Genomic DNA, 112,384 nt, shown 5'->3' with positions numbered 1-112,384 from the left:
CCGGGAGGTCAGAGGATGGCCGCGTCCAGTGCGATCTCGTCCAACGTCCCCTCGGGCTCCCCGTTCTCGATGTCGGCGAAAGTGCGGGTTTCGGGCTCGGTCGGCTCGATCGGCGCCGGCTGGTTCGCACCGTGGTCAACGGGGTAAACCCGCAGGTTGGTCATAAGCGTCTCCTCCTCGCCAGTGCCCCCTAGTACCCTCCGGTTTCCGGTTTGAACCGTGATGGTCGTCTCACCCGGAACTGAGGAACGCGGAATCCTTCGAGGGGTGGTGCTCTCGACCGCAGCCCGTCGTTTTGGAAGACTGTCTCGTCGGGTCGCTGAGGGGATGGTCATGAGCGGGTGGGTCTTGCCGGATGAGGTGCTGCGGGACGCGCCGACGTATGCGCCACGCAGTTATGAGCTGGCAGACCTTGAGCTGCTGCTCTCCGGCGGGTATGCGCCGCTGACGGGATTCCATACCCGGGCCGAGCTGTCGAGCATGGCCCGGCGTGGACGGATGCCCGACGGCACCCCCTGGCCGGTCCCGGTGACCCTGGAAGTACCGACCGTGCTGGTCCAGGCGATGGACACCGGAAACCCCCTGCAGCGGGTGCTGGTGCTCACCGACCCCGAGGGCGCCCCGGTCGCCGCGGTCGACGCCACCGACATCTGGCCGACCCGCGACGGGATGTCCGGGGTCGGCGGCTCGGTGCGCCGGATCGGCGACGGCGGGCACGGCCCGTTCCGCCGGCTGCGCCGCTCCCCCGACGAGGTCAGCGCGCTGCTGCCGCCGGGCCGGGTGCTCGGGGTCATCACCGATCGGCCCCTGCACCGGCCGCAGCTGGCGCAGATCGCGCACGCCGCGCGCACCCTCGCCGGCCACCTGCTGGTGCTCATCCCGGTGGCCACCGCGACGCCGGACGGCCTGCCGCCCGAGGCCCTGGTGCGCAGCGTGCTCGCCGCCCGCGACCGGATGCCACCGGCCACCCTGGTCGCCGTGCCGCTCGCCTCGCACGGCGACGAGATCCGTGACGCGCTGCTGAGAGCCCGGGTGGCCGCCGCCTACGGCGTGACCCACCTGCTGTCCACCGGCGAGACCATGATGTCCGGCGGCGGGCCGCGCGTGCTCATCCCGCGCGAACTGGCGTACGACAGCCGGGACGGCCAGTGGCGCGGCCGGGACGACATCCCGCCGCGGTTCCGGCGGCTCGCCCTGTCCGGCGAGGAGATCGACGATCTGCTCGACCGGGGCAGCCCGCTGCCCGAGTGGCACACCCCGCCCGCGGTCGCCCGCGAGCTGACCCGGGACCGGCCGCCGCGCCGGCATCGCGGCCTGGTCGTGTTCCTCACCGGGCTGTCCGGCTCGGGCAAGTCGACGATCGCCCGCGGGGTGGCCGACGCGCTGCTGGAGACCGGCGAGCGCACGGTCACGATGCTGGACGGCGACGTGGTCCGCCGGGAGCTGTCCGCCGGGCTGTCCTTCTCCAAGGCTGACCGGGACCTCAACGTCCGGCGCATCGGCTGGGTGGCCGCCGAGGTGGCCCGGCACGGCGGCATGGCGCTGTGCTGCCCGATCGCGCCGTACACGGCGGCCCGGGCAACGGCGCGGCAGATGGCCGAGGACGCCGGGGCCGGGTTCGTGCTCGTGCACGTCGCGACCCCGCTGTCGGTGTGCGAGACGCGCGACCGCAAGGGGCTGTATGCCAAGGCCAGGGCCGGCAAGCTGACCGGGATGACCGGGGTGGACGACCCGTACGAGGAGCCGACAGACGCCGATCTGGTGCTGGACACCACGGAGTTGACCGTGGAGGCGGCGGTGGACACCCTGCTGGCACACCTGGCCAAGGCGGGCTGGATCGAGCCGCGCCGCCGGCCGCGTACCTAGTCGGGGCGCGCACCTAGTCGGGGCGCACGTAGACGGGGCCGCGGCTGGTCGGGGCCGCGGCTAGGGCGCCCGCCGGTGGGCCGACGGGCCCGGTATCCCGAGCGGGCGCGGTCCCTAGCGGGTGCATCCCCTAGCGGGCGCATCCGATAGCGGCCGGGGGCGGGTCGCGCCGGTCAGAGGTCCTGGAGGATGCGCAGGGCACGGGAGACCTGGCGCATGGTCGCGGTGTCGGCGATCTCGACCCGGTCGACGAACCAGCGCTTCATCGGGGACGAGAGCCGGTCCGGCATGACCACGTACTGCCCGCACTCGACGGCGAGGGGCGAGTCGCGCAGCCGGTCCTTCTCCACCACCTCGGCGACCAGGACGACGGGGACGTCCGTGCCGTTGTACACATCGGAGCTGATGATCAGGCCGAGTCGCTCGCGGGCCCCCTGGATGAGCCAGATCTCGCCGCGCTGCACGCCGCTCCTATCGGTCGGGGTCGCTCGCCGGCGCCCGCCGACCCGGCACACCATAGATCTCCGCGTCGATCATCGCAATCTCCCGCTCGTCGGCGAGCGCGGCGGTTTCATCGTCCAGGCCCGCCCTGCGGATCGCGTCGGCGTGGGCGTTGAAAATCTCCCGGAGGCTGCGCTCGCGGGCGGCGCGATCTATCCAGGCGGACAGGGAAACGCCGTCGCGCTGGGCCCACTGGCGGGCCTCGGCGATCGTGTCGTCCGAGAAGGACAGAGTCACCTTCGCAGTCATACCGGAGATCCTACCAACGGCACTACCGAAGGTCATCCACGTCTGCGGTAACACATCCGACTGCCGCCCACCAGCCGCCAACCGCCCAGCCCGCTCGTTATAGGGACAGAACCAGACAGGGGGCGGCGTGGTACGCGTCATCTTCATCGGCGGCCTCGGCCGCAGCGGCACCACTCTGCTGGAGCGGGTGCTGGGCGAGCTACCGGGCGTCTGCGCGCTCGGCGAGGTGGTCCACCTGTGGCGGCGCGACCTGTGCGACGACGAGCGGTGCGGATGCGGGCGTCGGTTCTCCGGCTGCCGGTTCTGGAGCCGGGTCGGCGAACGGGCCTTCGGCGGGTGGCAGAACATCGACCCGGTACGGGTCATGGCGCTGCGCGACGCCGTCGAGCGCAGCCGGCACATCCCCCGCCTGGCGGGTCGCCGCCTCGCGGATCCGCACGGCGAACTGGTCGCCGAGTACGCCACCTACTACGCCCGGCTGTACCGGGGCGCGGCCCAGGTCAGCGGGGCCGGGGCGGTCGTCGACTCGTCGAAGCACGCCTCGCTGGCCTACTGCCTGCGCTGGTCGGACCAGATCGACCTACGGGTGGTGCACATGGTCCGGGACAGCCGCGGGGTGGCGTACTCCTGGGCCCGGACGCCGGACCGGCCGGCATCGGCGCCCGCCCGTCCCGACCGGTACCAGCCGGGACGGGCGGCGATGCTGTGGAACGCGCACAACGCCGCGTTCGGCCTGCTGCGACGGCGGGGCGTGCCGGTGCACCGGGTGCAGTACGAGCGACTGCTCGCCGACCCGGCCGCGACGGTGCGCCGGATCGCGGAGTTCGCCGAGCTCGGCGATCCCGGTCCGCTGGACTTCCTGGATCACGACGCGGTACGGCTGGGGCCGTGCCACAGCGCCGGTGGCAACCCGATGCGCTTCGCCACCGGTGAACTGCCACTGCTGCGGGACGAGGGGTGGCGGGCGTCCATACCGCCCCGGCAGCGCCGGCTGGTCGGTGCGCTGACCGCGCCCCTGCTCACCATGTACGGCTACGGGAGGCAATGAGATGAAGTGGCCCTCGGTCGGCGTGGTGGTACCCACGAGGGACCGCCCGGACCTCCTGCGCCGCGCGCTCGACGCGATCGACGCGCAGTGCTATCCCGGCGCGCTGCACGTCGTCGTGGTCTACGACCAGGTCGAGCCGGACGCCCGGCTCGACCGGGGCGGCGACCGCCCGGTGACGGTACGCGGGAACGAGCGGCGGGCCGGGCTGGCCGGGGCCCGGAACACCGGCATCCTCGCTCTGGACAGCGACCTGGTCGCGTTCTGCGACGACGAGGACGAGTGGCGCCCGGGCAAGCTGACCGCGCAGGTGGAGGCGATGGCCGCGGCGCCGCGAGCCGACCTGGCCAGCTGCGCGGTCGAGCTGACATCCCAGCATCACCGCAGCCCACAGCTGGTCGGGGCGACCCACATCGGGCTGGAACGGCTGCTCGGCTCGGCGATCGACGCGCTGCGCTCGTCCAGCTTCCTCGTCCGGCGTCCGTCGCTGGTCGGGCCGGACGGCTGCGGGCTGTTCGCCGAGGACGCACCGGGGCGCCGCAACGAGGACTGGGACCTGCTGCTGAGGGCGGCCCGCCGGGCACCGATCGAGCACGTGGACGAGCCGCTGGTACGGGTGCGGTGGTGGCCGCGGGGGCACTACGGGTACGAGTACGCGGACAGGATCTCGTCGCTGCGCTGGATGATGAGCCGGCACCCGGAGGTTCGCGGCTGTGCGCCCGGTGCGGCGAGGCGCCAGGCGCAACCGACCCGCTGGTCGCTGGTCAACGGCAACGGGGCGCCGGCCAGCCGGTACCACTGGGCGGCGCTGCGCAACGACGGGTCCGGTCCGCGTACGGCGCCGGTCGCGCCGCCCACCCACGCGGCGGCCGGCGCGACGACCCCGGCGACCCCGGGCCCGGCCGGCGGGGCCGGGCGGGCCCGGCGCGAGCTGCCCTAGCCTCAACCGTCGCGACCGGCGCGGCGGGCCCATCGTCGTGGGTCCATCGTCGCGGGTCCACGGTCGCGGCGGGCCGGCGGTCGCGGCCGGTGGCCGGGCCGCCGGGTCGAGCGAACCTCTGGTTTTGTCAGTGGGGACGGCTACCGTTGTGCCATGTCCCCGATCGACGAGCGCATTCCCACCGAGCACGTCGAGCCGACCGATGAGCGATTCACCGTCGCACCAGGCGTCGGGCTGCACCTGCGCCGGTGGCCCGGCCAGCGACGGCCCTTCCTGCTGGTGCACGGGTTGTCCTCCAACGCACGGCTGTGGGACGGGGTGGCCCGGATCCTGTCCGCGGCCGGCCACCCGGTGACCGCGGTCGACCTACGTTCGCACGGCGGGAGCGACGCGCCGCCGGACGGCTACGACACGGCCACGGCCGCCGAGGACCTTGCCGCACTGGGCATTCGAGGCGCCGTGGTGGCCGGCCAGTCCTGGGGCGGCAACGTGGTGGTCAGCTTCGCCGCGCGGCACCCGGAGCTGACCGCGGCGCTCGCCCTGGTCGACGGCGGCTGGCTGGCCCCGTCGGCGGAGTTTCCGTCGTGGGAGGCCTGCGAGTCGGCGCTGCGGCCACCCGAGATCGACGGGCTGCCCGCCTCCCGGCTCCGCGAATACCTTCGCGACTCGCACCCCGACTGGTCGGCCGAGGCGCTGGCCGCGACCGAGGCCAACCTCCGGGTCTGGCCGGACGGCTCGCTGAGCCGCAGGCTGTCCGTCGCCCGGCACATGAGCATCGTGCGCAGCATGTGGGACGACCCGCCGCAGCCCTACTACCCCGACATCACGGTGCCGGTGTTGCTGATCCCGGCCCTGCCCGGCAATCCGACGGAGGCGGCCGCACGGCGCTCGCGGGTGGAGGCGGCGGCCGGAGCGCTGCGCGACGCGCGTATCCGCGAATATCCGGCCGCCGACCACGACCTGCACGCCCAGCACCCGACCGAGCTGGCCGAGGACCTGCTCGGGCTGGCCGCCCAGGTCCTGCCGTAATGGTCCGGCTGCTGGTCATCATGGGCAGCGGGGAGACCGCGCCCACCATGGTCAAGCCGCACCGGGCCATCTTCGACCGGCTGGGCGGCGGACCGACCGCGCTGCTCGACACGCCATACGGGTTCCAGGAAAACGCGAGCGACATCTCCACCCGGGCCGTCGGGTACTTCGCCGCCAGCGTCGGCCGGCAGGTGGACGTGGTGTCCTGGCGCACGCCACCGCCACCGGGGCTGGAGCGGGAGCGTGCGCTGGCCGCCCTCGGCGACGCGGCCTGGATCTTCGCCGGGCCGGGCAGCCCGACCTACGCGCTGCGCCAATGGCGCGACTCGCCGATCCCCGACCTGCTCGCCCGCAGGCTGGCCGGCGGCGGGGTGGTCGTGTTCGCCAGCGCGGCGGCGCTGACCCTGGGCTCCCACACCGTGCCGGTCTACGAGATCTACAAGGCCGGTGTGGACCCGTCCTGGGTGCCGGGCCTGGACCTGGTGCGCGAGGCGACCGGGCTGCCCGCCGTGATCATCCCGCACTACGACAACGCCGAGGGCGGCCACCACGACACGAGGTTCTGCTACCTCGGCGAGCGCCGGCTGGCCGCGCTGGAGCGGGAACTGCCCGAGGAGTCCTTCATCCTCGGGGTCGACGAACACACCGCCGTGCTGCTGGACCTGGACTCCCGTACCGCATCGGTGGTGGGCAACGGGACGATGACCATTCGACGCGCCGGGCGCAGCGTGGTGCACCCCAGCGGCACGGTGCTGGAGTTCGACGAGCTGACGGTGGCCGGGGCGGACCCCATGGGAGCGTCGGAAGCGCCAGCGGCCGGGGGCACGGCTGCCGGAGGCACGGTGGCGGCGGGCACGGCAGCCAGAGACGCGGCAGCCAGAGAGGCGGCAGCCGGAGACGCGGGAAGCGGTGTCGAGGACGCGGCCGCCGGGAGCGGGGCCGCGGCGGACGGCGGCACCGCTGGGCGGACCGCCCCGCCAGCTGTGGGTCCGCCGGCCCCGTCGACCGGCTCGCTGCGCGCCGACGTGGACCGGCTCGACGCGCGGTTCGCGGAGGCGCTCGCGGCCCTGAACATCGACGCGTGCGTGGCCACGCTCCTGGACGCGGAGCAGTTGCTGGTCGACTGGTCGGCGGACACGCTCAGCTCGGACGAGGGCGATCATGCCCGCGGCGTCCTGCGCCGGATGGTGGTGCGCCTCGGCGAACTGGCCGCGGCCGGGTCGCGGAGCCTCGCACCGCTGGTCGAGGCGTTACTGGAGGTGCGAAGGCGGGCCCGTGACGGCCGCGATTTCGCCACCTCCGACCGGATCAGGGATCAACTGACGGCGGCCGGCGTCGAGGTCCGGGACACCGCGGACGGCATGCGCTGGGTGCTGCGCGAGCCCGTCGGGCCGGGCTGAAACAGTGCCGGACCGGCAACGCGCGAGGGCGAAGGCGCGCGGCCCAGGGAGGCGCAGCCCAGGGATGGAGCACGAGGGGCCCGGAGTCCCGGGCCCCCCGTTGGGAAGGGACGGACAGGCAATCTTCGCGGCTGGCACCGCGCTGACACCCTGTCCAACGACCGCGCCGGACCCGAGGTTTCGGCAGCCGGCGGAGATCGATCAAGTCCCGCGCGGCGTTCCCGAGGCACGGCGTTCCCGAGGCGCGGCCGGGCAGCCCCAACGGCCCCGAGTGCTGGAGCGCAGGCCCGGGCCGCCGGAACCGGCGGGTCATGCACGATTCGGCAAGGCGCCCGGACCGTCAAGCGCTGGGCCGCCAAACGCTGGGCCGTCAAACGCGAGCGGCCCGCCGGAAACCGGCGGGCCGCTCGCGAAACAGGCTCAGGCGGCGAGCTTGCGCGCCAGGTTGCTGTCCAGCGCGTTCATGAACTCGTCCGACGACAGCCAGGGCGCGTCCGGCGCGATCAGCAGCGCCAGGTCCTTGGTCATCTGGCCGCCCTGGACGGTGTCGATGCAGACCTGCTCGAGCTTGTTGGCGAAGTCGGTGACCGCCGGGGTGCCGTCCAGCGCGCCCCGGTGAGCCAGCCCACGGGTCCACGCGAAGATCGACGCAATCGGGTTGGTCGACGTCTTCTGCCCCTTCTGCCACTGCCGGTAGTGCCGGGTGACGGTGCCGTGCGCCGCCTCCGCCTCCACCGTCTTGCCGTCCGGGGTCATCAGCACGGAGGTCATCAGGCCCAGCGAGCCGAAGCCCTGCGCGATCGTGTCGGACTGCACGTCACCGTCGTAGTTCTTGGCGGCCCACACGAAGCCGCCCTCCCACTTCAGCGCCGCGGCCACCATGTCGTCGATGAGCCGGTGCTCGTAGGTGATGCCGGCCGCCTTGAACTCCTCGGCGAACTCGGCCTCGAACACCTCGGCGAACAGGTCCTTGAACCGGCCGTCGTACGCCTTGAGGATCGTGTTCTTCGTCGACAGGTAGACCGGGTACTTGCGGGCCAGGCCGTACCGGAAGGACGCGCGGGCGAAGTCCCGGATCGAGTCGTCGTAGTTGTACATGCCCATGACGACGCCGCCACCGGTGAAGTTGGCGACCTCCATCTCGACCGGGTCGTTCCCGTTCTGCGGCGTGTAGGTGATCGTCACCGTGCCCGGCCCGGGAACCACGAAGTCGGTGGCCTTGTACTGGTCGCCGTGCGCGTGGCGGCCGATGATGATCGGCTTGGTCCAGCCGGGTACGAGCCGGGGCACGTTGGACATGACGATCGGCTCGCGGAAGATCACGCCGCCGAGGATGTTGCGGATGGTGCCGTTCGGGGAGCGCCACATCTTCTTCAGCCCGAACTCGGCGACCCGCGCCTCGTCCGGCGTGATGGTGGCGCACTTGACGCCGACCCCGTGCCGCTTGATCGCGTTGGCGGCATCGATGGTGACCTGGTCGTCGGTCTGGTCGCGGTACTCGATGCCGAGGTCGTAATACTCCAGTTCGACATCCAGATAGGGCAGGATCAGCTGTTCGCGGATCTGCTTCCAGATGATCCGAGTCATCTCGTCGCCGTCGAGCTCGACGACGGGGTTGGTCACCTTGATCTTCGCCACCGCGGCACTCCCTCCGGAAACCGGCGCTGAAAACAGTACGAGCGTACTGCACCACGCCCCGGCGGTGTCCCGCCGGGGCGTGTGGCGGTTCACTCAGAGATTGGCGACGTCCGCCTGCTTGCCGCGGACGGCGTCGGCGGCCTCCTTGAGGGCGGCGGTCTCGTCGTCCGTCAGCGGAGTCTTGACGATCTTGCGCACGCCGGTCGCGCCCAGCTCGGCCTGGACGCCGAGGTACACGCCGGAGATGCCGTACTCGCCGTCCACCCAGGCACACACCGGCCAGACCTCACCGGAGTCCTGCACCACGGCCACCGCCATCTTCGCGGCCGCCGCCGACGGCGCGTAGTACGCCGAGCCGGTCTTGAGCAGGTTGTTCACCTCGGCCCCGCCGTTGCGGGTGCGGACCACCAGCTCCTCGATCTTCTCGGCCGGCATCACGGAGGACAGCGGCTTGCCGTCCACGGTGCACTGCGAGGGCACCGGGACCATGGTGTCGCCGTGCGAGCCGAGCGTCAGCGTCTTGACCGACTTGACCGGGACGCCCAGCTCCTCGGCCACGAAGTGGGTGAACCGGGCGGTGTCCAGCACGCCGGCCTGGCCCAGCACCCGGTTGTGCGGGAAGCCGGTGGCCAGCTGGGCGAGCGCGGTCATCTCGTCGAGCGGGTTGGACACGACGATGACCACCGCGTTCGGCGCGTACTTGGCCACGTTCTCGGCGACCGCACGCACGATCTTGGCGTTGACCTCGAGCAGGTCCATCCGGCTCATGCCCGGCTTCCGGGGGAAACCGGCGGTGACCACGACGACGTCCGAGCCCTCGATCGCCTCGTACCCCTCGCCGTTGGGCCCCGTGGTGGCACCGACGACCTTGGTCTCAAAGCCCTCGATGGGGCGGGACTGGTTGAGGTCCAGGGCGATGCCCGCCGGCCGGCCCTCGATGATGTCGGTCAGCACGACGGTGTCGAAGACGTCGTACTCGGCCAAGCGCTGCGCGGTAGTGGAGCCGTAGAACCCGGCTCCGACGACGGTGACCTTCTTGCCCATGGATCACGCTCTCCCATTGAGAAGATTGAGATGAGTCGCACCATAACTCGGTGCTGGCCGAATGACCCGTCCGGGGCTGGACGTGTGGCGCGCCCCACCGCGCCCCGCACACGCTTACAGTCAATGCGCACCTCAGACCGCGACCGCCCCGGACTCGCAGTGAGCGAGGCTGACCTTACGGAAGGTAGCCGCCCCGATGGGTTAAGCAGCGATCGGCGCCGATACATAGCGGCCCAAAACACCGTTGCCTCGGATCGGACGGGCGAACCCGGCCGTTTCAAGATAGGTGGCGGTCAATCAGGCGCTCACCGCATCAAACCGACATGTCCGCTACGTACCCAGTAGAGATGTTTATCAGGCACGGCTCAACCCTCGCAAGTGGCATTTGATCTTCCGTTACTGATTCGTGATGGAGACTCCATGAGAGTTCACCGGCTGGCCGCCTGGATCACCCTTCCGGTCGCGGTCACCCTGGCCGTCACCGCCTGCGACACCGGTGGCACATCCCGGACGGCTGACTCCGGCAACGGGATAGCGGTCACCATCGGCATCGCCGAGCCGGAGCACCTGGTCCCCACCGACACCGTCGAGAACAACGGCTTCCAGGTGATCAGCGCGTTGTACACCCCGCTGGTGCGCTTCGACAACACCGGCAAGCCCGTGCTCGACCAGGCCGCCGCGAAGTCGATTACCACCACCGACAACAAGGTGTGGACCGTGCACCTCAAGGACGGCTTCACGTTCCACAATGGACAGAAGGTCACCGCCGACAGCTACATCAAGGCCTGGAACTACGGCGCGTACGGCCCGAACGCCCAGATCGGCACCGACTTCTTCAACCGGATCCAGGGCTACGACGCCATGCAGCTGACCGGCGGCGGGGGCAAGCCGAAGGCCAGCCAGCTGTCCGGGTTGAAAAAGATCGACGACCTGACCATCCAGATCACGCTGTCCGCGCCGTTCCCGGAGTGGGAGAAGGTGCTCGGGTACAACGTCTTCTACCCGCTGCCCGACGCCGCGTTCGCCGCCGACGGGACGCTCGTCCAGGCCTTCGAGGACAACCCGGTCGGCGACGGCCCGTTCGAGATCAAGGGCTCCTGGAACCACAACCAGAGCATCGACGTGGCCGCGTACCCGAACTATCCGTTGACCAGGCCGAAGGTCGACGAGATCGATTTCAAGATCTACCAGGACCTGGACACCATGTACTCCGACCTGCAGGCCGGCGACCTCGATGTCTCGCCGCAGATCCCGTCGGACAAGCTGGCCAGCGCGCACAAAGACCTCGGCGACCGGCTCAAGGAGACCCCGTCGTCGGTCTTCAGCTACATCTCGGTGCCCACCTACGACAAGGCGTACCAGAACGTGAACGTACGCAAGGCGATCTCGATGGCGATCGACCGGCAACAGATCATCGACACGATCTTCCAGGGGTCGTACACGCCCGCCACGTCCTGGGTCTCACCGGTGGTGGAGGGCGCGCGGGACGACACCTGCGGCGACGCCTGCCGGTACGACCCGGCCAAGGCAAAGCAGATGTACACCGACGCGGACGGGCCACACCGGATCTCGCTGTTCTACAACGAGGACGGCGGGCACAAGGAATGGGTCGACGCGGTCTGCAACCAGCTGGACCAGAACCTCGGCGTGCAGTGCACCGGTGCGCCGGTGCTCCAGCTGACTGACCTGCGCCAGCAGGCCCGTGCGCACACGCTGGACGGCCCGCTGCGTGGTGCGTGGGCGTTCGACTACCCGTCGATCGAGGACTACCTGACCCCGATCTACCGGACCGGCGCGGCCTCGAACGACTCGCAGTACAGCAGCTCGGCGTTCGATCAGACGATGGATCAGGCCGACCGCGCGCCGGACGAGGCCACCGCGATCAAGGAGTACCAGCACGCGGAGGATCTCCTCGCCCAGGACATGCCGAGCATCCCCATGTGGTTCAAGCAGAACATCTACGGCTACTCGACGTCGATGAAGAACGTCGACATGGACCTGTACGCCAATGTCGACGTGATGACGCTCCAGCGCAAGTGACCTGAGCGCTCGGAGACATCGATGTTCCGTTTCATAGTGCGTCGCGTGCTACAGATGATCTTGGTGTTCGTCGCCACCACGTTCATCGTGTACGCCCTGATGTTCGCGGCCGCCAACGACCCGGTCCAGGCGCTGGTCGGCGACCGGCCGGTCAGCCCGCAGCTGCGCGCGGCACTGACCGCGCGCTACCACCTGGACGATCCGTTCATCGTGCAGTACCTGCGGTACCTGCGTGAGCTGCTGCACGGTGACCTCGGTACGCAGCTCAGCGGGCGGCCCGTCGCCGGGTTGCTGGCCCAGGCGTGGCCCTACACGCTGCGGCTGTCCGCCCTGGCGCTGCTGGTCATCGTCGTGTTCGGGATCGGTGCCGGCCTGGTGTCGGGGGTGCGCCGGGGCGGCGTCTTCGACCACGCCACCCTGATCCTCACGTTGGTGATCATCGGAATCCCGGCCTTCGTGCTGGGCTTCAACCTCCAGTACCTGTTCGGCGTGAAGTGGCGGGTGCTGCCGGTGACCGTCGGCCCCGACGCCGGGCTGACCGCGTACCTCCTGCCCGCGGTCATCCTGGGCTCGGTCGCGCTGGCCACCGCCGCGCGGCTCACCCGGACGGCGGTCGTGGAGAGCCTCCGCGCGGACTACGTGCGGACCGTGACCGCCATCGGCCTGCCCCGGCGCCGGGTGATCGGCGTGCACGTCCTGCGCAACTCGCTGATCCCGGTGGTCACGTTCCTGGGCGTGACGATCGGCGAGCTGATGGCGGGCTCGGTGGTGACCGAGCGCATCTTCAACATCCCGGGCGTCGGTTACCAGCTGTACCAGGGCATCCACCTGCAGGACGGCCCGACGGTGGCCGGCATCGTCAGCATCCTGGTGGTGGTCTACCTGGTCTGCAACCTGATCGTCGACCTGCTCTACGCGGCGCTGGACCCGAGGATCCGCGATGCGTGAGCCTGGCAGGGCGACCGTGGACGGCACGTCGGGCTTCACCGGCACGCCGGCGTCCGGCGGCACGGGCCCCGGCTGGGCACCCGACGACCATGATGTGGCGGGGCACCGCGGCGGGGATGGCGGGAGGCCCCGTGGGCTGGTCGGGAACGCCTGGCGCGACCTGCGGCACAGCCCGATCTTCTGGGTCGCCGGCACGCTCGTGGTGCTGTTCCTGCTGATGGCGGCCGCACCGCGGATCTTCACCTCGCTCAGCCCCACGGCCTGCCAGCTGTCCCGCTCGCAGAACCCGCCCAGCGCGCGGCACTGGTTCGGCACCGACCTGCAGGGCTGCGACGTCTACGCCCGCACGATCTACGGCGCCCGCGCGTCGATCCTGGTCGGTGTGCTGTCCACCCTGGTCACCGGGGTGCTGGCGCTGACCGTCGGGATGGCGGCGGGGTACTTCGGCGGCTGGATCGACGCCCTGCTGACCCGGATCGTCGACATCGTGCTGGGCATCCCGCTGCTGCTGGCGGCGATCGTGCTCAGCCGCTCGTTCGGCGCCCGCGAGCTCGGCGTGTGGCCCATCGTGGTGGTGCTCGGCTCGCTCGGCTGGACCACCGGTGCACGGGTGGTCCGCTCCTGCGTCATCGCCGCGAAGCGGCAGGACTACGTGCAGTCGGCCCGGATGCTCGGCGCCGGCCACTGGCGGATCATGCTGCGGCACATCCTGCCCAACACCATCGCGCCGTTCATAGTGGTGCTCACCATCGCGCTGGGCGTGTTCATCGCGACCGAGGCCACGCTGTCCTTCCTGGGCGTCGGCCTCCGGCCGCCGATCATCTCCTGGGGTGACGACATCTCCACCGCACAGGGCCGCTTCTACCAGGCGCCCTGGCCGCTGCTGTTCCCGTCCGGCTTCCTGGCGCTGACCGTGGTGGCGTTCAGCATGCTCGGCGAGGCGCTGCGCGAGGCGTTCGATCCGAGGCTGCGGTGACGCCCATCCTTGAGGTGCGCGACCTCTCCGTCGAGTTCCACACCCGGGACGGGGTCGCCAGGGCGGTCGACCGCGTCGGCCTGCGGCTGGAGCCCGGCGAGGTGCTGGCCGTACTCGGCGAGTCCGGCTCCGGCAAGTCGGTGACCGCGCAGGCCATCATGGGGGTGCTGCACACCCCGCCGGCCCGCGTCACCGGCGGCGAGATCCTCTACCAGGGGCGGGACCTGCTGCGCATGTCCGAGCCGCAGCGACGGCGGGTGCGCGGCCGGGAAATAGGCATGATCTTCCAGGACGCGCTGTCCGCGCTCGACCCGGTGTTCTCGGTGGGCTTCCAGCTCTCCGAGGCGCTGCGCCACGGATCCGGCATGTCCCGGTCCGCCGCCCGCGCCCGGACGGCGGAGCTGATGGATCTGGTACGGATCCCGGACGCCCGCCGGCGGCTGCGGGACTACCCGCACCAACTGTCCGGCGGCATGCGCCAGCGCGTCATGATCGCCCTAGCCCTGGCGCAGAACCCGAAGGTGCTCATCGCCGACGAGCCGACCACGGCGCTGGACGTGACGGTACGGGCGCAGATCATGGACCTGCTCGGGGACCTGCGCCGGAGCCTCGGCATGGCGATGATCCTGATAACCCACGACCTCGGCGTGGTGGCCGGCGTGGCCGACCGGATCGTCATCATGTACGCCGGCCGTACCGTCGAGCAGGCCGACGTGTACCAGCTCTACGAGGCGCCCGGGCATCCGTACACGAGGGGTCTGCTCGGGTCGGTGCCCCGGCTGGCCGCCCGGCGCGGGCCGCTGCCGGCCATCGAGGGTGCACCGCCCAGCCCCATGCGCATCCCCCGGGGCTGCGCGTTCCACCCGCGCTGCCCGCACGCCACCGAGGTGTGCCGCTCGACGCCCCCGCCGCGGGTACCGCTGGGCGCCGGACGCTACAGCGACTGCCACTACGCGGCACAGGTCGCGGGCGGGCTGATCTGAACCGGTGCCGGGCCGCACGCGGTGGCGGCCCGGCCCAGGATGCTCAGTGGTAGAAGTGGCGGGTGCCGGTGAGGTAGAGCGTCACGCCGGCCGCCTGCGCCGCCGCGATGACCTCGTCGTCGCGTACCGAGCCGCCCGGCTGCACCACCGCCGTGACCCCGGCCTCGAGCAGCACCTGCAGCCCGTCCGGGAACGGGAAGAACGCGTCCGACGCGGCCACCGAGCCGGCGGCCCGGTCCCCGGCGCGCGAGACCGCCAGCCGGGCCGCGTCCACCCGGTTGACCTGGCCCATGCCGACGCCCACCGAGGCGCCCTGGGCGGCGAGCAGGATCGCGTTCGACTTCACCGACCGGATCGCCCGCCAGGCGAACTCCAGGTCCCGCAGGGTCTCCGCGGACGCCGCCGTACCGGCCGCCAGGCGCCAGGTCGACGGCGCGTCGCCGGGGGCGTCGATCCGGTCGGCGGTCTGGGTCAGCACGCCGCCGGAGATCAGCCGCCACTCCACCGGTTCGGGAGTCCACTGTGGAGCGACGAGGATCCGTACGTTCTTCTTCGCGGCCAGGATGTCCACCGCTCCGTCCTCATAGGACGGTGCGACGACCACCTCGGTGAAGATCTCGGCGATCTGCTTGGCCAGCTCGACGGTGACTGCCTGGTTGACCGCGATGACCCCGCCGAAGGCGGACACCGGATCGCACGCGTGCGCCTTGCGGTGCGCCTCCGCCACGTCCGCGCCGATCGCGATGCCGCACGGGTTGGCGTGCTTGATGATGGCCACGCACGGCTCGGTGAAATCGTGCGCCGAACGCCACGCGGCATCCGCGTCGACGTAGTTGTTGTAGGACATCTCCTTGCCGTGCAGCTGCCGCGCCTGCGCCAGGCCCGCCGGGCGGGACGGGTCGAGGTAGAGGGCCGCCGCCTGGTGCGGGTTCTCGCCGTAGCGCAGCACGTTGCCCTTGCGCAGCGCGATCCCGGCCGCGTCCGGCCACCAGCCGGCGTCCTCACCGGTCTCCTGCACGGAGAGCCAGTTGGCGATCGCCACGTCGTACTCGGCGATGTCGGCGAACGCCCGGGCCGCCAGCGCCCGGCGCTGCGCCAGCGTGGTGCCACCGTCCGCGAGTGCCTTGACCACCAACGGGTACGCGTCGGTTGAGGTGACCACCGCGACGGTGGGGTGGTTCTTGGCGGCCGCCCGTACCATCGCCGGCCCGCCGATGTCGATCTTCTCGACGCAGGCGTCGAAGTCGGCGCCCGACGCGACCGTCTCGGTGAACGGGTACAGGTTGGAGACCAGCAGATCGAACGGCTCGATGCCCTGCTGGCTCAGCGCCTGGGCGTGCGCGTCGAGGCGGAGGTCGGCCAGCAGGCCGGCGTGCACCTTCGGGTGCAGGGTCTTGACCCGGCCGTCGAGCATCTCCGGGAACCCGGTCAGATCCTCCACCTTGGTGACCGGCAGCCCCAGCGAGGCGATCCGGGCGGCCGTCGTGCCGGTCGACACGATCTGCACCCCAGCCTCGTGGAGCGCCCGGGCCAACTCGTCCAGCCCGGACTTGTCCCAGACGCTGATCAGCGCGCGCCGGATCGGGCGTAGCTCGGTCATGGAATGGTGACCCTTCTCCCTGTGACGGTCCAGCCCTCCCGGACCAGTCGTCCTACCACGTCAACGAGCTGGCGCCGCTCGGCGACCTTGATCCGCTCGGTAAGGCTGTCCTCGGTGTCGTCGTCCTGTACCGGCACCGCCACCTGCGCGATGATCGGTCCGGTGTCCACGCCCGCGTCGACGAAGAACAGCGTCGCGCCGGCGATCTTGACGCCGTAGGCGAGCGCGTCGCGGGGGCCGTGGATGCCCGGAAACCCGGGCAGCAGGGCGTTGTGCGTGTTCACGTACCGGCCGGCGAACTCGGCGAGGAAGGCCGGCCCGACCAGCTTGAGGAAGCCGGCCGAGATGACCAGGTCGGGCTCGTACCGGGCGACCGAGGCGGCCACCGCCCGATCCCACTCCTCACGGGTCGGGTAGTCCGCGACCCGGTGCACGAAGGTCGGCACGTCCCGCTTAGCGGCCCGTACCAGCCCCTCGATGTTGTCCCGATCCGCCCCGACAGCGACGATCGCGGCTCCGTATCCGGGATCGGCAGCCGCGTCCAGCAGCGCCTGCAGGTTGGTACCGGATCCCGAGACCAGCACGACGAGCCGTGCGGTCACTCCGCCGCCTCGGCGGGAAGAAGTGCGTCGGCGGTCACTCCGCCACCTCCGCGGAAGAAAGCGCGTCGGCGGTCAGCACATGCCCTGTCACCGGGCGAACTCTACCTGGGCCGGCTCCACCGGCGTCCACCGGCCAATACCCTGGTCGCGGCGGCCGCGATCACCGCTCCGATGGCCACGACCAGGGCACCCACCAGTCCGACCCACCACCCGTCCGGGCCGGTGACCGCGAGCCGGCCGGAGCCCAGCGAGCCGCCCGACGCCCAGGCGGCCAGACCGAGCAGCACGCCGGCGGCCGGCCCGGCCCCGGCGGCCGCGCCCAGCAGCGAGGCCCACGACGGCGCGGGCGCACCCCGCTCCGCCGACCGGCGGATGCGCCGGGCCAGCAGCCAACCGGCCGCCATCCCGCCCGCCATCGGCACCCCCAGCAGCGGCGCGGCGAGTCCCGACACGGCGGTGCTGGGCAGCCCGGCGAGCACCGGGACGGCCGGCAGGGCGCCCAGGCTCACCCTGGCGGCGCTGACCACCGCGCCCGCGCCGACCATGAAGCCCGGGCCGATCAGGTAGGCGGACGACCAGATCGCGAGGTTGGGGGCGAAGACCAGGCAGAGCAGGGTCAGGCCGACCTGGCCGCCGACCCCGGTGTGGTACGCCGCGAACATGTCGCTCGCCTCGCCACCGGCTACCGCGATCGCGACGCCCGCGACGGCCGCGCCGGCCCCGAGCACCAACAGGGCCGCGACGGCACCGGTGCGCACCGCGTCCCGGACCGGCGACGGCAGACCGCTCCACCATCCGGCCGCCAGTCCGCTCTCGCCGACGGCACCGATCGCCGCCGCGATCGCGCCGAACCCGGCGAAGGTCAGTCCGGCCCGCAGCGGGGAGACGGCCAGTCCGCCGTCGTGCGCCGCGGCGGCCGCCACGGCGCCGAGCAGCCCGTACACGATCCCGACGCAGGCGGCGGCCACGAGGCCGTGCCGGACTGGGCCGCGCCTGCGGGCACCGATGGCCCGGGTGGTGTGCACGCCGGCCCGGACCAGGCGCCAGGCGGCCAGCACCGAGACGGCCAGCGGTACCAGGCCGAGGCGCCCGGCCTCGGTGTCCAGCGGTACCCCGTGCGCGAGCAGCCAGCCACCGGTACCGAACCGGAACACCACCGCCGCGGCGGCGCCGCCGCTGACCAGTACGACCAGCGCGACCACCGCGATCACGGCCAGATAGGAGACCGCAGCCGCCCAGACCGTGGTGACCGCGGCCGCCACCAGCACCGGTGCCCGGCGACGGCGGGCCGGCCGGCGCTGCCGTGGCACCGTGGGCCGACGCGCGCCGCCGGGGGCGGTTCCGGCCGCCGCACCCGCGCCGGCGCGGGTCTCGCCGGAGGCGGAGCGGGTGGTCCCGGCTGCGCTGGAGCGGTTAGCCCCGCCCGTGGTGGAGCGGGTGGTCGCGCCGGGCGTCGAGCGGGTTGCCGTGCCGGAGGCGGCGCGGGACGCGCCGTCGGGGTTCGAGCCGGCCGCCTCGCCGGAGGCGGAATCGGGCGCGGTACCGCGCCGGGTCCGCTCGGTGTCCGGACGAGCGGCCGGCCCCGGCGCCGTGGGGCGATCGTCGGGTCCGTCCGTGGTGGGGGTGCCTGCCATCGCCCCTGACTCTCTCAAACGTGAGACGGCCGGTCACGCGACCGGCCGTCACACGTTGCTTTTGCCTTGGAGAGCCCGCGGCCCGAGCCGCCCGGAGGATTGCGGTCCCACCGGGCGGATCGCCCGCTGACGACGAGGTCAGAGGGACTGAATGACCTCGCGCATGAGCCTGGCGGTCTCGCTCGGCGTCTTGCCGACCTTCACGCCGGCCGCCTCCAGCGCCACCTTCTTGGCGTCGGCGGTACCGGAGGAGCCGGAGATGATCGCGCCGGCGTGCCCCATCGTCTTCCCGGGGGGCGCGGTGAAGCCGGCGATGTAGCCGACCACCGGCTTGGTGACGTTGGCCTTGATGAACTCCGCGGCCCGCTCCTCGGCGTCGCCACCGATCTCACCGATCATCACAATCGCCGCGGTCTCCGGGTCGTCCTGGAACGCCGCGAGCGCGTCGATGTGGGTGGTGCCGATGACCGGGTCGCCGCCGATGCCCACGCAGGTGGAGAAGCCGATGTCCCGCAGCTCGTACATCATCTGGTAGGTCAGCGTGCCGGACTTGCTCACCAGGCCGATGCGGCCCGGGCCGGTGATGTCGGCCGGGATGATGCCCGCGTTCGACGCACCCGGCGAGGCGACGCCCGGGCAGTTCGGCCCGATGATCCGGGTCTTGTTGCCGTTCGCGACGTTGTACGCCCACGCGGCCGTCGCGTCGTGCACCGGGATGCCCTCGGTGATCACGACAGCGAGCGGGATCTGCGCGTCGATGGCCTCGATCATCGCGGCCTTGGCACCCGCCGGCGGTACGAAGATCACCGAAACGTCGGCGCCGGTCTCCTTCATCGCCTCGGCCACCCCGGCGAACACCGGCACCTGAATGCCGTCGAAGTCGACGGTGGTGCCGGCCTTGCGCGGGTTGGTGCCGCCGACGACGTTCGTCCCGGCCCGCAGCATGCGGCGGGTGTGCTTGGAGCCCTCGGACCCCGTCACCCCCTGAACGATGACCTTCGAATCCTTGGTCAGCCAGATCGCCATGTCATGCTCCTGCCGCGGCGAGTTCGGCGGCGCGCTGGGCGGCGCCGTCCATCGTGTCTACCCGTTCCACCAGCGGATTACCCGCGCTGTCCAGGATCCGCCGGCCCTCCTCGGCGTTGTTGCCGTCCAGGCGGACGACCAGCGGCTTGGTGACGGTCTCACCGCGCTCGCCGAGCAGCTTCAGCGCCTGAAGGATGCCGTTGGCGACCGCGTCGCAGGCGGTGATGCCGCCGAAGACGTTGACGAAGACGCTGCGCACCGCGGGGTCCGACAGGACGATCTCCAGGCCGTTGGCCATCACCTCGGCGCTCGCGCCACCGCCGATGTCGAGGAAGTTCGCCGGCCGTACCTTGCCGTGCGCCTCGCCCGCGTAGGCCACCACGTCCAGCGTGGACATGACCAGACCCGCGCCGTTACCGATGATGCCGACCTCGCCGTCCAGCTTGACGTAGTTGAGGTCGCGCTCCTTGGCCCGCTGCTCCAGCGGGTCCACCGAGGAGGCGTCCTCCAGCGCGTCGTGGTCCGGGTGACGGAAACCAGCGTTGCCATCGAAAGTGATCTTTGCGTCGAGCAGCAGCACCCGGCCGTCCGCGACCTTGGCGAGCGGGTTCACCTCGACCAGCGTGGCGTCCTCGGAAACGAAGGTCTGCCACAGCTTCTGTGCGATCTCGACGATCTGGTCGGCGACATCGGCCGGGAATCCGGCCCGCGTCACGATGTCACGCGCGGTCGCCTCATCCACGCCGACGTTCGCGTCGATCGGCTGCTGGACGACCTTTTCCGGAGCCTCGTGCGCCACCTGCTCGATTTCCATGCCGCCGGCGACGCTGGCGATACAGAGGAAGGTGCGGTTCGCCCGGTCCAACAGGTAAGAGAAGTAGTACTCCTCGACGATGTCGGCGGTATTGGTGACCATCACCTTGTGAACGGTGTGGCCCTTGATGTCCATGCCGAGGATGTCCCGGGCTCGGGCCTCGGCCTCGTCTACGCCCTCGGCGAGCTTGACACCGCCCGCCTTGCCCCGGCCGCCGACCTTGACCTGGGCCTTGACGACCACTCGCCCGCCCAGCCGGTCGGCGATGGCGCGGGCTTCCTCAGGGGTGGTGGCGACGCCGCCGTCCAGCACCGGCAGTGCATGCCGGGCGAACAGCTCGCGCCCCTGGTATTCGTACAGGTCCACGTTGCGCGTCCCGTTCCGATCGCGCCCGTCTTCCACTAAGCCGGGCCTACGGCCCGAAGCCTAACCGCCGCTTACGCGCATCAAGCGGGACGGGTACGCCGTGTGCCCTAGGGCACAAATAATTCGCACCGCCCGCGTAACCCGCCCAACGGGGCCTCGTTGAGAAGAATGTCGACGCCGGGAACGGGGTCGACACCAAAAACGGCCGATGCCCTGTCGGTCGAGGGGTGGCGGCGGGGCGTCGTGCATAGAGCGGCCGGACGTGTGAGGGGTGCGTCCGGCCGCTCCCTTTTCCATTTCTGGAAATATCGCACGGCGAAAGTCGCACTTCGCGTCCGGCGCCCGCCCGCCCGGCGGTCGCGTCAGGAGACCGGCGTCGCCACGTGCTCCCGCACCCAGTCCACAATGGACTGCGTGGTCGCGCCCGGTGTGAAGATCTTGGCCACGCCCATGCGCTCCAACTCCGGGATGTCCGCGTCGGGGATGATGCCTCCGCCGAACACGACGATGTCGGCGGCGTCCCGCTCGGCGAGCAGCTCGAAGACCCGCTTGAACAGGGTCATGTGCGCCCCGGACAGGATGGACAGGCCAACCGCGTCCGCGTCCTCCTGGATCGCCGTCTCCACTATCTGCTCCGGAGTCTGGTGCAGGCCCGTGTAGATGACCTCCATGCCGGCGTCGCGCAGCGCCCGCGCGACGACCTTCGCCCCCCGGTCGTGGCCGTCCAGCCCGGGCTTGGCGACCACCACCCGGATCCGAGAACTCATCGCGGCACCCACCCTTCCCATCAGCCGACCGGAACCCTGCCGGCCGCCCGGACCGGCCAGGGGCCGGCTCGAGCCACCGTTGCCGGGGCAGCGCCACCACAGTCCGCCGGAGCGACCTGAACGAACCCTAACCCGGGACAGACAGGTGCACTATCGGCACCCGAATTACTTTACCGTAAGTGTGCTACTGAACACTTATTGTGTTTCCGGGATAACGAACGTCACAGGCGAAGGTAACGAATTCCGCACATCCATACGACTTGGCGTCCGGCACTAGGGCCAAGTTGCGCGAGTGGCTTGTGTGGCTGGTAACAAATTCGCTACGGTGACCCCTGTTGTCGTCCGAGCGACATCTGGATGACGACGCGGAGCGCGATCACCGATCGGCCTCGACCGGAGATCCGAGCCGTGTAATGACACTGATTCGGAGGGTGTGCGTGTCTTCTCGGGAAGATCGCGGTCGCTATCGTGGCCACCGTCGAGCACCGACTCCACCCCGGGCGCGATACGCGGCGGTGGCGACGACGGCGCTCGTGGGTGCCGGAATGGTCGCGCTCGCCACGGCCTCGTCCATGCCGGACGTCAAGGCCGACCCGGCGGCACTGAACGCGACGAACATCTCCAGCTCCTCGGTCGGGATCAACGCGGCGAGCCGCCAGACCAACGCCGACCGGGTGAACAGGTCGGCCGACCGCTCGGGCGCTCTGGCCTCCGTAGACGAGTCGATCCCGAACCTGTGGATGCTCCCGATCAAGAACTACACCGTCGCGCCGTCGACGAGCGCCAAGTCGGGTGTTGACCTGACGGCGGCGGAGGGCACCTCCTTCTACGCGGCGCACGACGGCACGGTGAAGCTGGCCCGCTGGTGCGGCGGCTTCGGCTACTGCGTCGAGGTGGACGCGGGCAACGGCACCACGATCCTCTACGCGCACGCCTCGCAGCTGATGGTGCGCGAGGGTCAGACCGTGCACGCGGGCGACCAACTCGGCCTGACCGGCAACACGGGGTACTCGTTCGACCCCCACCTGCACTTCGAGATCCGTCAGAACGGCAAGATGATCGACGCTATCTCGTTCCTTACCGCGCAGGGCGTCGACATCCCGCAGCACAACGAGGCCATCGACGGCTGAGCCCGGCGCGGCCGACGGGTTCGGCCGCCCGAGCCGGCTCCGGCTCGCGCCCGACCGGCGGCCCAGGCCCAGGCCCAGGCGACGATCCAACCCCGGCCGACGGTCTCAAGCTCGTCCACCGTCGATCCGCCCGCACCTCAAGGTGCGGGCGGTTCCGATCGGTCAGATCTTCTCGATCGGCGCGTGTCGCAGCACGATCCACATTGTCTGGTCGCCGAAGTCGATCTGAGCCTGGGCCCGCGCGCCGGCACCCTCGACCGCCACCACCCGACCCAGCCCCCAGCGCTGATGGTTGACCCGGTCGCCCGGTGCCACGCTGGGCACGTCGGACTTTGCCAGCTCGCTCGCCGTGGACAGGCCCGCCGCCGACGGGATGCCCAGCCGCTCCGCCAGCCGGGCGGCCTTGGGCGTGTTACCGGCGAACCGGTCGCGGTTACCGGTGAACCCGGCCCGCCCGCCGACCCCGCCACCGCTGCCGGACCAGGACGTGTAGGAGGCCTCGGTGCGCTCCCAGCGCATCGCGTCCTCCGGCAGCTCCTCCAGGAACCGGGACGCCGGGTTGTACTGCGGCTGGCCCCACGCGGAGCGGGTCACTGCCCGCGACAGGTACAGCCGGTGCCTGGCCCGGGTGATCCCGACGTAGGCGAGCCGGCGCTCCTCCTCCAGTTCACGGTTGTTGCCCAGCGACCGCAGGTGCGGGAAGACCCCGTCCTCCAGACCGGTGAGGAACACCACCGGGAACTCCAGTCCCTTCGCGGTGTGCAGGGTCATGAGCGTCACCACGCCCTGGTGGTCGGGGTCCTCGGACGGGATCTCGTCGGCGTCGGCGACCAGGGAGACCTGCTCGAGGAAGCCCGCGAGGGTGGGCACGCCGGTGGCCGGGGCTTCGGCGGCCGGGGTCCCGGACGCGGCGATCGGCTCGGCGGCCGGAGTCCCGGACGCGGCGATCGGCTCGGCGGCCGGAGTTCCGGCCTCGGCGGCCTCCTCGGGCGTGGCGAGCGCGGCGGCCGTAGCCTCGGCCCGCTCCGTGTACTCCCGGGCCACGCTCACCAGTTCCTGCAGGTTTTCCACGCGCCCGGCGTCCTGCGGGTCGAGGCTGTCCTCCAGCTCGCTGAGGTAACCCGAGCGCTGCAGCAGCGCCTCGAGCACCTCCTCGGCGGACGCGGTCGCGGACAGCTCGCGCAGCCCGTCCATCAGGGCGAGGAAGTCGTTGATCCCGTTCACCGCCCGGGTGGAGATGCCCGGCGCCTCGACCGCCTTGCGCAGCGCCGCTCCGAACCCGATCCGGTCCCGCGCGGCCAGCGCCTCCACGCACGCCTCGGCCCGATCCCCGATCCCCCGGCGCGGCGTGTTCAGGATGCGCCGCAGGCTCACCGTGTCGTCCGGGTTGGCGATCGCCCGCAGGTAGGCCAGGGCGTCCCGGACCTCCTTGCGCTCGTAGAACCGGACCCCGCCGACCACCTTGTAGGGCAGGCCGACCCGGATGAAAACCTCCTCGAAGACCCGGGACTGCGCGTTCGTGCGGTAGAACACCGCCACGTCGCTCGGGCGGGCCAGGCCCTCGTCGCACAGCCGGTCGATCTCCCGGCCGACCCAGTCGGCCTCGGCGTGCTCGGTGTCGGCGACGTACCCGACGATCTGCTCGCCGGCGCCCTGCTCGCTCCACAGCCGCTTCGGCTTGCGCTCGGTGTTGCGGTCAATAACCGAGTTGGCGGCCGACAGGATGGTCTGGGTGGAGCGGTAATTCTGCTCCAGCAGGATCGTGCGGGCGTCCGGGTAGTCCCGCTCGAATTCCAGGATGTTGCGGATGGTGGCGCCGCGGAAGGCGTAGATCGACTGGTCCGCGTCGCCGACGACGCACAGCTCCCCGGTGTCGCCGACCAGCTCCTTCACGAGCATGTACTGCGCGTGGTTGGTGTCCTGGTACTCGTCGACCAGCACGTGGCGGAACCGGCGACGGTACTTCTCGGCCACTGCGGGGAACGCCTGGAGCAGGTGGACGGTCGTCATGATCAGATCATCGAAGTCCAGCGCGTGCGCCTCCGCCAGCCGGCGCTGGTAGAGCGTGTACGCCTCGGCCAGCGTGCGCTCGGCCGGCCCACTGGCCCGGGCCGCGTTGGTCTCGGGGTCGATCAGCTCGTTCTTCAGGTTGGACACCTGGGTGGCCAGCGATCGGGCCGGATAGCGCTTGGGGTCGAGGTCCAACTCGCGGGCGACCAGCTGCATGAGTCGCCGGGAGTCATCCGCGTCGTAGATCGAGAAGGTCGACTTGAGGTTGACGTGCTCGTGCTCCGCGCGCAGGATGCGCACGCACGCGGAGTGGAACGTCGACACCCACATCATCCGGGCCCGCCCGCCGACCAGCGCGGCGACCCGTTCCTTCATCTCGCCGGCCGCCTTGTTGGTGAAGGTGATGGCGATGATCTCGCCCGGATGCACCTCCCTGGCGGCCAGCAGGTATGCGATGCGGTGGGTCAGCACCCGGGTCTTGCCGGAGCCGGCACCGGCCACGATGAGCAGCGGCGAACCGGCGTGGACGACGGCCTCCCGCTGGGGCCCGTTGAGCCCTTCGAGAAGCTTGTCGGGATCGTTCCCGAGTCGTCTGCCGGAGCCGGGGGCGCCGGAATGGGAGTCGCTGGACTGAGAGCCACGGGGCTGGAAGCCGCTGGCTCCTCCGCGGTGCCCCTGGTGCTCGGCGGGCGACGGCGGGTTGGCGGGGGCGTCGAAGAGAGCATGCATCGCGCAACCGAGTCTATGCCGCACCCCCGACAGAACGCGGCTGCCCGGGCCGGCCCGGATCTCGGGACGCGGCCGGACTAGGGTTCCCCCCATGACACCGCACGGCGTTGGTACGGCGGTCATCATCACCTCGCTGCTCGCCGCCGCGTGGTGCCTGGTGACCACCTTGCGCAAACGCCCCATCGGCATCGGCGAACTGGTCGCCATGGGGGTCGCGCAGGCCCTGGTCATCACGCAGATCGTGATCTCGGTGGTCCACCTGGTGCAGGGCCAGCGACCGCACGAGCTGGCCACCTTCATCGGGTACCTGGTCGCGATCTTTGTGATCCTGCCCGTCGCCGGGGTGCTGGCCAAGATGGAGCCGACCCGCTGGGGCTCGCTCATCGCCACCGTCGGCGGCCTGGTGGTGGCTGTCCTGATCGTCCGGCTCAACCAGATCTGGACCGGCGTTGGCTGAGTTGAAGTCCGATCCCGGCCCGTTGGACCGGCCCGCCCGAGAAACCGGCGGGCCCGGCGGCCCCAGGCCCACGTACGCCGGCCCGGGGCGGGTGCTGGTCGCCGTGTACGGGCTGTTCGCGCTGGCGGCGACCGCCCGGGCGGGGGTACAGATCGCCACCAAGTTCCACGAGGCACCGCTGGCGTACGTGCTGTCCGCACTCGCCGGCGTGGTGTACATCCTGGCGACCGTGGCGCTGGCCCGCTCCGAGCGCCGTTTCGCGGTGCTCTGCTGCTCAATCGAGCTGGTCGGGGTGCTCGCGGTGGGTACCGCCAGCGTGGTCGACCACGCCGCCTTCCCGGATGCGACCGTCTGGTCGGGTTACGGCCAGGGATACGGGTACGTCCCGCTTGTCCTGCCGATTCTGGGACTGCTCTGGCTGCGCCGATCTTCGCGGACTTGACTCTTCCCGGCCGGGAGATGGCATACTCGGGATCGTGCATCAAGACGCGCGATTTTTTTACTACGGCACCGGGAGTCCGGCAGCCGTAGGTCGCGCCTGATCACATGACCTGCGAAACGCCCCGGGCTCTCGAGTCCGGGGCGTTTCGGCGTTCCGGGCGCGGCAGGCCGGCACAGAGGAGAATGAGGAGCAACCATGAGCGCGACTACTCTGGACGGCGCGATGTCTGAATCCACCGAGGGCGGCCCGGAGGCCGCACCGGAGAATCACATCGCGGACCTGCGTCATCGCATCGACGAGATTGATTCGGCCCTGATCGCCCTGTGGCAGGAGCGGGCGGCGATCTCCCAGGAGGTGGGCCGGACCCGGATCGCCTCCGGCGGCACCCGACTGGTCCTGTCCCGCGAGCGGGAGATCCTCGACCGGTTCCGGGACGCCCTCGGCGCCGACGGGACGCAGCTCGCCCTGCTGATCTTGCGGGCCGGGCGGGGACCGCTGTAGGGCCGACGGTAACGTTCGGGTTCGTGAGCTTCCCGCCATCGGTCAAACCCATCTCCGACGCCCAGCGGGTCCTGGTGGTCTCCGCCCACCCCGACGACGCCGACTTCGGTGCGGCCGGCACGGTGGCCCGCTGGGTCGAGCAGGGGCTGGAAGTCGTGTACCTGCTCGTCACCCGGGGCGACGCCGGCGGCTTCGACGAGACCCCGCGCGACCAGATGCCGCTGCTGCGGGAGGCGGAGCAACTGGCCGCTGCCAAGGCCGTGGGGGTCGAGCAGGTGGAGTTCCTCGATGGGTACTCGGACGGCAGGCTGGAGCCCACGATCGCGCTGCGCCGCGACATCACCCGAGTGATCCGCGCCGTCCGGCCCGACCGGATCCTGACCAACTCCCCGCTGCGGCGGTGGGACCGGATCGCGGGGCCGAGCCATCCGGATCACCTGGCGGTGGGCGAGGCCACCACCTGCGCCATCTATCCGGACTCCCGCAACCCGTTCGCCTTCCCCGAGCTGCTGGACGACGAGGGGCTGCAGCCCTGGGTGGTGCGCGAGGTGTGGTACCAGGGCGGACCGAGTCCCGACCTGTTCGTGGACGTGACCGCCACGTACCCGCAGAAGATCGCCGCCCTGCTCGCCCACGTCACCCAGACCTCGCACGAGGACGTCGAGAGCCGGGTGCGCGCGATGCTGGCCGCCAACGCGGCGGCGGCCGGCCTGCCCGACGGCCGCCTGGCCGAGGCGTTCACGGTCCTGTCGACGCAGTAGCCATACCTCGACCTAGTAGCTAAGCCTCGACGCGGATAGCCACATTTCGACGCGGTGGCTACACCAGGCGCCGGTCGGCCGCCCACCGGGACAGCTCATACCGGTTGGACATCTGCAGCTTGCGCAGCACATTGGACACGTGCGTCTCCACCGTCTTGATGGAGATGTAGAGCTCCTTGGCGATCTCCTTGTACGCGTACCCGCGTGCCAGCAGCCGCAGGACCTCCCGCTCCCGGTTGGTCAGCTGGTCCAACTCGGGATCGGCGACCGGGGCGTCCGGCCGCGCGGCGAACGCGTCCAGCACGAAGCCGGCGAGCCGGGGACTGAACACCGCGTCGCCGTCGGCGACCCGCCGGATCGCCGAGGCCAGATCCTCCGGCGAGATGGTCTTGGTGACGTAGCCTCGGGCGCCGGCCCGGATCAGCCCGATCACGTCCTCGGCGGCGTCGGAGACCGACAGCGCGAGGAATTTGATCTGCGGGTGGGTGCGCCGAACCAGGTCCAGCACCGCCCGGCCTCCGCCGTCGGGCATGTGCACGTCGAGCAGCACCACATCCGGGTTGGACGCGCCGATCGCGCTGACCGCCTGGCTCACCGTGCTCGCCTCGCCGATCACGTCGACGTACGCGCCCAGCTCGGCCCGTACCCCGGCCCGGAACATCGCGTGGTCGTCCACGAGGAAGACCCGCAGGCGCTCATCCCTTGCTGTGTCCATCCCTATCCTTCCGATCTGAGATCGGCATGAATAGCCTGACCTCGGTACCCTCGCCCGGCTGGCTGCGGATTTCCGCCCGGCCGCCATGCCGCTCCATCCGGCCGACGATCGATCCACGCACCCCGTGCCGGTCATCCTCCACCGTGGACGGATCGAAGCCCACCCCGCGGTCCCGTACGAAGACCGCTATCGACTCCTGCTCCACCTCGGCGTACAACGAAATGGTCTGCACCTTGGCGTGCTTGCCCGCGTTGACCATCGCCTCCCGGGCCGCCGCCACCAGGGCACCGACCCGGTCGTCCACGGCGTAGTCGCCGACCACCACCGACTCCACCGCTATCGCGTAGGTGTCCTCGACCTCCGCGACGGCCTCCTCCAGCGCGGCGGACATCACCTCGCAGGGCGCCGCCGCCGGCTTGTAGAGCCAATTGCGCAGGCTGCGTTCCTGGCCGCGGGCCAGCCGCAGCACCGTCTTGCCGTCGCCGGAGTTGCGCTGGATCAGGGCCAGCGTGTGCAGCACCTGGTCGTGCACCATGGCGGCCAGCTCGGCGCGCTCCTGCTCGCGGATGCGCCCCTCGCGCTCCGCGCGCAGCTGCGAGAACGTGCGCCACAGCAGCGGCGCGACGACCAGGGCCACCCCGGCCAGGGCGATGACCGTGAAGATCAGGCCATCGAGGATCGACCCGAGCCCGGACGAGGAGAAGACCCGGAACACGTACAGGGTGCCGAAGATCCCGGTGACGATGAGCAGGCCGCCGCCGATGAGCCGGACGAGGTAGCTGCGCCGGTCCCCCTCCTCGACCATCACGCCCAGCCACGGCGCCTGCGGCACCGCCTCCCGCCACTGCCGGCGCCGACCTGGCTCGGCCAGGTGCCAGATCAGCCCGGCACCAACCGCGATCATCGCTATCAGCCAGCCGAGCAGGCCGTTGGCCCCGCCGAAGAAACCGGACAGCTGGGACACCAGCACGATGCCCACACCCAGGGCCAGGAACGGCAGCACCAGCCGCCGGTCGCGCCCGGCCGGGCGGTCGCCGAGCGGGCCGGGCGCCGCCGGCAGGACCGCCCAGAACGCCGCGTACAGCAGGGCGCCGAGCCCGTTGATCGGCAGCAGCGCGATGAACGCGATGCGCACGGCGAGGGTGGGCAGCCCAAGATGGGTCGCGATGCCGGACGCCACGCCCGCGACCACCCGGTGACCGGGGTCACGGTACAGGCGACGGACGGTGACCAACTGCGTTCCCCTCGATTGACTGCTTCGATCGTCACACGAGGATGGGTGCGCTGGCCACGGGGAGGTCCCCTACCGCGTTTTCAGGGTCGGCTCAGGGTCTACGCCGGAGGTGTACCAGCCGGCGCGGGGTGAGGATCGAGACATGACGAATCAGGCTCCCCCGGACGAGCCGGCCCGGGACCACCCGCCCGCCGCTCCGGCCGAGGTGCCGACCGGCGACGAATCGACCATGGAACTGCCGACGGCCGACGACTCGGACGCCGCCGCGCCCGTCTGGGACGAGGCCGCGCCCGTCTGGGACGACGCCGTGTCGCCCGCGCACCCCGCCGTTCCGGGGCCTACCACCGACCTTCCGGAGCCCGCGGACCCGCAGCCCGCCGAGGCGGAGCCCGCGGACCCGCAACCCGCCGAGCCGGAGCCCGCGGACGAGCGGCCCGCCGAGCCGGAGCCCGCCGAGCCGGAGTTGAGCGCCTCGGAGCCCACGATTTGGGAGCCCACCGTTTGGGAGCCCACCGTCGCGGAGCCGGCCATCGACCTGGACCCGACGGTTCCGGTGGGCCCCGGTCCCCTCGTGGACTCCGCCGCGTTCCTGGGCTCCGACGCGCCCTCCGACCACGACGCGCCGGTCAGCGGCGCCGCGCCGCTGAAGGAGGACGTACTCTCCGACGGCCCCGCGCCGGTCGAGGACAACGTGCCCTCCGACGGCGATGTGCCGCTCAAGGACGACCTGCCACTCAAGGACGACCTGCCGCTCAAGGACGACCTGCCGCTCACGGACGATGCGCCGATCGAGGACGATGCGCCGATCGAGGACGACGTGCCGGCCGCCGGGCCGGCCGGGGCCGTCCCCCCGACGGGAGACTTCCCGCCGCCCGGCGGATTCCCGCCGCCCGGTGATTACCCAACCGGTGAGTTCCCACCGCCCGGGTTCCCGCCGCCCGGAGGCTTTCCGCCGCCCGGGTTCCCGCCGCCCGGAGGCTTTCCGCCCCCTCCGCCCGGCACCGCCGGCTGGGCGGCCAACCGGTTCGGGCTCGTCCGCCCCGCCCAGGGGCGCATGATCGCCGGCGTGTGCGCCGCCATCGGCCGCGCCACCAACACCGATCCGGTGCTGTGGCGGGTGCTGTTCGCCGTACTGACCCTGGCCGGCGGGGTCGGCGTGCTCGCGTACCTGCTGGGCTGGCTGCTGATCCCGGCCGAGGGTGACACCGGCTCACCGGTCGAGGCCCTGCTCGGCCGGGGCCGGTCGAGCACCTCGCCGATAGTGGTGATCATCTGCGGCGTGATCGCCGCGTTCGCCCTCGGCTCGGTGGTCTACCACGGCCTGCGCTCGGCCGTCGTGTTGCTGGCGCTGATCATCGGCGCGATCATCCTGCTGAACCGGGGCGGACAGCGGTGGAACGGCGCCCCGCCGCCCGCCGACGGGACCTCGCCGGGGTACCCGGGCGGGTCGGCGCCCTCGGACGTACCGCCATGGAGGGCCGCCTCGACGGCGTGGACCGACCCCACCGCCCGGGCACCGTGGACCACCCCCGGAGCCGGGCCGGTGCCGGCCACGGATGCTCCCGCCGACCCGTCCGTGACCCAGACCATGCCGATGGGAGCCCCGGCGCCTACGGCACCCGGATACCGGCCTCCGTTCGCGCCGCACGGCCCGTACGAGCCTCAGGGCCGATACGCGTACCCCGGGCTGTCGACGACCTCCCCGTCCACGCAGCTTCCGCCGCCGCCCATGTCGCCGCCGTACCTGTCGCCGCCGCCCGTACCACCGCCGCCTCCGCGGCCGCCGCGGCGCCGGACACCCTCGCGGCTCGGCCGGGTCACGTTCTCGGTGACGCTGCTGGTGCTCGGCCTGTTGGCCCTCGTGGACACCCGGTTCGACGTCCCCTTCACCGCCTACGCGGCGGCGATCGTGGCCACGATCGGCCTCGGCCTGCTGGTGGGCGCCTGGTTCGGCCGGGCACGCTGGCTCATCCCGCTGGGCATTGTCGCAGCGATGGTGCTGGCCATCGGCTCGGCCGTCGAACGCGCGGACCTCGGGAACCTCAACGTCGACGGCAGCGACACGACCTGGACCCCGATGACGGTGGGAACGGTCCAGGACACGTACCGGTCGAACCTCGGCGACGCGACGCTCGATCTGACCAATGTGGACTTCACCGGCAGCACGAAGCAGGTCCAGGTCACGGCGAACGCCGGTAACCTGACCATCCTGCTACCGCCGGACGTGGACACCGAGGTGCACGCCACCGTCCACGCGGGGGACGCGCAGGTGTTCGGCGAACACTGGAGCGGGCTCGGCTCCCCGCAGCACGCGGTTAGCGACAACGGCGGCGACGGGCCCGGCGGCGGCAAGCTCGTACTCAACCTGCGTCTCAACGCCGGCGAAATGGAGGTGCACCGATGAAGCGGCACCGTACCGACGTGCTGTCCCTGCTGTTCGGGGTGATCTTCATTCTGGTGGCGCTGTGGTGGCTGCTCGGCCGTTCGATCGACATCGGTGTGGGCACGCTGGCCTGGGCGGTCGCGGTGGCGCTGATCGTGCTGGGAGGGGTGAGCCTGCTCGGTGCGCTGCGCGGCCGGGACACCGCGGCGCGCGACCAGGATCGTGAGGATTGGCCCACCGGGTGAGCCGTCGAGATCAGATATGCCCGCCTATGCTGGGCCCCATGTCCCAACCACCCCGCCGCCCGATCCCGCTGCTCGGCGAGGTCCGGCTCGGGCCGAGAGCGGCCAGGGCGCTGACCGCGGAGATCGCCCGGCACCCCGGCCCCAAGAGTTGCCTCCTGCTCGCGGTTACCGCCGACTCCGCGGTGCTGGCCGCCGCGCTGGATGCGCTGCTGCCCACGGACACGCTGATCCTGGTCCCGCTGGCCGGCGCCGCGGATGGGCTGCGCGCCCACCTGGCGTCCGCGACGTCGGCCGATCGGCGGGTACGGGTGGTCGACTCGCTGACCGAGATCGATCCGGTGGACGTGGCGGTCGTGGCCGAGGTGCTCAGCGGCGGCGCCGAGGCGGCCCGCGGGTACCTGGACGAGGTCGGCAAGCACCTCGCCGAGGGCGGGGTACTGTCGGTCGCGGCGCTGGCCGGGCTGGACGACGCGGCCGAGGAACTGGGCCGACAGGCCGACTTCACCGGGGTCGGCAGCGATCTGGTGGTGCGCAACCTGCCTCCGGTACGGGTTCACCGGCTGCGGTTCACACCTGCCTCGCCGGCCATCGCCGCCCGGCTGGCCCCGGCGTACCGGCCATCCAGCGTGCCGCTGACCCGATCCATGAACATCGACTCAAACGGCGTGGCCGCGGCCGGCATCGCGCTGGGGCTGGCGGCCGCGCTCCGGTTCGGCCGGCGCGGTTCGCGGCTCTGGCTCGTACCCGCGCTGGCCGCCGTTCCGGTGGCGGCGTTCTTCCGCGATCCCAACCGGCAGCCGCCGGCGGACGGCGCGGCCGTGGTCGCGGCCAGCGACGGCACCGTCCTGTCGGTGGAGCGGGTGACCGATCCGCGGTTCGGCCAGCCGGCCGACTATCTGCGCGTCGCGGTGTTCCTGTCGGTGCTCGACGTGCATGTGAACCGCGCGCCGGTGGCCGGCCGGGTGGTCGACTACTTCGTCGAGGACGGTGGGTTCGCGCCCGCGATGAAGCCGGCGGCCGAGCACAACGTCGCGGCGTACACGGTGCTGGAGACCGAGCACGGCAAGGTCGTGGTGGCCCAGCGGACCGGCCTGATCGCGCGGCGCATCGTGCAGCGGGCTCCGGTCGGCTCGCTGCTGGCCCGCGGCGAGCGCTTGGGCCTGATCCGGTTCGGCTCGCGGACGGACGTCTATCTGCCGGTGGACGCGGTCGAGCCGGCCGTGGCGCAGGGCGACAAGGTCGCCGGCGGCGCCACCGTCATCGCCCGCTGGCGCTGAGCGGCACCGTCATCGCCCGCTGGGGTTGAGCGCCACCGTCATCGCCCGCTGAGGTTGAGGACCGCACCGGCCCGGCGCGGGACCGGGCCGGTGGGTCTAAGCCGGAGGGCCTGAGCCGGTGGGAACAGCTCGTTCAGGACTCGGGCGTGAGTGGCGCTTTCGGGGCGCGCGCTCAGCGTGCGGGGGCGCCGGTGCGCTGGCGGAGCCAGACCAGCGGCCCGCTGGCCAGGTAGAGCGCGACCAGCGCGGCGAAGGTGATCCGGTAATCGAGGAACGCGCCGACCACCGGGGCCAGCCAGAGCCACAGCGGGAGGCGCACTATCCGGTTCAGCTTCGCGTAGGGGAAGCCCGACACCATCGCCAGCGCCAGCACCGCGATCGCGGCCACCGCCAGCGTGCCCGACGGGCGCAGCCCGATCAGGATCGCCAGGCCGAGGACGGCCGCGGCCATCGTGGTGGGTACCCCGCAGAAGAACCGCCCATCCTTGGGCGAGACGTTGAACCGGGCCAGCCGGATCGCGGAACACGCGGCGACCATCACGCAGGCGCCGGCCACCAGCCCGGCGTGGGCCGTCGGCTGCACGGAGGAGTACACCACCACCGGGGCCGCGATACCGAACGAGCACATGTCGGCGAGCGAGTCCATCTGCGCGCCGAACGGGCTGGCCACGCCGAGCCGGCGGGCCAGCGCACCGTCCATCCCGTCGAAGACGACGCAGCCGACCAGGCAGAGCGCCGCCCAGCGGACGCCGGAGTGCATGCTCAGCAGGATCGCCGACATGCCCAGCACGAGACTGCTCAGGGTGCAGGCGTTGACCGCCGCGAACCGGAGCCGCCGGGCCAGCGTCGGCGCGCCGGGCAGCAGCGGGATGGGGGCGCTCGACCGCGGGGTCGCCGCGTCCGCGCCCGGGAGATCCTCGCCGAGCACGTGCCCGCTGGTGAAGCCCACCGGGTCCGGGGCGGCCGGCGCCAGCGACTCCGGCGATGGACGGTTCGCCGGTATGACCGGCGGGACGATGCGCGTGAGCGGGCCTCCGGACGGCCGGACCGGGTCTCCGGTGAACGGCGCGGCGGCCTCCGGCCCACCGGGCAGGGTCACCAACCCGGCCGCCAGCGCGGTACCGGAGGTTCCGAGGCCCCGATTCCGGCGGCGCACCCGCACGGTGAGCACCTGGCGGGCGAACGACCCGCTGCGGCGCAGCCGTCCTGCCCAACGGCGCCCCGCCGGACGGGGACTGTCGATGGTGCGGCGCCGACCCCAAGGGGTTCTCGGCACGGTCTCCTCCAGATTGAAGATGAAATGGCCCCGCCTTTGCGGCCTACACCATCGCACAGAACGGGCGTCGTTGGCGACGGGTAGTACTCGAGTTCTTACCCGACTCCGAGTCGAGCAGCGGGGCTCACCGCCATGATAAGCCGATCACCCAAGGTGACTTGCGATCGATGAACGGGCAAACTGGTTGAGCCGGATCCCGTGCAGGTCCGCCGGGTCGAACCAGGCCGACGCCTCGGTCGATCCGCCGGCGGCCTCGGTCACTCTCGGTGTGGTCGGCGCGTCCACCTCGACCCGGAACAGGATGCGTACCGTGTGCCAGTTCATAGGATGGCCCTCCGGCCCCATGGCGGCCGGGTTGTGGAAGTGGGACGCGTCCAGCAGGGCGGTCACCCGGCCGGCCTGGCCGGCCTCCTCTTCCAGCTCGCGCCGCAGGCCAGAGGTTGCCTGCTCACCGAAGTCGGTACCCCCGCCGGGGAGGTGCCAGGTGCCGGCGCCGGGGTACCCGGGGGCGATCCGGCACAGCAGCAACCGGCCGGCCGGGTCGGTCACCAGGCCGTACGCCGCGAACCGCTGAACGGTCCGGCGAGCCGGATCGAGGTCGGGCTCGGCCTCCGGCGGATGGCCACTCTCGGTTACCGGAAGGCCGAGGGCCCTGGCCGTGTACGGCCTGAGCGGCAGCCCACCGAGGCGGTCCGGGGCCACCCACTCGGCCGGCCCCGGGTCATCCACCCGGTTACGGAGGGTGCCCCCGATCACGGCGACGTCGTAGATCACTCGATCGGTGTGCGTCACGATCCCGGCCTCCGGATGAGGCGCGAAATCGGCCGTAACGTCACGCAGCGTAATCACGAATACATCGGCGCCGGTCGCTTCGTAATATCGGCGGACCACCGCGCCGGCGGGCGACTCGCCGTGCTCCACCGGGCCGCCCGGAAGGCGCCACTGTTCCGGCCCACCGTCGCGTTCCGGCCCACCGTCGCGTTCAGGCCCACCGTCGCGCCGCGGCCCCCCTCGTACCAGCAGGATCCGCCCGTCGGGGTCGCGCGCCAGCCCGTGCGCCGCGATCCGGCGCCGCTGTTTCATGATCGGAAGATTATCGGACTCCTCCGGCCGAACCGGCTCATACTCCGGCTCGGGCGGCAGCCAGCGCCTCGGTGGTCACCTCGGTCAGCTCCAGCTCGGTCAGCTCGGACCGGTCGAACCAGCGGGCCTCGCAGGTGGAGCCGCCGATGTCGTGCACCTTCGGCACCCCGGCCGGGTCGACCTCCACCCGGTAGAACGCCCGGACCCCGTGCCAGTCGATCGGGTACCCCTCGGGGCCCAGCGACGCGGCGTCCCGGTGGCTGGCCACACCCAGCAGTTCGACCAGCCGGCCCTGCTGGCCGGTCTCCTCGGCGAGTTCGCGGATCAGCGCGTTCCCCGGCTGCTCGCCGTAGTCCGTGCCGCCGCCGGGCAGGTGCCAGCGCCCGGCGCCCGGGTACCCCTCGGCGATCCGGGTCAGCAGGATCCGGCCGTCGGTGTCGCTGGCCACCGCGTACGCGGCGAAGCGCTGCGCGCGGTGCAGCCCGTCCGGGCCGGGGTACGCGTAGAACGACGGGAACTCCGGTGGCTCGTCCGGCCGCAGGTCGACCGAGGCCGTCGGCAGTCCCAGCGCGGCGGCCGTGAACGGGCGCAGGGGCAGGGTGGCGGCCTCGGCGAGGTTCACCCAGCGGGCCAGGTCGGTGGGCTGCCCGACCCGGTCGATCAGGCCCCCGCCGCGCACGGTGACGCGGTAGATCAACCGGTCGGTGTGGATGGTGACGCCCCGGTTCGGCAGGGAGCGCATGTCGGCGTGCACATCGACGAGTTCGGCCACGGCGACCGACAGCCCGGTCTCCGCGGCGGTCTCGCGGACCACGGTGTCGTTGGGGTTCTCGCCATGATCGACGGCCCCGCCCGGGAGCGACCACGCGCCGGGGGTACCGGAGCGGGGGGACGCCCGAACCAACAGGACTTCATCCGACGAATTTCGACATATCGCGTAGGCGGCGATCCGCCTCAGAGGCTCAAGCGCGGGGGTCACAGGTGGCCATTGTGCCCGGGTTTTCTGTCACCTAATTGTTAACTGTCGGGTTCCTGACAGTTGCCCTCCGCATCGTGGGATGTCCTGGAAAGTCGCGGTTTGGGGGTCACCAGAACCGGGCCCAGCAGCGGTCGGCCGCGTCGCGCCCGGTCGCCCGGGGCGGCGTTCACTCCCACTCGATCGTGCCCGGGGGCTTGCTGGTGACGTCCAGGACCACCCGGTTGACCTCGGCCACCTCGTTCGTGATCCGGGTCGAGATGTGGGCAAGCACCGGGTACGGCAGCCTCGACCAGTCGGCGGTCATCGCGTCCTCGCTGCTGACCGGGCGCAGCACCACGGGGTGACCGTACGTGCGCCCGTCGCCCTGGACCCCGACCGACCGCACGTCGGCCAGCAGCACCACCGGGAACTGCCACACGTCCCGGTCCAGGCCGGCGGCGGTCAGCTCCTCGCGGGCGATCCGGTCGGCGGCGCGCAGTATCGCCAACCGGTCCCCGGTCACCTCTCCGATGATCCGGATGGCCAGGCCGGGGCCGGGGAACGGGTGCCGCCAGACCATCGCCTCCGGCAGGCCCAACTCGGCGCCGATCGCCCGTACCTCGTCCTTGAACAGCGTGCGCAGCGGCTCCACCAGCGCGAACTTCAGGTCCTCCGGCAGCCCGCCGACGTTGTGGTGGGACTTGATGTTGGCGGTACCGGTGCCACCGCCGGACTCCACCACGTCCGGGTAGAGGGTGCCCTGGACCAGGAACTCCACGTCGCCCTGCTCGGCGACCTCGCGGGCGGCCTGCTCGAAGACCCGGATGAACTCCCGGCCAATGATCTTGCGCTTCTGCTCCGGGTCGGTGACTCCGGCCAGCGCCGCGAGGAACCGGTCGGCCGCGTTCACCACCTTGAGCTTGATCCCGGTGGCCTCTACGTAGTCCGTCTCCACCTGCTCGGCCTCGCCGGCCCGCAGCAGACCGTGATCAACGAACACGCAGGTCAGCTGGTCGCCGACCGCCCGGTGCACGAGCGCGGCGGCGACCGCGGAGTCCACCCCGCCGGACAGCCCGCAGATCACCTGCTTGTCGCCGACCTGGGCGCGGATCGAGGCCACCTGCTCGGCGATGATCCCCTCGTTGGTCCAGGTGGGCTCGAGGCCGGCGATGTCGTACAGGAAGTGCTCCAGCACCCGCTGCCCATCCGGGGTGTGCGCGACCTCGGGGTGGAACTGCACCCCGGCGCGCCGGCCGGCGAGGTCCTCGAAGGCCGCGACCGGGGCGCCCGCGCTCTGCGCGGTGACCTCGAAGCCGGCCGGGGCCTCGGTGACGCTGTCGCCGTGGCTCATCCAGACGTCCTGGGTCGGCTCCAGCCCGGAGAACAGCCGGCCGGCACCCAGCACGGCCAGTTTGGTGCCGCCGAACTCGCGCTGCCCGGTGTGCGCCACGGTGCCGCCGAGGACCCGGGCCATCGCCTGGAAGCCGTAGCAGATGCCGAAGACGGGTACGCCGGCCTCGAACAGCGCGCCGTCGATCTGGGGGGCGCCGGGCTCGTACACGCTGGACGGCCCGCCGGACAGGATGATCGCGGCCGGATCCTTGGCCAGCAGGTCGGCAACGGGCATCGAGTGCGGCACGATCTCCGAGTAGACGTGCGCCTCGCGGACCCGGCGGGCGATCAGCTGCGCGTACTGGGCGCCGAAGTCGACGACCAGCACCGGACGGGGCTTGGACATGCCGCAAAGCCTACCGGGGCCCCTCCGGCGACCGTCGGGTCGGCGCGGCGCCCCGGCCGTGCCGGAGGTCTCGACGTGATCCGGCTCACCGAGTGGTGACGGCCTCCCATCGGTGGTGAACTGGGATCGTGGGCAAGATTCTGGTCGGTACCGCCTCCTGGACGGACAAGACGCTGCTCGCCTCCGGTTGGTACCCGCAGACCGCCGACACCCCCGAGAAGCGGCTGGCGCACTACGCGAAGCAGTTCCCGCTCGTGGAGGTCGACTCGACCTACTACTCCCCACCGGCCGAGAACACGGTCGGCCTGTGGGCGGCCCGGACCCCGGCGAACTTCCTGTTCAACGTCAAGGCGTTCAGCCTGCTCACCGGCCACCCCACCCAGCCGAACAAGCTCTACAAGGACCTGCGCCCGGAGACCGACAAGAAAAACATCTACCCGGACGATCTGTCCCCACAGGCGTACGAGGACGTGTGGACCCGGTTCCTGAGCGCGCTCGATCCGCTGGCCGAGGCCGGCAAGCTCGGTGTCCTGTTGTTCCAGTTCCCGCCCTGGTTCACCATTCGCCGCTCGCACAAGGACTACCTGGTGGAGGTGGCCCGGCGATGCAGCCCGCTGCGGGTGGCCATCGAACTGCGCCACGAGAGCTGGTTCCACGGCGACAACCAGCAGGAGACGCTGGACTTTCTGCGCAGGCACGAGCTTCCGTTCGTCGCGGTGGACATGCCGCAGGGGCACAAGTCGTCCATACCGCCGGTGCTGTCGGCCACCAGCGACCTGGCGGTGGTCCGCTTCCACGGGCACAGCGACAACTGGACCAGCCGGGACATCTACGAAAAGTTCGGCTACGACTACTCCGACGAGGAACTGCGGTCGTGGGCGCCGAGGCTTTCGAAGCTCGCCGAGCAGGCGACACAGACCCACGTGCTCATGAACAACTGCTACTCCGACTACGCGCAGCGCAACGCCGCGACGCTGGTCGATCTGCTCAGCGGGTAGGCGGCCCGGCCGCCAGCAGTTCGAGCAGCGCGGCGGTGGCGCCGCTGGGTGGGCGTCCCACGGCGACCACCGCGCAGAGATCCCGGCGCAGCGGCGGGGCGATCGGGACCGCCCGTACCCGAGGGACGGCGCGCACGGCCGCCGGCGGGAGTACCGCCACGCCGAGCCCCTGCTCGACGAACTCCACCAGGTACTGCATGTTCTGCACCTCGGCGCCGATCCGCCGGGCGAGGCCGGCCGCCGCGCAGGCCGCGTCGATCTGGGCGCGCAGCGCGGAGTCCTCGCGGTACTCGACAAAGACGCGCTCGCGCAGCGCCGGGTCGTCCAGCCGCACGGTGGCGCGGCCGGCGAGCGGATCGTCGCCGGGCACCGCGAGCACCAGGTCGTCGTTGCCCAGGTCGATCCGGGTGAGGCTCGACCGATCGATCGGGCCGTCCACGAAGGCGACGTCCAGCTCCGCATCGACGACCGCCCGCGCGAGGGCGGGGGCCGCGGCGTGGCGCAGCCGGATGGTGACACCGGGATGGGCCCGGCGGAACCGGCCCAGCAACGCCGCGAGGTCCACGACGCCGAAGGTCTGGATGGCGCCCACGAGTAGCTCGCCGCGCAGCACGCCACGCACCCCGGCGACGGCGTCGCGGCCATCCTCGGCCGCCGCCAGCGCTCGCCGGGCGGCGGGCAGCAGCGCCCGGCCGGCCTGGGTCAGCGCCACGCGGCGGTTGTCCCGGACGAACAGCGCCTCCCCCAGCTCCCGCTCCAGCGCGCCGATCGAGGAGCTCAGGCTGGACTGCACCACGTGCACGCGGGCCGCGGCGCGGGTGAAGTGCCGCTCCTCGGCGACCGCGACGAAGTGCGCGAGCTGGCGGAGCTCCATGAATCGAGTCTATCACTGATGATCAACGGATCTATCCGTTGGACCGATTGACGGCCGGCGCCGAGAGTGAAGCGCGAACCCACGAACGCTAAGGAGTTCCGCGATGTCAGCGATCGTCGACGATCAGTACCGGCCGGTCCTGGTCCGCGCCGGCGAGGCCGAGCACCTCGAATCCATCGGACACACGCTGCTGGCCGACAGCAGCGCCACCCGGGGGGCGCTGAGCAGCCACCGGATCACCCTCGGCCGCGGTGCCGACGGCGCCGTGCCCCACCGGCACAACGCGTCCTGGGAGCTGTTCTTCATCCTCGACGGCCGGCTCGACGTCCTGCTAGGCGACGAGGTGGTCACCGCGAACGAGGGCGACCTGCTGGTCGCGCCGCCCGGCATGACCCACGCGTTCGGGGCGCACCGGGATTCGGCCGCCGACGCGCTGATCGTGCTCACTCCCGGCGTCGAACGGTTCGACTACTTCCGCCACGTGGTCCGCCTGCGCGCGGGCACCGAGCCGGCACAGACCCTGCTGGGACTGCAGGACCGCTTCGACACCCATTTCACCGGCGGCTCCGTGCCCAGCAGCTCCGTCTCCGGCCGTTCCGCGTGGCGGGACGCCCGCACGGCCGGCTGACGCCCGATCCGGAAAGGAGATCCGTCGTGACCACACCTACCGCCGACCCGACCGCCGACCCGACCACCGACCGACCGGACACGCACGACATGGTGATCGTGCATCGCGCGTTCCGGCGCGAATCTTTGCTGCTCGCCTCGCTCATCGGCGCGGTACCGGACGGCGACACCGTCCGCGCCGGCGTCCTCGCCACGCACCTGCGCTGGTACCGGCTCGGACTGCACAATCACCATCACGGCGAGGACGAGCTGATCTGGCCGCCCCTGCTCGCCCGCGCCGACCTGGAATCCGACGTCGTGGTACGGATGGAGGCGCAGCACGTACGGGTCGCCGAGAGCCTCGACCGGGTGATGCTCGCGCTGCCGGAGTGGCAGGGGTCGGCCGGCCGGAGCCCCCGGCAGCGCCTCGTGGCGGCGCTGGGCGAGCACCGGGAAGCGCTGATCGAGCACCTCGACGACGAGGAGACCCACCTGCTTCCGCTCGCCGAGCGGCACCTGACCAGGCGGGAGTGGGGCGCCATGGGCGATCACTTCCTGGCCGCCACGCCAAAGAGCCTGCTACTCAGCTTCCTCGGAGCGATCCTGGAGGAGGCCGACCCGGTGGAACGCGGCGACGTGCTCGGAGCGATGCCCACGCCGGCCCGGCTGCTGTGGCACACCGTCGGGCGGGCGCTCTACGCGCGCCGAATCAGGCGGGTACGCGGCCGGCGATAGCGAGCGGTCAGTCCCGGACGGTGGGCGTGGGCAGGCTCACGGGCGTGGGCAGGCTCACGGGCGGCGCCGGGTGCAGGGCGGCCGGGGCGCCGTCCGGTACGGCCGGGTGCGCGGGCGGCACCGGGTCCAGCCGGCGGTACCCCTGGCCCGGCGCGGGGCGCGGGTCGGCGTCGCCCCGGTTGGGCCACAGCGACATCGCCCGCTCGGCCTGGGCCGTGATGGTCAGCGACGGGTTGACGCCGAGGTTCGCGCAGACCGCCGCGCCGTCCACCACGTGCAGGCCGGGGTGGCCGAAGACCCGGTGGTACGGGTCGACGACCCCGGTGTCGGCGGACGAGCCGATGACCGCCCCGCCCAGGATGTGCGCGGTGACCGGCATGTTGAACACGTCCGGCCAGGAGCCCCCGGCCACCCCACCGATCTCGTCGGCGAGCAGCCGGACCGCCTCATTGCCGGCCGGGATCCAGCGGGGGTTGGGGGCACCGTGCCCCTGGACGCTGGTCAGCCGGCGCCGGCCGTACCAATTTCGTCCATAGTGGACGGTGAGGGAGTTGTCCAGCGACTGCATCACCAGCGCGATCACGGTGCGCTCGGACCACCTGCGCGGGGACATCATCCGCAGGTTGGTGCCGGGATGGCGCAGGAAGCTCGCCCACCAGCGCAGCGGACGCCAGGAGTCCCCGTCGACCAGTACGGTCTGCAACAGGCCCATGGCGCCGGAGCCCCGCCCGTACCGGACCGGCTCCACATGCGTGTGCTCGTCCGGGTGGAACGAGCTGGTGATCGCCACCCCGTCGGTGTAGTCGGTGCCGGTGGAGCGCGCCGAGGCGCCGAGGATGGACTCCGAATTGGTGCGGGTCAGCGCGCCGAGCCGAGCGGAGAGCCCGGGCAGCGCGCCGGTGACCTTCATCCGGTGCAGCAGCCGCTGGGTGCCCAACGCGCCGGCGGCGAAGACCACCTGCTCCGCGCTGATCGTCGATCGCTTCCGGCCGCCGGTGCGGCGCGTGGCGATCCGGTACCCGGCGCCGTCCGGGCGCACGTCGGTGACGGTGGTCAACGGATGGACCTCGACGCCCAGCCGCTCCGCCAGGTGGAGGTAGTTCTTCACCAGCGTGTTCTTGGCGTTGTGCCGGCAGCCGGTCATGCACGCGCCGCAGTGCACGCAGCCGTCGCGGGTCGGGCCGGCCCCGCCGAAGTACGGGTCCACTCCGGACTGTCCAAAGTAGACGCCGACCGGGGTCGGGTGGTAGGTGTCCCCGACGCCCATCCGCTCGGCGACCCGTCGCATCGCCTGATCGGCCGAGGTGTCCCGGGCGTAGGTGTTCACCCCGAGCATCCGCTCCGCCTGGTCGTACCAGGGTGCCAGCTCGTCGGACCAGTCGGTGATGGCGCTCCACTGTGGATCGGCGTAGAACGGCGCGAGCGGCCGGTACAGGGTGTTCGCGTAGACCAGCGAGCCGCCGCCGACCCCGGCACCGGAGAGCACCAGTACGTTGCGCAGCAGGCTCATCCGCTGGATGCCGAAGCAGCGCAGCGCGGGCGCCCAGAGGAACCGCTTGGCGTCCCAGGAGGTCTCCGGGAACTCGTCGTCGACGAAGCGCCGGCCCGCCTCCAGCACGGCGACCCGGTATCCCTTCTCGGCCAGGCGCAGCGCGGCCACGCTGCCGCCGAACCCGGACCCGATCACCACGACGTCGTAGTCGGCCATTGCGACCTCCTTGTTACCTGCCGGTAACGTAAGCCCCCGCGGGAGCCCAGTCAACGCCGGTTCCCGGGGCCGCCGCGCGTTCGGGAGAGCGCAGCCGCGCGCTCCCCCGACACCCGATGTCGGCCGGCGCCCGATGGGCCACCGGGAAGGTTCAGCGGTCGATGACCAGACCGACCTTCTGGAACTCCTTGAGGTCGCGGTAGCCACACTTGGCCATCGCGCGGCGCAGGCCGCCGAACAGGTTCAGGCCGCCGTCCGGGTCGTCCGAGGGACCGAACAGCAGGCGCTCCATCGAGGCCTGCGACGATCCGGACGGGCCGAACGCGCCGCGCGGCAGGCTCGGGTGGCTCGCCGCCGAGTGCCACCACGCGCCGCCCGCGGGCGCCTCGGTGCAGACCGACAGCGGCTCGCCCAGCATCACCGCGTCCGCGCCGCAGCCCAGCGCCTTCGCGATGTCGCCGGAGGTCTGCAGGTCACCGTCGGCGATCAGGTGCACGTACCGGCCGCCGGTCTCGTCCAGGTAGTCGCGCCGAGCCGCGGCCGCGTCCGCGATGGCGGTCGCCATCGGCACCCGGATGCCCAGCACGGTGTCGGTCGTCGACCACTCGTCCGCGCCGATGCCCACGATGACCCCGGCCGCGCCGGTGCGCATCAGGTGCAGCGCGGTCTGGTAGTTGGTGCAGCCGCCGACGATGACCGGCAGGTCCAGGTCGGCGATGAACTCCTTGAGGTTCAGCGGCTCGTCCACCACTGACACGTGCTCGGCCGAGACCAGGGTGCCCTGGATCACCAGGATGTCCACGCCCGCGTCCAGAATCACCGGCGCCAGCGCCAGGGTGTGCTGCGGGGAGACCCGGACGGCGACGGTGACGCCCGCCTCCCGGATCGCGCGTACCCGGTCGGCGATCAGCTCCGGGCGGATCGGCTCGGCGTACACCTCCTGCAGGCGCCGGGTCGCCGGGGCCTCCTCGTCGAGCGTGGACAGCTCCTTGAGGATCTTGGCGGGGTCCTCGTACCGGGTCCACAGCCCCTCGACGTTGAGCACGCCCAGGCCGCCCAGTTTGCCGAGGGCGGCCGCGCTCGCCGGGCTCATGGTGGCGTCCGACGGGTGCGCCACGCACGGGATCTTGAACTGGTACGCGTCGAGCTGCCACGCGGTGGACACGTCGTCCACGTCGCGGGTGCGGCGGGTGGGCACGACGGCGATGTCATCCAGGTGGTACCCGCGCTGGGCGGTCTTGCCCAGCCCGATCTCAACAACGTCACGCACGGGACAGCTCCGGGGGTCGGGGGGTGTTCAGCGGGAGTGGTAGTTCGGCGCTTCGACGGTCATCTGGATGTCGTGCGGGTGGCTCTCCTTGAGCCCCGCCGGGGTGATCCGGATCAGACGCCCGCGCTCGTGCATCGAAGAGATGCTGGCCGCGCCGGTGTAGAACATCGCCTGGCGCAGGCCGCCGACGAGTTGGTGAGCCACCGCGGAGAGCGGGCCACGATAGGGCACCTGGCCCTCGATGCCCTCCGGGATCAGCTTGTCGTCGGAGAGCACGTCGTCCTGGAAGTACCGGTCCTTCGAGTACGACTTCGCCCCGCCCCGGGCCTGCATGGCGCCCAGCGAGCCCATCCCGCGGTAGGACTTGTACTGCTTGCCGTTGATAAAGATCAGCTCGCCCGGGCTCTCCTCGCAGCCGGCCAGCAGGCTGCCCAGCATCACGGTGTCGGCACCGGCCACGATCGCCTTGGCGATGTCGCCCGAGTACTGCATGCCGCCGTCGCCGATCACGGGTACGCCCAGCGGCCGGCAGGCGCGGGCCGCGTCCATGATCGCGGTGATCTGGGGAACACCTACCCCGGCGACGACCCGGGTGGTGCAGATGGAGCCGGGTCCGACGCCGACCTTGACCGCGTCCGCGCCCGCCTCGGCGATGGCCTTCGCGCCCTCGTAGGTGGCGGTGTTGCCACCGACGATTTCGACCTTGGTCTCCCGCTTCAGGCGGGCGATCATCTCCAGCAGCGCCCGGCTGTGGCCGTGCGCGACGTCGACAACCACCACGTCCACCCCGGCGTCGATGAGCACACCGGCCCGCTTGTAGGCATCCTCGCCCACGCCGATGGCGGCGGCCACCCGCAGCCGGCCGGCCTCGTCCTTGGTGGCGTCCGGGAACTGCTCACTCTTCGCGAAGTCCTTGACGGTGATCAGACCGCGCAGCCGGCCCGACTCGTCTACCAGCGGAAGCTTCTCGATCTTGTGCTGGCGCAGCAGCCCCAGCGCGTCCGCCTTGCTCACCCCGACCGGGGCGGTGACCAGCGGCATCTTGGTCATGACGTCGCGCACCAGCGCGGACTTGTCGGCGACGAAGCGCATGTCGCGGTTGGTCACGATGCCGACGAGGGCCCCGTCCGGCCCGGTGACCGGCACCCCGGAGATCCGGAACCGGCCACACAGCGCGTCGACGTCGCGGACCGTGTCGTCGGGCGAGCAGGTGACCGGATTCGTGATCATGCCCGCCTCGGAGCGCTTGACCAGGTCGACCTGCTGAGCCTGGTCCTCCACCGACAGGTTGCGGTGCAGCACGCCGATCCCGCCGTTACGGGCCATGGCGATCGCCATCCGGGCCTCGGTCACGGTGTCCATCGCGCTGGACACCAGGGGAACGGCCAGCTCAACGCCCCGGGTCAACCGGGTGCGCGTGGTCGCGTCGCCCGGCCGGACGTCGGACTCAACCGGAAGCAGGAGCACGTCATCGAACGTCAGTCCCAGTGGAATGGCGTTCGCGGCGAGATCATCGGCGGGTTGAAGATTCACTTTGTAGTCCCCTCGGCTGCGTCTTGACATCGTACCCACCAGCACGTCGGCGCCGGCCACGACGGCGGGCCGCCCCAGCGGGGTTGCGGGCCGGCGCCCCGCCGCGTTCGGGGATAACGTGGAGGCGTGCACGACGAGCCGATCGATCCCTTCGCCGGCGACCCCGCCGACCCCACGAACGAGCTGGCCGATCTGGACGACGGCGAGCCCGAGGAGAGTGGGGACGCGCTGACCGCGACCGAGCGGGAGGACGTCCTGGAGGATCTCGCCGATCTGGAGATCTATCAGGCGTTGTTGACCCCGGTCGGTGTGCGCGGTCTGGTGATCGAATGCGAGGACTGTCACGAGCCGCACTACTTCGACTGGGACCTGCTGCGCGGAAACCTCCGCCACCTGCTGGACTCGGGCCGACCACGGGTGCACGAGCCGGCCTATGACCCGGATCCCGATCACTACGTGACCTGGGAATACGCCCGGGGCTACGCCGACGGCGTGCACGACACCCTGAGCGAGGGCGACGAGTAGCCGGCACCGCCCCAGGGACGACCACCCGACCGGCACCGAGGGCGGGCCACCGCTCGCGGCGGGATTCCGCACTGGTCAGGAGACCAGACCGGTGCGGAATCCCGCCGCCACGGCGTGTGCCCGGTCCCGGGCGTTGAGCTTGCGGAACAGCCGCCGGGCATGGGTCTTGACCGTGTCCTCGGACACAAACAGGTCCCGCCCAATCTCGGCGTTGCTCTTCCCGTCCGCCATCCCGCGCAGCACCTGCAACTCCCGCTCGGTGAGGGCGGGTCGACGGGGGCGGGCGCTCTCCTCCTCGCGCTGGCTCGGGACCAGCGCCTCCCTGGCCTCCCGGGCGGCCGCCGACTCGGCACCCGCCGGCGGGGCGACCACCGGCGCCGTCTCCGGCCAGCCACCGTCCTCGCCGCCGCCCCCGGAGCCGCCGCTGCCGGGCGCCGCCGGGGTGCCGGTACCGGAGTCGCTGCGGGCGCGGCCGGGCAGGCACAGCAGCAGCAGGGTCTTGGTGACCGCGGTAACCAGGTCCTGGTCGCCGCTGCGAATCACCCCGCGCGCCCCGGCCGCCACCGCCGCGGCCGCCACCTGGCTGTCCTCAGGCCCGAACAGCACCAGCGTGGCGCCGGGCGCGTAGCCCAGCGCGCGGCGCACGAAGCCGACCGGATCGGGTCGGGTCAGCGCGGTATCGACAAGGATCGTGTCGGCGGGCCGCTCGGCGAGCCGAGCCATCACCTCGACCGCGGTCACCGCGGTCCGCAGGGCCGAAGCCACTCCGACGCGGTCGGCGTAGACCGCAATCGCCTGGGCCGCCACGGACGACCGCACACACACCAGGACCGTACCCACTCTGGTCCTCCTCTCCTTTGAAGGGGACCACGAAAGTGTCTGCTCGTTACGGCATTTCAGCGAAGTGCCCCAACCTAGCTTGATATCGCCCGGTTCGCCGGATGCTTAGGACTCGGACACGCCGGGTACCACGCGATCGGCGTTCTTTCAACTGGAACGGCAATACGTACAGGAGGAAGCAGCGATGGCGGACGTACGCAGGCTCCCCGGGCCTATTGCCGACATCTGGGAGTGGCAGGCACAAGGGGTGTGCCGCGGCCGGGACAGCACGCAGTTCTTCCATCCGGACGGGGAGCGCGGTTCCTCGCGCAGCCGGCGTGAACGCACCGCCAAGGCGCTGTGCCAGGGCTGCCCGGTACGGGCCGAGTGCGCCGCCCACGCGCTGGGCACCCACGAGCCGTACGGGGTCTGGGGCGGCTTCACCGAAGCGGAGCGGCTCCGGCTGCTGGCCGTGGGCTGGGAGGACACCGCCGACCGGTACCGGCACCGGGTCGACGTGTCCCGGCTGGAGGCCCGCCTGGAGCCGGTACGGATCGGCTGAGGCGGGATCGTCTGAGATGGGATCGGCTGGGGCGGGATCGGCCGAGGCGCCCGCCAGCGCCGCCGGTACGCGCCGCCTGTAGCCGAGGAGTAGGGGTCAGTTCACAGACACGTTGATGGTGTGCCAGCCGGTGGCGCCGTCCGGATCGGGCGGCGCCTCGTCGGCCGTCTGGGTGGCGCCGGCGTTGTCGGTCGCCCGCACCTGGAGCTGGTGGTCTCCGGACGTGGCGGGCCAGGTCCAGGACCACAGCCGCCAGGTGTCCACGGACGGTACGGCGGCCAGCGTGGCCTGCTGCCAGGGGCCCTGGTCGACCCGCACCTCCACCTTGGAGATCCCCCGGTGCTGGGCCCACGCGACCCCGGCCACGGTGACCTGCCCGCGCCGGGGCGACGAGCCGTCCCGGGGCGTGTCGATGCGCGACTCGGTCTTGATCGGCGCCTGCTGCGACCAGCCTCGCGGCACCCAGTAGGCGGAGAAGTCGGAGAAGCTGGTCAGCTCGAGTTCGGCCAGCCATTTGGTGGCCGAGACGTAGCCGTACAGGCCGGGTACCACCATCCGAACGGGGAACCCGTGCTCGATGGGCAGCGGCTTTCCGTTCATGCCGAAGGCGAGCATGGCGTCCCGGCCGTCCATCAGCACCTCGGTGGGCGAGCCGGTGGTGAACCCGTCCACCGCGCGGCCCACCACCTGGTCGGCGCCGTCCATCGGGCCGGCCTCCTCGAGCAGGTCCTTCAGCCGCACGCCGAGGAACCGGGAGGTGCTGATGAGGTTGCCGCCCACCTCGTTGGACACGCAGGACAGCGTGATGTACCGCTCGATGGTCGGCCGGGCCAGCAGCTGGTTGAAGGTGAGCGTCATCGGGTTGCGCACCCGGCCGTGGATGCGCAGCGTCCAGGTGGCCGGGTCGACCTGGGGCACCGACAGCGAGGTGTCGATGCGGTAGAAGTCGTTGTTCGGCGTGACGAAGCCGGTGCTGCCCGGCACGTTGAGGCTGGCTCCGGCAGGTACCGGCGGGGCCGGGCTGGCCGGGGTGGGCAAGGTGAGCGCGGACCGGGCGGCGGACACGTTCTGCCGGTCGGTGATGTGCCGGCCGACCAGGCCGACCACGGCCGCGCCGGCCAGCACGCCGCCGGACTCCATGAGGAACCGGCGCCGATCGCCGCCGTCGGAGGCGGCCTCGTGGCGTCGCAGCAGGAGCACCATGGCGGCGCCGCCGGCCACCGCGCCCAGCAGCGACGGGAACAGGGAGCCCGGGCCGGCGTTGGGTCGGGTGGCCGCCGCCACGATGCCGATGATCCCGAACACCCCGATGCCGCCCAGGCCGAGCCGCTGATCCCGGGTCGCCAGCGCGCCGATGAGGGCGGCGAACGCGGCCAGCAGGATGGTGGTGCCGATCAGCAGCGCGGTCTTGTCGTGCGTACCGAACGTCGAGACGGCGAAGTTCTTGACCGACTTGGGTACCGAGTCGACCACCACGTCGCCGACGACCACGAGCGGCGCGGACTGCGGTCCACTGAAGATCGCTACGAGCTCCGCCACGCCCAGGGCGACGGCCGCCGCGGCGAGCCCCGCGACTGCCCCGAACCGGCGGGGTATCCGTGCGTTGTTCACCTGTGAATCTTCCGCGCGACCGGCCCCAACCGGTAGATCGGTAAGGGTTCGATAAGAAACTTCGAAGGGACGGTACGCGGCGCGTACCGTCCCTTCGAGGCGTTCCTCCGGTTGCGTCCCGATTGTGCGGTGATCCGCGTCTCAGGACGCCGGTTCAGAAACCGGGGCCGTGCGAGTGGCCGTGACCGTGGCCGTCCCCGGCCGGGGCGGCCTCCGGCTCCTTGGGCTTGTCCACGACCAGGCTCTCGGTGGTCAGCAGCAGCCCGGCGATGGACGCGGCGTTGGCCAGCGCGTTCCGGGTCACCTTGACCGGGTCGAGGATGCCCGCCTTGGCCAGGTTGACGTACTCGCCGGAGGCGGCGTTGAGGCCTTCGCCCCAGGCGCTGGCGCGCACCTTGTCCACCACGACGTACCCGTCGTGTCCGGCGTTCTGGGCGATCCACCGCAGCGGCTCGACCAGCGCCTTGGCCACGATCGTGGCGCCGGTGCGCTCGTCACCGGTCAGCGACAGACCGTCGAGCGCCGAGGAGACCTGCACCAGCGCGGCGCCGCCACCGGGCACGATGCCCTCCTCGACGGCAGCCTTGGTCGCCGAGATGGCGTCCTCGATGCGGTGCTTCTTCTCCTTCAGCTCGACCTCGGTGGCGGCACCCACCTTGATCACCGCTACCCCGCCGGACAGCTTCGCGAGCCGCTCGTTGAGCTTCTCCGTGTCCCAGTCGGAGTCGGAGGCCTCGATCTCCTTGCGGATCTGGGAGACCCGCTCGGCGACGTCCTCGTCCTTGGCCGCGCCGTCGACGATCGTGGTGGTCTCGTTGGTGACCACGATCCGGCGGGCCTGGCCCAGCTGCTCCAGCCCGGCGGTCTCCAGCTTGTACCCGAGATCGGGCGAGATCACCTCGCCGCCGGTCAGGATCGCGATGTCCTGCAGCATCGCCTTGCGCCGGTCGCCGAAGGCCGGGGCCTTCACCGCGATCACCCGCAGCGTCTTGCGGATGGCGTTGACCACGAGGGTGGCGAGGGCCTGGCCCTCCACGTCCTCGGCGATGATCAGCAGCGGCTTGCTGGCCTGCAGGACCTTCTCCAGCAGCGGCAGCATCTCCTCCACCGCGCTGATCTTCTGGCTGGTGACCAGGATGTAGGCGTCCTCGAGCACCGCCTCGCCGGCCTCGGCGTCGGTCACGAAGTGCGGCGACACGTAGCCCTTGTCGAACTGCATGCCCTCGGTGACCTCGAGCTCGGTGGTCATGGTCGAACCGTCCTCGACGGTGATCACGCCCTGCCGGCCGACCTTCTCCATCGCCTCGGCGATCAGGTTACCGATCGTCGCGTCCTGCGCCGAGATCGTCGCGACGTGCGCGATCTCCTCGTGGCCGGACACCTCGGTGGCCTTGTCCAGCAGCGCGTCGTTGACCACCTTGACGGCGGTGTCGATGCCCCGCTTGAGACCGCTCGGGTTGGCCCCGGCGGTCACGTTGCGCAGGCCCTCCCGGACCATCGCCTGGGCGAGCACGGTCGCCGTGGTGGTCCCGTCGCCGGCGACGTCGTTGGTCTTGGTCGCCACCTCCTTGACCAGCTGGGCGCCAAGGTTCTCGTACGGGTTGGTGAGCTCGATCTCCTTGGCGATCGTCACACCGTCATTGGTAATTACGGGGGCGCCGAACTTCTTGTCCAGAACGACGTTGCGGCCCCTCGGACCAAGGGTGACCTTGACCGTGTCAGCCAGCGCGTTCACGCCGTGCTCGAGCAGGTGTCGGGCGTCGTCCGAGAAGCTCAGGATCTTCGCCATATCTATCCCTTCACAAGGAAGTGCCGTCCTGACGCCCGGTGGTCCGGGCGTCAGGACGGCACATTCGTGGACCGGCCGCCAGACCCGCCATTTCGTGGCGGGCCGGACGCGCCGGTCGCAAAAGCCGCGCCGTCAGGCCCTCAGGCCACCGCCCGGCTCGCCGGGCGCCGGGACGGCACTTGTGATCATCTCGGCTGGGACCGCCGACGAACGACGATCTTGACCGTTAACGCTCGGGTCGGCGGCCGGCGCAACGTGCACCCCGGCGACGACCCGCCCAGCTCACTTCTCGATAACAGCGAGGACGTCGCGAGCGGAGAGCACCAGGTACTCCTCGCCGGCGTACTTGACCTCGGTGCCGCCGTACTTCGAGTAGAGCACCGTGTCGCCGACCTGAACGTCGATCGGAATCCGGTTGCCCTTGTCGTCGAAGCGGCCCGGGCCCACAGCGAGGACAGTGCCCTCCTGCGGCTTCTCCTTGGCGGTGTCGGGGATTACCAAGCCCGACGCCGTGGTCGTCTCAGCCTCGTTCGCCTGGACCACGATGCGGTCCTCGAGCGGCTTGATCGCAACCTTGGTCGCGGTAGTCACGGGCATACCCTCCTGGGGTACTTGATCTTCGTCTGCCACATGCCACCCGTGGTCCAGCACTGGGCTGGGCCAGCAAGACGGCGTTTTCCAGCGGCTCCGTCGTCGCGGGTGCCGGTTCCGCCGGGCTTGCACCGGCCGGCCAACGGCCAGCCGATTGGCACCCTCAGCGTGAGAGTGCTAATCGCAGGTTATGCCGGGATCTAGCACTCCGTCAAGGAGAGTGCCAACTCTCGCGCCCGGTACCGCGCACGATCTCCCGGAGCAGGCCGGAGCACGCCGCGTGACCACCTCCGGCCGACCGTCACGGGGCTGGCGCGTCGGCCGGTAACGCGCCCGCCGGCGGTTGGCACGAACACCCGGGGCGGGCATCCCCCGCGCCCGCGGCGAACCACGTAGCGCCCCCGCGGCGACCGCGTGGCGCCTCCGCGTGGCGCCTTCGCGGCGCGCCTCCGCGTCGCGCCTCCGCGTCGCGCCTCCGCGACGACCGCGTGGCGCTGGGCCGCGAGCGGCTCTCGCGCGGCGAAGGTGCGAGCCGCTTGCTCGTGGCAAGGCCCGGTGTCCGGTCGCAGGCCGCGAAGGAACCGCCGGGTCGGCAGCCCCGTCCGGCAGCCCCGTCCGGCAGCCCGGTCCGGACTCAAACCGGGCGGCCGCGAGAGCGGCGCGGTGGGCATGCGACGCCGCGTGGCCTGGCCAACGCACAAAGTTATTCACGTTGTCGAATTGTCACTGACAACAACAAACCCAACCCCCGCTTGCCCCCGGCAGGGGCGCGGCGCCCAGTCCGCCGGCCGCGCAGAACGCCGCCCAGCTTGGTCCCGGTCCGGAAACCCAAGCCAGATCGCCTGGTCAACGCGGCAAGTCCACTCACGACGCCGAATTGTCATCCACGGCAACAAATTTGGCCCGGTTTGCCCTGGCGGGACCCGGCATCCGGTCGCAGACCGCGTCGAACGCCGCTCGGCTCGGGCGTAACCGGGCGGACGGGAGAGCGGGGCGGTGGCCGTGGCGACGCGGGAAGCCTGGTCAAAGCGGCAAGGTCACTCACGTTGCCGAATTGTTACTGCCGACAACAAACTTAACCCCGCCGTCATCTTGTGCGGGGCGCGTCGAGAGGAATACGTTGCCGGGCACAACAATCGGTTCGAGGGCCGGCCGGAGGGGGCGACACCAGCCAAGAAGCCGGAATTCGGGCCGAAGTGCATCGATACGTGCAAACGAATGACCCCTCCCCGCCGCCCCGTGCGGCGCATACCCCGAAAGGACCCATGCAATGCGCAAGGGGATCCTCGCCCTCGCCGCCGCCGGGCTGGTGGTTGCTGGCAGCTTGTCCGCCTGTGGCAAGTCCGACGACTCCGGTTCGGGCTCGGCGAAGAAGGGCCCGTACGTCGGTGTCATCCTGCCCGACACCAAGTCCTCGGCCCGTTGGGAAGCCGACGACCGGCCGCTGCTGAAGAAGGCGTTCGACGACGCCCACGTCAAGTCGAACATCCAGAACGCGCAGGGTGACCCGAACGCGTTCCAGACCATCGCCGACCAGATGATCACGAGTGGGGTCAACGTTCTGGTCATCACCGACCTGGACGCGGGCAGCGGCACCGCCGTCATCAAGAAGGCCCAGGCGGCCGGCATCCCGGTCATCGACTACGACCGACTCACCATCGGCGGCGGCGCGCAGTACTACGTCTCGTTCGACAACGTTCAGGTCGGCAAGCTGCAGGGCCAGGGCCTGCAGAAGTGCCTGGCCGACAAGCAGGCGCCGAAGGGCACCATCGTCGCCGAGCTGAACGGCTCGCCGGACGACAACAACGCGACCCTGTTCGCCCAGGGCTACAACTCGGTCCTCGACCCGCTGTACGCGGACGGCACCTACGCCAAGGGCCCGAACACCTCCGTACCGGCCTGGGACAACACCACCGCGGGCACCGACTTCGAGCAGATGCTGACGAGCACCCCGAAGATGGGCGGCGTCCTGGTGGCCAACGACGGCATGGCCAACTCGGTCATCGCCGTGCTGAAGAAGGACCACCTGCAGATGCCGGTCACCGGCCAGGACGCGACCGTGCAGGGCCTGCAGCACATCCTCGACGGCGACCAGTGCATGACCGTCTACAAGGCCGTCCAGCTCGAAGCCAAGGACGCCTCGGAACTGGCCATCGCGCTGGCCAAGGGCGAGAAGCCCTCGGTGACTCAGACCGTGCACGACCCGAAGCTCAACAAGGACGTCCCGTCCAAGCTGGAGACGCCGGTGGCGATCTACAAGGACAACGTCAAGGACGTGGTGGCCGACGGCTTCGTGACCAAGGACCAGCTGTGCACCGGCGACTACGCCGCCAAGTGCGCCGCGGCCGGCATCAGCTAAAAGGCCAGGCCCAGTCCCTCGCGACCGGCATGCGTCCCGGCGCCGCGCCTCCGCGCGGCGCCGGGACTCCGCTGGTCACCGCCCCGGTCTGCGAACGACGACCACCTTCTGACAGGAGCAGTTTCCCGTGACCGCCACTCCCACTCTGGAGCTGCGCGGGATCGACAAGAGTTTCGGTCCCGTACAGGTGCTCCGGCACGTCGACTTCACCGCCAACGCGGGTGAGGTCACCGCTCTCGTCGGCGACAACGGCGCGGGCAAATCCACCCTCGTCAAATGCGCCGGCGGCATCTACCCGATCGACTCCGGCGAGTACTACTTCGACGGCAAGCCGGTCACCGTGCACAGCCCCCGTGACGCCTCCGCGCTGGGCGTCGAGATCGTGTACCAGGACCTCGCGCTGTGCGAGAACCTCGACATCGTGCAGAACATGTTCCTCGGCCGCGAGCGCACCAGGGGCATCGTGCTGGACGAGCCCACCATGGAGAAGCTGGCCGGCCAGACCCTGGACCGGCTGTCGGTCCGCACGGTGAAGTCGGTCCGGCAGCAGGTGTCCAGCCTGTCGGGTGGCCAGCGTCAGACCGTGGCGATCGCCAAGGCCGTGCTGTGGAACAGCAAGGTGGTCATCCTCGACGAGCCCACCGCCGCGCTGGGCGTCGCGCAGACCGCGCAGGTACTCGAACTGGTCCGCCAGCTCGCGGACAACGGCCTCGCGGTCGTCCTCATCTCACACAACATGAATGACGTCTTCGCGGTGGCCGACCAGATCGCCTGCCTGTACCTCGGGCGGATGGCGGCACAGGTCAAGGCCAGCGACGTGACCTACTCCCAGGTGGTCGAGCTCATCACCGCGGGCCGCAGCGGCGACCTGGGGCTACCTCCGGCTACGGCCGCCGCGGCGGGCAACGGCAACGGCAACGGAAACGGCAACGGTTCGCACGACGGCGGCGGAGTCGACCTCGGCGACACGAACGGAGCACAGCAATGACCGCCCTCCAGACCCCTCCCGGCCGCACGGAGGTACCCGGCTCGGCCAGCCGTACCCTCGGCGAGCACGCCCGCGACTACTTCGGTCGCATCCGCGGCGGCGACATGGGTTCGCTGCCCGCCCTCCTCGGCCTCATCGTGCTGTGCATCGTCTTCGGCATCATGCGCCCGGTGTTCTTCTCCGAGGTCAACTTCGCCAACCTCTTCACCCAGGGCGCCCAGGTCACACTCATCGCGATGGGTCTGGTCTTCGTGCTGCTGCTCGGTGAGATCGACCTGTCCGCCGGCTTCGCCAGCGGCGTGTGCGGCGCCATCATGGCCATCCTGCTCACCAATGAACACTGGGCCTGGTACCTGGCCATCCCCGCGGCGATCGTGATCGGCGTGGCGATCGGTTTCCTGCTCGGCATCCTGGTGGCGAAGCTCGGCGTCCCGTCGTTCGTGGTGACGTTGGCCGCGTTCCTGGCCTTCCAGGGTCTCGTGCTGTTGCTGCTGAGCGGCGGTAAGAACATCTCCATCACCGACCCGTTCACGGTCGGGATCGAACGGGACAACCTGCCGCCGTGGCTCGGCTGGACGTTGCTGGTCGTCGGCATCCTCGGGTACGCCGCGGTGCAGCTGAACCGGGTACGCACCCGGACCAAGCGCGGGCTGGGCGCCGATCCGCTGGCGCTGATCTCGATCAAGGTCGGTGCGCTGGCCGTGATCGGTGCCGTCGCTGTCTACTTCCTCAACCAGGAGCGGGCCATCAACCCGGCGTTCCACTCGCTCAAGGGCGTACCGAACGTCGTACCGCTCATCGTGGTCCTGCTGCTGGTGTGGACCTTCCTGCTCGGCCGCACCACCTTCGGCCGGCACATCTACGCCGTCGGCGGCAGCAAAGAGGCCGCTCGCCGGGCCGGCATCAACGTGGATCGCATCCGCATCTCGGCCTTCGTCATCTGCTCGGGCATGGCGGCCTTCGGCGGCATCGTGGCTGTAAGCCGTGCCAACTCGGTCGACCCCAACACCGGCGGCAGCAACATCCTGCTGTACGCAGTGGGGGCGGCGGTAATCGGCGGCACGAGCCTCTTCGGTGGCAAGGGCCGGGTGATCGACGCCGTGCTCGGCGGCGCCGTGGTGGCCGTGATCGATAATGGCATGGGGCTCATGGGCTACAACGCGGGTACAAAGTGGATCGTCACCGGCGTCGTGCTACTGCTCGCCGCGGGTGTCGACGCACTGTCGCGGCGCCGCGCCGCGGCGAGCGGTCTACGCTGAGCGCCGCTCAAGTCGAACATTCGGAGACGAACCCACCATGCGCGCTGGCCCAAGCCAGGAAGAAATCCGCCGGCAGAACCTCGGTGCTCTGCTGCGCCTGGTCCACGTGCATGGTGCGGTCTCCCGAGCCGAACTCACCACCGCCCTGGGGCTCAACCGCTCCACCATCGGAGCGCTGACCGCCGATCTGGCCGCGGCCGGTCTGGTCCGCGAGGAGTTGCCCAAGGAGACCGGCCGGGCCGGCCGGCCGTCCCTGGTGGTCCGCGCGGAATCCGAGCGCGTATTCGTGTACGCGCTGCTGATCGGCGTGGACCGGCTGGTGGCGGCCCGGGTCGGCCTCGGCGGCGAGGTGCTCGACCGGCGCGAGCGCCAGCGCGGCCGGGGCGAGTTCGTCGCCGCCGACGTGGTCGGCCGGCTGGCCGAGTTCGTCAACGAGATGCACCAGGACGTGCCCGAGAAGTCCACGTGTGTCGGGATCGGGGTTGCCGTGGCGGGTATTGTCCGGCGGGAGGACGGCCTGGTCCGGCTGGGGCCGATGATCGGCTGGGTGAACGAGCCCCTCGGGGCGGCCCTACGCGAGGTCCTGCCGATGGACGCACCCACCTACGTGGGCAACGACGCCGACCTGGGCGCGCTGGCCGAGCACACCCGGGGCGCGGGTAGTGATTCGGAAAACATCATCTACCTGAGCGGGGACGTCGGCATCGGCGGCGGCATCATCACCGGTGGTCGGCCGATGGCCGGGCACGGCGGGTACGGCGGCGAGGTCGGCCACATGGTGGTCAACCCGGACGGGAAGCCGTGCATCTGCGGGGCGCGCGGCTGCTGGATGACCGAGGTCGGCGAGCACGCCCTGCTGGCCGCGGCGGCCCGCGAGGGAGTCGGCCGGGAGGGCATCCTGGCCGTCGTCGACGCGGCCGACCGGGGCGACGCGCTGGCCCAGGCGGCGGTCCGCGAGGTGGGCGACTGGCTCGGCTTCGGCGTGGCGAACCTGGTCAACATCTTCAACCCGGAGACCGTGATCTTCGGCGGTACGCTGCGCGACCTGTACCTGGCCGGCGCGGCCCAGGTACGGAGCCGGCTCAACCGCAACGGGCTGCCCGCCTGCCGGGAGCACGTCCGGCTGCGTACCCCCGAACTCGGCGACGACGCCCCGCTCATCGGCGCCGCCGAACTGGCCTTCCAGCGGCTGCTGGCCGACCCCCTCGACGTCGGCACCGGCACCGGGGAACCGGCAGAATCGGCGGTGTGACCCCGGAACTGCTGGCCCGACTGGGTACCCCGGACGGAGCGACCGCGCTGGCGGCCGCGGCCGACCTGGCCGACGCGCCACCGCTGACCGCCGCCTCCGCGCTGCGCGCCCGCGGCCTGGACCCCGATCTGGCCGCGGCCGCCCTCACCCAGGCCGTGCTGCGCCGGCAGGCCCGGACGAAGTTCGGGGCGGACGCCAACGTGATGTTCTTCACTCGGCCCGGACTGGAGCAGGCCACCCGGTCGGTGGTCTCGCGGCGCCGGGCGGGCCGGCTGGCCGAGGGCGGCGTGACCCGGCTCGCCGATCTCGGCTGCGGCGTCGGCGCCGACGCCCTGGCGGCGGCCCGGGCGGGGATCCGGGTACACGCCGTGGACGCCGATCCGCTGACGGCCGCCGTCGCCTCGGCCAACGTACGCGCGCTGGGGCTGGCCGGCCTGGTCACGGTGTCCTGCGCCGACGCCGGGACGGTGGACCTGTCCGAAGTGGATGGGGTGTTCTGCGATCCCGCGCGCCGGCGGGGTGGCTCACGGGTGTTCGATCCCCGCGCGTTCTCCCCCTCCTGGGACTTCGTGGCCGCGGTGCCGCACCGGGTACCGCGCACCGTGCTCAAGCTGGCCCCCGGCATCGACCACGGGCTGATACCGGCCGGCGCCGAGGCGGAGTGGGTATCGGTGGACGGCGACCTGGTGGAGGCGGCGTTCTGGTGCGGCCCGCTGGCGGGGGCGCCGCGCCGGGCGACGCTGCTGCGATCCGATCCGCCGTCCGCCTCCCGGCCCGATCCGCCGTCCGCCTCCCGGCGGTGGTCAGACTCGCCGGCGATCACCGGCTCCGGGGACGCGACCGCGCCGGTCGGGCCGGTCCGGCGCTACCTCTACGATCCCGATCCAGCGGTGGTCCGATCACATCTGGTGGCCGAGTTCGCATCCATTGTGGACGGTACGCTGGCCGACCCCCGGATCGCTTACGTCTACGCGGATTCGGCCACACCCACCGGGTTCGCACGGTGCTTCGAGGTCACCGAGGCCATGCCGCTGTCGGTGAAGCGGCTCAGGTCGGTGCTGCGCGAGCGCGGCGTCGGCCGGCTCACCGTCAAAAAGCGTGGCTCCGCGCTGGAGCCGGACGAGCTTCGCCGCAGCCTGCGCCTCGCCGGTCCCGAGGAGGCCACCATCGTGCTCACCCGGGTGGACGACGCGCCCACGGTGCTGTTCGCCACCCCGGTGCCGGCCGCCTAGCCCCCGATCCTGGCCTACCCTTGGCACCGTGGCGGGACAGGGAACACCGGCGACGGCACTGCTGACCAGGCAGAAAATCGACTTCACCATCCACTCGTACGAGGCGGCCCAGCAGCCGCAGTCATACGGTGAGGCCGCGGCGGCCGCCCTGGGCGTCGATCCCGGCCGGGTGTTCAAGACCCTGGTGGCCACTGTGGACGGCCGCCTCACGGTGGGCGTGGTACCGGTCTCCGGCAGCCTCGACCTCAAGGCACTCGCGGCGGCGAGCGGCGGCAAGCGGGCCGCCATGGCCGAGCCGGCGGCGGCCGAGCGGGCCACCGGGTACGTGACGGGCGGCATCTCCCCGTTCGGTCAGCGGTCGAGGCTGCCCGTGGTGGTGGACGAGTCGGCGCTGCGCTGGCCGACGGTGTACGTCTCCGCCGGCCGGCGCGGCCTGCAGCTGGAGTTGGCACCGGAGGATCTGGTCCGGGTCACCGGGGCCACGGTCGGCCCGATCGCCGCCTGATCGCCGCCTGGTCCCGGACCCGATCGGCTGGCCGCCCCTCATGGCTGTCCGCGCCTGCCCGGACGCGCCTGCCCGGACGCGCCTCGCCGGATGCGTCTTGGTCAGCTCTGCCAGGACCGCCACAGCGCCGCGTACGCACCGTCCTCGGCGACCAGGTCGTGGTGGCTGCCCAGCTCCGTGATGCGGCCGTCCTCGACCACCGCCACCCGGTCCGCGTCGTGCGCCGAGAACAGCCGGTGCGCGACCGCCACGACGGTGCGGCCGTGGAGCACCGCGGCGAGGCTACGCTCCAGATGCCGGGCCGCCCGCGGATCGAGCAACGACGTCGCCTCGTCCAGCACGAGGGTGTGCGGATCGGCCAGGACCAGCCGGGCCAACGCCACCTGTTGCGCCTGCGCCGGAGACAGCTGGTGATTGCCGGTGCCCAGTTCGGTGTCCAGGCCCAATTCCGCCGGCCAGTCCACCGCCGACAACGCCCGGCGGATCTGTTCATCGGTCGCGTCCGGCCGGGCCAGCGCGACGTTGTCCCGGAGGGTACCCAGAAAGACATGATGTTCCTGGGTCACCAGCGCGACCTGGCCGCGAAGCGCATCCAGCGGCAGCTCGACCAGCGGCGCGCCGCCGGCGGTCACCGCACCGCTGTCCGGCGCGTTGATGCCTGCCAGCAGGCGTGCGAGCGTCGACTTGCCCGCGCCGCTCGGCCCGACGACCGCGACCCGCTCGCCCCGGACAAGCGTCAGATCCACGCCCCGCAGCACCTCGCGGCCATCCACATAGGAGTACCGCACCTCGCGCGCCTCGATCTCCCCGCCGTCGGGCTCGACGCCGCTGGCCCGCCGATCGTCCGGCACCTCGGCGACGCCCAGCAGGCGGGCGAGCGAGGCGCCACCGACCTGCAACTCGTCCAGCCAGGACAGCAGCCGATCCAGTGGGTCGATGAGCTGCTGAACATAGAGCGTCGCCGCGGTCACCTGGCCCAGCGTCACCCAGCCCTCGATCGTGAACCAACCGCCGATCAGCACCGTGGCGACGACGGGAATGATGTACGCCAGTTCGGTCAACGGATACCAGACGGTACGCAGCCCCAGCGTGTACCGCTCCGCGCGGTACGAGTTGGCGATGTCCTCGTCGGTCCGCCGCACCCGCCGCTCGGCCAGGCGCAGCGCCTCGACGGTACGGGCCCCGTCCACGGTCTCGGCCAGGCCGTCGGTGATGTCGGAGAAGGCGGCGTTCTCGCGCAGGTACCCGGCCGGAGCACGGCGCAGGTACCAGCGGGCACCGACGGTCAGGATCGGCACCGCGATCAGGCAGGGCAACGCCAGAATCGGGCCGACCAGCACCAGCGCGCCGATCGTGAAAAAAACCGTGACAATGGCGGTCAGGGTCTCCGGCACCGCGAACCGGACACTATGCGACAGCGCGTCCACGTCCCGGCTGGTACGGGTCAGCAGGTCACCGCTGCCGGCACGCTCCACCGTGGACACCGGCACCGCCAGTACCCGCCGGACGAAGTCCTCCCGCAACTCCGCCAGTACCCGCTCGCCCAGCCGCGCCGACGCATACGCGGCGAACCGCACGAGCACGGACTGCGCGACCACGAACACCGCTATCGCCAGCGCGATCTCGTCCACGCTGACCCTGGTGGTGCCCTCCTTGATCCGTTCGACCAGGTCGCCGAGCAGCCTCGGGGTGGCGAGTCCGGCGACCGCCGCGAGCGCGTGCAGCGACAGGGTGGTGATCAGCGGCCCAGGGTGGCGGCGCAGCAGACCACGCGCGTACCGCCGAACCTGCGCGGCGTCGGCGACTGGCAGGATCTGCTTCATGGCCCGGCCCCTTCCTCGGTCGCCCCGATCGCCGCCGCCGCCGTCACCACCACCGTCACCACCACCGCCGCCGCCGTCACCACCACCGCCGCCGCCGTCACCACCACCGTCACCGTCCACGGTCCGCTCATGCGGCCTCCCCGCGCGTGACCGTCGCCGCGTACCGTGGCTCGTCCGCGAGCAACTCGCGGTGGGTGCCCTCGGCGATCACCTTGCCGTCCTCCAGGTAGACCACGTGGTCTGCCCGGTCGAGGACCAGCGGGCTGGTCGACACCACCAGCGTCGTCCGGCCCCGCCGCGCCGCACCGATCCGGGCGGCGATGCGCGCCTCGGTATGCGCGTCGATGGCGCTGGTCGGCTCGACCAGAATCAGAATCGGCGGATCGGCCAGCAGCGCCCGAGCCAGCCGGAGCCGCTGCTGCTGCCCACCCGAGAACTCCCGGCCACGCTCGGCCACCTCGGCGTCCAGCCGCTGCGGCAGGGCGTCCACGATGTCGGTTCCGCTGGCGACATCGAGTGCCCAGAGGATGCGCTCATCGGAATGCGTACCGTGCGGATCGAGTTCCGAGCGCAGTCGACCGGAGAACAGGCGCGCGTCGTTGTCGGCGACCAGAATCGTGGACCGGACCTCGGCCATCGGAAGCATGCTGAGCGGCACGCCGGCCAGGGTGACCGCGCCGTCCCGGTACCGCCCGAGCCGATCGGCGAGTTCCACGGCATCCTCCGGCGTGGCGGCGGCGATGGCGGTCAGCCGCCCGGGCCGCACGACCAGGCCGGACTCCGGATCGGCCAACTCGCCGTTCCCGACCCGCGCCGGCGGCGCCGACCCGTCGAGCGAAACCACCGGGTCGGACAGCTCCGGCGCCAGCGCGAGCAGCCGGCACACGCGACGCGCGGAGACGTGGGCACGGGTGAACTTGTCGACGGCCTCGGTGAGCGTGCGCAGCGGGGAGGTCAGGAAGGCCGCGTAGCCGTAGAAGGCAACCAGTTGGCCCGGCGTGACCTGACCGGCCAGCGCGAACCGGGCACCCAGCCAGGTCACCAACGCCACAAAGACTCCGGGCAGCAGCACCTGCGCGGCCTCCAGGTACGACTCGACCCGGGCCACGCGCACGCCGGCGACGCGCAGCGACTGGGACTGCTCCGCGTACCGCCCCGCGAAGGTCGCCTCGCCGCCGATGCCGCGAAGTACCCGAAGACCGGTGACGATGTCGGCGGCACGGGTGGCAAGACTGGCCTGCTGATCGCGGTACGTCTGCTGGTGCTTGTGCAGGGGCCGGATGAGCAGACCCACCACGGCCATGAGTATGGGTACGCCGAGCACCACGACCAGGCCGAGAGGCACGGACGCGACGAGCAGGATCACGGTCACCGCGACGATCGCGACGACGGAACCGGCCGCCCGAGCGGTGATGTCCATGGCGTTGCCGAGGTGATTGATGTCGGAGGTGCCGATGCTGATCACTTCGCCGGTGGCGAGCCGGGTGGGCAGGCTGGAGCCGAGCCGGTTCGATTGCCGCACGGTCACCTGGATCGTCTGGTACGCGGCCGCCAGCCAGTTGAAGACCGCCATCCGGTGCCTCAGCACTCCGGCCACGGCCTGGACTATGCCGAGAGCGAGCAGAATGCCGGACCAGGTGCCCAGGTTGTGAAGGCTCCCGGTGGCGATGCCGGTATCGATGGCACGCCCGATCGTGGCTGGCATCAGCGCCTGAGCCACCATCCACACGACGCCGTACGCCATCCCGAGGGCGACGGCGGACACCTGCTGTCGGGCGAGCCAGTAGAGGTACCGGCTCGCCGAGCGATGATCGGGTACGCCCGGATCCGCCACGGGTAAGGAACGCATAGCGCGGGCGAGATTACCGTCCGAATCTGTTGACCGCTACCGATTTCTGGCGGGCTTGATCAGGGTGTACGGCGACGAGCCGCCCGCCAGCCGAGGAAGCCGAGCAGCACCACGAGCACGGCGCCGACCGGAATCACGATCGCCAGGAGTGAAGTCTTCGTGCCCTGTTGCTGCGCCCGGGGGGAGCCGCTGCCGGGTTTTTGATCGCTGGCAGAAGGGGCCGGGCTGGCGCTGGCGGACAAGGGGGGCACGTTGACGGTGAGGGCAGCAACGATGTTGATGACTCCGTACCCGTACTCGTCGTCACGACCGGGCGGCCCCTTGTCGGTGGCGGTGGCGGTGAGCCGATGGATCACTTCGGCCGCAGACAGGTTCGGGTACTTCGCCCGTACGAGAGCTACCGCACCAGCAGTAATCGAGGTCGCATCGCTGGTACCCGTACCCGCGCTGTACCCGCCGCCCGGTGCCGGGTGAACGATGTCGACCCCCGGCGCTGACAACACAACGGCAGATCCTGTTACGGAATCGGCAGCATGGTTCCCGTTCTGATCAACTGATCCGACCGAGAGAACGCCAGGCAGATCCGCCGGCGCGTCTACGACCAACGAGCCCTGGCTGCGGTTCCCCACGGCCGCGACAACGACGATGTTCGCATCTTCCGCCGCTCGTACTGCCGTTGCTAGATCCGGCGTCCCTCCGCCGCCGCCTTCAGCGAGGCAAATAACTTGCACACGACGTTCGATTGCGTACTTAATGCTGGCAGTCATAGCAGCGTCATTCGTTCGCCCACCATCCCCAGCATCGGCAATCGGAAGAATCTTTGCCGCTGACGCGATGCCTAGCGCGCCAGCATCAAGTCCGTGGCCGTGAGCAGCGATGTTTCCCGCCATACCGGTGCCGTGCCCGTTCGGATCATGCCAAGCATCGCCCGAACGCCCTGTACCAACGTACGTGACGGCCCCCGGTAACACGTTGCCGACTAGATCAGGATGTGACGCACTTACCCCGGTATCGATTAAAGCGACGGTAATGCCCTCACCCTTGCTAACGCGATTCGCGTCCAACACATGAAGGGACGAAAGAAACCATTGTTGGTCTCGCACGGAGTCCGCCCTAGCCGGCGCGGCGAACATCAGGGTCGCAGTCAAAGCGAGGAACAGCCCCGAAACTCCTGCTACGCCCCGCCGCAACATCAGCGGTCAATTCCGAGAACACCGGGCCCTGGATCGAAATGAGTCGGCTCGGGTAACGGACGAAGAACCGGCAACACTCCCTCTGCTACATACCAAGGATCTTGATCATCGTATTCTCGCCGACGCTTCAACGACTCTCGCCGATCAGCAATATTTCCAGGCTTCATCATGCCAACTTCGGCACCATTGGTTCCGATCGTCCCGCCTACCGCATTAACGGACTCATCAAGCCCGGCAGTCGCCTGACGTGCTTCTACCGAACGCTCCCCACCGATGACTCCACCCGCACGCAGCCCGAGTGAACGCGTTTCCACATGATTTTCGAGTGAGAAATTCTTCAGCGCGGACGGGCCTACGCGAGGCAGGTCGATGGACTCGGGAACCGGAACAGCAATAACACCGGCGTTCACTTGTTCCGTAACCCTGGCACCGGCTCCAGCTGACGCCACTCGGTCTTCGGCCGTACGATCCGCCAAGGCTGATGTGTACGAACTGGGTGACCGGCTAAGGGTGATGCCTTCGCCCCGAGCGCGCGCCATCGTCTGCGCGGACATTTCGGTAGACGCTTCAATTCTGCGTGCGTAGGTAGGAGCTCTGTTGTTCGTCGTAGAGGCTACCCCGCCGCCCCCCATAGAAGCTTCCTTGTAATTCGCCGTAGACACGAATTCCTCTTGCTGGACAGTTGGAGCGCCCGCGATTGGTACGTCTCCTCCGCGCGCGGACTGTGGGGGTTGGTAGTCGTCTACTGTTGCGAAGTGGCGCCATGAGTCCATCGCGGCGCTGCCCAGCGACTCCATGATCTGCGTAGCTTGCTGATGCAGCTGTTGTTGCCGCAAGACCACCGTCGCACCGGCTCTCGGCTGTGCCGCTCCCACCTGGCGCAGCGCCTGCGACTGCTCGTACACCTTTTGCATCTTCGGCTGGGCGTCGTCCACCGCGTTTGCCAGCGTGACGAGGGCCTGCCGGTTCGCGACCGACGCGTCCGCCAACTGCTGCGCCGAGCCGATCAACTCGTCCAGCCGGCCCAGGTACGCCGCGGCCGCGTCGCTTCCCTCCGGCGACCACTTGCTGGCCAGCCCGTCGCGGTACCAGCGCAGACGCCCCGCCAGCGCCTGTGCCGCCTCGTACGTGTTCTGCCACGCGCCCGCCTGCCGGAACGCGTCGACCGTGGACACGTTCTGGAGCAGCGACCACATGCCGGGCACGTCGAACTGGGACCACTGTGTCAATCCCGCCGATCCAGCGGCCATCAGACCGGTCTCCGCAGGCCGTCAGCAGGCGGGGGAACCGGGGACGCTCCGGACAGCTGTCCGCCCACATCGGTGACCTTCGCCTCCGCGAACGCGTCGGAGCCGGCGTACCGGGTCGCGATCTCACCTGCCGTGTCGGCGAGTGCGACCAGCGCCACCGAGTACGCGTTGAGCAACTGCACCGCCTGGTCGAGGCTCAGCTGATGCGCCGAGCGCGCCAGCCCCAACTCGGCGAAGGCCGGATCGGCCAGGACCGTCGCCTGACCCGATTGGAATACGTCGATCGCCGAGGAGGCCACCGGCGCGTAGCGTTGGCTCTGCTCGTCGTGCAGCGCCCGCGCGAAGTCGGTCAGGCCGGTCAGGTCGACTTCCACCGGCCCGTATGCGGTCGTCCTGTCGTCCTCAAGCCGCGCCACCGCTGTCCTCCCCAGGTTGGCGACCCGCGCCTCAAGCCGCACCGGTGAGCGATCGAGCGGCTACGGGGAGGTTACCGCCACAGCGCCGTTCGCCACGACCCCCGATCGCAATCTGTGGATGGGTCGCCGGCGTCGCGACGCCGGTGAGCGGATCAACGACTCAGGCGCGCGGTCGCGTCACCGGTCGACTGGGGTGAAGTCCCAGGAGTGCGGCGACCTGGCGACCAGGTGTTTGGGCGGGTCGGGCAGGGACTGCGGGCTGCTGCGCCACTTGCTGATCACGACTACCCGGTTGTCGGTCGAGCTGAACACTTCGCTCGACACGTGCAACGGATTCATCTCGATGGTGGGCAGCGCCGCCTCGCAGAGCCATGACAGCAGGTCGGCGAGGCCTTCCGGGTATGCCTTCAGCTCCCACATCCGTACGATCACAGCGCGGCACCTTACACGTTGACGGTGGTCAGCGGCATGGACGAGTCAGCGGGAAGGTCCAGCCGGCTCGGGGTCACCCCGGCTCCGACCAGATGGGAACCCAGCGCGGCGACCATCGCCCCGTTGTCGGTACACAGCTTCGGGCGCGGCACCCGGACGGTGATGCCGTGCCTGGCGCAGCGCTCCTCGGCCAGCGACCGGATCCTGGAGTTGGCGGCCACCCCGCCACCGATCACGAGGGTGTTGACGCCCTGTGCCCGGCAGGCGTCGACCGCCTTCGCGGTCAGCACGTCGCACACGGCCTCCTGGAAGCTGGCCGCCACGTCCTCGACCGGCACCGGTTCGCCGGCGCGCTGGCGCGCCTCGACCCACCTGGCGACTGCGGTCTTGAGGCCGGAGAAGGAGAAGTCGTACCGGTGGGCGGCCAGGTCGCGGGCCGCGGAGAGCCCCCGCGGGAACGGGATCGCGGAGGGGTCGCCGGACCGGGCGGCCCGGTCGATCGGCGGACCGCCGGGGAAGGGCAGCCCGAGCAGCCGGGCGACCTTGTCGAACGCCTCTCCCGCGGCGTCGTCGATGGTCGATCCGAGCGGCGTCACCCCACGGGCCAGATCCTCGACCAGCAGCAGCGAGGAGTGGCCGCCGGAGACCAGCAGCGCGATGGCGGGTTCCGGCAGCGCGCCGTGTTCGAGGGTGTCCACGGCGACGTGCGCTGCCAGGTGGTTGACGCCGTAGATGGGCTTCTCGGCGGCCAACGCGTACCCCTTGGCCGCGGCGACGCCGACCAGGAGCGCACCGGCCAGGCCGGGGCCCGCGGTCACCGCTATCGCGTCCACATCGGACAGTGTGACGCCGGCGTCGGCCAGGGCGCGGTGGATCGTGGGTACGATCGCCTCCAGATGCGCCCGGCTGGCCACCTCCGGTACCACGCCGCCGAAGCGGGCGTGTTCGTCCACACTGGACGCCACGGCGTCGGCGAGCAGGGTGTGCCCGCGCACGATCCCCACGCCGGTCTCGTCGCAGGACGTCTCGATGCCCAGTACCAGGGGCTCGTCGCGCCCGGCGCGTTGCTCAGTCATCTCGCCTCATCACCAGCGCGTCGGTGTTGCTCGGCTGGTAATACCCCCGCCGGACACCGACCTGCTCGAAACCGTAATCCTCATAGAGCCGCTGCGCGGGCGCGTTGTTCACCGCGACCTCCAGCAGGACGGCGCTCGCCCCTTGCCGGCGCGACTCGGCCAGCAGCGCCTCCAGCAGTTCGCGGCCGACGCCGTGCCGTTGGCGCTCGCGCCGCACCGCGATGTTCTGCACCCAGGCCTCCCGGCCGTTGACCGACAGGCCGGCGTAGCCCACGATCTCCTCACCCTCCAGGGCGACGAGGTAGAAGTTGCCGTTGGCCAGTTCGTTCCAGAACATCGCGGCGGACCACTGCTCGGCACCGAACAGGTCGACCTCGATCGGCAACAGTGACTCGATGTGCCACCACCGTAGCGGCTCGAGCCGGATCGCAGAGCTCACGGCAGGGCCGACTTGCGCGCGCCGGGCAGCACCGCGTCGGGGCGACGCAGGTAGAGCGGGGTCAGCGGCTCACTCGGCATCCTGGTCCGTACCCGCTCGGCGGCCAGCGCCGCGAGGCCCGCTGCCGGTGGGTAGCGCGGTTCGGCCAGCACCGACAGCCCGAGCACGTCCGCGTAGCGCAGCGCCCCGTCCCCGACCGCCGCGTTGATGCCATCCGGCACCAGGCCGTCGCCGAGAACCGGGGCGGCATCGGGCGACGCCGGGTCGCCGACCGGCAGCAACCCGTTGTCCTCCGAGGCCGACAGCTCGGCCGGCTTGTTGACGGATGGCCCGGTCAGGCGGACCCCGTCCTGGTACACCGCCCAGTAGATCTCCTTGCGCCGCGCGTCGGTGGCCACCAGTACCCGTCCCGAGCCGACCGCCCAGCCGAGCGCGTCGAGCGTGCACACCCCGTACGCGGGAATGTTCAGCGAGTCGGCGAGCGCCGCGGCGGTCACCAGCCCGACCCGCAGGCCGGTGAACGGCCCCGGCCCGACCCCGGCGACAACCGCGTCGAGGTCGCGGGGCGCGGCCCCGCCCTCGGCCAGCACCGCCGTGATCGCGGGGGCCAGGAGTTCGCCGTGCGCTCGGGAGTCCACGGTGACCGATTCCGCCAGGATCTCGACGCCGGTGTCGCCCACCGTGGCGAGGGCGGCGGTGATGGCGGGGGTCGCCGAGTCGACCACGACAATCAGCACGCCGTCACCCGACCAGAAGGGACGCCCAGGCAGAGGGGCGCGACATGAGAAGAGCACACGACACAGTCGCCACCCGCCGTCAACCGATGCAACACGGTATTCACTTTAAAAGAGAGGCCAGCCGGGTCGACCAGTCACCCGCGTGCGGAATCAGCGAGATCTCCCGCGACTCGTCGTCGTGCCGGTCGATGCGGATTTCCAGGTACTCGTCGGAGAGCTGTTCGGCCATCCCCTCGCCCCATTCCACCAGGGTGACCGAATCCTCAAGCGAGGCGTCCAGGTCCAGCGCGTCCACCTCGCCCAGCGGGTCGTTCACGGCGCCCAGCCGGTACGCGTCCGCGTGCACCAGCGGCACCCGCCCGCCGTGGTGGATCCGGGCGATGACGAAGGTCGGCGAGGTCACCTCGCCGTCGACCCCCAGCCCGGCGCCGATCCCCTGTGCGAGTGCGGTCTTGCCGGCGCCGAGCGGCCCGCTGAGGATCACCAGGTCGCCGGGGCGCAGCACGCCGGCCAGCTGCCGGCCGAGCGCCTGGGTGTCCTCCAGGGTCAACGTTTTCACAGCGATACTCCGGCCAGGTAGCGGGCGGCGAAATCCGGATCCTCGCGCAGCGCGGCCAGCGGCGCACCACCCGGGCCGAACCGGATCGCCGCCGACGGGTGGTAGGTGACCTCGCGCCTCAGCGCGGCCCACTCGGTCAGCATCTCAGTCGACCTGCTCCAGGAACTCCGTCAGCGCGGCGTTCACCACGTTCGGTCGCTCCAGCAGCGCCAGGTGCCCGGCACCGGGAACCGGGACGAACTCCGCGTCGGGCAGTATCCGGCAGATCTCCGCCGAGTGGTCCGGTGGGGTCAGTTTGTCCTGGTCTCCGGAGACGACCAGCACCCTGGTCTGCTTGAGCGCCTCCAGTGCCGGGTACCGCGCGTGGGTGTAGATCGCGCGCAGGTAGCGGGCCACCACCTCGGTCCCGGTGTGCGCGTTCATCTGCTCCACATACTTCACCAACGCCGGACTCGGCTTTTCGGTACCGAACCCGTAGCGCCTGGTCAGCGCCTGCGCGAGGTCGGTCGAGGCGCGGCGCAGAGCGTCGATCATCCCGCCGGTCAGCCGGCCGGCACCGGTGATCACGGGTACCAGCGGCCGGCTGAACCTGGCCATGAAGTCCGGCATGCCGAAGGTGACCTCGTCCAGCTTGCCGGCCGAGGTGGAGATGAACACGACGCCGCGAATCTGGTCGGTGAACAGCTGCGGGTACAGCTCGGCGAGGGCCATGATGGTCATGCCGCCCATGGAATGTCCGATCAGGACGATCGGCCCGTCGCCGACGGTCTCGTCGATGACCCGCTTGAGCGCCTCGCCGAGAGCGTCCAATGTGTACTCGCCCTGGCGCAGCTTGCTCGACTGGCCGTGCCCCGGCTGGTCGTAGAACACCATGCGGTACGCGCCACGGTGGGTCAGCGCGGTGCGCTGGAAGTGGAAGGTACCCATGTCCAGGCAGAAGCCGTGGACGAAGATGAGCGTCGGCTCCGGCGGGCTGGTCAGCCCGAAGTCCAGGTCGATGCCGTCGTCGGGCTCCACGATCTCCACGTACAGGTCCAGCCCGTCCGCCGTGGTGACGACCGTGACCTCGTCGTACGGGAGGTGCCCGAAGCGCTCGTCCGCCAGGGGATCGGCGGCCACCGCGCTTCGGCGGCGCAATAGAAGTCGTTCGGCTGCCACACCTGCTGCTACCCCGGCGGCGGCCACACCAACCACCGCGCCCAGCAGGCCCGCCCGGCGCGCCACCCGGCCGCGCCTGGACGGCACCGAAACCAGCTCACTCATTCCGCACCCTCGCCGTCGTACACCCGCGGTATGCGAACTCCGCCCATCCGGGTGACGATCTCGTAGTTGATGGTGCCGACCGCGTCCGCCCAGTCGTCGGCGGTCGGTTCGCCCTGATCACCGGGCCCGAACAGGACCGCGACGTCGCCGGCCCGCACCGGATCGTCGCCGCAGTCAAGCACTATCTGGTCCATACACACCCGGCCGGCGACGGTACGGCGGCGGCCGCCGAGCAGCACCGGCCCCGAATTCGACGCGTGCCGGGGCACCCCGTCGCCGTACCCGAGGGGCACGACGGCCAGGGTGGTCTGCGCCTTCGTGGTGTACGTGTGGCCGTACGAGACGCCTTCGCCGCCCGGTACCCGTTTGGCCACGATGACGCGTGCTCGTACCGTCATGGCCGGGCGCAGCCCGAACGTCTCACCGGGTACCGGAGACAGCCCGTACACGGCGATTCCCGCGCGCACCAGATCGAAGTGGCAGTCCGGTCGGGTCAGCGTCGCCGCGGAGTTCGCCAGGTGCCGGTACCGCGGCGTGATCCCGGCACGGGCCGCCACGGCCAGCGCGTCATGGTATTCGGCCAGTTGCGCGTCGATGCTCGGGTGATCCACCAGGTCCGCGCAGGCGAGGTGGCTCCACACCCCGTCCACCTCCAGCCGGCCGTCCTCCTGCGCCCGCGCCGCGGCCTCGACCAGCGCCGTCCAGTCGGCCGGCTTGGCCCCGCCGCGGTTCAGCCCGGTGTCGACCTTCAGGTGTACCCGGACCGGCCGACCCACGGTCCGCGCCGCGGCCAGCGCCTCGGCCAGCGCCTCCTGGCTGCCTACCGAGAGGGTCACGCCGGCCCGCACCGCGTCGCCCAGCGGCGTCCCCGGCGCGATCAGCCAGGCCAGCACCGGCGCCTCGATCCCGGCCGCGCGCAGCGCCAGCGCCTCCTCCACGGTGGCGGCCCCGAGCCAGGTGGCGCCCGCCTCGAGCGCGGCTCGGGCGACCGGCACCATGCCGTGCCCGTACCCGTCGGCCTTCACCACCGCCATCACCTCGGCGCTGGTGCCAGACCGCAGCCGGGTGACGTTGTGCCGGATCGCCCCCAGGTCGACACGAATCTCGGCCTGCCACATGTCCCCTACCCTACCGGCCGGTCACCTAGGGAGCCGGTACCCACCGACGCCGGCCCCACCGCCCCACCAAGGCGGCCTCGACGCACCATCGACATCGCGATCAGGCGAGCAGGACACCGACGCTCGAACGCAGCGCGGCCGCCACGTCCGCCGAGGTCACCGGGCCGTCCTCGGCTGCGGCCCGACCGGCCATACCGTGCGCGTACGCCGCGGCCACCGCCGCCCGCACCGCACTCAGGCCGCCGGCCAGCAGCGAACCGAGCAGCCCGGCCAGCACGTCACCGGTACCCCCGCTGGCCAGGGCCGCGGTGCCCGTCGGGTTCACCCAGACCTCCCCGTCCGGCGACGCCACCACCGTGCGGTCGCCCTTGAGCAGCACCGTCACGTTCAGCTGCGCGGCCAGCCCGAGCGCCGAGGCGACCCGGTCGGCGCCCGGCGGCGCGCCGGCGAGCCGGGCGAATTCGCGATCGTGCGGGGTCACCACCGTCGGCGCGGACCGCTGCGCCAGGCGCTCCCGTACCGGCCCGTGCATGACCAGCCCCAACGCGTCCGCGTCCAGGCACACCGGTACCGGGGCCGCCAGCACCGCCCTCAGCTCGCCGATCGCCCGCTCGTCGGTACCCAGCCCCGACCCGCACACCCACGCCTGCACCCGCCCGGCGCCGGTCACGCTCCCGGTCACCACGGCCGACGGGTGGCGCTGCCGGATGTAGTCGGCGGCCGAGCCCGCGTACCGGACCATCCCGGCCGGTCCCGCGCTCGCCCCGGCCACCGACAGCACGGCGGCGCCCGGGTACGTCGACGAGCCGGTGGCCACCCCGACCACACCACGGCGGTACTTGTCCGAATCCCGCCCGGCGACCGGCCACCAGCCCCGGACGTCCGCCTGCGCGGCGATCCGCAGTACCGGCGGCTCCGGCAGCGACAGCCCGATGTCGACCAGGTCGACCAGGCCGGCCCGGACCGCACCGGCCCCCACCACGAGTCCCGGCTTGAGGCAGCCGAAGGTGACCGTGACGTCGGCGGTGACCGCCTCGCCAGGTACCTCACCGGTGTCCGGATCGACGCCGGACGGCACGTCCACGGCGACCATGATCGGGCGCCCGCCGTCGGAGGCGTTGGCGGTCGCCGCGGCCGAGACCACCGAGGCCGCGGCCGGGCGCAGGCCTCCCCGGCCGCCGATGCCGACGACGCCGTCCATCACCAGGTCCACGGCGGCCGGCGCGGAGTCCACGGTGATAGCGCCGGCGGCCCGCAGCGCGGCGAGCCCCTCCGCGTGCGCCCGGCCAGGGTCCAGCAGCAGCGCCCGCACCACCACGCCACGGGCGGCCAGCCGCGCGCCCGCGAAGAGCGCGTCCCCGCCGTTGCTACCCGCACCGATCAGCAGCAGCACCCGCCGCCCGTAGACCCCGCCGAACCGGTCGGCCAGCAGTTGGGCGCAGCGCCGGGCGAGGCCGGCCGCGGCGCGCTGCATCAGCGTGCCGGCCGGCACGGTGGCCATCAACGCCTCTTCGGCTGCCCGCACGTCGGTTACCCGCCAGGCTCCGCTACTCACCGGCGCCGCCCCTTCCGTCTGCGCGACGAGACCGCGCCGCGTGGTCGACCCTTCCGATGGCCGCTCACCGGCTCTGCCCGGCCGCGTCCTGATCGCCCGTCTCCGCGACGACCATGGCCGAGGCTATGCCGCCGTCGTGCGACAGCGACAGGTGCCACCTGCCGATGTTCTTCTCCGCCGCGGCCGCCGCCACCGTTCCCGAGACCGTCAGCCAGGGCCGGCCGTCCGGGTCGGCGACCACCTCGCAGTCGTGCCAGTGCAGCCCGGCGGGCGCGCCCAGCGCCTTGGCCACCGCCTCCTTGGCGGCGAACCGGGCGGCCAGGGACTCCGCCGAGCGCTGGTTGCCGGACCGGGTAGACCTTTCCGACTCGGTGAACAGCCGGTCGGCCAGCAGCGGGGTGCGCCCCAGCGCGCGGGCGAACCGGTCGACCAGCACGACGTCGATGCCGACAGCCACGATCACCCGTCCACCCTACGAAACCCGTCCGGATCCGCACCCGGCAACCGTCGGGGCGGATCAGCGTGGCGCGAGGAGTGGCCTCCGGGTCACTCCACGGTCACCGACTTGGCGAGGTTGCGCGGCTGGTCCACGTCGTGTCCCCGCGACGCCGCGATCTCGCAGGCCAGTACCTGCAGCGGCACGGTCGTCACCAGCGGCGCGAGCAGGGTGGGCGTGCGCGGCACCCGGACCAGGTCGTCCGCGTACGGCAGGACCGCGTCGTCACCCTCCTCGGCGATCACGATCGTGCGCGCTCCGCGCGCCCGGATCTCCTGGATGTTCGACACGATCTTGTCGTGCAGCACTCCCCGGCCGGCCGGCGACGGAACCACGCACACGACCGGGGTGCCCTCGTCGATCAGCGCGATCGGCCCGTGCTTGAGCTCGCCGGCCGCGAAGCCCTCGGCGTGCATGTACGCCAGCTCCTTGAGCTTGAGCGCACCCTCCAGCGCCACCGGGTACCCGACGTGCCGTCCGATGAACAGCACGCTGCGCGAGTTGGCGAGTTCCCGGGCCAGTTCCCGCACCGGCTCCATGGTGGTGAGCACCTCCTCGACCTTGGAGGGCATCGCCTGCAGCTGCGCCACCACCGCACCGACCTCGTCGGCGTACTTGATCCCCCGCACCTGTGCCAGGTGCAGTCCCACCAGGTAGCAGGCGACCAGCTGGGTGAGGAACGCCTTGGTCGAGGCGACCGCGATCTCCGGCCCGGCGTGGGTGTACAGCACGCCGTCCGACTCACGCGGAATGGTGGAGCCGTTGGTGTTGCAGATGGCCAGTACCCGCGCCTTCTGCTCCTTCGCGTGGCGCAGCGCCATCAGGGTGTCCATGGTCTCGCCGGACTGGGAGATGGCCACCAGCAGCGTGGAGCGGTCGAGCACCGGGTCCCGGTACCGGAACTCGCTGGCCAGCTCCACCTCGCACGGGATCCGGGTCCAGTGCTCGATGGCGTACTTGGCGACCATGCCGGCGTGGTACGCCGTGCCGCAGGCGACGATGAAGATCTTGTCGATGTCGCGGAGATCCTGGTCGGTGATGCGGACCTCGTCCAGGGCGATCTCGCCGGCCTCGGTGAGCCGGCCGATCAGCGTCTCGGCGACCGCCTGCGGCTGCTCGGCGATCTCCTTGAGCATGAAGTAGTCGTACCCGCCCTTTTCGGCGGCCGAGGCGTCCCAGTCGATGTGGAAATCCTTACCGGCCGTCACGTTGCCGGCGAAGTCGGTGATGACCACCTCGTCCGGGGTGATCACCACTACCTGGTCCTGCCCCAGCTCGATCGCGTCCCGGGTGTGCTCGATGAACGCGGAGACGTCACTGGCCAGGTAGTTTTCGCCGTCGCCGCGGCCGACCACCAGGGGCGAGCTGCGCCGGGCACCGACCACGGTGTCGGGGGCGTTGGCGTCGACCGCGAGGAGGGTGAACGCGCCCTCCAGCCGCCGGCAGACCCGCCGCATCGCCTCGGCCAGGTCCTCGACGCCGGACTGCTCCAGCTCCCGGCACAGCAGGTGCGCGACGCACTCGGTGTCGGTGTCGCTGGCGAACTCGACGTCGCACCCCTCCAACTCGTCGCGGAGCTGGGCGAAGTTCTCGATGATGCCGTTGTGGATCACGCCCACCCGGCAGTCGCTGGACAGGTGGGGGTGGGCGTTCCGGTCGGTCGGGCCACCGTGGGTGGCCCAGCGGGTGTGGCCGATGGCGGTGGTGCCGCCGGAGATCCCGGTCGGCGACGGCGCCGCCCCGCCACCCTGGCCGGCCCCGTCGCCCGACTGGGCCGGGGGCTGCCAGTCGTCGCGCTCGGACAGCGCCTTCTCCAGGTTGGCGAGCTTGCCGGCGCGCTTGCAGACCAGCAGCCCACCTTCGGCGACGACCGCCACGCCCGCGGAGTCGTACCCGCGATACTCCAGGCGACGAAGACCGTCAAGGACGATGCCTAGCGCCGCGCGGGCGCCCGTATATCCCACGATGCCGCACACTCATTTGACCCTACCAGAGTTTCGCGCAGCTGCTGTGCGCAAAGACCCGACATTCGCTCAGAGGCTTTGCGCGTCAATGCGTTCAGATGGCGCGTTATAGCGACAAATTGCCCCGTAGTAGGGCGACGCGGCGCGGCGGCTCCGGGGCGGCGGAACCGCCCCGGAGCGCAGGGTCTGCTCAGGCGGGGCTGGCGGCCCGCACCACGGTCGCGATGCGCTCGGCGACCGCACCCGCCACGTCCTCGGTCGGAGCCTCGACCATCACGCGTACCAACTGTTCGGTACCCGAGGGGCGGAGCAGTACCCGTCCCTCCTCGCCCAATTCCGAAGTAGCGGTGGCCACCGCCGCCTCGACGTCCGGCGCCGAGGCGGCGGACGACCGGTCGGCGACCGGCACGTTGATCAGCACCTGCGGCAGCTTGGTCACCACCGCCGCCAGCTCGGCCAGCGTCTTTCCGGTCGACGCCACCCGCGCCATCAGGTGCAGGCCGGTGAGGATGCCGTCACCGGTCGTGGCGTGGTCCGGCATGACCACGTGCCCGCTCTGCTCGCCGCCCAGCGTGAACCGGCCGCTGCGCAGCGCCTCCAGCACGTACCGGTCGCCGACCTTGGTCTCGACCAGCCGCACCCCGGCCGCGGACATCGCCAGCCGCAGGCCCAGGTTGCTCATCACGGTCGCCACCAGCGTGTCGTTGGTGAGCGTGCCGGCCTCCTGCATGGCCAGTGCCAGGATCGCCATGATCTGATCGCCGTCGATCTCCTCGCCGGTCGACGTGACCGCGAGGCACCGGTCCGCGTCACCGTCGTGCGCGATGCCCAGGTCGGCGCCGTGTTCCAGGACCGCCGCCCGGACCGCCGACAGGTGCGTGGAACCGCAGCCGTCGTTGATGTTGAGCCCATCGGGCTCCGCGTGGATCGCGATCACCCGGGCACCGGCCCGCTCGTACGCGGCCGGCGCCACGTCCGACGCCGCCCCGTTGGCGCAGTCCACCACCACGGTCAAGCCGTCGAGCCGGTGCGGCACGCTGTCGACCAGGTGGTTCACGTAGTGCTCAACGCCATCGATCAGATCGTGCACCCGACCCACCCGCGCGCCGGTCGGCCGGTCGAAGGGCGCACCCAGCCCGGCCTCGATCGCGTCCTCGATGTCGTCGGGCAGCTTGTGCCCGCCCGCGGCGAACAGCTTGATCCCGTTGTCCGGCATCGGGTTGTGCGAGGCCGAAATCATCACGCCCAGGTCCGCGCGCGCGTCGCTGACCAGGTACGCCACGCCCGGCGTGGGCAGCACCCCGAGCCGGATCACGGTCGCACCCGCGCTGGCCAGCCCGGCCACCACGGCGGCCTCCAGCATCTCCCCGCTGGCCCGGGGGTCGCGACCGACCATCGCCACGGGCGGGTGGCTGCGATCTCGTTCGGCAAGGGTGTGCGCCGCCGAGACGGCGAGGGACAGCGCTAGCTCGGGCGTGAGATCCGCGTTCGCCCGGCCACGTACGCCGTCGGTACCAAAAAGCCGACCCATCTGGGTTACCTCCTGAAAAGAAAGAACCGGGCACGCTGCCTCCCATGAGAGGCAGCGTGCCCGGCCGGAGTTCGGGCAAACAAAGAGGTCAGCGCTTGGAGTACTGCGGGGCCTTACGCGCCTTCTTCAGACCATACTTCTTACTTTCGGTAACGCGGGCGTCACGCGTCAGGAACCCGGCCTTCTTCAGCGCCGGACGCAGATCGGGGTCCAGGTCGCACAGGGCCCGGGCGATGGCCAGCCGGAGTGCACCGGCCTGGCCGGTGATCCCGCCGCCCCGCAGGTTGGCGAAGACGTCCAGGCTCTCGAGCCGCTCGGTGATCGCCAGCGGCTCACGGACCAGCTGCTGGTGAACCTTGCTCGGGAAGTAGTTCTCGATGGCCCTGCGGTTGAGGGTGAACTCACCGGTACCGGGGACGATCCGAACCCGGACGATCGCCTCCTTGCGGCGACCCACGGTCTGGATCGGGCGTTCCCGGCGCACGCCGTCGGTCGGCTGCGCCTTGGTCGCGGTGGCGGTCGCGGCCGGCACGGCCTCGACGGAGCTGTTGGTGTCGGTCATCACGCTTTCCTCGTCGGCACCCACGGCCTGCTCGCTCACTGGGCGACCTGCTTGATCTCGAATGGCTGCGGCTGCTGGGCGGCGTGCGGGTGCTCGGCACCGGCGTACACCTTCAGCTTCTTGATCAGCTGCCGACCCAGCCGGTTGTGCGGCAGCATGCCCTTGACGGCCAGCTCGATGGCCCGCTCTGGGCGCTTGGTCAGCAGCTCCTCGTAGCCGACGGCCTTGAGACCGCCCGGGTAACCGGAGTGCCGGTAGGCAACCTTGGTCTGGCGCTTGTTACCGGTCAGCGCGACCCTGCCGGCGTTGATCACGATGACGAAGTCGCCAGTGTCCACGTGCGGCGCGAAGGTCGGCTTGTGCTTTCCGCGCAGCAGTGTCGCGGCGTGGGTCGCCAGGCGGCCCAGCACGACATCGGAGGCATCGATCACGTGCCAGCGACGCTCGATCTCACCCGGCTTGGGGCTGTACGTACCCACAGGTCTACCTGTCCTCATATGGCCGGCCCGCCCCGGCGGCGGTATGCGCCACAGGTTCGACCAGCCGATCTCTCGGCCGACGTTTCGGTGTTTGTGCGATCGCGCGAGTGTAAAGCGCAAGGATAGAGCGTGCCCGCACGCGGAAACGCCTGAACAATCGCACAACAGCAGGCAACGATACCCGGTGCCCGGCAACAGGGTCAAACTCGGGGATCGCCCCTGCTCAGCGCCCCGAAAAGGCGATTGGACGCTCGCTCGCGCCGCGGCCGGACCCCGGCCGGGCCTCCCTTTTTGATCCCATTTGCCCCCGCCGAGCGGCCGCGTCACCGGGACTTAGCGGTCCGGAAACACCGGAGAAGCCGCGAGGAAATCGAGCGCCGGCACTCTTACCTCATGCCCGCCGCGATCCGACCCCCGTACCGCACCGCGCGGTACGCCGCGTCGCCGCCGCGCGGGCACGGCCACAACGCGACGGTCGAACCCATCGACCACGCCACCGACCCGGGGGCCCCAACCCTTCGCAGGGGCCCCCGCACAGCCACCCCTGGGGCTTGGGACGGACCCGGGGGTGATCGCCGAGTTGGCCACTCGGCTGAGGTGCGGCACCGGTTCCGACGTCGAACCGGCCGCCGTACCGGAGGAGTTGCGGCGCGCCCCGGCGGGGGGACCGACCGAATGCGCAGGCGTGGCCTGGGAGCGGATCGACGCCAAGGATGGCGCCGGTCGGGCCCCATGGACGACCGCCCCGGCGCGCCGCAGCTCCTCCCACCCTGCGCCCTCCCACCCTTCGCCGTCGCATCCACCCCGGTGATGACGGTCCGCCTCGATCGCGCCTGAGCAGGCCGAGCCCCGGCTGGTCTCGACGCGCCGCCGGTCCGCCGATGGGCCACCCCGGCCAACCCGATGCGCCACCCCGGCCAATGGGGTGAACCGGTCTTAGCAGGTCGGAAACAATCGAGAAGCGTCGCCGAAACGGCCGGACGGCACCGTGACACCCATGGAACCGGCGACGCCCCCGGACGACCAGGCAACCGGCCCCCGGGACGCCGCCACACCTGGCGCACCGGCGCCGGCCCACGCCACGCCAGCGCCACCGCCAGCGGGCGCCACGGCAGCGCTGGAGGGCGCCATGGCAGCGCCGGAGGGCGTCACGGCAGCGCCCCGCGTCACGGCAGCGCCCCGCGTCACGGCGCCGGAGGGCCGGGGAACGAGCACGCCCGAGCCGCTGTCCGGGTTCACCGTCGCCGTCGCGGCCGACCGCTGTCGCGACGGGCTGGCCGCGATGCTGGAGCGCCACGGTGCCCGGGTGGTGCTGGCGCCCGCCCTGCGCATCGTGCCGCTGGCCGAGGACCAGGAACTGCGCGCCACCACGATGTCCCTGGTGAAGAGGCCGCCCGATGTCGTGATCGTCCGTACCGGGCTCGGGCTGCGTGGGTGGTTGCGGGCCGCCGAGGGCTGGGGGCTGGGCGAGGGGCTGCGGGCCGCCCTCGGCCCCGCGTGCCTGGTCGCCGACGGCCCGGAGCCGGCGGTCGGCCGGGCCCCGGGCGACGGGTGGGACGACGACCCGCTGGCCGGGCTGCCTCGACGCGGCCACGACCCGCTGATGCGGCCGCCACGGCGCGGCGACGACCCGCTGATGGGGCTGCCACGGCGCGGCGTCGCGGGCGCCCGGGTCGCCGTACAGCTGCACGGCGAACCCCTGCCGGAGCTGTGCGCGGCTCTGATCGAGGCGGGTGCGGAGGTCATCGAGGTTCCGCTGCACCGCTGGGTTCCGCCGGCCGACCCGACCCCGCTGCGCCGCCTGGTCGACCTCGGCCTGAGCCGGCTCGTGGACGCGATCGCGTTCACCTCCGCACCGGCCGTGGGCGCGCTGCTACGACTGGCCGGTACGGACACCGACGCGCTCCTCGCCGCGCTGGCCACCGACGTGGTGGCCGCCTGCCTCGGGCCGGTCGACGCGGTACCGCTGACCCGTCGCGGCGTACCGGTCGTGACGCCGGGACGGGCCCGGCTGACCGGGCTGGTCGGCGCGCTCGTCCGGGAACTGCCCGGGCGGGCCCCGACGATCCGGGTGGCCGGGCGGGAGTTGGTCCTGCGCGGGCACGCCGCGATGGTCGACGGAGCCCTGCGACCGTTGGCTCCCGCCCCGATGGCGGTGCTGCGCGCGCTCGCCGCCACGCCGGGCCGGGTGCTGTCCCGGGCCGCGCTGCTCACCTCGCTGCCGAGAGGAGCGGACGAGCATGCCGTCGAGATGGCGGTGGCCCGGCTGCGTGCCGCACTCGGTGGCTCGACGTTCGTACAGACGGTGATCAAACGCGGGTACCGGCTCCGCGTCGACTGAGGGCCGCCCCGCGCGGTCGGGGTCCCTGGAGATCACGAAACGCCTGGATACCGGTTCGTATCCAGGCGTTCGAGGACCGGCCGGAGCGGCGGTTGGGGTCGCCGCCGGCCGGCAGGACGGGCCCTAGCGGCCCGCCCGTGCCAACTCCACGCGAAGCGAGGCGATCGCGTGCTCGACCACCGTGATCAGGATCGACTTCACCGATTCACGCTGACGGGCGTCGCAGAGCACCAGCGGCACGTCCGGCCCGATCGCCAGGGCCTCGCGCACCTCGTCCGCGGCGTACCGCGGCGCCCCGTCGAAGCAGTTCACCGCCACCAGGTACGGCAACCGACGGCTCTCGAAGAAGTCGATCGGCGCGAAGCTGTCGGTGATCCGCCGCGTGTCGACGAGTACCGCGGCCCCCAACGCGCCCCGGATGATCTCGTCCCACATGAACCAGAACCGGGTCTGCCCGGGCGTACCGAACAGGTACAGGATCAGGTCCTCGGCCATGGTGATACGGCCGAAGTCCATGGCGACGGTGGTGGTTCCCTTGCCCGGCACCTTCGACGGATCGTCGATGCCGACACCGGCCGTGGTCATCACCGCCTCGGTGGTCAGCGGCGTGATCTCCGAGACCGATCCGACGAGCGTGGTCTTGCCAACGCCGAACCCCCCCGCGATCACGATCTTCGCCGATCGGATCGCGGACTGCGCCCGGCGCGCGGGGTCAGAGCCTCCGAAGTCCACTCAACACCCTTTCCAGCAGCTGCATACGGTCGTCGTCATGTGCCTGCGCCACCTCATGCAGGGCGAGCAGGCCGTCGGCGACCATGTCGGCGACGAGCACCCGGGAGACGCCGAGCGGAAGCCGCGTGTACGCGGCGATCTCCGCCAGCGACTGCGCACGCCCGTCACACAGGGAGGCGATTGCTTGTTTGTCACGCCCGGCGAACCGGGCTTCTTGCTGACCGCGCTGCGTGGTCAACAAAATCGCCTCGATGGCGATGTCGCGCTGGGGTTCGGTACGACCACGGGTGACCGCGTACGGCCGGACCAACGCCCCGCGCGGGTCCTCGTTGGATCTCTCCATGGCCTCCCTCACCCCCTTCCTTTAGCGCCCCGGCAAGGGGCGTCAACGGTGATTGGAACCTCAGCTGGCCTGAATGCTTTGTCGTGGGGCGGGCACCAGTGCCTGGCCGACCCGTTCCACCAGTAGAGCCATCTCATAGCCGACCTGCCCCACGTCGCATTGACGCCCGGCGAGGACCGCCAGGCACGAACCGTCGCTGATCGACATCAAGAAGAGGTACCCACCGTCCATCTCGACGATGGTCTGCAGCACCGAACCGCCGTTGAAGTAGCGGGCCGTGCCGTGGGTCAGGCTGACCACCCCGGCCGCGATCGCGGCGAGCTGATCGGCCCGGTCCTCCGGCAGGCCGCGCGAGGAGGCCAGCAGAATACCGTCGGCGGACACCGCCACCACGTGGGCGATTCCCGCCACGTGATCGGCGAAGTTGGTCATCAACCAACTCATGTCCTGCATGGCGCCCGGCCTGGTCATCACTGTCTCTCCTCATCGGTGGGCCGGTGAGCGTTGGCCGAACCGCCGTCACTACCGGAGCGGCCACGTTGCACGCCCCTGTGGTAGGCCGACAACAGGCCACGAACCTCATCCGGAGTACGCCGGGTCTTCGCCGCGTTGGCACGCGGGTCGACGCCACCCGGCACGAGCTGAGCCGCCGGGGTCCGCTTGGGCAGGCCCGAACGGGTCGTTCCGCCCGCGGCGGGCTCGGCCGCCGCGGCCGCCGCACGCCAGCCGTCGTCGGCCGCGGTGCGCCAGCTCTCCTCCGCCGGCGGCTGGTACTGCCGCCCGCTCGGCGACTGCGGCGACTGCGACTGCTCCGGTGGAGGCTCCGGCGGCACGTAGGCCGGCGGCACCACGGGCGCACTCGGCGTCATGGGCGGCGGAGGCGTCGACACCGACGGCGCAGGGGGCGACATGGGCGGCGGGGGCGACATGGACGGAACCGACATCGGCGGCGGCGACATCGGCGGCGACATGGGCTGCTGGACCCCGGCGTACCCACCGCTGTTGGCCAGCGCGGCCCCGCCGTTCTGGACGGGCTCGCCCTGTGGTCCGACCGCCGGCCAGTTCCCGGTCGCGGAGTGCCCGTGGCTGCGGAACCAGACCGCCTCCATGGCCCGGAAGATCGGCAGCTCGGCGGTCTCGTCGGCGGGCGGCTTCGGCTGCGTACCGGCGGTGGCCTCGAACGTGTCGGTGGTCGGCGCGTTGCCGTTGACGGTCGTCGGCACCGACGGTGAGACGACCGCCGGGGTCGCGACCGTCGGGGCGGTGACCGGCGGAGCGGTGACCGGCGGGGCGGCCGGCTGGTTGACCGGCGTCCAATCCTGCCGCGCCTCGGACAGTTCGGCCCAGCCGCTCAGGGTGGCGGTGCCGACTCCGCCGCCGGTCAGCGCCGGTGCGCCGGATCCGGCCAGGCCGGGCAGTTGTGGCATGGGCCAGCCACCGGACGGGTTCGTCGTCGGCGCGCCCGGGCCCCGCTCAACCGCCAAGGGCGAACGCGGCCTGGTGACTACGGGCTCGCGACCCCGCAGGCGAGGCAGGATCAGGATGGCGCTGGGGAGGGTGACGCCGGTGATGATGCCGCCCTCCGGGTTGGGGCGCAGTTCAACCTTGATCTCGTACCGGTCGGCCAAGCGGCCGACCACCGCGAGACCCATCATCCGGAACGCCGCGACGTCGACCGACGGCGGTTCGGCGAGCCGCGCGTTCAACGAGCCCATCTGCTCCGGCGACATGCCGAGGCCGCGGTCCTCCACCTGGACCAGCACGTAGTCGCCGATCCGCCGCGCGTCCACCACCACACTGGAGGTGGGCGGCGAGAACCTGGTCGCGTTGTCGAACAGCTCGGCGAGCAGCCGCGCCACGTCGTTGACGGCACGGGCGGCGATCGACACGTCCGGGTCGATGGTGCCGAACTCGATGCGGTTGTAGAGCTCCACCTCGGACTGGGCGGCCCGGACCACGTCGGCCAGCAGTGCGTCCTCCCGACGCGGGGCCGAGGAGTCGGCGCCGGCGAGCACCAGCAGGTTCTCGTCGTTACGGCGCATCCGGGTGGCCAGGTGGTCGAGCTGGAACAGCTGGGCGAGGCGCTTGGGGTCCTCCTCGCCGCGCTCGATGGCGTCCAGTTCACCGATCATGCGGTCGACCAGCGCCTGCGAGCGCCGGGCCAGGTTGAGGAACATCGCCGAAACGCTGGTACGCAGTGCGGCCTGTTCGGCCGCGACCCGGACCGCCTCGCGGTGTACGACGTTGAACGCCTGCGCCACCTGGCCGATCTCGTCCCGGCTGTCGATCTGGATCGGGTCACGCACCTGCCGGGCGATCTCGTCCGGGCTGTTCTCACCGATGTCGCGCACGTCGCGCAGCCGGGCCACCGCCTCGGGCAGGTCCCGGTCGGCCACGCCCAGCGCGCCCTCCCGCAGCCGCGACAGCGCGCGGGCCATGGAGCTGGCGAGCAGGAAGGCGATCAGGATGGCCACGGCCAGCGTGATGAGCACCAGCACCGACTCGATGACCACGTCCCGGATCACCGAGGTTCGCTCGGTGTTGGCGTTGCCGATCAGGTCGGCGTCCATCTGGGTCTCAGCCCAGCGCATCAGGTCGACCTTGGCGCCCACCGCCTCGGCGAAGTTCAGCGCCTCCTCGGTGGTCGGCCTCGAACCCAGCGCCGCGGTCAGCTCGCCGGCGGCCTGGTCGGCCAGCGCGACAGCGTCACCGGTGATCGCGCTGCTGACCAGCGCCTCCTGCTCCGGTGTCGCGGACAGCTCGAAGGCGGCCAGTTCGGACTGCTGCCCGGTCAGCGTCGCGACGACGGAGTTGTACTGCTCGTCGCGCACCACCTGCTGCGGAACCAGCGTCGCGTAGCCGATCGCCTCTTCCTGTGAGGCGTCGTCCTTCGCCTGGGCGAACGCGGCCATCGCGCGCAGGCCATCGGTCAGGTCCGGGTTGGTGCTGACCTGGCTGAGCAGGCCGTGATACGCGACCAGGTCATTGATGATGTCGCCGTAGCGCAGCACCACCAGGCCCGGCGTGACGTTCTGCCGCTGCTTGACCTGCTGGCGCAGCGCGGGCAGCGTCGCCAACTGGGCGTCAATCTTGTTCAGCTGGTCATTGATCGAGGCTGGCGCTCCGGAGAGCTTGCCGCGACGCGCCCGGTAGTCGGCGATGGCGGCGTCGGTGGCCGTCAACTGGGCCGCGTACAGCTTCGGGTAGTCACTGCTTCCCGGGCCGGTATCCGGGCCGGCGAATTCCGCGCCGAGCATCCGCTCATTTTCTAGTTGCTGCGTGGTCTCCGCGACGTCGTTGGACAGGTTGGTCAGCGAGGAGACCAGCTCGGCCGAGATGGCCTGCTGTCCACTGTCGACCAGCCTAGCCACCGCCAGACCGACGATGGCGATGACCGGGACCACCAGAATGAGCGCCAGTTTGGAGCGGATCCGGACGTCCCGCAGACCACGCCGCCGCCTCGGCCGGACGCCGGGCGCCTGGGTGCGCGCCGGCCTGGAATTGCTCGTCCGGGTGCTCACGTCAATGCCCTTCGCTCGCGACCGTCGTGCCGTCCGTGTCCACGTGCTGTGCTCACCGGCACACCCCTCGCTTTGCGACCTCATACGCGCCACTCGCGCCCACGCTGCCGCCTCCGCTAAAGCTCTCGAACCGCACGCCGTTTGGGTAACCGACCCCCGCCGAGCGTCGGCTGGGACTGGCGGCTCGGCCGCGATTTCATCACGTCAGCTACTCCCGGCGGAAGGCTCAGCGCGGTATGAATCCGGCGCACAATACCTGACGTTCCGACTTCGCTTCTACACCGAGCCCCGCCCTACAGCGATGACCAGCGCGGATCCCGCTTTAGGCGGCCTTTCGGCTGGGGCTGGACGCGCGAATATATCGCCAGCACCCTATGTCTTTCCGTGCACGGTCGAATGCGTTAGGTGATCGCCTACGATGGCCGCCGAGTGGCACGATCAACGGCTTGACCCGGGGTATCCGGACCGGCAAGGTTGGATCGCCATTCAACCGGGGAGTCGGCACGCCGGGTACACGGCCGACAAGCGTCCACAATAGACTGAAGCCGCAGACTGGAGCCGCCCGGAGGGGCCGCTCGCCGCGTACCAGGCAATCGTTCTCGCGGCTAGGTAACGGGAGGATCGACGAGTTGAAGAGCAACCGCGTCTCCGTACTGGCGACGGCCGCGATGCTGTCGCTCGGCCTGACCGCCTGCGGTGTGATTGGCAGCCAAGCCGACGACAGCCCGGTCATCATCGGCGCCGACCTGGAGCTCAGCGGCGCCAACGCGGCCGTCGGCAAGGTCTATCAAGACGCGTTGGAGCTGGAGGTCAGCCAGATCAACGCCAACGGCGGGGCCGACGGACACCCACTGCAGCTCGTCATCAAGGACAACCACACCCAGCCGCAGACCGCGGTGACCGACATCGCCTCGCTGACCGCCGACCCGAACCTCGCGGCGGTCGTCACGGGCTCGTGCAGCGCGTGCCTGGCGGCGGTGGCACAGACCCTGCAGGACAAGAAGGTGCCCACCATCTCCCTCGCGGCGGCCGACCTGACGAGCCTCACCGCCGCGGCGGCTGCCGGCGCGGGCAGCGGCGGGTACCTGTTCAAGATCAACCCCAACGCCGAGGACGACGCCGTCATGCTCGCCGGCCAGCTGCAGAGCGACCCGAGCACCCCGGCCCACGACTACGCGGTGCTCACCACCGACGACGCCTACGGCAACACCCTGGCGTCAGACCTCGAGTCGCAGGCGACCAAGAGCAACGCCACCGAGACCGCCAAGGAGCAGGTCGCGGCCGGGGCCAGCGACAGCCGGCTGCGCCAGGCGGTGCAGGAGGCGGTCGACGAGTCCCCCGACGCCCTGGTCATCGCGCTGCTGCCGGACCAGGCCACGGCGGCGGTCGCGGTGGCGCGCGAGGAGAGGTTCTCGGGGGCGATGTACTTCGACGCGATCGGCGCGGGTGACCTGTTCTTCAACTCGGACCAGACCCGTAACCAGATGTCCGGCGTGTCCATGGTCGCGCCGCAGGACATGGTCATCGACGACGTCATCGCCACCTCTCCCGCCGAGACCGCGGCCAAGGAGTGGTTCGACGCGTACACCTCGAAGTACGGTGCGTTCTCGGCCTACTCCCTGTACGCCGCCGACGCGATCCAACTGGTCGCGAACGCCATCGGTACGGCCCACAGCACCCAGCGCGACCAACTCCGGGACGCCTTCGAGAACACGCAGATGGAAGGCTTCGCCGGCCCGCTGCGCTTCACCCCCGACTCGCACTCCGGGCTGAGCCCGCAGGCGCTGGCAAACGTGACCGTCACCGACGACGGCCGTTGGCACCTGACCGCCAGCTGAACATTGGCCCAACCGCGGCCGAGCGGTTACCGGCGAGGGCGTGGGTGAGGCTTGCCTCCCCGCGCCCTCATCCGTCGCACGCATCCGCGAGCGTTCACGGCCCCCGACCGAGCGCGGCGCGATACCTGCGTAAACGCGTCCAATCACTGGCCAAAGGCGGCATGCCCGATGAGGATGTGTGCGGGTGGTGTGTCGGGTTGACGATCGGATACCCTGACCGCCGGATGCACCAGCCCTCGCATCCCATGGAGCTGACATCATGATCAACTTGACCGACGTATCACAAACATTCGTCGGCCGGTCCGGTTCGGTCGAAGCCCTACGCCACGTCGACGTGAGCGTGGGCGAAGGCGAATTCCTGGCGGTCGTAGGCCGATCCGGATGCGGGAAGTCGACCCTGCTGCGCCTGATCGCCGGCCTGGTAAAGCCCACTTCCGGTGAGGTGACGGTCGACGGCAGCCCGGTTGCCGGACCTCGGCGCGACGTCGCCCTGATGTTCCAGCGCCCCGCGTTGCTGCCGTGGCGCAGCGTGCTGCGCAACGTCATGCTTCCGGCCGAGATGTTCGGCTGGGACCGCTCCGAGCACCGCGAGAACGCCGAACGGCTGTTGAAGCTCGTGGGGCTCACCGGGTTCGAGAAGCGGCTGCCACACGAACTGTCCGGCGGCATGCAGCAGCGCGTCGCGTTGTGCCGCGCACTGATTCAAAGCCCCCGGGTGCTGCTCATGGACGAGCCGTTCTCCGCGCTGGACGCGCTGACCCGCGAGGAGCTCTCGGTCGAGCTGCAGCGGGTCCACATGGAGATGGGTACGACCATCGTGTTCGTCACCCACTCCATCGACGAGGCGGTCCTGCTCGCCGACCGGGTGCTGGTGCTCAGCTCGCGCCCCGGTCAGGTCCGGAAGATCGTCGACGTGGACATCCCTCGGCCGCGCTCGCTCGGCATGGGCGCGCACGTCGAGGAGGTCGCCCGGTCCAGCGCCGAGCTGCACGAGCTGCTGCTCGAGCCCGCGGCGGCGTAAACCCCACGACCGCGCCGACGACTCGGCACCGGCTGGCGGATCGAGATACGCCGGTGGCGGGTCGCGTCGGTCGCCGCCCATTTCGTACGCTGGCCGGCATGGCCGTACGGACCTGGACGGGGCCACTGGCAGTCGCGTTCGGCGCCGGTGTCCTCGCCGGCGCCGGGCAGTTGGGCATCGGCGACGGATTGGGCATCCTGCGCTGGGATCAGCGCGCGATCGGCCCGGCGCCCTGGCACACCCAGCTGACCTGGATCGCATTCATAGCGTCGAGCGCGGTCGTCGTCGCGGCCCTCGCGGGTGACTGGCGAGCGGTCCGGCAACGCCAGCGCCAGGACGTTGTCCGGCGGGTGGCGACGGTGGTGGCCGGCGCGATCGGTGCGGCCATCGTCGTGCCCCTCACCGCGCGCCAGGCCGGTGGCGTCACGCTCACCGAGACCGGGGATCCGCGGCTGACTATCGGGCTGACCGCCGGGGCCGGACTGCTGATCGGGCTGTTCGCCGCGCTCGCCGTGCTCACCTTTCCGGCGGTACGCGGCAACGTGACCAGCTGCATGGCGTGGGTCTGGCTGGCCTCAATGATCTCGGCGGTGTGGACCCTCGGACACGGGTCGACGTGGGCCACCGCCCGGCTGGCCCAACTGCCGGCGGGCGGGGCCTGGACACCCGCGGTACTGATCGGCGCACCGGTGCTCGTCGCGCTCGTGGTCGCCACGGTGGCCCGGCTCGCCGGGGGTCAGCCCGTCACGGTCTCCGCCTCGGGCGCGACCGGTCCGCTACTGGTGGGGCTGGCGTACCTGCTTGCCGGCCCGGCCGGTCAGTCGACGGCGTACTGGTCGGCACTGATCGCGATCGGGGCCAGCGCGGCGGTCTCGGTACCGGTGGCGCTGGTTCGCCGCCCGACCAGCGGAATACTCGCTCCGGCCGGAGCCCATGCCGCGTCGCCGCCCGCCGAAAACTCCGCCACAGAAGCCTCCGGCACAGAGACCTCCGCCACAGAAGCCTCCGCCATAGGGACCTCCGGCACAGAAACCTCCGACACAGGGACCTCCGGCACCCCGAATCCGAGCGCACCGACCGACAGCTCAGAGCCTTCCGCCGAGGATCTCGGTGCGGTGAATTCCGCCGCCAAGGCTTCCGCGTCCGAGGTTCCTGCCGCCAAGGGTCCTGCCGCCGAGGCTCCCGCGGCTGGCGCCTCCACCGTCCGGACCGAATCCGACCCGGGCTCGTCGGCGACCGACCCCACCGGCACCCCCGATTTCGCATCGGCGACCGGCCGCGCGGGCCTGCTGCGGGCCGCTCGCGCCTTCCGTCGGGGCAGGCGGGACGTGCCGGCGACGCGGCCCGATGGCCCTCCCGCGCCGGCCGCGGCCGCCACACCCGTACCCGACCCGTCACCCGCCCCGGATCTGTGGTCCACGACCGGTGACGAGGCCGGTACGGCCGAGCACGCCGCCGGGGGCCGGTGGGTGCCCGCCGAGCGACCGCCGGTCGGCGGTGCCGTTGGCGGAAGCACCGGCGACCGGAGCGACCATGAGCGCGACAGCGGCGCCGGTTCGGATGGCGGTGGTAAGCAGGGCGGTGGTAAGCAGGGCGGTGGTAAACAGCACGGTGATAAGCACGGCGCCGGTAAGCACGGTGCTGGTCAGGACGGTGCTGGTCAGGAGGGTGCTGCCCCACGCATCCCGCGCGCGCGGAGGGCACCGGCCGTCGAGACCTCACGGCCGAGCGCCGCGCCCCTGACCTCGGCCGTGACGCCGGACGACCCCCGCACGCCGGCCGACCGTCGCAGGGCCGCCGACCCCCGCACGCTCGCCGGCAACGGCCCGACCACCGGCAACAGCCAGGCCACCGGCAACAGCCAGGCCACCGAAGCCCCGCCGGCGGGCGAGGCCGTCGCGGCGCCCACCACCGGGGCGGCGGTCGCCGCCGAGGCACCGGCCGCCAAGGGCGCCGACGACTACGGCACCGCGGCCGCCGGTGAGCCGCTGGCAGCCGCGCCCGAGCGCCGCCGTGGCGGCCTGCGCTGGGGCCTGAAGAGGTCCAGGCGGCCGGCGGACGACACGCGGCTTCCCGCCGAACCCCCGGCCGCGGACCCGACCCCGGCCTCGCCGCCCGCCGCGACCGCACCGGAGAACCCGGCCGCGGCACAAACCCCGACCAGACCACAAACCCCGACCAGACCACAGGCTCCGACCACGCCATCGGCCCCGACTTCACCGTCGGCGCTGACTACGCCATCGGCTCCAACCACGCCGCAGGCCCCGACCACGGCACAGCTCGCGAGCATGCCGCCCACCCCGGGCGTGCCCTCCGCGAGCACGCCGCGGGCCGCGCCCGCGTCCGATCGCAGCGGGGCGGCGCCGGCCGAAGACGCGGCACCACCCAGGCAGGAAGACGCGGCACCGCCCAGGAAGGCGGCGAGGCGCAGGAAGGCCGCCGAGCCTGAGCAGCCGGCGCCGCCGGCCGAGGCGACCGGACCCCGGCAAGCGACCGAGACCGCGACACCGGTCGCCCCCGCCGCCGCGCTGAGCTCCTGGGATGGGGCCACGAGCGAGACCACCACCCGCCCCGCCAAGGCCGGGAGACCCGCCGCGGAAAGCCCGGCCGCCACCGACCGACCCGGTGCCGAGAATTCTGGTAGCGAGAAGACCGGCAGCGAGAAGCCCGGTGCCGAGCAACCCGCCAACGAGACGACGGCGACGGCGGGCCGGCCGGCGAGGGGCAGAAGGGCATCCAAGAAGGCCACCACGGCCGAGCCCGCCGCGACTGGTGCCGCGACCGGACCAGCCACGACCAGGCCCGCCACGACCGGGTTGCCCGCCGCCGGGCCCGGCCAGTCCGCGCCGACGGAGCCGGCGGAGCCAACCGAATCGATCGACCCAGCCGACCCCGCCGGTACCGAGGAACCCACCAAGCGTGGGCGTTGGGGCTCCCGCCGCAAGCCGACCGAGGTCAAGCCTCCGGCGCCCGAGCCCGACGACGAGTACATGGACTGGGTCAAGGGGCTCGGTGTGAAATCCCCGTCCGTGCGGCTCGGCGGCAACCGGGCCGCCCGGCATGCCCGGGAGGGCGACGACGAGACCGGGCGCCCATCAGCCTGACCCGCTCGTCACGGGGAGGTACACGGCGCCGCCGGACGCCACGAACTCGGCCGACTTCTCGCTCATGCCGGCGGCGACCGCGGCGTCAATACTGACGCCGTGCTCCGCCGCGTACCGCTGCAGTTCCTGACCGATCTTCGGGGAGCAGAACCGCGGCCCGCACATCGAGCAGAAGTGCGCGACCTTCGCCTGCGGGACGGGCAGCGCCTCGTCGTGGCACGTGCGCGCGGCCTCCGAGTCGATCGCCAGGTCGAACTGGTCCTCCCAGCGGAACTCGAAGCGCGCCTTGGACACGGCGTCGTCCCAGGCCCGGGCGCCCGGATGACCCTTGGCCAGGTCGGCCGCGTGAGCAGCGATCTTGTACGCGATGACCCCGGCCTTGACGTCCTCGCGGTTCGGCAGCCCGAGGGCGCCCTTGGGCGTGATGTAGCAGAGCATCGCGGTGCCGTACATCGCTCCCATCGCGGCGCCGATGGCCGAGGTGATGTGGTCGTAGCCCGGCGCGATGTCGGTGGTCAGCGGGCCGAGGGTGTAGAAGGGTGCCTCCCGGCACCACTCCTGCTGCAGGTCGACGTTCTCCTTGATCTTGTGCATCGGTACGTGGCCGGGGCCCTCGATCATCGCCTGCACGTCGCGGCGCCGCGCCACCCAGGCCAGCTCGCCGAGGGTCCGCAGCTCGGCGAGCTGGGCCGGGTCGTTGGCGTCGGCGATGGACCCCGGCCGCAGCCCGGCGCCGAGGGAGAGGGTGATGTCGTACTGCGCGAGGATCCTGCATAGGTCCTCGAACCGGGTGTACAGGAAGTTCTCCTGATGGTGCGCCAGGCACCAGGCGGCCATCATGGAGCCGCCACGCGAGACGATTCCGGCGATCCGCCCGACCGCCAGCGGGATGTGCCGCATCAGCAGGCCGGCGTGCACCGTCATGTAGTCGACGCCCTGCTCGGCTTGCTCGATGACGGTGTCCCGGAACAGCTCCCAGGACAGCCGGGTCGGGTCGCCGTCGACCCGCTCCAGCGCCTCATAGATCGGTACCGTGCCGATCGGTACCGGCGCGTTGCGCACGATCGCCTCGCGGGTCTCGTGGATGCGCTCGCCCGTGGTCAGGTCCATCACGGTGTCCGCGCCCCAGCGTGTGGCCCAGCGCAGCTTCTCCACCTCCTCATCGACGCTGGACGTTCCCGACCCGGAACCGATGTTCGCGTTCACCTTGACCAGGAAGCGTTTGCCGATGATCATCGGCTCCGACTCCGGGTGGTTCGCGTTGGCCGGCAGCACGGCTCGGCCGGCCGCGATCTCGTCGACCACCGTGGAGACCGGCACGCCCTCACGCAGCGCCACGAACTCCATCTCCGGGGTGGCCATGCCCGCACGGGCGAAGCGCAGCTGCGTGCCGCCGGCGACCCGTTCGGCCACCCACGGCGCCCGCAGCGGCGGCAACCCGACGGCCGGCCCGTCCGGGGCCGGTCCGGATGTGTCGTAGAGCCTGACCGCCGAGCCGTCGCCCGCTAGCGTCACTTCACGGAACGGCACCCGGATGTCGGTGCGCGGGCCCGTCACATAGACCTTCATGTCCCCCTCCACTGAAGCCCAGACGATTTCAGCGGGCCGCGTTGCCCACCCTCGAAACGCCGCGATCCGGGGCGAGGCGCCCCGGATCGCGAGAGATTTACGCAGTTGCAGTTATCAAGTGCGATTGGCACTTGCATGGGCACTGTGCTCACCGCGGCCGATGCGCGGCCCTTCGGTGCCGGATCTCGATCCCGACGCGCATCCGGGACCAGACGCAACCGGCTCGTGCATGAGCTCACCGCCGCTCCTCCCTGCGCCGGCATTACCCGGATCAGGTTCGACGGTCAGGGGCGCCTCAGCCCCACTCTCAGCCCAGTGCTCCGGGCTCCCGTGGAAAGTTGTGTGTCTTTTGACGTTATGCGCGGTGACCGTTCTGCGCAACGGTGGTTCAGCCGATGTCCCAGGTCGGTTCGGGTGCCTCCACCACTTCGCCGTCGCCCTGGAACACCAGGAACCTGTCGAAGGAGCGGGCGAACCAGCGGTCATGGGTGACCGCGACCACGGTGCCCTCGAACCCCCGCAGCCCGTCCTCCAGCGCCTCGGCGGAGGCCAGGTCGAGGTTGTCGGTCGGCTCGTCCAGCAGCAGCAGGGTCGCCCCGTCGCATTCCAGCAGCAACACCAGGAACCGGGCCTGCTGGCCGCCGGAGAGCGTGTCGAACACCTGGTCGCCCTGGCCGGCCAGCTCGTACCGGCCCAGCACCTTCATGGCCGCGTGCCGGTCCATCCCGGCGCGGCGCTCGCCGCCCCGCCACAGAATGTCCACCAGGGTCCGCCCCATCAGGTCGGGCCGGTCGTGAACCTGGGAGAAGTGGCCGGCCACGACCCGCGCGCCGAGCCGGGCCGAGCCCGAGGCCGCCACCGGCTCCACCGTGGACAGAGCGGGAGCCTCCGGCTCGGTACCGCCGACGGCGAGCAGCCGCAGAAAGTGCGACTTGCCGGTACCGTTGCCGCCCAGCACCGCCACCCGGTCGCCGTACCAGACCTCCAGGTCGAACGGGTAGGTCAGCCCCTCCAGCTCCAGGCCCTCGCAGATGATCGCCCGCTTGCCGGTGCGCCCGCCGGACAGCCGCATCCGGATGTCCTGCTCGCGCGGCGGCAGCGTGGGCGGCCCGGCCTCCTCGAACTTGCTCAGCTTGGTCTGCGCCGACTGGTACCGCGAGGCCATCTTCGAGTTGTACGACGCCTTCTGCTTGTACATCAGCATCTGCGCGCGCAGCTTCTCGCGCTCCTCGTCCCAGCGCCTGCGGTCGCGCTCCAGCCGCTCGTGCCGGTCGGACCGCGCCGAGTGCCAGGACTCGAACCCACCGGGGTGCACCCAGGCCGAGCCACCCTCGACGGCCACCACCCGGTCGGCGGTGCGGGCCAGCAGCTCACGGTCGTGCGACACGTACAGCACCGACTTCGAGGACTCGGCGAGCCGGCTCTCCAACCAGCGCTTGGCCGGCACGTCCAGGAAGTTGTCCGGCTCGTCGAGCAGTAGCACCTCGTCGCCGCCGCGCAGCAGCAGTTCCAGCGCGAACCGCTTCTGCTGCCCGCCCGAGCAGGTACCGACCCGGCGGTCCCGCACCGCGTCCCAGGACAGGCCCAGGGCGGCGACCGCAGCGGTGTCGAACAGCACCTCGGCGTCGTACCCGCCGGCCTCGCCCCACCCGGTCAGCGCCTCGGCATAGCGCAGCTGCGCCTTCTCGTCCGCCGGTGCGCTTCTCATCGCGCGCTCGGCGGCGGCCACCCGCTCGCCGGCCTGCCGGACCAGCGGCGCGGCCAGCGACAGGGCGAGGTCGCCGAGGGTACGGTCGTCGTCGATCATCCCGATGAACTGGCGCATCACGCCCAGGCCGCCGGCGCGCGCGATGGCGCCGGTCCGCACCGGCAGGTCGCCGGCGACCATCCGCAGCAGCGTCGTCTTGCCGGTCCCGTTCGGGCCGACCAGCGCTATCTTCGCGCCGTCCGCGACCCGGAAGGACACGTCGGCGAACAGCGTGCGGCCGTCGGGCAGGATGTGACCCACCCCGGCGACGTCGACGTACCCCATGGTTACCGGATTGTGGTCATCGATGCGACTCTCGTCACCTGGTTTACTCTGAGTGATGCACCGACAACACTCGGTACCCTTTCTGTGACGCGCACCGCTCCACCCGGTACCCCTGCCCGGACAGCCAGTCCTGCAGCGAGTCCCCGCCGAGGTTGCGGCTGACCACCAGCCAGGCCGTGCCGTGCGGGGCCAGCCGTGGCAGCCAGCGCAGCAGGAGTTCGTGCAGTTCGGCCTTGCCGATGCGGATCGGTGGATTGCTCCAGATCTCGTCGAATACCACCTCGTCGGGCACCTGAGCCGGGGTGGCCGGGATGATCCGGTCGGCCAGGTCGAGCGCCGCGGCGTTCTCGGCGACCAGTTCCAGGGCCCGGGAGTTCACGTCCACGGCGTAGACCCGCGCCGCCGGGGAGCTCGCCGCGAGTACAGCGGTGATCGCCCCGTACCCGCAGCCGAGGTCCAGGTACGCCCCGCCGCGCGGGCCGGGCAGCGGAGCCTTGCGCAGCAGCACGGCGGTACCCGGGTCGAGCCGCTGCGCCGAGAACACCCCGGTCGAGGCGGTCAGCGTGAATTCCCGCCCGCCCGCCTCGAAGGTCACGGTACGGGCGGCCGGAGCCGCGGCCGGCTCGGCGCTGAAATAGTGGTCACCGGTCATTTGAGGATTGTGGACCGGCCCTATCAGTTGCCCGCGAGCGCCCGGCCTTGGGTAGCCTATCCGTCATGACTTACGGGTACGGCGAATCGCCGGACGGATGGCGCCAGCCAGCCGAGCCGGACCCGTCCGACCAGAGCCGACGCCGGGTCCCCGGGCAGGCCAACGGCCGGGACAGCGCCGGCGGTGGGCAGCCACCCCGGGGGTACGACGAGCGGTCGAACCCCGGCTCGTACCCGCCCGGCCGGGGCTCGGCCCCCGGCACGTACGCCTCCGGCGGGCGCGGCGTGTACTCGTCCGGCGGCCGGGCAGCCGTGCCGCCCAGCGGGCAGCCTCCGGTCCCCGGCCAGCCTCCCCGCCAGTCCCCCGGCGTGTACGGCTCCGGCAGCCGATCCGGCGCCCCGGACAGCGTGCCGCCCCCGCCGCCGTACCGCCCCTCGTGGCCGTCCCGCGGCATGCCGGAGGCCGAGCCGAGCTGGCCGACTCCGGGCCGCCCCCAGCCGGACAACGGCTGGTCGGGCCAGCCCCAATCGGGGCCGGCCGGACCGTACAACCCGGGCGATGGCACCTATGGCCACCCGAACTCCGGCCGCGGGCGGGCGAGCGTGGGCTCGCCCCAGGTGCCCGACCAGCGCGCCCGCACCGCACCGGGGCGCCGGGGCGCGGCCTCGTCGTACGGCAGCCGGCGCGGCCGGGCCGGCGGCGATGCTCGGCTGCCCAACCGGCTCTGGATGTCCGTCCTCGGCGGCGTGATCGTCGCCGCGCTGGTCGCCGTCGGGGTGGCCAGCACCCTGTTCATGGTCCACGACCACGGCTCCGGCTCGGCGAGCGCGCACGGCTCGGATGAGCAGCGCAAGCACGACATCTCCAGCCAGCAGGTGGACCCCAGCCAGCTGACCCCGACCGAGGTCTTCCCGGCCGGCATGGTCACCCCGGATCCGGCCGACCCCGGGTACAAGGTGATGAAGACGGAATCGACGGCCTGCGCGACCGCGGCGGTGGGCGACCTGGCCACGCTGATGGCCCAGGATGGATGCAGCCAGGTGGTCCGTGCCACGCTGGTCTCGCCCGACCAGTCGTACGTGATCACTACCGGCATCTTCAACCTGAAGAACACGGCCGGGGCCGAGGCCGTCGACAACGCGATCGACACGAGCGTGAGCAGCCACAAGGGCCGCTTCCCCGGGCTGGCCGCCGGCGGCGCGACCGACGTCATCGGCACCGCCCCCACCCAGATCGGCTGGGACTCCGAGGGTCACTTCCTGGTCTACTGCGTGGTCGCCCGCGCGGACGGCAAGGACATCGACTCCAGCGACGACACCGCCTCGAAGATCATTAACGACCTGGTCGAGGTCGACCTCAAGGGGACGGTCATCGCGAACCGGATTACGCCCCGCCCGTCGAGCAGCCCCAGCTCCGCGTCAAAGAAGTGAGCGCCGGCTGCGGGTGACCTCCGCCCGCGCCGCGAAGTCCGGCTCGGTGACCGGGTAGTCGACGGCCACCAGGGTGAGCCCGTGCGGCGGGGCCACCGTCACCTCGCTCGCCCTGAGGTCACGGGTCAGCAGCCCGGCCGGCCACGATACCGGGCGCCGGCCGTCCCCGACCGTGAGCAGCGCACCGACCAGGCTGCGCACCATCGCCTGGCAGAACGCGTCGGCCTGGACCGTCGCCACCAGCACACCGTCCGGCTCCCGCCGCCAGTCCAGCCGACTGATCGCACGGATGGTGGTGGCGTTCTCCTTGCGGCGGCAGTACGCGGCGAAATCGTGCTCGCCGAGCAGCCCGGCCGACCCGTCGTTCAACGCCGTCAGGTGCAGCGGCCGCGGCCAGGCCAGCAGGTACCGCGCCCGGAGCGGGTCGGCGCCCCACGGCGAGTCGGTCACCCGGTACTCGTACCGGCGCGACAGTGCCGAGAACCGGGCGTCGAAGCTCGCCGGTACGGCGGTAGCGGCCCGTACCCGTACGTCCGGGGGCAGCAGGCCGGCCAGCCGCCGTACCAGGGTGCCGCCCCGTTCCGCCCAGGTCACCGCCGGTATGTCCACGTGGCACACCTGCCCGGTGGCGTGTACGCCGGCATCGGTGCGCCCGGCCACGGTCAGGCCCGCGATCTCACCGAAGATCCGCGACAGCGCACCGGCGAGTACGCCGGCCACTGTCCGCCGCCCGGGTTGGGCGGCCCAGCCGGAGAAGTCCGTACCGTCGTAGCCCACGTCCAGTCGGACCCGGGTCGGCGCCGCCTCGCCCGCAGGGCTAGAACTCGCCGCCTCGGAGAGAACTGGCCCAACGACAACGAGCCCGGCGTCCCCATCGGGAACGCCGGGCTCGATCCGTTCTTCGCTCAGGACTTGCTGTCCTCGGGCTCGACGTCGTCCGCCGAGTCGGCCGAAGCCAGCGGCTCGTTCGCCACCGGCTCGTCCTCGGCCGGTGCGGCGGCGGGGGCGGCAGTCTCCTCCTCGCCGGCCAGTGCGGCGACAGCGTCGGCGCGAGCCGTCTTGCGGGCGGCGACCCGGCCGGGCGCGGCCTTCGTCGGCGCGACGGACAGCTCCTCGACCAGCTCGATGATCGCCATCGGCGCGGCGTCACCCTTGCGCGGCCCGGTCTTCACGATCCGCGTGTAACCGCCCTGGCGGTTGGCGAACCTGGGCGCGATCTGGTCGAACAGCGCGTACACCACGTCCTTGTCCCGGACCACAGTGAGCACGTGCCGCCGAGCGTGCAGATCGCCGCGCTTGGCCTTGGTGATCAGCTGCTCGGCCAGCGGACGCAGCCGCTTGGCCTTCGTCTCGGTGGTGGTGATCTTGCCGTGCTTGAACAGTGACGTGGCGAGGTTCGCCAGCATCAGCCGTTCGTGCGCGGGGCTGCCGCCGAGGCGGGGACCCTTCGTGGGCGTGGGCATTGGTGCTCCTTCTCCAGGGGCAGCGGGTCAGAGCTGCTCGGTCTCGCGGTAGTCGTCGGTGTCGTAGTCCACGTCGGAGAAGGTGTCCACGACGTGCGTCGGGTCGAAGGTCGGCGCCGAATCCTTCAGCCCCAGGCCCATGCCGGCGAGCTTCATCTTGACCTCGTCGATGGACTTCTGGCCGAAGTTCCTGATGTCGAGCAGATCCGCCTCGGTGCGGCCGATCAGCTCCCCGACGGTGTTGATGCCCTCGCGCTTGAGGCAGTTGTACGAGCGGACGGTCAGGTCCAGCTCCTCGATCGGCAGCGCCAGGTCGGCGGCCATCTGCGCGTCCTGCGGCGACGGGCCGATGTCGATGTGGTCGGCCGTCTCGTCCAGCTCGCGGGCCAGACCGAACAGCTCGACCAGGGTCGAGCCGGCCGAGGCCAGCGCGGTACGCGGAGTGATCGAGGCCTTCGTCTCGACGTCGATGATCAGCTTGTCGAAGTCGGTCCGCTGCTCGACGCGGGTCGCCTCGACGCGGTACGTGACCTTCATGACCGGCGAGTAGATCGAGTCCACCGGGATCCGGCCGATCTCCGCGCCGGCCTGCTTGTTCTGCGAGGCGGTGACGTAGCCGCGACCGCGCTCGACGGTCAGCTCCATGTCCAGCCGGCCCTTGCCGTTCAGCGTGGCCAGCTTCAGGTCGGCGTTGTGCACCGAGACCCCGGCCGGGGGCTGGATGTCTCCAGCGGTGACGTCGCCGGGACCCTGCTTGCGCAGGTACATCGAGACCGGCTCGTCGTGCTCGGAGCTGACGCACAGCTCCTTGACGTTCATGACCAGCTCGACCACGTCCTCCTTGACACCGGGGATCGTGGTGAACTCGTGCAGGACGCCGTCAACCTTGATACTGGTGACCGCCGCACCCGGGATGGACGACAGCAGGGTGCGCCGCAGGGAGTTACCCAGGGTGTACCCGAAGCCCGGCTCCAGCGGTTCGATGGTGAACCGGGACCGGGTCTCGCTGATCGGCTCCTCGTTGAGAGACGGCCGCTGCGTGATGAGCACTTGCTTTTCCTCCGATACGTCGGGCGCCCGCTATTTGACGCCAACGTTTGGGTGGCGGCCGCCCAGGTCGGGCGGCCGCCATGAAGCTCTTACTTCGAGTAGTACTCGACGATGAGCTGCTCCTGGACCTGGGTGTCGATGACCTGCCGGGCCGGGAGAGTGTGCACGAGGATCTTCAGCTGGCTGGGGATCGCCTCCAGCCACGCCGGCACCGTCCGCGAACCGGACTCGGCGACGGCGATGACGAACGGGGTCAGCTGGCGGGACGACTCCCGGACCTCGATGATGTCGTGCTCGCGAACCCGGTACGACGGGATGTCGACCTTCTTGCCGTTGACCACGAAGTGGCCGTGCTTGACCAGCTGACGGGCCATGTCACGGGACTTGGCGTAGCCGGCGCGGTAGACGACGTTGTCCAGGCGGGACTCCAGGATCTGGAGCATCACCTCACCGGTCTTGCCCGGCTTGCGGACCGCCTCGTCGTACACCGCCTGGAACTGCCGCTCCAGCACGCCGTACACCCGGCGGGCCTTCTGCTTCTCACGAAGCTGGAGCAGGTACTCGGTCTCCTTCGGGCGCCCACGGCCGTGCTGGCCGGGCGGGAAGGGACGCGACTCGAACGGGCACTTCGGCCCATCGCACTTGCTGCCCTTGAGGAACAGCTTCATCTTTTCCCGACGGCAACGGCGGCAGTCGGCACCAGTGTATCGAGCCATCTCTATCTATTCCTTCTCAGACCCGGCGACGCTTCGGCGGACGGCACCCGTTGTGCGGCTGCGGCGTGACGTCGGCGATGGTGCCAACCTCAAGCCCGACGGCCTGCAGTGAGCGGATGGCGGTCTCCCGGCCGGAGCCCGGACCCTTCACGAACACATCGACCTTGCGCATGCCGTGCTCCATCGCCCGGCGTGCGGCGGCCTCGGCGGCCAGCTGCGCGGCGAACGGAGTCGACTTGCGGGAACCCTTGAAGCCGACCTGGCCGGCAGACGCCCAGGAGATGACGGCCCCGGTCGGGTCGGTGATCGACACGATCGTGTTGTTGAAGGTGCTCTTGATGTGCGCCTGTCCGTGCGCAACGTTCTTGCGTTCCTTGCGCCGTACCTTCTTAGCGGCGGCGCCGGTGCGTGCCTTCGGCGGCATAAGCTTCTTAATCCTCCTGAATCGGTCCGCTTGAACACGACCTCGCGAGGGACCACCCCGACCGGCTCGAGACGGCACCGCGCTGGTTGGCGCCGCTCATGGCCAGGTGTCTCCCGGAGTCGCTGGCGAACCGAGCGCTCCTGATTGTTACTTCTTACCGGGCTTCTTCTTGTTCGCCACGACCTTCTTCGGGCCCTTGCGCGTACGCGCGTTCGTGCGGGTCCGCTGGCCGCGCACCGGGAGGCCACGGCGGTGGCGGATGCCCTGGTAGCAGCCGATCTCGACCTTGCGCCGGATGTCCGCCTGGATCTCCCGGCGAAGGTCACCCTCGATCCGGAAGTTGGCTTCGATGTAGTCGCGGAGCTGGACCAACTCGTCGTCGGTCAGGTCCTTGACCCGCTTCCCGGGGTCGACATTGGTAGCAGAGAGCGTCTCGGCGGCGCGGGTGCGACCGATCCCGAAGATGTAGGTGAGTGCGATCTCCATCCGCTTCTCGCGCGGAAGATCAACACCGACTAGACGTGCCATGGATGGGCGTGCTCCTCGTATTCGCGGAGGTCTGTGCCCGTCCCGTCCCCACCTGCCCGGGTGGGGCCTCGGCCTCCAACCGAGGGTCAGCCGAGTCCATCAAAGTGTCGATCACATCGACGAACCGCGGCTGGGACGAACCTGTCTTGTCATGCGGGGGCAGCGCCCGGACGTTCAGCCCTGGCGCTGCTTGTGACGCGGGTCGGTCTTGCAGATGATCATGACCCGGCCGTGCCGGCGGATCACCCGGCAGTTGTTGCAGATCCGCTTAACGCTCGGCTTGACCTTCACTGGTTACCCTTCACTGGTCAACCGGACGTCACTTGTATCGGTAGACGATGCGGCCACGGGTGAGGTCGTATGGCGAGAGTTCCACCACGACCCGGTCTTCCGGCAGAATACGGATATAGTGCTGCCGCATCTTGCCGCTGATGTGTGCCAAGACCTTGTGTCCGTTGGCGAGCTCGACCCTGAACATGGCGTTCGGAAGTGGCTCGATAACTCGGCCCTCGATCTCGATGGCCCCGTCTTTTTTCGGCATGTCCTCCGCTACCTGACGTCCAGTTAGATGACAGGCTCACAGAATCCATCGCAAATGCCAGTGGCGGGTGCCAGGACATTCACGCCAGCCGCGGAACCATCATGCCGCCGAAGCGCAGGGCAGGCATGACAGTGTGGACGCTGTGCGCCGAAAAAGTAGTCTACGCGTACCGACACGCCGACGGCAAACGCGCTCCCGTTTCCCGGCGCGTCGATTGACACCAGACCTTCGAGCGACTACCGCCAGCGGTACTGGCGGCCCTGGTAGCGCGCCCGGCGGTCGGACTCTTCCCGGTCGAGAAAGCCCTGGTCACGCGGCCCCCGGTCAAACCGGCCATGATCAAATCTACCATGATCAAACCGACCGCGGTCGTACCTGCCACGATCGAACCCGCCACGGTCGTACCGCTCCCGATCGAGACGCTGACGGTGCCGCTGGTCCTGGTGGTGCTCGGCCAGGTACCGGTGGGGGTCGCCGCTGGCGTACGCCTTGAGCGTCCGGATGAGCAGGATGGCGCCCCAGGGCCCGGCCACCCAGATCGGCCACGGGTACCCGCCGAAGTCGCTGGCCACGTAGATCACCGTGCAGATCACGGTCGCCGTGAGCCAGCCGCCCCACAGCGCCAGCATCCACGGCGGTACGCCCCGGCGAGGCTGCCCGCCGGCGGCGTCCGGTGCGCTCGGTGTCCCCGATGGGGCGCCCGTCCCGAATGTCGCCGATGCGACCCTGGCGTCTTGCGGGCTGGTTGTCGGCGGTAGATCGTCGAGGATCCCGTCCAGCTCGCCGTAGGTCTTCGCCGCGTACGCCTGCTGCAGCCGCTCGTCGTACTCCGACAGGTTCAGGCGGCCCTCGTTGAGCGCGGCCTGGAGCCGATCAGCCACGAATTGCCGGTCCGAGTCAGCCGCCCGCAGGTCGTCACGTCGTTCCCCCATGCGAAAAGCGTGGCACGTTATGACAACAGCGGCCAGTGTCGCTTCCCTTACTCGACGACCGAACGACCGACGACCGAACGACCTGCGACCGAACGACCGGCGACGGGCGCCCCACCCATCCTTGAGGCGGCCTCACCGGCCCTCAGCCGGGCACGGCGACCGTCAAGCAGGCCACCCGGCCCTCGGCCGGGGTCGGCGATTCTCAGGCGGGCACGGCGATCCTCAGGCGGGCTCGGCGTGCGAGGTCAGCAGCTCGCCGAGGCGCTCGCGGCCACCGTCGTGCGCGGTGAACACCCAGGCCCCGTCCTCGTACAGCCCGATCGAGTGCTCGACGTGTACGGCGGCGGAGCCGTCCCGGCTGACCACCGTCCAGCCATCGGACTGCTCGACGGTGTCCGCCGATCCCAGCGTGATCATCGGCTCGATGGCCAGCGCCAGGCCCGCCACCAGCCGAGGGCCCTTGCCCGCCCGCCCGTAGTTGAGCACGTGCGGATCCTGGTGCATTTCGGTGCCGATGCCGTGGCCGCCGTACCCGCGCACGATGCCGTACCGGCCACCGGCCCCGCGTACCGACGCCTCGACCGCTGCGGAGACGTCGGTGAGCCGGCCACGCCCGGACCGCACTCCACGGGCGGCAGCGGCGATCCCGGCCCACATGGAGTCCTGCGCCACCTCGATCGCCCGGGCCAGATTCGGCTTGACCTCACCGACGGCGACCGTGATGGCGGCGTCGCCGTGCCAGCCGTCCAGGATCGCTCCGCAGTCGATGGAGATCAGGTCACCGTCGGCCAGCACCTGCTTCGGCGAGGGGATGGCGTGCACGATCTGCTCATTGACGGACGAGCAGATCGTCGCCGGATAGCCGTAATAACCCTTGAACGAGGGCACTGCCCCGGCCGCCCGGATGTTCCCCTCGGCCAGCGCATCTAGTTCGGCGGTGCTCACCCCGGGCGCCACCGCCTCCCGGAGCTTGGCCAGGGTGTCAGCTACCACCAGCCCCGCGGCCCTCATCTTCAGCAGCTGTTCAGGCGTTTTGTACTGGATGTTCAGCGTTGCGGCTCGCATTCGTATCCTCAGCTCAGCCCGCTGACCGCGGCACCCTTGCTCGGTGCCGCCGACGGGCTCGACTCTTTCCTACCCGGCCCGCTTGACGCGACACGGCCGGCGGGCAGAACAAAAGCCCTTCTCAACCGCCATATGAGCGGAGTGCGTCGATCGCCCGCACGGTGACGTCCTCGACCGGCCCGGTCGCGTCGATGCCGACCAACTTGTTCTGCGCGCCGTAGTAGTCCACCAGCGGGGCGGTGTCCCGTGAGTAGACCTTGAGCCGCTCGGCGATCACGTCCGGCTTGTCGTCATCGCGCTGGTACAGCTCCCCGCCGCAGCGGTCACAGGCCGCCTCCTGGCTCGGAGCGTCGAACTCGACGTGCCAGATCTTGCCGCAGCCGCGGCACTGCCGCCGCCCGGACAGCCGCCGGATCACCTCGTCGTCGTCGACGACCAGCTCGAGCACCAGGTCGAGCTGGGTACCGAGGTCGGCCAGCAGCTTGTCCAGCGCCGCCGCCTGCGGAAGGGTGCGCGGGAAGCCGTCCAGGAGGAAGCCGTCGGTCGCGTCCGGCTCGGCGAGCCGCTCACGCACCATGTTGATCGTGACCTCGTCCGGCACGAGCTGCCCGGCGTCCATGTAGCGCTTGGCCTCGACGCCCAGCGGCGTGCCCTGCCCGACGTTCGCGCGGAAAATGTCCCCGGTCGAGATCTTCGGCACGGAGAGGTGAGCGGCGATGAACTCGGCCTGAGTTCCCTTGCCCGCCCCGGGCGGACCCACGAGCACCAGCCTCACGCGGCCACACCTCCCCGACCTGCCCGGCTCCCGATCATCTGGCCCGGCCCGAATCTGCTCAAGAAGGCGCGCGGCGCCGCGAGTACTCTCGCGGCGCGACGCGGCCATCGGGTTTGCCCGCTCACTACCTCAGGAACCCTTCGTAGTTGCGCTGCATGAGCTGGCTCTCGATCTGTTTCACCGTCTCCAGGCCGACGCCGACGATGATCAAGACAGCCGTACCCCCGAAGGGGAAGTTCTGTTTATTGTTGCCGACCAGGCCGATGAACAGGTTCGGCAGCACGGCGATGATCGCCAGGTAGAGCGCACCCGGTGCGGTGATCCGGCTCAGGATGAAGTCCAGGTACTCGGACGTCGGCTTGCCGGGCCGGATGCCGGGGACGAAACCGCCGTACTTCTTCATGTTGTCCGCGACCTCGGTCGGGTTGAACGTGATCGAGACGTAGAAGTACGTGAAGAAGAGGATCAGCAGGAAGTAGATGGTGATGTTCACCCAGTCGTTCTGCTTGATCAGGTGGTTGTTGATGAACTTGTACAGCGCGTTCGGATGGTTCGCGTCCATCAGCTGCAACAACAACTGGGGCAGGTAGAGCAGCGAGGAGGCGAAGATCACAGGGATGACACCGGCCTGGTTGACCTTCAGCGGGATGTAGGTGGAGGTCCCTCCGTACATCCTTCGCCCGACCATCCGTTTCGCGTACTGCACGGGCACGCGGCGTTGCGCCTGTTCCATGAAGACCACGGCGGTGATCACGATGACCCCGATCGCCATGATCAGGGCGAACACGCCCCAGCCGCGGCTGGTCTTGATGGACCAGCCCTCGCTGGGCAGCCGGGCCGCGATCGAGGTGAAGATCAGCACGGACATGCCGTTGCCGATCCCCTTGTCGGTGACCATCTCACCGAGCCACATGATCACGCCCGTGCCGGCGGTCATCGTCACGACGATGACGCTGACCGTGAGCCACATCGGAATCTTGGTCTGCGGAATCACCGGGAACTGGTCGCACTGGTTGTTGAACAGCTGCCCGGATCGGGCCAGCGCGACGAACGCGGAGGCCTGCAGGACCGCGAGACCCAGGCTCAGGTACCGGGTGTACTGCGTGATCTTGGCCTGGCCGGCCTGGCCCTCCTTGCGGAGCTGCTCCAACCGCGGGATCACGACGGTGAGCAGCTGCAGGATGATGCTCGCCGTGATGTAGGGCATGATGCCCAGCGCGAAAACCGACAGCTGCAGGAGCGCGCCGCCGGAGAAGAGGTTCAGTAGGCTGAAGACCCCATTGCTGCCGTTCTGCACGATTTTGACGCACTGCTGCACGTTGCCGTACGACACACCAGGGCTCGGCAGGGTGGCGCCGAGCCGGTAGATGGCGATCATCGCTAGCGTGAAGAGCAGCTTTTTACGCAGGTCAGGCGTTCGAAACGCACTGAGAAAGGCGGAGAGCAACTTCTTCCTCCTGCGCGGAGCGGCCCGCGGTGCGGGATCTGTGGCCAGGGTGTAGAACAAAAGCCTAGCTGGGAACGGACTCTAACAGTCCGCCCCGACTTCGGTGAGGGGTGGATGACACATCGTCAGCCACCAATTGGAGATCATGGCGCCCGCCGGTCGCACGCGCAACCACGCGGACGCCACGACTCGAAACGTCGCGGCCCGGCCGCCGCAGCGGTCCGCCCGTAGAACGGGCGGACCCGACGACCGGTTCCACAACCCTGCCTATCAGATTTCCGTGGTCGTTCCGCCGCCGGCCTCGATCTTCTCCTTCGCCGACGCGCTGAACGCGTTCGCCGACACCTGGAGGGTCACTCCGCCCAGCTCACCGGTACCGAGAATCTTTACCGGCTGGCCCTTGCGCACCGCACCCGCCTCGACGAGCTCGGTGATGCCGACCTGGCCGCCCTTGGGGAACAGTTCGGCGAGCCGGTCCAGGTTGACGACCTGGAACGTCACCTTGAACTTGTTCTTGAAGCCCTTGAGCTTCGGCAGTCGCATGTGGATGGGCATCTGCCCACCCTCGAAGGTCGCCGGAACCTGGTACCGGGCCTTGGTGCCCTTGGTACCGCGGCCGGCGGTCTTACCCTTCGAACCCTCACCGCGACCGACGCGGGTCTTGGCGGTCTTCGCGCCCGGAGCCGGACGCAGGTGGTGGACCTTGATCGTCATTACTCGACCTCCTCGATCTTCACGAGGTGGTTCACGGTGAAGATCATGCCCCGGATCTCGGGGCGGTCCTCCTTGACCACCACGTCGTTGATCCGCTTCAGACCGAGCGTGCGCAGCGTCTCGCGCTGATTACGCTTCGACCCGATCTCGGACCGGACCTGGGTCACCTTCAAACGTGCCATCACGCCCCCACTCCGGCGCGAGCGGCGAGCATCGCGGCGGGCGCGACGTCCTCGACCGGCAGGTTGCGTCGGCTGGCGACCGCCTCCGGCGACTCCAGCATCCGCAGGGCGTTCACCGTTGCGTGAACGATGTTGATCGGGTTCGACGAACCGAGGCTCTTGGACAGCACGTCGTGGATGCCCGCGCACTCCAGCACGGCACGCACCGGACCGCCCGCGATGACGCCGGTACCGGCACTGGCCGGCTTCAGCAGCACCACGCCCGCGGCGTCCTCGCCCTGCACCGGGTGCGGGATCGAGGAGCCGATCCGGGGCACCTTGAAGAAGTGCTTCTTGGCCTCCTCGACACCCTTGGCGATGGCGGCCGGCACCTCCTTGGCCTTCCCGTACCCGACGCCGACCGTGCCGTCTCCGTCGCCCACCACGACGAGCGCGGTGAAGCTGAACCGCCGGCCGCCCTTGACGACCTTGGCGACCCGGTTGATGGTGACTACCCGCTCAAGGTGCGGGGTCTTCTCGACCGGCGCGTTGCCCCGGCCGCCCTCACGGCGATTGTCCCGACGGTTACCGCCCTCGGCGTTGCCGGACCCGCCGCCCCTGCGCTGTTGACCTGGCATGAAGCGTTCTCCTTTCAGCCGGCTCGGGCCTAGAACTCGAGTCCGTTTTCGCGGGCGGCGTCGGCCAGGGCGGCGATCCTGCCTACGTACTTGTTGCCGCCACGGTCGAAGACGACCTGGTTTACCCCGGCGGCCTTGGCCCGCTCGGCCAGCAGGGCGCCGACCTTACGGGACTGGTCGCTCTTCGCACCCTCGGTGCCGCGGATCGAGGCGTCCATGGTCGAGGCCGAGGCCAGCGTGCGCCCGGTGATGTCGTCCACCACCTGGGCGACGATGTGCCGCAGCGAGCGGGTGACCACCAGGCGCGGGCGCTCGGCGGTACCGCGAACGTTCTTGCGGACCCGGAAGTGCCGGCGTGCCTTGCCGACCCGGCGTGCGCTGGCGGCTCCGCCGCTGTTGCGCCTCTTTAACAACGTAGCCGTCACTGCCCCGCCAACCTTTCAGCCATGTCCACCGGGCTCACTTCTTACCGGCCTTTCCAGCCTTGCGGCGGATGACCTCGCCCTGGTACTTCACGCCCTTGCCCTTGTAGGGCTCCGGCGGCCGGATCTTCCGGATGTTCGCGGCGACCTCACCGACCTGCTGCTTGTCGATGCCCTCGACGCTGAACACGGTCGGGCGCTCCACCGAGAACTTGATGCCCTCGGGTGCGGTCACCGTGACCGGGTGCGAGAAGCCCAGAGCGAACTCGAGGTCCTGCCCCTTGGCCTGCACGCGGTAACCGGTGCCGGAGATTTCCAGGGTCTTGCGGTAGCCGGCGGTGACACCCACGATCATGTTGTTGACCAGGGTGCGGGAGAGGCCGTGCAGTTCCTTGGACCGGCGCTCGTCGTTGGGGCGCACCACGTTCAGGATGCCGTTGTCGACCTGCTCGGCCGTGATCGGATCCGCCAACGTGTGCGACAGCTGCCCCTTCGGGCCCTTGACCACGACGGTCTGCCCGGTAATGGTCACATCGACCCCGGCGGGCACCGTGATCGGCTTACGTCCAATGCGCGACATGATGTGCAGCCTCCCGCTACCAGACCCAGGCGAGGACTTCCCCGCCCACGTTTCGCTTGCGGGCCTGCCGATCGGTCAGCAGCCCCTGGGACGTCGAGATGATCGCGACACCCAGGCCGCCGAGCACCCGCGGCAGCTCCGGCGCCTTCGCGTACACCCGCAGGCCGGGCTTTGAGACCCGCCGGATGCCGGCGAGGCTGCGCTCGCGGTTGGGACCGAACTTGAGTTCGACGGTCAGCATCTTGCCAACCACGCCCTCCGGCGGCTCCTCCACCGACCAGGTGGAGATGTAGCCCTCGGCCTTGAGCACCTCGGCGATGTTCGCCTTGATCTTCGAATACGGCATGGTCACCCGGTCGTGGTACGCCTGGTTGGCGTTACGCACCCGGGTCAGCATGTCCGCGATCGGATCGGTCATCGTCATGGTCAGGTCTTACCTTTCTCGCCGTGGTTCCCTTGGCCGGGCCTGCGGCGAAGAGTCATCTACCAGGAAGCCTTCGATACGCCGGGGAGTTCGCCACGATGGGCCATCTCCCGGATGCACACGCGGCACAGACCGAACTTGCGGTAGACCGCCTTGGGCCGTCCGCACCGCTGGCAGCGGGTGTACGCGCGCACCGAGAACTTCGGCTTCGCGGCAGCCTTGTTGATCAGCGCCTTCTTGGCCATGTCAGCTCTCCTTGCTCTGGTCCTCACGGAACGGGAAGCCGAGCAGCTTGAGCAGCTGCCGCCCCTCCGCGTCCGTGCGCGCGGTGGTCACCACGGTGATGTCCATGCCCCTGGTGCGATCGATCCGGTCCTGGTCGATCTCGTGGAACACCGACTGCTCGGTCAGACCGAACGTGTAGTTGCCGTGGCCGTCCAGCTTGCGGCCGTCCAGGCCCCGGAAGTCACGGATACGCGGCAGGGCGATGGACAGCAGGCGGTCCAGGAACTCCCACATCCGGTCGCCGCGCAGGGTCACCTTGGCGCCGATCGGCATGCCCTCACGCAGCTTGAACTGCGCGATCGACTTGGTGGCCCGGCGTACCTGCGGCTTCTGGCCGGTGATAGCGGCCAGGTCGCGGACGGCACCGTCGATCAACTTGGCGTCGCGGGCAGCCTCGCCCACACCCATGTTGACGACGATCTTCACCAGCCCGGGCACCTGCATCGGGTTGCCGTAGCCGTACTGCTCGCGCATCTTGGCCGCTACCTCGGAGCGGTACCGCGCCTTCAGGCGCGGCATGGGCGCGGCGGTAGCGTCGCTTCGAGTCTGAACGTCAGTCATCACAGGTCCTTACCGGAACGGCGCGCAACGCGGATCTTCGAGCCGTTTTCGTCGATGCGGTAGCCGATACGGGTCGGCGCACCATCCGAATCGACGACCATCACGTTGGAGACGTGGATCGGTGCCTCCTGGGTGACGATGCCTCCGGTCTTGGCGCCACGCTGAGTGGTCTGAATACGGGTGTGCTTCTTGACCCGGTTCACGCCCTCGACGAGGACCTTGTCCAGGCGCGGGTAGGCCGCGATGACGCGACCCTTCACGCCCTTGTCCCGGCCGGCGATGACGATAACCGTGTCGCCCTTCTTGACCTTCACGGCTACAACACCTCCGGTGCGAGCGAGATGATCTTCATGAACCGCTTGTCCCGCAGCTCACGACCCACCGGGCCGAAGATGCGGGTACCCCGCGGGTCGCCACCGTCCCTGATGATGACGGCGGCGTTCTCGTCGAAGCGGATGTACGAGCCGTCCGGACGGCGCCTCTCCTTGGCGGTGCGCACGACGACCGCCTTGACGACGTCGCCCTTCTTCACACCCGCACCAGGGATGGCGTCCTTGACGGTGGCCACGATGACATCGCCGATACTGGCGTAGCGCCGACCGGAGCCGCCGAGCACCCGGATGCACAGAATCTCCCGGGCTCCGGTGTTGTCGGCGACGCGTAGCCGCGTCTCCTGCTGGATCACGTCATTCTCCTATGTCTGCCAGTTCTCCGCCGCCGGCGACGGCGGAGCTTGGCGGAACGTTGCCTACTGGTGAATCCGCTCGCTCTGGTGAGCTCGCTCGGTCACTTGGCCTTCTCGAGGATCTCCACGATCCGCCACCGCTTGGTCGCGGACAGCGGACGCGTCTCCATCAACAGGACCCGGTCGCCGATGCCGCACGCGTTCTGCTCGTCGTGCGCCTTCAGCTTGCTGGTACGGCGAAGAACCTTGCCGTACAGCGCGTGCTTGACCCGGTCCTCGACCTCGACGACAACCGTCTTGTCCATCTTGTCGCTGACCACGTAGCCCTCGCGGACCTTGCGGCGGTTACGCGCCGCAGTCTCCTCGGCCGCCGCGACAGTGCCCTCTTGCGTCTCGTTGCTCATGCCTCAACTACCTCAGTCGGTGCGGCCGAAAGACCCAGCTCGCGCTCCCGCATGATCGTGTAGATCCGGGCAATCTCCCGGCGGACGACCTGCAGCCGCCGGTTGTTGTCCAGCTGCCCGGTGGCACCCTGCACGCGCAGGTTGAACAGCTCAGCCTTGGCCTCTCGCAGCCGCGTGACGAGGTCGTCCTCGGATAGCTCACGCAGCTCGACGGCGGTGGTGCCCGCTGCCATCAGCCTTCAGCCCCTTCGCGTGTAACGATGCGGCACTTCATCGGAAGCTTGTGAATGGCGCGACGCAGTGCCTCACGCGCGATCGACTCGTTCGGGAAGGACATCTCAAACAGGATCCGACCCGGCTTGACGTTCGCGACCCACCACTCCGGCGAACCCTTACCGGAACCCATCCGGGTTTCGGCCGGCTTCTTGGTGATCGCCTGGTCCGGGAAGATGGTGATCCAGACCTTGCCACCACGACGGATGTGCCGGTTCATAGCGATACGAGCGGCCTCGATCTGGCGGTTCGTCACGTACGCCGGCTCAAGCGCCTGGATGCCAAACTCGCCGAACGCCACCCGAGTACCGCCCTTCGCCGCACCGTGCCGGTCCGGGTGGTGCGGCTTGCGGAAGCCCTTCGGGGGCTTACGCGGCATCAGCATCTTTCAGCCCTCCTGCTGCTCTACCGGCGCGGCCGCGGCCTCGCCAGCTTCGGTACTCACCGCGACCGGGCCACCCGTGGTGGTCGGCTCGGCCGCCGCGCGACCCGCCTCGGTACCGCCGGCCGTGGTGCCCGACGATCCCGAACGCAGCCGGCGCGGACGCTCCGGCCGGTCGCCACGCTCACGGCGCGGGCGCGACGGGCCGGTCTCGGCCGGGGCCTCACGACCCGGTACGGCGTCGCCCTTGTAGATCCAGACCTTCACGCCGATCCGGCCGAAGGTGGTACGCGCCTCGAAGAAGCCGTACTCGATGTTGGCCCGCAGCGTGTGCAGCGGCACCCGACCCTCGCGGTAGAACTCGCTACGCGACATCTCCGCGCCGCCCAGGCGACCGGCGCACTGCACCCGGATGCCCTTGACGACCGGGTTCTTCATCGCCGACTGCATGGCCTTGCGCATCGCCCGCCGGAAGCTGACCCGGCTGGACAGCTGCTCGGCGATGCCCTGCGCGACCAGCTGGGCATCCGACTCGGGGCTCTTCACCTCGAGGATGTTCAGCTGGACCTGCTTGCCGGTCAGCTTCTCCAGCTCGCCCCGGATCCGGTCCGCCTCGGCGCCCTTACGGCCGATGACGATGCCCGGACGGGCCGTGTGGATGTCGATGCGGACCCGGTCCCGGGTGCGCTCGATGTCCACCTTGGAGATGCCGGCCCGCTCCAGGCCCCGGGACATCATCCGCCGGATCTTCACGTCCTCGGCGATGTAGTCCTTGTAGAGCTTGTCGGCGTACCAGCGGCTCTTCCAGTCCGTCGAAATGCCGAGCCGGAACCCGTGCGGGTGAACCTTCTGACCCATTACTCGGTCTCCTCCTCGGCAGCCGCCGCTGGGGTGTTCGTGGCGGCGGCCTTCTTTGCCGGAGCCTTCTTGGCCGCCTTCTTCGCGGGGGCCGTGGTGCTCGCCTCG

112 protein-coding genes, 1 pseudogene and 1 riboswitch (1 of these 114 cut by a window edge) are annotated in these 112,384 nt (G+C 70.8%); of the genes and pseudogenes, 33 read left to right on the top strand and 80 right to left on the bottom strand.

All coding sequences use genetic code 11. The features are described from left to right. Positions 1-8: 8 nt before the first annotated feature. The gene (locus ABEA87_RS02840) at positions 9-164 is read right to left on the bottom strand and encodes a hypothetical protein (RefSeq protein WP_345625686.1); all 156 of its coding nucleotides are present in this window, start codon (positions 162-164) and stop codon (positions 9-11) included. A 169-nt stretch (positions 165-333) separates the two neighbouring features. Here ABEA87_RS02840 and cysC point away from each other — a divergent pair, with 169 nt between their 5' ends. Next, entirely contained in the window at positions 334-1,866 is a 1,533-nt protein-coding gene (gene cysC / locus ABEA87_RS02835; protein ID WP_345625684.1) for an adenylyl-sulfate kinase, read from the top strand. A 173-nt stretch (positions 1,867-2,039) separates the two neighbouring features. Here cysC and ABEA87_RS02830 read toward each other — a convergent pair whose 3' ends face one another. Both ABEA87_RS02830 and ABEA87_RS02825 read right to left on the bottom strand, forming a co-directional pair. Continuing rightward, complete coding sequence (locus ABEA87_RS02830) at positions 2,040-2,384, bottom strand: type II toxin-antitoxin system PemK/MazF family toxin (protein WP_345625682.1); 345 nt, start codon at positions 2,382-2,384, stop codon at positions 2,040-2,042. Next, a complete protein-coding gene (locus ABEA87_RS02825) occupies positions 2,338-2,616 on the bottom strand; it encodes a DUF6364 family protein (protein ID WP_345625680.1) in 279 nt (92 codons plus the stop codon). The genes ABEA87_RS02830 and ABEA87_RS02825 overlap by 47 nt, the downstream gene beginning before the upstream one ends. A 127-nt stretch (positions 2,617-2,743) precedes the next feature. Between ABEA87_RS02825 and ABEA87_RS02820 the strand changes: the two genes are divergently transcribed. The 4 genes from ABEA87_RS02820 to ABEA87_RS02805 all read left to right on the top strand — a co-directional run bounded on the left by ABEA87_RS02820 (position 2,744) and on the right by ABEA87_RS02805 (position 7,030). Further along, on the top strand, positions 2,744-3,664 hold the full coding sequence (locus ABEA87_RS02820; RefSeq protein ID WP_345625678.1) for a sulfotransferase family protein: 921 nt from the start codon (positions 2,744-2,746) through the stop codon (positions 3,662-3,664). 1 nt (position 3,665) lies between these two features. After that, the gene (locus ABEA87_RS02815; RefSeq protein WP_345625676.1) at positions 3,666-4,601 is read left to right on the top strand and encodes a glycosyltransferase family 2 protein; all 936 of its coding nucleotides are present in this window, start codon (positions 3,666-3,668) and stop codon (positions 4,599-4,601) included. A gap of 153 nt (positions 4,602-4,754) precedes the next feature. Beyond that, a complete protein-coding gene (locus tag ABEA87_RS02810) occupies positions 4,755-5,630 on the top strand; it encodes an alpha/beta fold hydrolase (protein WP_345625675.1) in 876 nt (291 codons plus the stop codon). Then, positions 5,630-7,030 carry a CysS/YqeB C-terminal domain-containing protein gene (locus ABEA87_RS02805; protein WP_345625673.1) on the top strand — a complete coding sequence of 467 codons (1,401 nt, stop codon included), beginning with the start codon at positions 5,630-5,632 and terminating at the stop codon, positions 7,028-7,030. The genes ABEA87_RS02810 and ABEA87_RS02805 overlap by 1 nt, the downstream gene beginning before the upstream one ends. A gap of 420 nt (positions 7,031-7,450) precedes the next feature. On the opposite strand, the gene ABEA87_RS02800 is transcribed toward ABEA87_RS02805, so the two are convergent. Both ABEA87_RS02800 and mdh read right to left on the bottom strand, forming a co-directional pair. Then, a complete protein-coding gene (locus tag ABEA87_RS02800; RefSeq protein WP_345625671.1) occupies positions 7,451-8,668 on the bottom strand; it encodes an NADP-dependent isocitrate dehydrogenase in 1,218 nt (405 codons plus the stop codon). 93 nt (positions 8,669-8,761) lie between these two features. After that, positions 8,762-9,712, bottom strand: a complete 951-nt coding sequence (gene mdh, locus ABEA87_RS02795; protein WP_345625669.1) for a malate dehydrogenase — start codon at positions 9,710-9,712, stop codon at positions 8,762-8,764. Between the two features lie 420 nt (positions 9,713-10,132). Here mdh and ABEA87_RS02790 point away from each other — a divergent pair, with 420 nt between their 5' ends. Genes ABEA87_RS02790 through ABEA87_RS02775 form a run of 4 tightly spaced genes read left to right on the top strand, consistent with a single transcriptional unit; the run spans position 10,133 to position 14,659 of the window. Then, on the top strand, positions 10,133-11,752 hold the full coding sequence (locus ABEA87_RS02790) for a peptide ABC transporter substrate-binding protein (RefSeq protein ID WP_345625667.1): 1,620 nt from the start codon (positions 10,133-10,135) through the stop codon (positions 11,750-11,752). A gap of 21 nt (positions 11,753-11,773) precedes the next feature. After that, on the top strand, positions 11,774-12,700 hold the full coding sequence (locus tag ABEA87_RS02785) for an ABC transporter permease (protein WP_345625665.1): 927 nt from the start codon (positions 11,774-11,776) through the stop codon (positions 12,698-12,700). Beyond that, on the top strand, positions 12,693-13,676 hold the full coding sequence (locus ABEA87_RS02780; protein WP_345625663.1) for an ABC transporter permease: 984 nt from the start codon (positions 12,693-12,695) through the stop codon (positions 13,674-13,676). Before ABEA87_RS02785 ends, ABEA87_RS02780 begins: the two co-directional genes overlap by 8 nt. Beyond that, entirely contained in the window at positions 13,673-14,659 is a 987-nt protein-coding gene (locus ABEA87_RS02775; protein ID WP_345625661.1) for an ABC transporter ATP-binding protein, read from the top strand. The genes ABEA87_RS02780 and ABEA87_RS02775 overlap by 4 nt, the downstream gene beginning before the upstream one ends. Positions 14,660-14,702: 43 nt before the next feature. Here ABEA87_RS02775 and purH read toward each other — a convergent pair whose 3' ends face one another. The 6 genes from purH to ABEA87_RS02745 all read right to left on the bottom strand — a co-directional run bounded on the left by purH (position 14,703) and on the right by ABEA87_RS02745 (position 21,468). After that, positions 14,703-16,259 (bottom strand): bifunctional phosphoribosylaminoimidazolecarboxamide formyltransferase/IMP cyclohydrolase, encoded by a 1,557-nt coding sequence (gene purH / locus ABEA87_RS02770; protein ID WP_345625660.1) that lies wholly within the window; start codon positions 16,257-16,259, stop codon positions 14,703-14,705. Continuing rightward, positions 16,256-16,861 (bottom strand): phosphoribosylglycinamide formyltransferase, encoded by a 606-nt coding sequence (purN, locus tag ABEA87_RS02765; protein ID WP_345625659.1) that lies wholly within the window; start codon positions 16,859-16,861, stop codon positions 16,256-16,258. Before purN ends, purH begins: the two co-directional genes overlap by 4 nt. A gap of 101 nt (positions 16,862-16,962) precedes the next feature. Then, entirely contained in the window at positions 16,963-18,495 is a 1,533-nt protein-coding gene (locus ABEA87_RS02760; RefSeq protein ID WP_345625657.1) for a cell division protein PerM, read from the bottom strand. A 138-nt stretch (positions 18,496-18,633) separates the two neighbouring features. Beyond that, the gene (gene sucD, locus ABEA87_RS02755; RefSeq protein ID WP_345625656.1) at positions 18,634-19,521 is read right to left on the bottom strand and encodes a succinate--CoA ligase subunit alpha; all 888 of its coding nucleotides are present in this window, start codon (positions 19,519-19,521) and stop codon (positions 18,634-18,636) included. A 1-nt stretch (position 19,522) separates the two neighbouring features. Then, positions 19,523-20,701 carry an ADP-forming succinate--CoA ligase subunit beta gene (sucC, locus tag ABEA87_RS02750; protein ID WP_345625655.1) on the bottom strand — a complete coding sequence of 393 codons (1,179 nt, stop codon included), beginning with the start codon at positions 20,699-20,701 and terminating at the stop codon, positions 19,523-19,525. A 362-nt stretch (positions 20,702-21,063) separates the two neighbouring features. After that, complete coding sequence (locus tag ABEA87_RS02745; RefSeq protein ID WP_345625653.1) at positions 21,064-21,468, bottom strand: cobalamin B12-binding domain-containing protein; 405 nt, start codon at positions 21,466-21,468, stop codon at positions 21,064-21,066. A 545-nt stretch (positions 21,469-22,013) separates the two neighbouring features. Between ABEA87_RS02745 and ABEA87_RS02740 the strand changes: the two genes are divergently transcribed. Beyond that, positions 22,014-22,598, top strand: coding sequence for a M23 family metallopeptidase (locus tag ABEA87_RS02740; RefSeq protein WP_345625652.1), 585 nt, complete (start codon positions 22,014-22,016; stop codon positions 22,596-22,598). A 162-nt stretch (positions 22,599-22,760) separates the two neighbouring features. Here the strand turns inward: ABEA87_RS02740 and ABEA87_RS02735 are convergent, their stop codons facing one another. Then, positions 22,761-25,337, bottom strand: a complete 2,577-nt coding sequence (locus ABEA87_RS02735; RefSeq protein WP_345625650.1) for a UvrD-helicase domain-containing protein — start codon at positions 25,335-25,337, stop codon at positions 22,761-22,763. A gap of 91 nt (positions 25,338-25,428) precedes the next feature. Between ABEA87_RS02735 and ABEA87_RS02730 the strand changes: the two genes are divergently transcribed. The 4 genes from ABEA87_RS02730 to ABEA87_RS02715 all read left to right on the top strand — a co-directional run bounded on the left by ABEA87_RS02730 (position 25,429) and on the right by ABEA87_RS02715 (position 27,498). Beyond that, entirely contained in the window at positions 25,429-25,794 is a 366-nt protein-coding gene (locus ABEA87_RS02730) for a hypothetical protein (RefSeq protein ID WP_345625649.1), read from the top strand. Next, positions 25,787-26,236: a hypothetical protein gene (locus ABEA87_RS02725; protein ID WP_425570717.1), complete on the top strand. Its 450-nt coding sequence runs from the start codon at positions 25,787-25,789 to the stop codon at positions 26,234-26,236. Before ABEA87_RS02730 ends, ABEA87_RS02725 begins: the two co-directional genes overlap by 8 nt. Positions 26,237-26,458: 222 nt before the next feature. Next, complete coding sequence (locus ABEA87_RS02720) at positions 26,459-26,737, top strand: chorismate mutase (RefSeq protein ID WP_345625783.1); 279 nt, start codon at positions 26,459-26,461, stop codon at positions 26,735-26,737. Between the two features lie 23 nt (positions 26,738-26,760). After that, complete coding sequence (locus ABEA87_RS02715) at positions 26,761-27,498, top strand: PIG-L deacetylase family protein (protein ID WP_345625647.1); 738 nt, start codon at positions 26,761-26,763, stop codon at positions 27,496-27,498. Positions 27,499-27,556: 58 nt separating this feature from the next. On the opposite strand, the gene ABEA87_RS02710 is transcribed toward ABEA87_RS02715, so the two are convergent. After that, positions 27,557-28,213, bottom strand: coding sequence for a response regulator transcription factor (locus ABEA87_RS02710; RefSeq protein WP_345625645.1), 657 nt, complete (start codon positions 28,211-28,213; stop codon positions 27,557-27,559). Next, complete coding sequence (locus tag ABEA87_RS02705; protein ID WP_345625643.1) at positions 28,194-29,447, bottom strand: PspC domain-containing protein; 1,254 nt, start codon at positions 29,445-29,447, stop codon at positions 28,194-28,196. The genes ABEA87_RS02710 and ABEA87_RS02705 overlap by 20 nt, the downstream gene beginning before the upstream one ends. A gap of 142 nt (positions 29,448-29,589) precedes the next feature. Here ABEA87_RS02705 and ABEA87_RS02700 point away from each other — a divergent pair, with 142 nt between their 5' ends. From ABEA87_RS02700 to ABEA87_RS02690, 3 genes are read left to right on the top strand one after another with little or no spacing between them, the layout of a single operon-like run. Further along, positions 29,590-31,851, top strand: a complete 2,262-nt coding sequence (locus tag ABEA87_RS02700) for a PspC domain-containing protein (protein ID WP_345625642.1) — start codon at positions 29,590-29,592, stop codon at positions 31,849-31,851. Continuing rightward, the gene (locus ABEA87_RS02695) at positions 31,848-32,075 is read left to right on the top strand and encodes a hypothetical protein (protein ID WP_345625641.1); all 228 of its coding nucleotides are present in this window, start codon (positions 31,848-31,850) and stop codon (positions 32,073-32,075) included. The genes ABEA87_RS02700 and ABEA87_RS02695 overlap by 4 nt, the downstream gene beginning before the upstream one ends. 38 nt (positions 32,076-32,113) lie before the next feature. After that, on the top strand, positions 32,114-33,352 hold the full coding sequence (locus ABEA87_RS02690; protein WP_345625639.1) for a phosphatidylserine decarboxylase: 1,239 nt from the start codon (positions 32,114-32,116) through the stop codon (positions 33,350-33,352). A 172-nt stretch (positions 33,353-33,524) separates the two neighbouring features. On the opposite strand, the gene ABEA87_RS02685 is transcribed toward ABEA87_RS02690, so the two are convergent. The 4 genes from ABEA87_RS02685 to guaA form a co-directional block, all read right to left on the bottom strand. Next, positions 33,525-34,553 (bottom strand): CDP-alcohol phosphatidyltransferase family protein, encoded by a 1,029-nt coding sequence (locus ABEA87_RS02685; protein ID WP_425570731.1) that lies wholly within the window; start codon positions 34,551-34,553, stop codon positions 33,525-33,527. Positions 34,554-34,772: 219 nt separating this feature from the next. Continuing rightward, entirely contained in the window at positions 34,773-35,711 is a 939-nt protein-coding gene (locus ABEA87_RS02680) for an NUDIX hydrolase (RefSeq protein ID WP_345625637.1), read from the bottom strand. A 37-nt stretch (positions 35,712-35,748) separates the two neighbouring features. Then, positions 35,749-36,690 carry an NUDIX domain-containing protein gene (locus ABEA87_RS02675; RefSeq protein ID WP_345625635.1) on the bottom strand — a complete coding sequence of 314 codons (942 nt, stop codon included), beginning with the start codon at positions 36,688-36,690 and terminating at the stop codon, positions 35,749-35,751. A gap of 166 nt (positions 36,691-36,856) precedes the next feature. After that, on the bottom strand, positions 36,857-38,407 hold the full coding sequence (gene guaA / locus ABEA87_RS02670; protein ID WP_345625633.1) for a glutamine-hydrolyzing GMP synthase: 1,551 nt from the start codon (positions 38,405-38,407) through the stop codon (positions 36,857-36,859). A gap of 128 nt (positions 38,408-38,535) precedes the next feature. Here guaA and ABEA87_RS02665 point away from each other — a divergent pair, with 128 nt between their 5' ends. After that, the gene (locus ABEA87_RS02665) at positions 38,536-39,405 is read left to right on the top strand and encodes a DUF72 domain-containing protein (RefSeq protein ID WP_345625631.1); all 870 of its coding nucleotides are present in this window, start codon (positions 38,536-38,538) and stop codon (positions 39,403-39,405) included. Here the strand turns inward: ABEA87_RS02665 and ABEA87_RS02660 are convergent. Further along, positions 39,395-40,279, bottom strand: a complete 885-nt coding sequence (locus tag ABEA87_RS02660; protein ID WP_345625629.1) for a LysR family transcriptional regulator — start codon at positions 40,277-40,279, stop codon at positions 39,395-39,397. The two genes, ABEA87_RS02665 and ABEA87_RS02660, sit on opposite strands and share 11 nt — an antisense overlap. 103 nt (positions 40,280-40,382) lie before the next feature. Here ABEA87_RS02660 and ABEA87_RS02655 point away from each other — a divergent pair, with 103 nt between their 5' ends. Further along, the gene (locus ABEA87_RS02655) at positions 40,383-40,907 is read left to right on the top strand and encodes a cupin domain-containing protein (RefSeq protein ID WP_345625627.1); all 525 of its coding nucleotides are present in this window, start codon (positions 40,383-40,385) and stop codon (positions 40,905-40,907) included. 26 nt (positions 40,908-40,933) lie between these two features. After that, complete coding sequence (locus ABEA87_RS02650; RefSeq protein ID WP_345625625.1) at positions 40,934-41,620, top strand: hemerythrin domain-containing protein; 687 nt, start codon at positions 40,934-40,936, stop codon at positions 41,618-41,620. 7 nt (positions 41,621-41,627) lie between these two features. On the opposite strand, the gene ABEA87_RS02645 is transcribed toward ABEA87_RS02650, so the two are convergent. The 3 genes from ABEA87_RS02645 to guaB form a co-directional block, all read right to left on the bottom strand. Beyond that, the gene (locus tag ABEA87_RS02645; protein ID WP_345625623.1) at positions 41,628-43,328 is read right to left on the bottom strand and encodes a GMC family oxidoreductase; all 1,701 of its coding nucleotides are present in this window, start codon (positions 43,326-43,328) and stop codon (positions 41,628-41,630) included. Between the two features lie 151 nt (positions 43,329-43,479). Next, a complete protein-coding gene (locus ABEA87_RS02640; RefSeq protein WP_345625621.1) occupies positions 43,480-44,598 on the bottom strand; it encodes a GuaB3 family IMP dehydrogenase-related protein in 1,119 nt (372 codons plus the stop codon). 27 nt (positions 44,599-44,625) lie between these two features. Further along, entirely contained in the window at positions 44,626-46,131 is a 1,506-nt protein-coding gene (gene guaB / locus ABEA87_RS02635; RefSeq protein ID WP_345625620.1) for an IMP dehydrogenase, read from the bottom strand. A gap of 126 nt (positions 46,132-46,257) precedes the next feature. Between guaB and ABEA87_RS02630 the strand changes: the two genes are divergently transcribed. Next, a complete protein-coding gene (locus tag ABEA87_RS02630) occupies positions 46,258-46,656 on the top strand; it encodes a DUF5319 domain-containing protein (RefSeq protein WP_345625618.1) in 399 nt (132 codons plus the stop codon). A 75-nt stretch (positions 46,657-46,731) separates the two neighbouring features. Here ABEA87_RS02630 and ABEA87_RS02625 read toward each other — a convergent pair whose 3' ends face one another. Continuing rightward, positions 46,732-47,496 carry a helix-turn-helix domain-containing protein gene (locus ABEA87_RS02625; RefSeq protein ID WP_345625616.1) on the bottom strand — a complete coding sequence of 255 codons (765 nt, stop codon included), beginning with the start codon at positions 47,494-47,496 and terminating at the stop codon, positions 46,732-46,734. Between the two features lie 184 nt (positions 47,497-47,680). On the opposite strand from ABEA87_RS02625, the gene ABEA87_RS02620 reads away from it, so the two are divergent. After that, positions 47,681-48,037: a WhiB family transcriptional regulator gene (locus ABEA87_RS02620; RefSeq protein ID WP_345625614.1), complete on the top strand. Its 357-nt coding sequence runs from the start codon at positions 47,681-47,683 to the stop codon at positions 48,035-48,037. Between the two features lie 96 nt (positions 48,038-48,133). Here the strand turns inward: ABEA87_RS02620 and ABEA87_RS02615 are convergent, their stop codons facing one another. The 3 genes from ABEA87_RS02615 to groES all read right to left on the bottom strand — a co-directional run bounded on the left by ABEA87_RS02615 (position 48,134) and on the right by groES (position 52,034). After that, positions 48,134-49,648, bottom strand: coding sequence for a sulfite oxidase (locus tag ABEA87_RS02615; protein WP_345625612.1), 1,515 nt, complete (start codon positions 49,646-49,648; stop codon positions 48,134-48,136). Between the two features lie 154 nt (positions 49,649-49,802). Then, the gene (gene groL / locus ABEA87_RS02610; RefSeq protein ID WP_345625610.1) at positions 49,803-51,437 is read right to left on the bottom strand and encodes a chaperonin GroEL; all 1,635 of its coding nucleotides are present in this window, start codon (positions 51,435-51,437) and stop codon (positions 49,803-49,805) included. Positions 51,438-51,719: 282 nt separating this feature from the next. Next, complete coding sequence (groES, locus tag ABEA87_RS02605) at positions 51,720-52,034, bottom strand: co-chaperone GroES (protein ID WP_203915895.1); 315 nt, start codon at positions 52,032-52,034, stop codon at positions 51,720-51,722. 1,264 nt (positions 52,035-53,298) lie between these two features. Between groES and ABEA87_RS02600 the strand changes: the two genes are divergently transcribed. From ABEA87_RS02600 to ybaK, 6 genes are all read left to right on the top strand, one after another. Continuing rightward, complete coding sequence (locus ABEA87_RS02600; RefSeq protein ID WP_345625608.1) at positions 53,299-54,387, top strand: sugar ABC transporter substrate-binding protein; 1,089 nt, start codon at positions 53,299-53,301, stop codon at positions 54,385-54,387. A 127-nt stretch (positions 54,388-54,514) separates the two neighbouring features. Beyond that, the gene (locus ABEA87_RS02595) at positions 54,515-55,375 is read left to right on the top strand and encodes an ATP-binding cassette domain-containing protein (RefSeq protein WP_345625606.1); all 861 of its coding nucleotides are present in this window, start codon (positions 54,515-54,517) and stop codon (positions 55,373-55,375) included. Beyond that, positions 55,372-56,634, top strand: a complete 1,263-nt coding sequence (locus ABEA87_RS02590) for a sugar ABC transporter permease (RefSeq protein ID WP_345625604.1) — start codon at positions 55,372-55,374, stop codon at positions 56,632-56,634. The genes ABEA87_RS02595 and ABEA87_RS02590 overlap by 4 nt, the downstream gene beginning before the upstream one ends. A 37-nt stretch (positions 56,635-56,671) precedes the next feature. After that, the gene (locus tag ABEA87_RS02585) at positions 56,672-57,886 is read left to right on the top strand and encodes an ROK family transcriptional regulator (RefSeq protein WP_345625602.1); all 1,215 of its coding nucleotides are present in this window, start codon (positions 56,672-56,674) and stop codon (positions 57,884-57,886) included. After that, on the top strand, positions 57,883-59,118 hold the full coding sequence (locus ABEA87_RS02580) for a THUMP-like domain-containing protein (protein WP_345625600.1): 1,236 nt from the start codon (positions 57,883-57,885) through the stop codon (positions 59,116-59,118). The genes ABEA87_RS02585 and ABEA87_RS02580 overlap by 4 nt, the downstream gene beginning before the upstream one ends. Positions 59,119-59,146: 28 nt before the next feature. Further along, complete coding sequence (gene ybaK, locus ABEA87_RS02575) at positions 59,147-59,623, top strand: Cys-tRNA(Pro) deacylase (protein WP_345625598.1); 477 nt, start codon at positions 59,147-59,149, stop codon at positions 59,621-59,623. Between the two features lie 101 nt (positions 59,624-59,724). Here ybaK and ABEA87_RS02570 read toward each other — a convergent pair whose 3' ends face one another. From ABEA87_RS02570 to rplM, 20 genes are all read right to left on the bottom strand, one after another. Further along, complete coding sequence (locus ABEA87_RS02570) at positions 59,725-61,446, bottom strand: ABC transporter ATP-binding protein (RefSeq protein ID WP_345625597.1); 1,722 nt, start codon at positions 61,444-61,446, stop codon at positions 59,725-59,727. Then, complete coding sequence (locus tag ABEA87_RS02565; protein WP_345625595.1) at positions 61,443-61,577, bottom strand: hypothetical protein; 135 nt, start codon at positions 61,575-61,577, stop codon at positions 61,443-61,445. Before ABEA87_RS02565 ends, ABEA87_RS02570 begins: the two co-directional genes overlap by 4 nt. Next, the gene (locus tag ABEA87_RS02560) at positions 61,574-63,295 is read right to left on the bottom strand and encodes an ABC transporter ATP-binding protein (protein ID WP_345625594.1); all 1,722 of its coding nucleotides are present in this window, start codon (positions 63,293-63,295) and stop codon (positions 61,574-61,576) included. The genes ABEA87_RS02565 and ABEA87_RS02560 overlap by 4 nt, the downstream gene beginning before the upstream one ends. A gap of 59 nt (positions 63,296-63,354) precedes the next feature. Next, positions 63,355-64,428, bottom strand: a complete 1,074-nt coding sequence (locus ABEA87_RS02555; protein ID WP_345625781.1) for a S8 family serine peptidase — start codon at positions 64,426-64,428, stop codon at positions 63,355-63,357. A gap of 59 nt (positions 64,429-64,487) precedes the next feature. After that, positions 64,488-65,738 carry a hypothetical protein gene (locus ABEA87_RS02550; protein WP_345625592.1) on the bottom strand — a complete coding sequence of 417 codons (1,251 nt, stop codon included), beginning with the start codon at positions 65,736-65,738 and terminating at the stop codon, positions 64,488-64,490. Beyond that, a complete protein-coding gene (locus tag ABEA87_RS02545; RefSeq protein WP_345625591.1) occupies positions 65,738-66,154 on the bottom strand; it encodes a hypothetical protein in 417 nt (138 codons plus the stop codon). Before ABEA87_RS02545 ends, ABEA87_RS02550 begins: the two co-directional genes overlap by 1 nt. A 177-nt stretch (positions 66,155-66,331) precedes the next feature. Then, complete coding sequence (locus ABEA87_RS02540; RefSeq protein WP_345625589.1) at positions 66,332-66,586, bottom strand: hypothetical protein; 255 nt, start codon at positions 66,584-66,586, stop codon at positions 66,332-66,334. 11 nt (positions 66,587-66,597) lie between these two features. Beyond that, the gene (gene tsaD, locus ABEA87_RS02535) at positions 66,598-67,662 is read right to left on the bottom strand and encodes a tRNA (adenosine(37)-N6)-threonylcarbamoyltransferase complex transferase subunit TsaD (protein WP_345625587.1); all 1,065 of its coding nucleotides are present in this window, start codon (positions 67,660-67,662) and stop codon (positions 66,598-66,600) included. Beyond that, on the bottom strand, positions 67,655-68,101 hold the full coding sequence (gene rimI, locus ABEA87_RS02530) for a ribosomal protein S18-alanine N-acetyltransferase (RefSeq protein WP_425570716.1): 447 nt from the start codon (positions 68,099-68,101) through the stop codon (positions 67,655-67,657). Before rimI ends, tsaD begins: the two co-directional genes overlap by 8 nt. Beyond that, the gene (gene tsaB, locus ABEA87_RS02525) at positions 68,098-68,838 is read right to left on the bottom strand and encodes a tRNA (adenosine(37)-N6)-threonylcarbamoyltransferase complex dimerization subunit type 1 TsaB (RefSeq protein ID WP_345625585.1); all 741 of its coding nucleotides are present in this window, start codon (positions 68,836-68,838) and stop codon (positions 68,098-68,100) included. The genes rimI and tsaB overlap by 4 nt, the downstream gene beginning before the upstream one ends. A 100-nt stretch (positions 68,839-68,938) precedes the next feature. Next, a complete protein-coding gene (gene tsaE / locus ABEA87_RS02520; protein ID WP_345625583.1) occupies positions 68,939-69,397 on the bottom strand; it encodes a tRNA (adenosine(37)-N6)-threonylcarbamoyltransferase complex ATPase subunit type 1 TsaE in 459 nt (152 codons plus the stop codon). After that, a complete protein-coding gene (locus ABEA87_RS02515) occupies positions 69,394-69,540 on the bottom strand; it encodes a hypothetical protein (protein ID WP_345625581.1) in 147 nt (48 codons plus the stop codon). The genes tsaE and ABEA87_RS02515 overlap by 4 nt, the downstream gene beginning before the upstream one ends. Position 69,541: 1 nt before the next feature. Continuing rightward, complete coding sequence (locus tag ABEA87_RS02510) at positions 69,542-70,660, bottom strand: alpha/beta fold hydrolase (RefSeq protein WP_345625579.1); 1,119 nt, start codon at positions 70,658-70,660, stop codon at positions 69,542-69,544. Beyond that, entirely contained in the window at positions 70,657-71,778 is a 1,122-nt protein-coding gene (gene alr / locus ABEA87_RS02505) for an alanine racemase (RefSeq protein ID WP_345625578.1), read from the bottom strand. The genes ABEA87_RS02510 and alr overlap by 4 nt, the downstream gene beginning before the upstream one ends. A gap of 100 nt (positions 71,779-71,878) precedes the next feature. Further along, a complete protein-coding gene (locus ABEA87_RS02500) occupies positions 71,879-73,279 on the bottom strand; it encodes an NAD(P)H-hydrate dehydratase (RefSeq protein WP_345625779.1) in 1,401 nt (466 codons plus the stop codon). Positions 73,280-73,397: 118 nt separating this feature from the next. Beyond that, entirely contained in the window at positions 73,398-73,796 is a 399-nt protein-coding gene (locus tag ABEA87_RS02495) for a holo-ACP synthase (protein ID WP_345625576.1), read from the bottom strand. Positions 73,797-73,879: 83 nt separating this feature from the next. Continuing rightward, positions 73,880-75,805: a glutamine--fructose-6-phosphate transaminase (isomerizing) gene (gene glmS, locus ABEA87_RS02490; protein WP_345625574.1), complete on the bottom strand. Its 1,926-nt coding sequence runs from the start codon at positions 75,803-75,805 to the stop codon at positions 73,880-73,882. A gap of 178 nt (positions 75,806-75,983) precedes the next feature. Further along, on the bottom strand, positions 75,984-77,324 hold the full coding sequence (gene glmM, locus ABEA87_RS02485) for a phosphoglucosamine mutase (RefSeq protein WP_345625572.1): 1,341 nt from the start codon (positions 77,322-77,324) through the stop codon (positions 75,984-75,986). A gap of 88 nt (positions 77,325-77,412) precedes the next feature. Continuing rightward, entirely contained in the window at positions 77,413-77,886 is a 474-nt protein-coding gene (gene rpsI, locus ABEA87_RS02480) for a 30S ribosomal protein S9 (RefSeq protein WP_425570730.1), read from the bottom strand. A gap of 35 nt (positions 77,887-77,921) precedes the next feature. Beyond that, positions 77,922-78,365, bottom strand: a complete 444-nt coding sequence (gene rplM, locus ABEA87_RS02475; RefSeq protein ID WP_345625570.1) for a 50S ribosomal protein L13 — start codon at positions 78,363-78,365, stop codon at positions 77,922-77,924. 1,129 nt (positions 78,366-79,494) lie between these two features. Between rplM and ABEA87_RS02470 the strand changes: the two genes are divergently transcribed. Beyond that, entirely contained in the window at positions 79,495-80,706 is a 1,212-nt protein-coding gene (locus tag ABEA87_RS02470; protein WP_345625568.1) for a uroporphyrinogen-III synthase, read from the top strand. A gap of 123 nt (positions 80,707-80,829) precedes the next feature. On the opposite strand, the gene ABEA87_RS02465 is transcribed toward ABEA87_RS02470, so the two are convergent. The 4 genes from ABEA87_RS02465 to ABEA87_RS02450 are packed head-to-tail and all read right to left on the bottom strand — an operon-like array spanning position 80,830 to position 85,302. Beyond that, entirely contained in the window at positions 80,830-81,438 is a 609-nt protein-coding gene (locus ABEA87_RS02465; RefSeq protein WP_345625566.1) for a GTP-binding protein, read from the bottom strand. After that, the gene (locus ABEA87_RS02460) at positions 81,419-81,781 is read right to left on the bottom strand and encodes a DUF742 domain-containing protein (RefSeq protein WP_345625776.1); all 363 of its coding nucleotides are present in this window, start codon (positions 81,779-81,781) and stop codon (positions 81,419-81,421) included. Before ABEA87_RS02460 ends, ABEA87_RS02465 begins: the two co-directional genes overlap by 20 nt. Positions 81,782-81,841: 60 nt before the next feature. Continuing rightward, a complete protein-coding gene (locus tag ABEA87_RS02455) occupies positions 81,842-82,252 on the bottom strand; it encodes a roadblock/LC7 domain-containing protein (protein WP_345625564.1) in 411 nt (136 codons plus the stop codon). Next, positions 82,252-85,302, bottom strand: a complete 3,051-nt coding sequence (locus ABEA87_RS02450; RefSeq protein WP_345625562.1) for a sensor histidine kinase — start codon at positions 85,300-85,302, stop codon at positions 82,252-82,254. The genes ABEA87_RS02455 and ABEA87_RS02450 overlap by 1 nt, the downstream gene beginning before the upstream one ends. Before the next feature lie 629 nt (positions 85,303-85,931). On the opposite strand from ABEA87_RS02450, the gene ABEA87_RS02445 reads away from it, so the two are divergent. The 3 genes from ABEA87_RS02445 (at position 85,932) to ABEA87_RS02435 (ending at position 91,265) form a co-directional block, all read left to right on the top strand. Then, entirely contained in the window at positions 85,932-87,140 is a 1,209-nt protein-coding gene (locus ABEA87_RS02445; protein ID WP_345625560.1) for an ABC transporter substrate-binding protein, read from the top strand. 259 nt (positions 87,141-87,399) lie between these two features. Continuing rightward, positions 87,400-88,161 (top strand): ABC transporter ATP-binding protein, encoded by a 762-nt coding sequence (locus tag ABEA87_RS02440; protein WP_345625558.1) that lies wholly within the window; start codon positions 87,400-87,402, stop codon positions 88,159-88,161. A gap of 98 nt (positions 88,162-88,259) precedes the next feature. Further along, positions 88,260-91,265, top strand: a complete 3,006-nt coding sequence (locus ABEA87_RS02435) for a hypothetical protein (protein WP_345625556.1) — start codon at positions 88,260-88,262, stop codon at positions 91,263-91,265. Here the strand turns inward: ABEA87_RS02435 and thiC are convergent. The 3 genes from thiC to ABEA87_RS02420 all read right to left on the bottom strand — a co-directional run bounded on the left by thiC (position 91,257) and on the right by ABEA87_RS02420 (position 95,518). Continuing rightward, the gene (gene thiC, locus ABEA87_RS02430) at positions 91,257-92,834 is read right to left on the bottom strand and encodes a phosphomethylpyrimidine synthase ThiC (protein ID WP_425570715.1); all 1,578 of its coding nucleotides are present in this window, start codon (positions 92,832-92,834) and stop codon (positions 91,257-91,259) included. The two genes, ABEA87_RS02435 and thiC, sit on opposite strands and share 9 nt — an antisense overlap. Positions 92,835-93,065: 231 nt before the next feature. Beyond that, positions 93,066-93,176, bottom strand: a riboswitch (TPP riboswitch). A gap of 46 nt (positions 93,177-93,222) precedes the next feature. Beyond that, positions 93,223-94,866: an ABC-F family ATP-binding cassette domain-containing protein gene (locus ABEA87_RS02425; RefSeq protein WP_345625552.1), complete on the bottom strand. Its 1,644-nt coding sequence runs from the start codon at positions 94,864-94,866 to the stop codon at positions 93,223-93,225. A gap of 43 nt (positions 94,867-94,909) precedes the next feature. Beyond that, the gene (locus ABEA87_RS02420; RefSeq protein WP_345625550.1) at positions 94,910-95,518 is read right to left on the bottom strand and encodes a class I SAM-dependent methyltransferase; all 609 of its coding nucleotides are present in this window, start codon (positions 95,516-95,518) and stop codon (positions 94,910-94,912) included. 65 nt (positions 95,519-95,583) lie between these two features. Here ABEA87_RS02420 and ABEA87_RS02415 point away from each other — a divergent pair, with 65 nt between their 5' ends. Then, positions 95,584-96,948 (top strand): hypothetical protein, encoded by a 1,365-nt coding sequence (locus ABEA87_RS02415; protein ID WP_345625549.1) that lies wholly within the window; start codon positions 95,584-95,586, stop codon positions 96,946-96,948. Here ABEA87_RS02415 and truA read toward each other — a convergent pair. The 27 genes and pseudogenes from truA to rplV form a co-directional block, all read right to left on the bottom strand. Next, positions 96,937-97,731, bottom strand: a complete 795-nt coding sequence (truA, locus tag ABEA87_RS02410; protein ID WP_345625774.1) for a tRNA pseudouridine(38-40) synthase TruA — start codon at positions 97,729-97,731, stop codon at positions 96,937-96,939. The two genes, ABEA87_RS02415 and truA, sit on opposite strands and share 12 nt — an antisense overlap. Before the next feature lie 122 nt (positions 97,732-97,853). Continuing rightward, the gene (gene rplQ, locus ABEA87_RS02405) at positions 97,854-98,411 is read right to left on the bottom strand and encodes a 50S ribosomal protein L17 (RefSeq protein ID WP_345625547.1); all 558 of its coding nucleotides are present in this window, start codon (positions 98,409-98,411) and stop codon (positions 97,854-97,856) included. A 27-nt stretch (positions 98,412-98,438) separates the two neighbouring features. Then, complete coding sequence (locus tag ABEA87_RS02400; RefSeq protein ID WP_203915930.1) at positions 98,439-99,461, bottom strand: DNA-directed RNA polymerase subunit alpha; 1,023 nt, start codon at positions 99,459-99,461, stop codon at positions 98,439-98,441. 89 nt (positions 99,462-99,550) lie between these two features. Next, positions 99,551-100,177 carry a 30S ribosomal protein S4 gene (gene rpsD, locus ABEA87_RS02395; protein WP_345625546.1) on the bottom strand — a complete coding sequence of 209 codons (627 nt, stop codon included), beginning with the start codon at positions 100,175-100,177 and terminating at the stop codon, positions 99,551-99,553. A gap of 16 nt (positions 100,178-100,193) precedes the next feature. Continuing rightward, positions 100,194-100,601 (bottom strand): 30S ribosomal protein S11, encoded by a 408-nt coding sequence (gene rpsK, locus ABEA87_RS02390; RefSeq protein ID WP_345625544.1) that lies wholly within the window; start codon positions 100,599-100,601, stop codon positions 100,194-100,196. Between the two features lie 147 nt (positions 100,602-100,748). Next, positions 100,749-101,129 (bottom strand): 30S ribosomal protein S13, encoded by a 381-nt coding sequence (gene rpsM, locus ABEA87_RS02385; RefSeq protein ID WP_345625542.1) that lies wholly within the window; start codon positions 101,127-101,129, stop codon positions 100,749-100,751. A gap of 174 nt (positions 101,130-101,303) precedes the next feature. Beyond that, positions 101,304-101,420 (bottom strand): 50S ribosomal protein L36, encoded by a 117-nt coding sequence (gene rpmJ / locus ABEA87_RS02380; RefSeq protein WP_203915934.1) that lies wholly within the window; start codon positions 101,418-101,420, stop codon positions 101,304-101,306. Between the two features lie 28 nt (positions 101,421-101,448). Further along, positions 101,449-101,670 (bottom strand): translation initiation factor IF-1, encoded by a 222-nt coding sequence (gene infA, locus ABEA87_RS02375; RefSeq protein ID WP_007073013.1) that lies wholly within the window; start codon positions 101,668-101,670, stop codon positions 101,449-101,451. Between the two features lie 236 nt (positions 101,671-101,906). Beyond that, positions 101,907-102,602 (bottom strand): DUF1707 SHOCT-like domain-containing protein, encoded by a 696-nt coding sequence (locus tag ABEA87_RS02370; RefSeq protein ID WP_345625540.1) that lies wholly within the window; start codon positions 102,600-102,602, stop codon positions 101,907-101,909. A 222-nt stretch (positions 102,603-102,824) separates the two neighbouring features. Further along, complete coding sequence (gene map, locus ABEA87_RS02365) at positions 102,825-103,667, bottom strand: type I methionyl aminopeptidase (protein WP_345625538.1); 843 nt, start codon at positions 103,665-103,667, stop codon at positions 102,825-102,827. A 121-nt stretch (positions 103,668-103,788) separates the two neighbouring features. Next, positions 103,789-104,442 carry an adenylate kinase gene (locus ABEA87_RS02360; RefSeq protein WP_345625536.1) on the bottom strand — a complete coding sequence of 218 codons (654 nt, stop codon included), beginning with the start codon at positions 104,440-104,442 and terminating at the stop codon, positions 103,789-103,791. Between the two features lie 124 nt (positions 104,443-104,566). Continuing rightward, positions 104,567-105,889, bottom strand: a complete 1,323-nt coding sequence (gene secY / locus ABEA87_RS02355) for a preprotein translocase subunit SecY (protein ID WP_345625534.1) — start codon at positions 105,887-105,889, stop codon at positions 104,567-104,569. Between the two features lie 270 nt (positions 105,890-106,159). Continuing rightward, positions 106,160-106,603 carry a 50S ribosomal protein L15 gene (gene rplO / locus ABEA87_RS02350; RefSeq protein WP_345625532.1) on the bottom strand — a complete coding sequence of 148 codons (444 nt, stop codon included), beginning with the start codon at positions 106,601-106,603 and terminating at the stop codon, positions 106,160-106,162. Next, on the bottom strand, positions 106,603-106,785 hold the full coding sequence (rpmD, locus tag ABEA87_RS02345) for a 50S ribosomal protein L30 (protein ID WP_203916133.1): 183 nt from the start codon (positions 106,783-106,785) through the stop codon (positions 106,603-106,605). The genes rplO and rpmD overlap by 1 nt, the downstream gene beginning before the upstream one ends. Further along, complete coding sequence (rpsE, locus tag ABEA87_RS02340; protein WP_345625530.1) at positions 106,785-107,402, bottom strand: 30S ribosomal protein S5; 618 nt, start codon at positions 107,400-107,402, stop codon at positions 106,785-106,787. Before rpsE ends, rpmD begins: the two co-directional genes overlap by 1 nt. 29 nt (positions 107,403-107,431) lie before the next feature. Next, positions 107,432-107,827 (bottom strand): 50S ribosomal protein L18, encoded by a 396-nt coding sequence (gene rplR / locus ABEA87_RS02335; RefSeq protein ID WP_425570714.1) that lies wholly within the window; start codon positions 107,825-107,827, stop codon positions 107,432-107,434. A gap of 34 nt (positions 107,828-107,861) precedes the next feature. Further along, positions 107,862-108,404, bottom strand: coding sequence for a 50S ribosomal protein L6 (gene rplF / locus ABEA87_RS02330; protein ID WP_345625528.1), 543 nt, complete (start codon positions 108,402-108,404; stop codon positions 107,862-107,864). Between the two features lie 16 nt (positions 108,405-108,420). Further along, a complete protein-coding gene (gene rpsH / locus ABEA87_RS02325) occupies positions 108,421-108,828 on the bottom strand; it encodes a 30S ribosomal protein S8 (protein ID WP_345625526.1) in 408 nt (135 codons plus the stop codon). 59 nt (positions 108,829-108,887) lie between these two features. Beyond that, positions 108,888-109,073, bottom strand: a complete 186-nt coding sequence (locus ABEA87_RS02320) for a type Z 30S ribosomal protein S14 (protein ID WP_345625524.1) — start codon at positions 109,071-109,073, stop codon at positions 108,888-108,890. Position 109,074: 1 nt separating this feature from the next. Further along, positions 109,075-109,674: a 50S ribosomal protein L5 gene (gene rplE / locus ABEA87_RS02315; protein WP_425570713.1), complete on the bottom strand. Its 600-nt coding sequence runs from the start codon at positions 109,672-109,674 to the stop codon at positions 109,075-109,077. Further along, positions 109,674-109,988: a 50S ribosomal protein L24 gene (gene rplX, locus ABEA87_RS02310; RefSeq protein WP_345625522.1), complete on the bottom strand. Its 315-nt coding sequence runs from the start codon at positions 109,986-109,988 to the stop codon at positions 109,674-109,676. The genes rplE and rplX overlap by 1 nt, the downstream gene beginning before the upstream one ends. Positions 109,989-109,990: 2 nt before the next feature. Then, positions 109,991-110,359 carry a 50S ribosomal protein L14 gene (rplN, locus tag ABEA87_RS02305; RefSeq protein ID WP_203915946.1) on the bottom strand — a complete coding sequence of 123 codons (369 nt, stop codon included), beginning with the start codon at positions 110,357-110,359 and terminating at the stop codon, positions 109,991-109,993. A 101-nt stretch (positions 110,360-110,460) separates the two neighbouring features. Continuing rightward, positions 110,461-110,763, bottom strand: coding sequence for a 30S ribosomal protein S17 (rpsQ, locus tag ABEA87_RS02300; RefSeq protein WP_345625519.1), 303 nt, complete (start codon positions 110,761-110,763; stop codon positions 110,461-110,463). Then, positions 110,760-110,996: a 50S ribosomal protein L29 gene (gene rpmC, locus ABEA87_RS02295; RefSeq protein WP_345625517.1), complete on the bottom strand. Its 237-nt coding sequence runs from the start codon at positions 110,994-110,996 to the stop codon at positions 110,760-110,762. Before rpmC ends, rpsQ begins: the two co-directional genes overlap by 4 nt. Next, positions 110,996-111,421: a 50S ribosomal protein L16 gene (rplP, locus tag ABEA87_RS02290; RefSeq protein WP_345625515.1), complete on the bottom strand. Its 426-nt coding sequence runs from the start codon at positions 111,419-111,421 to the stop codon at positions 110,996-110,998. The genes rpmC and rplP overlap by 1 nt, the downstream gene beginning before the upstream one ends. Positions 111,422-111,424: 3 nt before the next feature. Continuing rightward, positions 111,425-112,276, bottom strand: coding sequence for a 30S ribosomal protein S3 (rpsC, locus tag ABEA87_RS02285; protein WP_345625513.1), 852 nt, complete (start codon positions 112,274-112,276; stop codon positions 111,425-111,427). Between the two features lie 95 nt (positions 112,277-112,371). Beyond that, positions 112,372-112,384 (bottom strand): annotated as a pseudogene (rplV, locus tag ABEA87_RS02280) (50S ribosomal protein L22); its annotated part runs 425 nt beyond the window's last position; the annotation flags it as partial.

Origin of the sequence: Rugosimonospora acidiphila (genome assembly GCF_039543385.1) — a bacterium.
GTDB classification, from domain to species: domain Bacteria; phylum Actinomycetota; class Actinomycetes; order Mycobacteriales; family Micromonosporaceae; genus Rugosimonospora; species Rugosimonospora acidiphila.
This window is presented reverse-complemented; position numbering and strand designations above follow the sequence as displayed.

Excerpts from the sequence above, each read along its gene's own strand:
- ABEA87_RS02840 (WP_345625686.1), bottom strand. The coding sequence starts at position 164 with ATGACCAACCTGCGGGTTTACCCCGTTGACCACGGTGCGAACCAGCCG.
- cysC (WP_345625684.1), top strand. The coding sequence starts at position 334 with ATGAGCGGGTGGGTCTTGCCGGATGAGGTGCTGCGGGACGCGCCGACG.
- ABEA87_RS02830 (WP_345625682.1), bottom strand. The coding sequence starts at position 2,384 with ATGGTGTGCCGGGTCGGCGGGCGCCGGCGAGCGACCCCGACCGATAGG.
- ABEA87_RS02825 (WP_345625680.1), bottom strand. The coding sequence starts at position 2,616 with ATGACTGCGAAGGTGACTCTGTCCTTCTCGGACGACACGATCGCCGAG.
- ABEA87_RS02815 (WP_345625676.1), top strand. The coding sequence starts at position 3,666 with ATGAAGTGGCCCTCGGTCGGCGTGGTGGTACCCACGAGGGACCGCCCG.
- ABEA87_RS02810 (WP_345625675.1), top strand. The coding sequence starts at position 4,755 with ATGTCCCCGATCGACGAGCGCATTCCCACCGAGCACGTCGAGCCGACC.
- ABEA87_RS02805 (WP_345625673.1), top strand. The coding sequence starts at position 5,630 with ATGGTCCGGCTGCTGGTCATCATGGGCAGCGGGGAGACCGCGCCCACC.
- mdh (WP_345625669.1), bottom strand. The coding sequence starts at position 9,712 with ATGGGCAAGAAGGTCACCGTCGTCGGAGCCGGGTTCTACGGCTCCACT.
- ABEA87_RS02790 (WP_345625667.1), top strand. The coding sequence starts at position 10,133 with ATGAGAGTTCACCGGCTGGCCGCCTGGATCACCCTTCCGGTCGCGGTC.
- ABEA87_RS02785 (WP_345625665.1), top strand. The coding sequence starts at position 11,774 with ATGTTCCGTTTCATAGTGCGTCGCGTGCTACAGATGATCTTGGTGTTC.
- ABEA87_RS02780 (WP_345625663.1), top strand. The coding sequence starts at position 12,693 with ATGCGTGAGCCTGGCAGGGCGACCGTGGACGGCACGTCGGGCTTCACC.
- purH (WP_345625660.1), bottom strand. The coding sequence starts at position 16,259 with ATGACCGAGCTACGCCCGATCCGGCGCGCGCTGATCAGCGTCTGGGAC.
- ABEA87_RS02760 (WP_345625657.1), bottom strand. The coding sequence starts at position 18,495 with ATGGCAGGCACCCCCACCACGGACGGACCCGACGATCGCCCCACGGCG.
- sucD (WP_345625656.1), bottom strand. The coding sequence starts at position 19,521 with ATGGCGATCTGGCTGACCAAGGATTCGAAGGTCATCGTTCAGGGGGTG.
- ABEA87_RS02745 (WP_345625653.1), bottom strand. The coding sequence starts at position 21,468 with ATGAGTTCTCGGATCCGGGTGGTGGTCGCCAAGCCCGGGCTGGACGGC.
- ABEA87_RS02740 (WP_345625652.1), top strand. The coding sequence starts at position 22,014 with ATGGTCGCGCTCGCCACGGCCTCGTCCATGCCGGACGTCAAGGCCGAC.
- ABEA87_RS02735 (WP_345625650.1), bottom strand. The coding sequence starts at position 25,337 with ATGCATGCTCTCTTCGACGCCCCCGCCAACCCGCCGTCGCCCGCCGAG.
- ABEA87_RS02730 (WP_345625649.1), top strand. The coding sequence starts at position 25,429 with ATGACACCGCACGGCGTTGGTACGGCGGTCATCATCACCTCGCTGCTC.
- ABEA87_RS02720 (WP_345625783.1), top strand. The coding sequence starts at position 26,459 with ATGTCTGAATCCACCGAGGGCGGCCCGGAGGCCGCACCGGAGAATCAC.
- ABEA87_RS02710 (WP_345625645.1), bottom strand. The coding sequence starts at position 28,213 with ATGGACACAGCAAGGGATGAGCGCCTGCGGGTCTTCCTCGTGGACGAC.
- ABEA87_RS02700 (WP_345625642.1), top strand. The coding sequence starts at position 29,590 with ATGACGAATCAGGCTCCCCCGGACGAGCCGGCCCGGGACCACCCGCCC.
- ABEA87_RS02695 (WP_345625641.1), top strand. The coding sequence starts at position 31,848 with ATGAAGCGGCACCGTACCGACGTGCTGTCCCTGCTGTTCGGGGTGATC.
- ABEA87_RS02690 (WP_345625639.1), top strand. The coding sequence starts at position 32,114 with ATGTCCCAACCACCCCGCCGCCCGATCCCGCTGCTCGGCGAGGTCCGG.
- ABEA87_RS02680 (WP_345625637.1), bottom strand. The coding sequence starts at position 35,711 with ATGAAACAGCGGCGCCGGATCGCGGCGCACGGGCTGGCGCGCGACCCC.
- guaA (WP_345625633.1), bottom strand. The coding sequence starts at position 38,407 with ATGTCCAAGCCCCGTCCGGTGCTGGTCGTCGACTTCGGCGCCCAGTAC.
- ABEA87_RS02660 (WP_345625629.1), bottom strand. The coding sequence starts at position 40,279 with ATGGAGCTCCGCCAGCTCGCGCACTTCGTCGCGGTCGCCGAGGAGCGG.
- ABEA87_RS02655 (WP_345625627.1), top strand. The coding sequence starts at position 40,383 with ATGTCAGCGATCGTCGACGATCAGTACCGGCCGGTCCTGGTCCGCGCC.
- ABEA87_RS02645 (WP_345625623.1), bottom strand. The coding sequence starts at position 43,328 with ATGGCCGACTACGACGTCGTGGTGATCGGGTCCGGGTTCGGCGGCAGC.
- ABEA87_RS02620 (WP_345625614.1), top strand. The coding sequence starts at position 47,681 with ATGGCGGACGTACGCAGGCTCCCCGGGCCTATTGCCGACATCTGGGAG.
- groL (WP_345625610.1), bottom strand. The coding sequence starts at position 51,437 with ATGGCGAAGATCCTGAGCTTCTCGGACGACGCCCGACACCTGCTCGAG.
- groES (WP_203915895.1), bottom strand. The coding sequence starts at position 52,034 with ATGCCCGTGACTACCGCGACCAAGGTTGCGATCAAGCCGCTCGAGGAC.
- ABEA87_RS02600 (WP_345625608.1), top strand. The coding sequence starts at position 53,299 with ATGCGCAAGGGGATCCTCGCCCTCGCCGCCGCCGGGCTGGTGGTTGCT.
- ABEA87_RS02590 (WP_345625604.1), top strand. The coding sequence starts at position 55,372 with ATGACCGCCCTCCAGACCCCTCCCGGCCGCACGGAGGTACCCGGCTCG.
- ABEA87_RS02585 (WP_345625602.1), top strand. The coding sequence starts at position 56,672 with ATGCGCGCTGGCCCAAGCCAGGAAGAAATCCGCCGGCAGAACCTCGGT.
- ABEA87_RS02570 (WP_345625597.1), bottom strand. The coding sequence starts at position 61,446 with ATGAAGCAGATCCTGCCAGTCGCCGACGCCGCGCAGGTTCGGCGGTAC.
- ABEA87_RS02565 (WP_345625595.1), bottom strand. The coding sequence starts at position 61,577 with ATGAGCGGACCGTGGACGGTGACGGTGGTGGTGACGGCGGCGGCGGTG.
- ABEA87_RS02560 (WP_345625594.1), bottom strand. The coding sequence starts at position 63,295 with ATGCGTTCCTTACCCGTGGCGGATCCGGGCGTACCCGATCATCGCTCG.
- ABEA87_RS02555 (WP_345625781.1), bottom strand. The coding sequence starts at position 64,428 with ATGTTCGCCGCGCCGGCTAGGGCGGACTCCGTGCGAGACCAACAATGG.
- ABEA87_RS02550 (WP_345625592.1), bottom strand. The coding sequence starts at position 65,738 with ATGGCCGCTGGATCGGCGGGATTGACACAGTGGTCCCAGTTCGACGTG.
- tsaD (WP_345625587.1), bottom strand. The coding sequence starts at position 67,662 with ATGACTGAGCAACGCGCCGGGCGCGACGAGCCCCTGGTACTGGGCATC.
- ABEA87_RS02515 (WP_345625581.1), bottom strand. The coding sequence starts at position 69,540 with ATGCTGACCGAGTGGGCCGCGCTGAGGCGCGAGGTCACCTACCACCCG.
- ABEA87_RS02510 (WP_345625579.1), bottom strand. The coding sequence starts at position 70,660 with ATGAGTGAGCTGGTTTCGGTGCCGTCCAGGCGCGGCCGGGTGGCGCGC.
- alr (WP_345625578.1), bottom strand. The coding sequence starts at position 71,778 with ATGTGGCAGGCCGAGATTCGTGTCGACCTGGGGGCGATCCGGCACAAC.
- ABEA87_RS02500 (WP_345625779.1), bottom strand. The coding sequence starts at position 73,279 with ATGGCCACCGTGCCGGCCGGCACGCTGATGCAGCGCGCCGCGGCCGGC.
- glmM (WP_345625572.1), bottom strand. The coding sequence starts at position 77,324 with ATGGGTCGGCTTTTTGGTACCGACGGCGTACGTGGCCGGGCGAACGCG.
- rpsI (WP_425570730.1), bottom strand. The coding sequence starts at position 77,886 with ATGACCGACACCAACAGCTCCGTCGAGGCCGTGCCGGCCGCGACCGCC.
- ABEA87_RS02470 (WP_345625568.1), top strand. The coding sequence starts at position 79,495 with ATGGCAGCGCCGGAGGGCGTCACGGCAGCGCCCCGCGTCACGGCAGCG.
- ABEA87_RS02460 (WP_345625776.1), bottom strand. The coding sequence starts at position 81,781 with ATGGAGAGATCCAACGAGGACCCGCGCGGGGCGTTGGTCCGGCCGTAC.
- ABEA87_RS02455 (WP_345625564.1), bottom strand. The coding sequence starts at position 82,252 with ATGACCAGGCCGGGCGCCATGCAGGACATGAGTTGGTTGATGACCAAC.
- ABEA87_RS02440 (WP_345625558.1), top strand. The coding sequence starts at position 87,400 with ATGATCAACTTGACCGACGTATCACAAACATTCGTCGGCCGGTCCGGT.
- ABEA87_RS02435 (WP_345625556.1), top strand. The coding sequence starts at position 88,260 with ATGGCCGTACGGACCTGGACGGGGCCACTGGCAGTCGCGTTCGGCGCC.
- thiC (WP_425570715.1), bottom strand. The coding sequence starts at position 92,834 with ATGAAGGTCTATGTGACGGGCCCGCGCACCGACATCCGGGTGCCGTTC.
- ABEA87_RS02425 (WP_345625552.1), bottom strand. The coding sequence starts at position 94,866 with ATGGGGTACGTCGACGTCGCCGGGGTGGGTCACATCCTGCCCGACGGC.
- ABEA87_RS02420 (WP_345625550.1), bottom strand. The coding sequence starts at position 95,518 with ATGACCGGTGACCACTATTTCAGCGCCGAGCCGGCCGCGGCTCCGGCC.
- ABEA87_RS02415 (WP_345625549.1), top strand. The coding sequence starts at position 95,584 with ATGACTTACGGGTACGGCGAATCGCCGGACGGATGGCGCCAGCCAGCC.
- rplQ (WP_345625547.1), bottom strand. The coding sequence starts at position 98,411 with ATGCCCACGCCCACGAAGGGTCCCCGCCTCGGCGGCAGCCCCGCGCAC.
- rpsD (WP_345625546.1), bottom strand. The coding sequence starts at position 100,177 with ATGGCTCGATACACTGGTGCCGACTGCCGCCGTTGCCGTCGGGAAAAG.
- rpsK (WP_345625544.1), bottom strand. The coding sequence starts at position 100,601 with ATGCCGCCGAAGGCACGCACCGGCGCCGCCGCTAAGAAGGTACGGCGC.
- rpsM (WP_345625542.1), bottom strand. The coding sequence starts at position 101,129 with ATGGCACGTCTAGTCGGTGTTGATCTTCCGCGCGAGAAGCGGATGGAG.
- infA (WP_007073013.1), bottom strand. The coding sequence starts at position 101,670 with ATGCCGAAAAAAGACGGGGCCATCGAGATCGAGGGCCGAGTTATCGAG.
- ABEA87_RS02370 (WP_345625540.1), bottom strand. The coding sequence starts at position 102,602 with ATGGGGGAACGACGTGACGACCTGCGGGCGGCTGACTCGGACCGGCAA.
- map (WP_345625538.1), bottom strand. The coding sequence starts at position 103,667 with ATGCGAGCCGCAACGCTGAACATCCAGTACAAAACGCCTGAACAGCTG.
- rplO (WP_345625532.1), bottom strand. The coding sequence starts at position 106,603 with ATGACGATCAAGGTCCACCACCTGCGTCCGGCTCCGGGCGCGAAGACC.
- rpmD (WP_203916133.1), bottom strand. The coding sequence starts at position 106,785 with ATGGCACGTTTGAAGGTGACCCAGGTCCGGTCCGAGATCGGGTCGAAG.
- rpsE (WP_345625530.1), bottom strand. The coding sequence starts at position 107,402 with ATGCCAGGTCAACAGCGCAGGGGCGGCGGGTCCGGCAACGCCGAGGGC.
- rplF (WP_345625528.1), bottom strand. The coding sequence starts at position 108,404 with ATGTCGCGCATTGGACGTAAGCCGATCACGGTGCCCGCCGGGGTCGAT.
- rpsH (WP_345625526.1), bottom strand. The coding sequence starts at position 108,828 with ATGACGATGACCGATCCGATCGCGGACATGCTGACCCGGGTGCGTAAC.
- ABEA87_RS02320 (WP_345625524.1), bottom strand. The coding sequence starts at position 109,073 with ATGGCCAAGAAGGCGCTGATCAACAAGGCTGCCGCGAAGCCGAAGTTC.
- rplE (WP_425570713.1), bottom strand. The coding sequence starts at position 109,674 with ATGACTGACGTTCAGACTCGAAGCGACGCTACCGCCGCGCCCATGCCG.
- rpsQ (WP_345625519.1), bottom strand. The coding sequence starts at position 110,763 with ATGAGCAACGAGACGCAAGAGGGCACTGTCGCGGCGGCCGAGGAGACT.
- rpmC (WP_345625517.1), bottom strand. The coding sequence starts at position 110,996 with ATGGCAGCGGGCACCACCGCCGTCGAGCTGCGTGAGCTATCCGAGGAC.
- rplP (WP_345625515.1), bottom strand. The coding sequence starts at position 111,421 with ATGCTGATGCCGCGTAAGCCCCCGAAGGGCTTCCGCAAGCCGCACCAC.
- rpsC (WP_345625513.1), bottom strand. The coding sequence starts at position 112,276 with ATGGGTCAGAAGGTTCACCCGCACGGGTTCCGGCTCGGCATTTCGACG.